General features: G+C 69.1%; 85 protein-coding genes and 1 tRNA gene (2 of these 86 cut by a window edge). 53 read left to right on the top strand and 33 right to left on the bottom strand.

Going from position 1 to position 115,343, the window contains the following annotated elements:
- On the bottom strand, positions 1-646 hold the 5' end (the start) of the coding sequence (locus ACZ5LB_RS12765) for an NHL repeat-containing protein (protein ID WP_464602607.1). Its footprint begins 1,355 nt before the window's first position; the window shows 646 of its 2,001 coding nt (coding positions 1-646); it begins with the start codon at positions 644-646; its stop codon lies beyond the left edge, outside the window.
- 152 nt (positions 647-798) lie between these two features.
- Between ACZ5LB_RS12765 and ACZ5LB_RS12760 the strand changes: the two genes are divergently transcribed.
- The 4 genes from ACZ5LB_RS12760 to ACZ5LB_RS12745 all read left to right on the top strand — a co-directional run bounded on the left by ACZ5LB_RS12760 (position 799) and on the right by ACZ5LB_RS12745 (position 6,835).
- Positions 799-2,373, top strand: a complete 1,575-nt coding sequence (locus tag ACZ5LB_RS12760; RefSeq protein ID WP_464602606.1) for a M20/M25/M40 family metallo-hydrolase — start codon at positions 799-801, stop codon at positions 2,371-2,373.
- Between the two features lie 84 nt (positions 2,374-2,457).
- Positions 2,458-3,507, top strand: a complete 1,050-nt coding sequence (locus ACZ5LB_RS12755; protein WP_464602605.1) for a hypothetical protein — start codon at positions 2,458-2,460, stop codon at positions 3,505-3,507.
- A 12-nt stretch (positions 3,508-3,519) separates the two neighbouring features.
- Complete coding sequence (locus ACZ5LB_RS12750; RefSeq protein ID WP_464602604.1) at positions 3,520-5,376, top strand: DUF5666 domain-containing protein; 1,857 nt, start codon at positions 3,520-3,522, stop codon at positions 5,374-5,376.
- Between the two features lie 28 nt (positions 5,377-5,404).
- Positions 5,405-6,835: an aminotransferase-like domain-containing protein gene (locus ACZ5LB_RS12745; RefSeq protein WP_464602603.1), complete on the top strand. Its 1,431-nt coding sequence runs from the start codon at positions 5,405-5,407 to the stop codon at positions 6,833-6,835.
- On the opposite strand, the gene ACZ5LB_RS12740 is transcribed toward ACZ5LB_RS12745, so the two are convergent.
- The 3 genes from ACZ5LB_RS12740 to ggt form a co-directional block, all read right to left on the bottom strand.
- Positions 6,792-8,399 (bottom strand): serine/threonine-protein kinase, encoded by a 1,608-nt coding sequence (locus ACZ5LB_RS12740; RefSeq protein ID WP_464602602.1) that lies wholly within the window; start codon positions 8,397-8,399, stop codon positions 6,792-6,794. The two genes, ACZ5LB_RS12745 and ACZ5LB_RS12740, sit on opposite strands and share 44 nt — an antisense overlap.
- The gene (locus ACZ5LB_RS12735; protein ID WP_464602601.1) at positions 8,396-9,796 is read right to left on the bottom strand and encodes an OmpP1/FadL family transporter; all 1,401 of its coding nucleotides are present in this window, start codon (positions 9,794-9,796) and stop codon (positions 8,396-8,398) included. Before ACZ5LB_RS12735 ends, ACZ5LB_RS12740 begins: the two co-directional genes overlap by 4 nt.
- 84 nt (positions 9,797-9,880) lie before the next feature.
- Positions 9,881-11,575 carry a gamma-glutamyltransferase gene (ggt, locus tag ACZ5LB_RS12730; protein ID WP_464602600.1) on the bottom strand — a complete coding sequence of 565 codons (1,695 nt, stop codon included), beginning with the start codon at positions 11,573-11,575 and terminating at the stop codon, positions 9,881-9,883.
- 220 nt (positions 11,576-11,795) lie between these two features.
- On the opposite strand from ggt, the gene ACZ5LB_RS12725 reads away from it, so the two are divergent.
- Positions 11,796-14,132 carry a PAS domain S-box protein gene (locus ACZ5LB_RS12725; RefSeq protein WP_464602599.1) on the top strand — a complete coding sequence of 779 codons (2,337 nt, stop codon included), beginning with the start codon at positions 11,796-11,798 and terminating at the stop codon, positions 14,130-14,132.
- On the opposite strand, the gene ACZ5LB_RS12720 is transcribed toward ACZ5LB_RS12725, so the two are convergent.
- Genes ACZ5LB_RS12720 through ACZ5LB_RS12705 form a run of 4 tightly spaced genes read right to left on the bottom strand, consistent with a single transcriptional unit; the run spans position 14,133 to position 19,818 of the window.
- Positions 14,133-15,839, bottom strand: a complete 1,707-nt coding sequence (locus tag ACZ5LB_RS12720; RefSeq protein WP_464602598.1) for an FAD-binding oxidoreductase — start codon at positions 15,837-15,839, stop codon at positions 14,133-14,135.
- Positions 15,829-17,394: an FGGY-family carbohydrate kinase gene (locus ACZ5LB_RS12715; RefSeq protein ID WP_464602597.1), complete on the bottom strand. Its 1,566-nt coding sequence runs from the start codon at positions 17,392-17,394 to the stop codon at positions 15,829-15,831. Before ACZ5LB_RS12715 ends, ACZ5LB_RS12720 begins: the two co-directional genes overlap by 11 nt.
- A gap of 10 nt (positions 17,395-17,404) precedes the next feature.
- The gene (locus ACZ5LB_RS12710) at positions 17,405-19,087 is read right to left on the bottom strand and encodes a glycerol-3-phosphate dehydrogenase/oxidase (protein WP_464602596.1); all 1,683 of its coding nucleotides are present in this window, start codon (positions 19,085-19,087) and stop codon (positions 17,405-17,407) included.
- Complete coding sequence (locus ACZ5LB_RS12705) at positions 19,084-19,818, bottom strand: GntR family transcriptional regulator (protein ID WP_464602595.1); 735 nt, start codon at positions 19,816-19,818, stop codon at positions 19,084-19,086. Before ACZ5LB_RS12705 ends, ACZ5LB_RS12710 begins: the two co-directional genes overlap by 4 nt.
- A 118-nt stretch (positions 19,819-19,936) precedes the next feature.
- Between ACZ5LB_RS12705 and ACZ5LB_RS12700 the strand changes: the two genes are divergently transcribed.
- Entirely contained in the window at positions 19,937-20,959 is a 1,023-nt protein-coding gene (locus ACZ5LB_RS12700; protein WP_464602594.1) for a DUF2804 domain-containing protein, read from the top strand.
- A gap of 3 nt (positions 20,960-20,962) precedes the next feature.
- On the opposite strand, the gene ACZ5LB_RS12695 is transcribed toward ACZ5LB_RS12700, so the two are convergent.
- Both ACZ5LB_RS12695 and ACZ5LB_RS12690 read right to left on the bottom strand, forming a co-directional pair.
- Entirely contained in the window at positions 20,963-21,517 is a 555-nt protein-coding gene (locus tag ACZ5LB_RS12695; RefSeq protein ID WP_464602593.1) for a YtfJ family protein, read from the bottom strand.
- Positions 21,514-22,278, bottom strand: a complete 765-nt coding sequence (locus tag ACZ5LB_RS12690) for an alpha/beta hydrolase (RefSeq protein WP_464602592.1) — start codon at positions 22,276-22,278, stop codon at positions 21,514-21,516. The genes ACZ5LB_RS12695 and ACZ5LB_RS12690 overlap by 4 nt, the downstream gene beginning before the upstream one ends.
- A gap of 234 nt (positions 22,279-22,512) precedes the next feature.
- Between ACZ5LB_RS12690 and ACZ5LB_RS12685 the strand changes: the two genes are divergently transcribed.
- The 3 genes from ACZ5LB_RS12685 to ACZ5LB_RS12675 are packed head-to-tail and all read left to right on the top strand — an operon-like array spanning position 22,513 to position 27,303.
- The gene (locus tag ACZ5LB_RS12685; protein WP_464602591.1) at positions 22,513-23,964 is read left to right on the top strand and encodes an OmpP1/FadL family transporter; all 1,452 of its coding nucleotides are present in this window, start codon (positions 22,513-22,515) and stop codon (positions 23,962-23,964) included.
- A gap of 16 nt (positions 23,965-23,980) precedes the next feature.
- Positions 23,981-26,449 (top strand): bifunctional metallophosphatase/5'-nucleotidase, encoded by a 2,469-nt coding sequence (locus ACZ5LB_RS12680; RefSeq protein WP_464602590.1) that lies wholly within the window; start codon positions 23,981-23,983, stop codon positions 26,447-26,449.
- 56 nt (positions 26,450-26,505) lie between these two features.
- Positions 26,506-27,303 carry an SDR family oxidoreductase gene (locus tag ACZ5LB_RS12675; RefSeq protein ID WP_464602589.1) on the top strand — a complete coding sequence of 266 codons (798 nt, stop codon included), beginning with the start codon at positions 26,506-26,508 and terminating at the stop codon, positions 27,301-27,303.
- Positions 27,304-27,691: 388 nt separating this feature from the next.
- Here ACZ5LB_RS12675 and ACZ5LB_RS12670 read toward each other — a convergent pair whose 3' ends face one another.
- Positions 27,692-28,252, bottom strand: a complete 561-nt coding sequence (locus ACZ5LB_RS12670) for a hypothetical protein (RefSeq protein WP_464602588.1) — start codon at positions 28,250-28,252, stop codon at positions 27,692-27,694.
- A 120-nt stretch (positions 28,253-28,372) separates the two neighbouring features.
- Between ACZ5LB_RS12670 and ACZ5LB_RS12665 the strand changes: the two genes are divergently transcribed.
- Complete coding sequence (locus tag ACZ5LB_RS12665; protein WP_464602587.1) at positions 28,373-30,793, top strand: DUF5916 domain-containing protein; 2,421 nt, start codon at positions 28,373-28,375, stop codon at positions 30,791-30,793.
- A 4-nt stretch (positions 30,794-30,797) separates the two neighbouring features.
- Here the strand turns inward: ACZ5LB_RS12665 and ACZ5LB_RS12660 are convergent, their stop codons facing one another.
- Positions 30,798-31,367: a thioredoxin family protein gene (locus tag ACZ5LB_RS12660; RefSeq protein ID WP_464602586.1), complete on the bottom strand. Its 570-nt coding sequence runs from the start codon at positions 31,365-31,367 to the stop codon at positions 30,798-30,800.
- Between the two features lie 187 nt (positions 31,368-31,554).
- On the opposite strand from ACZ5LB_RS12660, the gene ACZ5LB_RS12655 reads away from it, so the two are divergent.
- The 14 genes from ACZ5LB_RS12655 to ACZ5LB_RS12590 all read left to right on the top strand — a co-directional run bounded on the left by ACZ5LB_RS12655 (position 31,555) and on the right by ACZ5LB_RS12590 (position 54,193).
- Complete coding sequence (locus tag ACZ5LB_RS12655; RefSeq protein ID WP_464602585.1) at positions 31,555-33,153, top strand: methyl-accepting chemotaxis protein; 1,599 nt, start codon at positions 31,555-31,557, stop codon at positions 33,151-33,153.
- 163 nt (positions 33,154-33,316) lie between these two features.
- Complete coding sequence (locus ACZ5LB_RS12650; protein ID WP_464602584.1) at positions 33,317-34,936, top strand: methyl-accepting chemotaxis protein; 1,620 nt, start codon at positions 33,317-33,319, stop codon at positions 34,934-34,936.
- Positions 34,937-35,053: 117 nt separating this feature from the next.
- Positions 35,054-36,184, top strand: coding sequence for a methyl-accepting chemotaxis protein (locus ACZ5LB_RS12645; RefSeq protein ID WP_464602583.1), 1,131 nt, complete (start codon positions 35,054-35,056; stop codon positions 36,182-36,184).
- Positions 36,185-36,193: 9 nt separating this feature from the next.
- Positions 36,194-36,562 (top strand): response regulator, encoded by a 369-nt coding sequence (locus ACZ5LB_RS12640; RefSeq protein WP_464602582.1) that lies wholly within the window; start codon positions 36,194-36,196, stop codon positions 36,560-36,562.
- A gap of 8 nt (positions 36,563-36,570) precedes the next feature.
- Complete coding sequence (locus tag ACZ5LB_RS12635; RefSeq protein WP_464602581.1) at positions 36,571-36,882, top strand: STAS domain-containing protein; 312 nt, start codon at positions 36,571-36,573, stop codon at positions 36,880-36,882.
- Positions 36,883-36,889: 7 nt separating this feature from the next.
- Positions 36,890-39,058, top strand: coding sequence for a chemotaxis protein CheW (locus ACZ5LB_RS12630; protein WP_464602580.1), 2,169 nt, complete (start codon positions 36,890-36,892; stop codon positions 39,056-39,058).
- Complete coding sequence (locus tag ACZ5LB_RS12625; RefSeq protein ID WP_464602579.1) at positions 39,055-40,683, top strand: methyl-accepting chemotaxis protein; 1,629 nt, start codon at positions 39,055-39,057, stop codon at positions 40,681-40,683. Before ACZ5LB_RS12630 ends, ACZ5LB_RS12625 begins: the two co-directional genes overlap by 4 nt.
- 15 nt (positions 40,684-40,698) lie before the next feature.
- On the top strand, positions 40,699-41,241 hold the full coding sequence (locus ACZ5LB_RS12620) for a chemotaxis protein CheW (protein WP_464602578.1): 543 nt from the start codon (positions 40,699-40,701) through the stop codon (positions 41,239-41,241).
- Complete coding sequence (locus ACZ5LB_RS12615; RefSeq protein ID WP_464602577.1) at positions 41,238-42,083, top strand: CheR family methyltransferase; 846 nt, start codon at positions 41,238-41,240, stop codon at positions 42,081-42,083. Before ACZ5LB_RS12620 ends, ACZ5LB_RS12615 begins: the two co-directional genes overlap by 4 nt.
- Positions 42,073-43,122, top strand: coding sequence for a protein-glutamate methylesterase/protein-glutamine glutaminase (locus ACZ5LB_RS12610; protein ID WP_464602576.1), 1,050 nt, complete (start codon positions 42,073-42,075; stop codon positions 43,120-43,122). Before ACZ5LB_RS12615 ends, ACZ5LB_RS12610 begins: the two co-directional genes overlap by 11 nt.
- A 15-nt stretch (positions 43,123-43,137) precedes the next feature.
- Complete coding sequence (locus ACZ5LB_RS12605) at positions 43,138-44,367, top strand: hybrid sensor histidine kinase/response regulator (RefSeq protein ID WP_464602575.1); 1,230 nt, start codon at positions 43,138-43,140, stop codon at positions 44,365-44,367.
- A 2-nt stretch (positions 44,368-44,369) separates the two neighbouring features.
- On the top strand, positions 44,370-44,885 hold the full coding sequence (locus ACZ5LB_RS12600; protein ID WP_464602574.1) for a chemotaxis protein CheD: 516 nt from the start codon (positions 44,370-44,372) through the stop codon (positions 44,883-44,885).
- A gap of 722 nt (positions 44,886-45,607) precedes the next feature.
- Complete coding sequence (locus ACZ5LB_RS12595) at positions 45,608-50,353, top strand: hypothetical protein (protein WP_464602573.1); 4,746 nt, start codon at positions 45,608-45,610, stop codon at positions 50,351-50,353.
- A gap of 75 nt (positions 50,354-50,428) precedes the next feature.
- A complete protein-coding gene (locus tag ACZ5LB_RS12590; protein ID WP_464602572.1) occupies positions 50,429-54,193 on the top strand; it encodes a phosphoribosylformylglycinamidine synthase in 3,765 nt (1,254 codons plus the stop codon).
- Positions 54,194-54,414: 221 nt separating this feature from the next.
- Here ACZ5LB_RS12590 and ACZ5LB_RS12585 read toward each other — a convergent pair whose 3' ends face one another.
- The 3 genes from ACZ5LB_RS12585 to ACZ5LB_RS12575 form a co-directional block, all read right to left on the bottom strand.
- Complete coding sequence (locus tag ACZ5LB_RS12585) at positions 54,415-55,263, bottom strand: EamA family transporter (protein ID WP_464602571.1); 849 nt, start codon at positions 55,261-55,263, stop codon at positions 54,415-54,417.
- 14 nt (positions 55,264-55,277) lie between these two features.
- Positions 55,278-58,115: an FAD-binding and (Fe-S)-binding domain-containing protein gene (locus ACZ5LB_RS12580; protein WP_464602570.1), complete on the bottom strand. Its 2,838-nt coding sequence runs from the start codon at positions 58,113-58,115 to the stop codon at positions 55,278-55,280.
- A gap of 87 nt (positions 58,116-58,202) precedes the next feature.
- Positions 58,203-59,951, bottom strand: a complete 1,749-nt coding sequence (locus tag ACZ5LB_RS12575; protein ID WP_464602569.1) for an L-lactate permease — start codon at positions 59,949-59,951, stop codon at positions 58,203-58,205.
- 222 nt (positions 59,952-60,173) lie between these two features.
- On the opposite strand from ACZ5LB_RS12575, the gene ACZ5LB_RS12570 reads away from it, so the two are divergent.
- Positions 60,174-60,893, top strand: coding sequence for a FadR/GntR family transcriptional regulator (locus ACZ5LB_RS12570; protein WP_464602568.1), 720 nt, complete (start codon positions 60,174-60,176; stop codon positions 60,891-60,893).
- Between the two features lie 267 nt (positions 60,894-61,160).
- On the opposite strand, the gene ACZ5LB_RS12565 is transcribed toward ACZ5LB_RS12570, so the two are convergent.
- Genes ACZ5LB_RS12565 through ACZ5LB_RS12555 form a run of 3 tightly spaced genes read right to left on the bottom strand, consistent with a single transcriptional unit; the run spans position 61,161 to position 63,967 of the window.
- On the bottom strand, positions 61,161-61,820 hold the full coding sequence (locus ACZ5LB_RS12565; protein WP_464602567.1) for a LutC/YkgG family protein: 660 nt from the start codon (positions 61,818-61,820) through the stop codon (positions 61,161-61,163).
- Positions 61,813-63,240, bottom strand: coding sequence for a LutB/LldF family L-lactate oxidation iron-sulfur protein (locus ACZ5LB_RS12560; protein WP_464602566.1), 1,428 nt, complete (start codon positions 63,238-63,240; stop codon positions 61,813-61,815). Before ACZ5LB_RS12560 ends, ACZ5LB_RS12565 begins: the two co-directional genes overlap by 8 nt.
- Positions 63,230-63,967 carry a (Fe-S)-binding protein gene (locus tag ACZ5LB_RS12555; protein WP_464602565.1) on the bottom strand — a complete coding sequence of 246 codons (738 nt, stop codon included), beginning with the start codon at positions 63,965-63,967 and terminating at the stop codon, positions 63,230-63,232. The genes ACZ5LB_RS12560 and ACZ5LB_RS12555 overlap by 11 nt, the downstream gene beginning before the upstream one ends.
- A gap of 159 nt (positions 63,968-64,126) precedes the next feature.
- Here ACZ5LB_RS12555 and ACZ5LB_RS12550 point away from each other — a divergent pair, with 159 nt between their 5' ends.
- The 3 genes from ACZ5LB_RS12550 to ACZ5LB_RS12540 are packed head-to-tail and all read left to right on the top strand — an operon-like array spanning position 64,127 to position 69,433.
- Positions 64,127-68,194 carry an SNF2-related protein gene (locus ACZ5LB_RS12550; protein ID WP_464602564.1) on the top strand — a complete coding sequence of 1,356 codons (4,068 nt, stop codon included), beginning with the start codon at positions 64,127-64,129 and terminating at the stop codon, positions 68,192-68,194.
- A complete protein-coding gene (locus ACZ5LB_RS12545; protein WP_464602563.1) occupies positions 68,194-68,868 on the top strand; it encodes a CvfB family protein in 675 nt (224 codons plus the stop codon). Before ACZ5LB_RS12550 ends, ACZ5LB_RS12545 begins: the two co-directional genes overlap by 1 nt.
- 31 nt (positions 68,869-68,899) lie before the next feature.
- Positions 68,900-69,433 carry a hypothetical protein gene (locus ACZ5LB_RS12540; protein WP_464602562.1) on the top strand — a complete coding sequence of 178 codons (534 nt, stop codon included), beginning with the start codon at positions 68,900-68,902 and terminating at the stop codon, positions 69,431-69,433.
- 385 nt (positions 69,434-69,818) lie between these two features.
- On the opposite strand, the gene ACZ5LB_RS12535 is transcribed toward ACZ5LB_RS12540, so the two are convergent.
- Positions 69,819-70,535 (bottom strand): efflux RND transporter periplasmic adaptor subunit, encoded by a 717-nt coding sequence (locus tag ACZ5LB_RS12535; RefSeq protein ID WP_464602561.1) that lies wholly within the window; start codon positions 70,533-70,535, stop codon positions 69,819-69,821.
- Between the two features lie 180 nt (positions 70,536-70,715).
- Between ACZ5LB_RS12535 and ACZ5LB_RS12530 the strand changes: the two genes are divergently transcribed.
- From ACZ5LB_RS12530 to ACZ5LB_RS12490, 9 genes are all read left to right on the top strand, one after another.
- Positions 70,716-71,108 (top strand): BlaI/MecI/CopY family transcriptional regulator, encoded by a 393-nt coding sequence (locus tag ACZ5LB_RS12530; protein ID WP_464602560.1) that lies wholly within the window; start codon positions 70,716-70,718, stop codon positions 71,106-71,108.
- Entirely contained in the window at positions 71,105-72,994 is a 1,890-nt protein-coding gene (locus tag ACZ5LB_RS12525; RefSeq protein ID WP_464602559.1) for a M56 family metallopeptidase, read from the top strand. Before ACZ5LB_RS12530 ends, ACZ5LB_RS12525 begins: the two co-directional genes overlap by 4 nt.
- 98 nt (positions 72,995-73,092) lie before the next feature.
- Positions 73,093-73,734 carry a redox-sensing transcriptional repressor Rex gene (locus ACZ5LB_RS12520; protein ID WP_464602558.1) on the top strand — a complete coding sequence of 214 codons (642 nt, stop codon included), beginning with the start codon at positions 73,093-73,095 and terminating at the stop codon, positions 73,732-73,734.
- A gap of 24 nt (positions 73,735-73,758) precedes the next feature.
- Positions 73,759-74,001: a (2Fe-2S) ferredoxin domain-containing protein gene (locus ACZ5LB_RS12515; RefSeq protein WP_464602557.1), complete on the top strand. Its 243-nt coding sequence runs from the start codon at positions 73,759-73,761 to the stop codon at positions 73,999-74,001.
- Entirely contained in the window at positions 73,998-75,683 is a 1,686-nt protein-coding gene (locus ACZ5LB_RS12510; RefSeq protein WP_464602556.1) for a [Fe-Fe] hydrogenase large subunit C-terminal domain-containing protein, read from the top strand. The genes ACZ5LB_RS12515 and ACZ5LB_RS12510 overlap by 4 nt, the downstream gene beginning before the upstream one ends.
- Position 75,684: 1 nt before the next feature.
- Positions 75,685-76,938, top strand: coding sequence for a SpoIIE family protein phosphatase (locus tag ACZ5LB_RS12505; RefSeq protein ID WP_464602555.1), 1,254 nt, complete (start codon positions 75,685-75,687; stop codon positions 76,936-76,938).
- 279 nt (positions 76,939-77,217) lie between these two features.
- On the top strand, positions 77,218-80,298 hold the full coding sequence (locus ACZ5LB_RS12500; RefSeq protein ID WP_464602554.1) for a TonB-dependent receptor: 3,081 nt from the start codon (positions 77,218-77,220) through the stop codon (positions 80,296-80,298).
- A 53-nt stretch (positions 80,299-80,351) separates the two neighbouring features.
- Positions 80,352-83,591, top strand: a complete 3,240-nt coding sequence (locus ACZ5LB_RS12495) for a putative Ig domain-containing protein (RefSeq protein ID WP_464602553.1) — start codon at positions 80,352-80,354, stop codon at positions 83,589-83,591.
- A gap of 115 nt (positions 83,592-83,706) precedes the next feature.
- The gene (locus tag ACZ5LB_RS12490) at positions 83,707-86,763 is read left to right on the top strand and encodes an immunoglobulin domain-containing protein (RefSeq protein WP_464602552.1); all 3,057 of its coding nucleotides are present in this window, start codon (positions 83,707-83,709) and stop codon (positions 86,761-86,763) included.
- 115 nt (positions 86,764-86,878) lie between these two features.
- Here the strand turns inward: ACZ5LB_RS12490 and ACZ5LB_RS12485 are convergent, their stop codons facing one another.
- A complete protein-coding gene (locus ACZ5LB_RS12485) occupies positions 86,879-87,085 on the bottom strand; it encodes a hypothetical protein (protein ID WP_464602551.1) in 207 nt (68 codons plus the stop codon).
- A 24-nt stretch (positions 87,086-87,109) separates the two neighbouring features.
- Between ACZ5LB_RS12485 and dctA the strand changes: the two genes are divergently transcribed.
- Complete coding sequence (gene dctA, locus ACZ5LB_RS12480; RefSeq protein WP_464602550.1) at positions 87,110-88,405, top strand: C4-dicarboxylate transporter DctA; 1,296 nt, start codon at positions 87,110-87,112, stop codon at positions 88,403-88,405.
- 244 nt (positions 88,406-88,649) lie between these two features.
- On the opposite strand, the gene sbcB is transcribed toward dctA, so the two are convergent.
- Complete coding sequence (gene sbcB / locus ACZ5LB_RS12475) at positions 88,650-90,095, bottom strand: exodeoxyribonuclease I (protein WP_464602549.1); 1,446 nt, start codon at positions 90,093-90,095, stop codon at positions 88,650-88,652.
- Between the two features lie 109 nt (positions 90,096-90,204).
- Here sbcB and ACZ5LB_RS12470 point away from each other — a divergent pair, with 109 nt between their 5' ends.
- The 3 genes from ACZ5LB_RS12470 to ACZ5LB_RS12460 all read left to right on the top strand — a co-directional run bounded on the left by ACZ5LB_RS12470 (position 90,205) and on the right by ACZ5LB_RS12460 (position 92,668).
- Complete coding sequence (locus tag ACZ5LB_RS12470) at positions 90,205-90,618, top strand: hypothetical protein (RefSeq protein ID WP_464602548.1); 414 nt, start codon at positions 90,205-90,207, stop codon at positions 90,616-90,618.
- A 119-nt stretch (positions 90,619-90,737) separates the two neighbouring features.
- The gene (locus ACZ5LB_RS12465; RefSeq protein WP_464602547.1) at positions 90,738-91,361 is read left to right on the top strand and encodes a hypothetical protein; all 624 of its coding nucleotides are present in this window, start codon (positions 90,738-90,740) and stop codon (positions 91,359-91,361) included.
- Positions 91,362-91,453: 92 nt separating this feature from the next.
- The gene (locus ACZ5LB_RS12460) at positions 91,454-92,668 is read left to right on the top strand and encodes a cation:proton antiporter (protein WP_464602546.1); all 1,215 of its coding nucleotides are present in this window, start codon (positions 91,454-91,456) and stop codon (positions 92,666-92,668) included.
- Here ACZ5LB_RS12460 and ACZ5LB_RS12455 read toward each other — a convergent pair.
- The 3 genes from ACZ5LB_RS12455 to ACZ5LB_RS12445 all read right to left on the bottom strand — a co-directional run bounded on the left by ACZ5LB_RS12455 (position 92,655) and on the right by ACZ5LB_RS12445 (position 94,860).
- A complete protein-coding gene (locus ACZ5LB_RS12455) occupies positions 92,655-93,338 on the bottom strand; it encodes a GNAT family N-acetyltransferase (RefSeq protein ID WP_464602545.1) in 684 nt (227 codons plus the stop codon). The two genes, ACZ5LB_RS12460 and ACZ5LB_RS12455, sit on opposite strands and share 14 nt — an antisense overlap.
- Position 93,339: 1 nt before the next feature.
- Entirely contained in the window at positions 93,340-93,831 is a 492-nt protein-coding gene (locus tag ACZ5LB_RS12450; RefSeq protein WP_464602544.1) for a MarR family winged helix-turn-helix transcriptional regulator, read from the bottom strand.
- A gap of 90 nt (positions 93,832-93,921) precedes the next feature.
- Positions 93,922-94,860 (bottom strand): LysR family transcriptional regulator, encoded by a 939-nt coding sequence (locus ACZ5LB_RS12445; protein ID WP_464602543.1) that lies wholly within the window; start codon positions 94,858-94,860, stop codon positions 93,922-93,924.
- Between the two features lie 148 nt (positions 94,861-95,008).
- On the opposite strand from ACZ5LB_RS12445, the gene ACZ5LB_RS12440 reads away from it, so the two are divergent.
- The 4 genes from ACZ5LB_RS12440 (at position 95,009) to ACZ5LB_RS12425 (ending at position 97,641) form a co-directional block, all read left to right on the top strand.
- A complete protein-coding gene (locus ACZ5LB_RS12440; RefSeq protein ID WP_464602542.1) occupies positions 95,009-95,416 on the top strand; it encodes a RidA family protein in 408 nt (135 codons plus the stop codon).
- Between the two features lie 160 nt (positions 95,417-95,576).
- Positions 95,577-96,179 (top strand): DUF6036 family nucleotidyltransferase, encoded by a 603-nt coding sequence (locus ACZ5LB_RS12435; protein ID WP_464602541.1) that lies wholly within the window; start codon positions 95,577-95,579, stop codon positions 96,177-96,179.
- Entirely contained in the window at positions 96,157-97,155 is a 999-nt protein-coding gene (locus ACZ5LB_RS12430) for an ArsR/SmtB family transcription factor (protein WP_464602540.1), read from the top strand. The genes ACZ5LB_RS12435 and ACZ5LB_RS12430 overlap by 23 nt, the downstream gene beginning before the upstream one ends.
- 6 nt (positions 97,156-97,161) lie before the next feature.
- The gene (locus ACZ5LB_RS12425; RefSeq protein ID WP_464602539.1) at positions 97,162-97,641 is read left to right on the top strand and encodes a DUF1579 domain-containing protein; all 480 of its coding nucleotides are present in this window, start codon (positions 97,162-97,164) and stop codon (positions 97,639-97,641) included.
- Between the two features lie 55 nt (positions 97,642-97,696).
- Here ACZ5LB_RS12425 and ACZ5LB_RS12420 read toward each other — a convergent pair whose 3' ends face one another.
- Positions 97,697-99,364, bottom strand: a complete 1,668-nt coding sequence (locus ACZ5LB_RS12420) for an FtsX-like permease family protein (RefSeq protein WP_464602538.1) — start codon at positions 99,362-99,364, stop codon at positions 97,697-97,699.
- A 594-nt stretch (positions 99,365-99,958) separates the two neighbouring features.
- Here ACZ5LB_RS12420 and ACZ5LB_RS12415 point away from each other — a divergent pair.
- Positions 99,959-101,119 (top strand): IS256 family transposase, encoded by a 1,161-nt coding sequence (locus ACZ5LB_RS12415; RefSeq protein WP_464602537.1) that lies wholly within the window; start codon positions 99,959-99,961, stop codon positions 101,117-101,119.
- A 605-nt stretch (positions 101,120-101,724) separates the two neighbouring features.
- On the opposite strand, the gene ACZ5LB_RS12410 is transcribed toward ACZ5LB_RS12415, so the two are convergent.
- The 3 genes from ACZ5LB_RS12410 to ACZ5LB_RS12400 all read right to left on the bottom strand — a co-directional run bounded on the left by ACZ5LB_RS12410 (position 101,725) and on the right by ACZ5LB_RS12400 (position 103,976).
- Positions 101,725-102,579: a hypothetical protein gene (locus ACZ5LB_RS12410; RefSeq protein WP_464602536.1), complete on the bottom strand. Its 855-nt coding sequence runs from the start codon at positions 102,577-102,579 to the stop codon at positions 101,725-101,727.
- Positions 102,572-103,624, bottom strand: coding sequence for a type IV toxin-antitoxin system AbiEi family antitoxin (locus ACZ5LB_RS12405; protein WP_464606309.1), 1,053 nt, complete (start codon positions 103,622-103,624; stop codon positions 102,572-102,574). The genes ACZ5LB_RS12410 and ACZ5LB_RS12405 overlap by 8 nt, the downstream gene beginning before the upstream one ends.
- 275 nt (positions 103,625-103,899) lie before the next feature.
- Positions 103,900-103,976, bottom strand: a tRNA-Pro gene (locus tag ACZ5LB_RS12400).
- 120 nt (positions 103,977-104,096) lie between these two features.
- Between ACZ5LB_RS12400 and ACZ5LB_RS12395 the strand changes: the two genes are divergently transcribed.
- From ACZ5LB_RS12395 to ACZ5LB_RS12385, 3 genes are all read left to right on the top strand, one after another.
- Positions 104,097-105,083, top strand: coding sequence for an SPFH domain-containing protein (locus ACZ5LB_RS12395; RefSeq protein WP_464602535.1), 987 nt, complete (start codon positions 104,097-104,099; stop codon positions 105,081-105,083).
- Positions 105,083-105,985 (top strand): SPFH domain-containing protein, encoded by a 903-nt coding sequence (locus ACZ5LB_RS12390; RefSeq protein WP_464602534.1) that lies wholly within the window; start codon positions 105,083-105,085, stop codon positions 105,983-105,985. Before ACZ5LB_RS12395 ends, ACZ5LB_RS12390 begins: the two co-directional genes overlap by 1 nt.
- 94 nt (positions 105,986-106,079) lie before the next feature.
- On the top strand, positions 106,080-106,514 hold the full coding sequence (locus tag ACZ5LB_RS12385) for a hypothetical protein (protein ID WP_464602533.1): 435 nt from the start codon (positions 106,080-106,082) through the stop codon (positions 106,512-106,514).
- Positions 106,515-106,538: 24 nt separating this feature from the next.
- Here ACZ5LB_RS12385 and ACZ5LB_RS12380 read toward each other — a convergent pair whose 3' ends face one another.
- From ACZ5LB_RS12380 to ACZ5LB_RS12370, 3 genes are read right to left on the bottom strand one after another with little or no spacing between them, the layout of a single operon-like run.
- Positions 106,539-108,140, bottom strand: coding sequence for an O-linked N-acetylglucosamine transferase, SPINDLY family protein (locus ACZ5LB_RS12380; RefSeq protein ID WP_464602532.1), 1,602 nt, complete (start codon positions 108,138-108,140; stop codon positions 106,539-106,541).
- Between the two features lie 6 nt (positions 108,141-108,146).
- Positions 108,147-109,277, bottom strand: coding sequence for a hypothetical protein (locus tag ACZ5LB_RS12375; RefSeq protein WP_464602531.1), 1,131 nt, complete (start codon positions 109,275-109,277; stop codon positions 108,147-108,149).
- Positions 109,278-109,296: 19 nt separating this feature from the next.
- Entirely contained in the window at positions 109,297-109,680 is a 384-nt protein-coding gene (locus tag ACZ5LB_RS12370) for a hypothetical protein (RefSeq protein WP_464602530.1), read from the bottom strand.
- A 91-nt stretch (positions 109,681-109,771) separates the two neighbouring features.
- Here ACZ5LB_RS12370 and meaB point away from each other — a divergent pair, with 91 nt between their 5' ends.
- Together meaB and ACZ5LB_RS12360 are read left to right on the top strand one after the other, a co-directional pair.
- A complete protein-coding gene (gene meaB / locus ACZ5LB_RS12365) occupies positions 109,772-110,707 on the top strand; it encodes a methylmalonyl Co-A mutase-associated GTPase MeaB (RefSeq protein ID WP_464602529.1) in 936 nt (311 codons plus the stop codon).
- A 30-nt stretch (positions 110,708-110,737) separates the two neighbouring features.
- The gene (locus ACZ5LB_RS12360) at positions 110,738-111,907 is read left to right on the top strand and encodes a response regulator (protein WP_464602528.1); all 1,170 of its coding nucleotides are present in this window, start codon (positions 110,738-110,740) and stop codon (positions 111,905-111,907) included.
- Here ACZ5LB_RS12360 and ACZ5LB_RS12355 read toward each other — a convergent pair.
- Positions 111,904-112,794 (bottom strand): DMT family transporter, encoded by an 891-nt coding sequence (locus ACZ5LB_RS12355; protein WP_464602527.1) that lies wholly within the window; start codon positions 112,792-112,794, stop codon positions 111,904-111,906. The genes ACZ5LB_RS12360 and ACZ5LB_RS12355 overlap by 4 nt on opposite strands.
- A 124-nt stretch (positions 112,795-112,918) precedes the next feature.
- Here ACZ5LB_RS12355 and ACZ5LB_RS12350 point away from each other — a divergent pair, with 124 nt between their 5' ends.
- Entirely contained in the window at positions 112,919-114,241 is a 1,323-nt protein-coding gene (locus ACZ5LB_RS12350) for a cytochrome ubiquinol oxidase subunit I (protein ID WP_464602526.1), read from the top strand.
- A gap of 10 nt (positions 114,242-114,251) precedes the next feature.
- Positions 114,252-115,298, top strand: a complete 1,047-nt coding sequence (gene cydB / locus ACZ5LB_RS12345; protein ID WP_464602525.1) for a cytochrome d ubiquinol oxidase subunit II — start codon at positions 114,252-114,254, stop codon at positions 115,296-115,298.
- Positions 115,299-115,307: 9 nt separating this feature from the next.
- Here cydB and ACZ5LB_RS12340 read toward each other — a convergent pair whose 3' ends face one another.
- Positions 115,308-115,343: the end of a winged helix-turn-helix domain-containing protein gene (locus tag ACZ5LB_RS12340; RefSeq protein WP_464602524.1), read on the bottom strand. Its footprint extends 1,125 nt past the window's final position; only the last 36 of its 1,161 coding nucleotides appear in the window; the start codon falls outside the window, past its right edge; the stop codon is at positions 115,308-115,310.

The following is a 115,343-nucleotide window of genomic DNA, read 5'->3' as shown; positions in this document are numbered from 1 at the left end:
TCCAGTCCCGGGGCGAGGCCTGGTTGAGGAACTCCACCTGGGCGCCGGTGATGCCCGCGCGGGCCCGGAAGACGGCTCCATGGGACCCCGTCACGTCCTTGCGCACCGGCTCGCTCCCTTCGGTCCAGCTCATGAGGACGGCGTCGGGAACCAGGCCGGGCGCGGGCCAGGTCACGGAGGCGGCCAGGCCGTAGCCGATGATCTCCCGCTGGGGGAAGGCGGCCCCCTTCAGCGCGATCACCCGCGCCCCCGGGTCCCCCAGGCGCTTGCCGGTGGTGAGGTCCAGGAAGGGGAGGGCCTCGGACCATCCGGGGCGGAGGGCCTCCGGGTCGACCTTGCCCACGGTGCGCAGGCCCGCGTGGTCCTCCAGCACCAGGACCCGCGTTTCGCCGGAAAGGGACGCGTCGCGGAGGCTGGTCCCCCGGACCCGGTGGAGCCCCGGCGCGCCCCGGAAGGTTCCGTCGGCCCCGATGGTTCCCCCGGGGCCGGTGACGGTCCAGGCGCAGGCCACCGGCGCGCCTTCCGGGGTCTGGGCCGTGAAGGTCTGGGTCTGGCCCGCCTGGAGGATGCCGTGGGCGGGCTCGACGAGGATCTGGGCCCCGAGGGGCTGCAGGGCGAGGGCCAGGAGGAGGGGGCGAAGGAACATGGGAGCACCACCTGAACGGGTTGGGGGAAGCCCGCGGCTCCCCGGTGCTGACCCATGCGCCCAGGTGCGCCGCAGGTTCCGGCGCCCCCGTCAGATTCCGGTCGCGGGGGTGGCCCCCGCGGGCTTACCATCGTATAACGATGGAGATCTGAATGAATCCTCTGGGCCTCTTCCCCCTCTTCGCCCTGCTGGCGCCGGGCCTGGCCCAGGAGCCGGTGGACGCCGTCCTGAACGCCCGCATCCGCGCGGAGGCGCTGGAGCGGTCCCAGATCCTGGCGACGCTCCATCCCATCACCGACGTCTTCAGCCCCCGGCTCACGGGGTCGCCCACGTACAAGGCGGCCGCGGACTGGACGGTGGACCGGTTCCGGGAATGGGGTCTGGAGGCCCGGCTGGAGTCCTGGACCTTCGGCCATCCGGGCTGGGCCAACGAGCGCTGCTCGGCCCACGTGGAGGCGCCCTACAAGGCCCACCTGGGCGTGGAGGTGGTGGGCTGGACCCCTTCCACCCGGGGCGTGGTCCGGGGCGGCGCGTACCTTCTGAAGGTCCCCGAGGAGCCCACCCAGGCCGAACTCACGGCCCTGTTCGAGGTCGAGCGCAGGGCGGTGCGCGGGCGCGTGGTGCTCGTGGGAGCGCCCAAGGCGGTGCCGGCCCTGAACCCCTCCCCGCGGCCGCCGCGGCTGGCGGATGAGGCCCTGGCCCGGCGTTTCGATCCCGCGGCGCCGGAACCGGGGCCCCGTACCCAGGCTCCCCGCCGGGCCGGGGCGCTGCCGCCCCGGGAAGCCGAGGCCCAACTGGACGCCTTCCTGGTGGCATCCGGGGCCCTGGCCCGGGTGAACGATGCCGGCCTGCGCAACGGCCAGGTGCGGGCCTTCCAGAACCGGGCCTACGACACCGCCAAGGCCGTGCCCACCCTCGTCATGCGCCACGAGGACTACGGGCGCATGTGCCGGGTCCTGGCCGACGGCTCCAGGGTGGAACTGGCCCTGGACATCGAGAACCGGACCTTCAAGGACGCGCGTGGCCACAACGTCATCGCCGAGATCCCCGGAGCGTCCCGGCCCGGCGAGGTGATCCTGCTGGGGGCGCACCTGGACGCCTGGCACACCGCCACCGGCGCCACGGACAATGGCGCCAGCGCCGCGGTGATGATGGAGGTGGCGAGGATCATCAAGGCCCTGGGGGTCCGTCCCGCCCGCACCATCCGCTTCGCGCTGTGGGACGGGGAGGAGCATGGCCTCCTGGGCTCCAAGGCGTACGTGGAGGCCCACTACGGCTCCGCGGAAACCCCGAAGCCCGGGTTCGGCGAGCTGGTGGCCTACGTCAACATGGACGGCGGCGCCGGGCAGGTGCGGGGGCTCACGATGTTCGGACCGGCCCAGGGCTCGCAGGTGCTGCGCGAGCTGCTGGCGCCCTTCCAGGACCTGGGCGTGCGGGGCGCTTCGGCCACCCGCAACCGTCCCCCCAAGGCGCTCACGGGCCCGTCCACCGACATGAGCTCGTTCACCGCCTCGGGCCTGCCCGCCATCGGCGTGGTGCAGGACGGGCTGGAGTACTTCGAGTACACCTGGCACACCGCCATCGACACCCTCGACCGGGTCCCGCCCGAGGACGTCAAGCGCACCGCCGCCGTGCTGGCCTCGGTGGCCATCCACCTGGCGCAGCGCCCGGAGCGGCTGCCGTTCTTCACGAAGGCGACCCTGCCCCCGCCGCCGGCGGAACCGTAGGGGCCTGTACCCTTCGGGATCCAGGGGTTGTACCTGTCCCCTCCGGGGCGGGGGAGCCAGACTGGTCCATATCCCGGAGGCCCCATGAATCCCGTCCCCATCGTCCGGACCCTGCTGCCCTGTCTTGCCGCCCTGGCCCTGGGCTGCGCGGGCGGCGGCGGGAGCAATGACCGGGCCGTGCTCCCCCAGGCGCCCGTCTCGGTCCTGGTGGGGGGCAGCGTCACCCTGGGGGACCACAGGCAAGCCCTCTACTGGAAGGACGGGAAGGCGGTCTATCTCGAGAACGAGGCCGGAGTCAATTCCGTCGTCACCGCCCTGGCCGTCTCGGGCACGGACGTCTATGCGGTGGGGGGCCATTCCGGCCATCCGGAGCCCGGGGTCCTTTGGACGAACGGCACGCTGACCGAGGTTCCCCTTCCGCCGTCCCTGCCGGCGTCCTCCTATCCCTACACCGGAATCCTGACCGGCATCGCCGTGGTGGGGGCCGACATCCACATCTGCGGGACCGTGGGCACCGACGCCACGAGAAACCTCGCGGTTCACTGGAAGAACGGCTCGGGGTCCGCCCTTGGTGGGGGTTCGGTCTTCTCCACGGCCAGCGGAATCTGCGTGAAGGGATCGAACGTCTTCGTGGCCGGATGGGAAGGGGGCGCCCGGTACTGGAAGAACGGCGTGGCCTTCGGCCTGGGCTCGGATACGGCCGCCGGCGGGGTCGCGGCGGTGGCCGTCATGGACACGGGCGATGTGCTGGCGGCGGGCTACACCGTGACCGCCGCCGGCGCCCATGTGGCCACCCTGTGGAGGAACGGCGAACCGGTCGCGCTTACCGACGGCGTCCACCCGGGCGTTGCGCTGGCCCTCGCCGTGGCGGGACCCGACGTCTACGCCGCGGGATACGTGCAGGTCGGCCGGACCCATGTGCCGGTCTACTGGAAGAATGGCACCCAGACAACCCTGCCGGTGTCCCAGGGGCTGAGCGCCCAGGCCTGCGGCATCGCCCCCTACGGCACCGACCTCTACGTGATCGGCAACATGGACGACACCGCGGTGCTCTGGAAGAACGGTTCGCAAATCCCGCTTCTGGACGGAGCCAACCCGACCTGGGCCACCTCGATCTGCCTCATGCCTCGTTGAACCGGAGTTCCCATGGCGAACAACAAAGGTCTTCTCCTGCTGGCCCTCGTCCCCCTCGTGCTGGGGTGCACCTCCTCCTCCTCCCAGGGCACCCACACCCTTCCGCCCACCACCGGGCTGGTCTCGGTGTGCATGACCAGCACCGGAACCGAGGACTGGGCTGAAATCGACGTCAAGGTCGTCGGGGTGACCCTGACGCCCCAGGACGGCGGCGCTCCCGTGGCCCTTGTCGCGCCCCAGGCCGGGCCGCTCCCGGTCAACCTCGCGCTCCTGGGCCGGGCCACGCAGCTGATCGGAAGCCTGGCGGCGCCGGTGGGCACCTACACGGCCGCCACCGTCACCCTGGGATCGGCGAGCAGGGACGTGGCGCTGACCGCCTCCTCCACGCCATCGCCGGGGTTCCCGCAGGCCCCGCAGACCGGGGTCACGCAGCTCGTGGTCGCCGGGGCCGGCGTCGGGTCCACCCTGGCCCTGCAGGTGCCGTTCGCGGCTCCCCTGCAGGTCGCCGCGGACGGGAACGCCGTGCTGGCCCTGGAATGGGACACCCGGCGCCCGGGCTTCCTCACCGGGGTCGCGGTGCCCACGATGAATGCCGTCCTCTGGACGATGGACCTGGGCGGGGTCCTGCGCCAGCGGGTGGTCGCGGATCCGGCGGGGATGGCCCTCCTGCCCCTGCGGGGCGCGGCCTACAAGACCGACCCCTCCGGGAAGTCCTTCCAGCTCTCGCCCACCTTCCGGGCGGGAATCTTTCCCTCGGGATTCCTGCCCCAGCGGGTGGGCGTGTCCGTGGACGCTTCGGCCGGAACCTGGTTCTTCGACGTGGACGCCGGGACCCGGCAGCTGATCAAGGACCTTTCGGCGGTGGGGGATGCCCTGCCCGGAAGGCTGGTGAGCGTCAGCGGAACCCTCCGGAAGGACGGGACGCTGCTGGCCTCCCGCATCTGGGCCGGCACGGGGAGGTACCTCGACACCCAGATCCAGGGACGCGTGGTGCGGGTCAATCCCGCGCTGGGGCTGGCCGCCTTCGACGGGGACGGCTTCACGGGCTTCGTCTGCGGGGCCTCCGGCTTCACCACCGAGAACACCCTCTTCACCGCGCCGGCCCTGGAGGCGGGTCCGGGCCTCCTGGCCGCGGGCAACCTCGGTATGGGCTTCACGGCCGTCCCGATGTTCCATTTCCCCGCCACCCGCGGCCCCGTCACCCTCCTCGCGGTGGACATCGTCTCCCCGGATTTCAGGGGCAGCGTCACGGCCGTGGACGGGAACCAGGTGAGCCTGTCCTTCCCTTCGGGCACGGACGCCGGGGCGCTGGACACGGTCCTGCCCTTCGTCGGAACCTCCACCCCCAACGGGAACGACGCTTCCGGCGCCCCGCTCCTGGGCTTCACCTGGTGGGAGGCCGGCAGCCCGGAGAAGATCCATTCCGGCGTGTCCTCCTTCACCGCGGCCGCCGGCGCCAAGGTGGACTTCGGCGGCACCGTGGGCGCCCTTCCGGCCACGGCCGCGGTCCACGCCGCCTGGGGCAACGGCGCGAATCCCTCGGGGTGGAGCGCCCAGTGGGCGGTGCTGGAGACCCTGGACCTGCCCGCCGGCACCGTGGCCGAGCCCTTCGCGGCCTCGGGCTTCGGGCTGTCCCTGCCCGGAGGGACCGCCACCGTCACCGTGGACATGGATGCCTCGACGCCGTGCTACCGGCTCAGCCTGCCCGCGGCGGACTGGTATGCGGGAAGCCCGTATCCCGCGCTCACCCCGGCGGATCCCTCCACGGCGCTCACGCAGGGAGCCGCGATCCAGGTCTTCGGGATCCCCCAGGCCAACGGCCATCTCAAGGCGCGCGCGGTGTTCCAGTGCGTCTATCATTCCTATTGATCGGGATCGGGCAGCAACCGGGGGCGGCGTGGCAAAGGGAAACGACCTGGAACTTCGACTGGATCCCCAGGCCCGCACCCCCCTCTATCTGCAGGTGGCGGCGGCCGTGGTCAGGGCCGTCGCCCGGGGCCGCCTCCGGCCGGGCATGGCCCTTCCAGGGGTGCGGGAGCTGGCCTCCCGGCTGGGGGTGACCGTCAACACCATCCTGGCCGGGCTGCGGGAGCTCCAGGCCCAGGGATGGCTCACCTCCCAGGAGCGGGCCGGGTTCTTCGTCGCCGCCTCGCTCCCGGTGGAAAGGCACGAAGCCGCCGCGGGCGCCGGCGGCGCGCCCGGGTTCGACCTGCCGGACCATCTCCTGCCGGTGACCAGCCCCGCCGGGGTGGTGATGGACCTGTGCGAAACCTGCGCCGACGCCCGTCTCGCCCCGTTCATGGAACTGGGACGGGCCTACCAGCGTGGGTTGCGCCTGAAGGGGCCCCAGCTCATGGGGTCCCGGGATCCCATGGGCCTCCTGCGGCTCCGGGAGGTGCTCGCGGTGCACCTGGGCGCCCGGAGGGCCCTTCCGGCGGATCCGGGAAGGATCCTTGTCCTCCGCAGCTCATCCATGGCCGTCACGCTCGTGGCCCAGGCCCTGGTGGGCGGCCGGGGCGGCACCGTCGCCGTGGAGGACCCGGGCGACCCGGCCCTGTGGGAGACGCTGCGCCAGGCCTGCACGGCCCAGGTGCGGGGGCTCCCCGTGGATGGCGAAGGCCTCCGGGTGGAGCCCCTGGAAGCCCTCCTGCGGGAGGATCCCCCGAAGCTCCTGGTCCTCACGCCCGGGAGCCACTTCCCCACCGGGGCGCGCCTCGCGGATTCCCGCCGGGCCGCGATCCTGGACCTCTCCCGCCGGGGCCGGTTCCCCATCCTCGAACTGGATCCCGAGGGTGAGCACCTGGACGCCCCGGAGCCCCTGGCCGCGCTGGATCCCGGGCAGGTCCTCCACTTCGGGAGCCTGAGCCGGATCTTCGCGCCGGCGCTGGGCGTGGCCTACCTGGTGGTGCCCGAGGCCATGGCGGCCCCCCTGGCCCGCGCCCGGCAGCGGCTCGACTGGCAGGGGGATCCGGCCACCGAATGGGCCCTGGCCGAATTGTTCCTGGACGGCGAAATGGAACGCCAGATCCTCCGCGCCCGCAAGGCCTGCCTCGAACGGGCCGAAGCGGTCCAGGACGCCCTGACCCATGCCATGGGGGACCGCCTGGCGTGGGCGGGCGGGGCCATGGCCCTCTGGCTCCGGGGCCGCGGGCCGCTGGGGGACCCCGAGGCGTTCGGCGCCTGGGTGAAGGGCTGCCAGGCCCAGGGACTCAAGCTCCGGCGCGGCCGCCACTACAGCCTCGCGGGAACCGACCTCGCCGCCACCCGGATGGCCTTCGCCGCCTTCACGCCGGAGGAACTCCAGCGGGCGGTGGCCATGATGCGATAGGCGCCAGGCCGCTCAGGATCTCCAGGATCTCCGCATCCCCGGGACGTTCGCCGGGCGCCTTGCGGCAGAGCCGGTCGACCAGGTCGCACAGGGCCTCGGGGGCCTCGGGGCGGAGGCTCCGCACCCGGGGAAGGGGCCGGGTCCGGTGGGCCTCCAGGATCTGGAATGCGGAGGTCCCGCCGAAGCCCTGCTCCCCCGTGAGCATCTCGAAGATGATGAGACCCAGGGCGTAGGCGTCCGCCTCGGGTCCCACCTGGGGGTTCACGAGGCATTCCGGCGCCGCGTACGACGGCGTGCCGATGAACATGGTCGAGGAGGTGGCGGTGCCGTCCAGGACCCGGGCCACGCCGAAGTCCATGACCCATGCCCCTGCGTCGTTGAGCATGATGTTGGCGGGCTTGAGATCGCGGTGGACGACCTGCTTCGCATGGGCGTGGGCGATGGCCTCGGCCACGTGGGTGGCGATGGCCGCCGCCCACGGCACCGGGAGGGGCTTGCGGTCGCCCAGGAAGGCCTCGAGGGTGGTGCCCTCGATGAAGGTCATGGCAATCCAGGGGTCCTCCTCGGAGGGCTCGGGGGTGAGGATGGGGACGATGTGGGGGTGGTCGAGCCGCCCTCCCAGGGCGGCCTCCCTCCGGAACCGGGCGCGAAAGCCGGGGTCCTGCGTGAGGTGGCGGTGGGGCACCTTGAGGGCCACCTGGGCGCCCGTGTCGCGGTGGACGGCGAGGTAGGCCGAGGCACAGCCGCCGTCGCCCAGGAGGCGCAGGGGCTGGTAGGGCCCGAAGGCGCGCAGGAGGTTGGGATCCGCAATGGTGGTGGGCGGGGCCCCGGCGTCCGCGGCGGGACGGTTGCGGCCAGTGCGCCTGCGCAGGACCAGGGCCAGACCGGCGGTGCCCGCCCCCAGGATCGCGATTCCCGGGCCCCAGGATCTGCCGGGCGCCTCGGGCGCGGCCTGCGCCGGCGACGGGGCCGGCTGGGCCGCGGGGGGCGCCGCGCTTTCCACAGGGACCGACGGCGCGGGGCGGACCGGCGCCGGCCCGGGATCGCGAAGCCCGGCGGGAGGGGGGGCGGTTTCCCGGGTCGTGCCGGAGGCGGGCTCCTGGATGGGCGTCCCGGGGGCGCGGGCGGGGACCTGCTGGGGCGCGGCCGCCGGGGCCTGGACCGGGTCCGGGGCGGGGGACGCCACGGCGGGCGCCGGCTTCTGCGAGGCCAGACGGAGCCGCTTCTTCAGGGCATCCCGCTCAGGCGCGGGCTCGAGGCCCAGGCGTTCGGAGGTCTGGAGGGCGCGTTCCGCCCCGGCAAGGTCGCCCAGCGCCAGGAGGGCTTCCGCCTGGCGGAGGTAGGGGTGATAGGTAGGGAGGAAATTCAGGCCGTAGGTCTTCACCTGGCGGCCGGGTGTGGGCTCCAGTTCGATGGCCCGGGCGAAGGCCCGGGAGGCCAGTGCGGCGTCGCCCCGGCGCAGGGCGTCGAGGCCGTCCTGGTACGCGGTGTGGAACGTGAACCAGCCGGGGGCCGCGAGGGCGACGAGGACCGCGGGCCATCCGGACGCCATTGCCCAGGTCATCCGAAGATCCACGCGAGGGCGCGGTGCACGGGCCCGGTCTCGAACTGGTAGATGCACGAAAGGTAGAGGCGGTATTCCTCCAGGCGCTCCATGCCGTAGGCCGTGGAGGCGATGCCGCCGATGGGCGCGTCGGTGTTGTACCGGGAGATGAACCGGTGGTCGTGGGTGGCCTTGAGGGCCATGTCGAAGGTGAGGTTCCGCAGCTTGACGCCCACCCCCACGGTCCAGCCTTGCAGGATGCGCTGGGCGCCCGTGAGGGGGTCCACCAGGGGCTGGGGCTGCCGGAAGGCGCCGGCCCGCAGGGGAACCACCAGCCCGGGCCGGACCACGGCCAGCCATTCCACCCCCAGCTTGGCGTCGGTGGCCTTGGGTGTCTGGGAACGGGCCTGGAGGTCGAACCAGTTGAGGCCGTCCAGGGCGCCTCCGTGGAACCGGGCCCTGGACCAGGGGGTGAGGCTCCAGTCCGCGGTGACCAGGGTGCGGGATCCCAGGTGGAGGCCCAGGCCCCAGGTGAGCGTCTCGGGCCAGTCGATGGCCGTGGAGGTGGCGCCGCCGGTCTCCGTGGCGGGGATCCCCACGGCGTTGTCCAGGTAGGTGTAGGTGTTCGTGAACACGTACGTGGCCCGGAAGGGGGTGCGGTAGGTGAAGCCCAGGTTCAGCCATTCCGAGCGCCAGACCAGGCCCAGGGTGGCGTTGAGTCCCTGGAAGGTGCTCTGCTGGGACAGGTTCGAATCGAAGACGGGGGCGACCCCCGTCGTGGTGCGCTGGGAGAAGGAGGTGAAGCCCGAACGGCCCACCCAGCGGTTCACGGCCACGCCCAGGAGAATCCGGCTGGAGACCTCGGCGCCCAGGGCCAGGGAATACTGGGCCACGCCTCCGGTCTGGCCCACGGTTTGGCCGATGGCCTGGGACGTGGTCCCGCCGTTGGTGGAAGCCAGGTAGGCCACGTCGCTGTGGTAGGTGAAATCGAAAACCTTCTGGTAGCTGAGCAGAAGCACAAAGTTGTGTCCCCCCACCTTCCAGGGCACCGCCGCCGACGCGAAGCTCAGGGCCAGGTCCCGGTCCTTGTTGTAGGTGTCCTCGAAGGCCGTCTTCACCCCGGCCACGCTGCCCGTGAAGCCCTTGAAATCAAGGTTCCGGCTGAAGCCCTGCGCCACGGCCGAGACCTCGGGCCGCACCAGCTGGGCCAGCCCCGCGGGGTTGTAGGACACGGCCGTGGCGTCGTCCGCGACGGCCGTGAAGGCGCCGCCCATGCCCATCGCCCGGGCCCCCGCGCCCTCCACCGTGAAGGCCGTGCGGGCCTGCTGGGTGAGCAGGAAGTAGGGGGCCGGCGAAGGCGCCTGGGCGCGCAGCGCCACCGGCCCCAGGGCCAGACCTGCCAGAAACCAGGGTCTCAAGGGCATGGGTTCCCCATCCGAAGCGCGTCGAGCGAAGTACCCATAGTGCGCCGGATCGGCCCTTGACGCCAGTCCGCCGGGCCCTCAATAGCCCGAGGCCTGCCCATCCTTCCGGCTTTCGCTGGCTCCGAAGTACACCTTGCTCGCGGGGTCCCGCCGGATGCCCTGGTAGCCGCCGTAGCCCCCCAGCATCCAGGCCACGCCGTGGCCCATGTCCATGAGCTGGCGCACGGTCTCCAGGGGGAAGCCGCTCTCCAGCTGCACGGTGCCGGGCAGATGGCCCTTCTCGCCCGTGGGCTCGGGGGAACCCTCATGGGCCCAGCGGGGGGCGTCACCCGCCTCCTGGACGCCCATGCCGAAGTCCACGATGTTCATGACGATCTGCACGTGGCCCTGGGGCTGGAACTCGCCGCCCATGACGCCGAAGCTCAGGAAGGGCTCGCCGCCCTTGGTGACGAAGGCCGGGATGATGGTGTGGAAGGGGCGCTTGCCGGGGGCGTAGGTGTTGGCCTGGCCGGGTTCGAGGCTGAAGAGCTCCCCGCGGTCCTGCAGGCAGAAGCCCAGGTCCCCGGGCGTCATGCCGCTGCCCATGCCCCGGTAGTTGCTCTGGATGAGGCTCACCATGTTGCCTTCGGCGTCGGCCACGGTGAGGTAGACGGTGTCGCCGTCCTTCAGGGCGGGGTTGCCGGCCTCCAGGCGCCGGGAGGCCCGGTCCTCCCGGATGAGGGCCCGGCGCTGCGCGGCGTAGTCCTTGGAGAGAAGGCCCCGCACCGGCACCTTCACGAAGTCGGGGTCGGCGTAGTACCGGGCCCGGTCCTCGAAGACCAGCTTCTTGGCCTCGGCCACCAGGTGCAGGTGCCGGGGGCTTCCGAAGGGGATCTTCGAGAAATCGTAGCCTTCCAGGATGTTCAGCATCTGGAGCGCGGCGATGCCCTGGCCGTTGCCGGGCAGTTCCCACACGTCGTAGCCCCGGTAGTTGACGCTCACGGGGTCCAGCCAGTCCCCGTGGTGGGAGGCCAGGTCCTCGTAGCCCAGGAAGCCGCCCTGGGCCTTCATGTAGGCGTCGATCTTCCGGGCGATGGCGCCCTTGTAGAAGGCGTCCCGTCCGCCCTCGGCCACCTCGGCCAGGGTCCGGGCCAGCCGCGGGTTCCGGAAGATCTCGCCGGAAACGGGGGCCCGCTGGCCGTCCACCGAGAAGGTCTCCCGGAAGCCCGGGAACCGGCCCAGGGAGTTCATGCTGCGCCCCATGTAGTAGGCGATGAGCTCGGACACGGGGAAGCCCTCCTCGGCGTAGCGGATCGCCGGGGCGAGGACGGTCTTCATGGGCAGCTTGCCGAAGCGGCCGTGGAGCATGAACCAGCCGTCCACCGCCCCGGGCACCGAGACCGGCAGGGGTCCCGTGGGGGGGATGTGCTTGAGGCCCAGCTTCTGGAAGTGCTCCAGGGTGAGCGACCGGGGTGAGCGGCCGCTGGCGTTCAGCCCGTGGAGCCTGCGGCTCCGGGCGTCCCACACCAGGGCGTAGAGATCCCCGCCCATGCCGGCGCCCGTGGGCTCCATGAGCCCCAGGGCCGCGTCGGCGGCGATGGCCGCGTCCACCGCCGAGCCCCCCGCCTTGAGGATGTCCAGGGCGATCTGGGTCACCAGGGGCTGGCTGGTGCAGGCCATGCCGTGCCGGGCCGCCACCTCCGACCGGGTGGCGAAGGCGCGCCCGGTGACCCGGTCCGCGGCGAAGGCGGTGCCCGCGAGGCAGAGGCTGAGGAGCAGCGGAGTCCATCGCATGGGTATACCTCGTGAAAAGATAGCTAACCGTACCGGAACGGCGGGGGACCCGTCCAGGACCAAGTGGGGGCACGGCCCCACCCGCCGGCCGGAACGGTCCGGGAGCCTGGGCGGGCGGGTGCGAAATGAAATTGGGACGCAGGGTCGTTCAGGAGTAGAATCCCTGGCCTGGAGGACCCTTCCGGCCCTATCGCACATGGGGGCGAGATAGGAAAAATCGATGGTATCGCTGCTGTCGCCACGCTGGAAATGGATGCCGTACGGCCTCGGGGCGGGTCTGGTGATCCTCGCCGCCCTGGTCCGGATCTGGCTCCTGCCCGCACTGGGGGAGCGTCTCGCCTGGCTGACGTTCTATCCCGCGGTCATCGTCGCGGCCCTGTACGGGGGAATGCGGGCGGGCCTCGCCGCCACGGCCCTCTCCTGCGCCGCGGTCCTGTGGGGATTGCCCCGCCTGGGGGGACTGGTGCTGGTCCGGGACGCCCCGGGGTTCCTGGGCATGGGGCTCTTCGTCATGGTCACCGCCGTCCTGGCCTATCTGTCGGAGGCCTCGGGACGCAGCCGGCATCGCCAGAGGGGGGCCGAGGCCGAGCGGGAGCGCTTCTTCTCCCTGTCCCTGGACATGCTTTGCATCTCCCACGCCGACGGCTACTTCAAGCGCCTCAGCCCCGCCTTCACGGAGACCCTGGGCTGGAACCTGGAAGAGCTGCTGACCCGGCCCTACCTGGACTTCGTGCACCCCGACGACCTCGCCTCGACCCTGCGGGAGGTGGAACGCCAGGTGCGCCGCGGGGAGAAGGTGCACACCTTCGAGAACCGCTACCGCCACAAGGACGGCTCCTGGCGGTGGCTTTCCTGGCGCTCGGTGCCCGAGCCCGACGGCTTCATGTACGCCACCGCCCGGGACGTCACCGCCCTCAAGGACGCCGAGGCGGCCCTGCGCCTGAGCCAAGGGGCCCTGGTGGAGAGCGAGCATCTCCTGCGCTCCCTCAATTCGGACCTGGAGCGCCGCGTCGAGGCCCGCACCGCCGAGGTGCGCCAGGCGCTGGCGACCCTGGACGCCACGGAGGACGGCGCCTTCGTCTTCGAGCCGGGCAGCCTCAGGTTCACCTACGTCAACGAAGGGGCCGTGCGCCAGACGGGGTACACCCGGGCCGAGCTGCTGGGCAGGAGCGCCCCGGACCTCCTGCCCCAGGGCGAGGTCGCGGACTTCAAGGCGGCCCTGGGCCAGTTGGCGGCGGGCGAAGCCCAGTCCCGCCAGCTCACCACCACCCACCGGCACCGGGAGGGGCGCGAGATCCCCGTGGAGATCAACGTCCAGTACATCGCCCCCGCCAGGGGCGAGCCGCGCTTCATCTACGTCGCCCGGGACATCACGGAGCGCCAGATCCAGGATCGCGCGGCCCACCGGTCCCAGCGCATCGAGGCGCTGGGGACCCTGGCCGGCGGCGTGGCCCACGACCTGAACAACGCCCTCACCCCCATCCTCATGGGCGTGGAGGCCCTGAGGGAGCAGTATCCCGACGCCCCGCCCGGGATCGTGGACCTCCTGGAGGCCAGCGCGAAGCGCGGCGCCGCGCTGGTGCGCCAGCTTCTGGCCTTCGCCAAGGGGACCGAGGGGGCCAAGGAACCCATCCTGACGCATCCGCTCCTCTCGGAGCTCGCCAACCTCCTCCGGAGCACCTTTCCCAAGAACGTGCAGGTGGCGGTGAACGGCCCGGAGGACCTGCCTCCGGTGTGGGGGGACGTCACCCAGGTCAACCAGGTGCTCCTGAACCTCTGCGTCAACGCCCGGGACGCCATGCCCAACGGGGGAAGGCTGACCCTCCAGGCCCGGGTGGCGGAGGTCACCGGCCCGGTGGCGGACGCCCTTCCCGCCTCCCGGCCGGGCACCTTCCTCGTGGTGGACGTGGAGGACACCGGCACCGGCATCCCCCCCGAGATCCTCTCCAGGATCTTCGACCCCTTCTTCTCCACCAAGCCCCTCGACCAGGGCACGGGCCTGGGGCTTTCCACGGTGGTGGCCATCCTCAAGGGCCACGAGGGCTTCCTCCAGGTGAGGACCGAACCGGGCCTGGGCTCCACCTTCCGGATCCACCTCCCCCTGGCCCGCCCCGGCTTCTCCGAATGGCGGGCTCCCGCGCCCGGGGACGAGCTTTCCGGGGAGGGGCGCACCCTCCTGGTGGTGGATGACGAGCCCGGGGTGCTCACCATGGCGGGCATCGTGCTCCGGCGCATGGGCTTCGTGGTGGTGACGGCCGTGGACGGCGTGGACGGCCTCATGCGTGCCGAGGACAACCGAACGTGCCTCCAGGGCGTGATCACCGACCTGCACATGCCCGCCCTGGACGGCCTGGACTTCGTGCGCTCCCTGAGGCGGCTCCTGCCCTCCCTGCCCATCATCGTCTCCAGCGGCCGCCTGGAGGACAAGGACCAGGAGGCCTTCCGGGAACTGGGGGTGGGCGGATTCCTGGACAAGCCCTTCTCGGAGGGACAGATCCGTTCCGTCCTGCGCGCCCAGGGCCTGCTGGGGCGGGACCGGAAGGACCAGAAGGTCTAGCTACCGCCGCCGCGCCTCTGGCAGGTCCAGGCCCAGGGTGCCTCCGGGGTTCAGGATGCCGCCGGGGTCGCAGTGGCGCTTGACGGCGCGCAGCAGGTCCATGTGCGCCGGGCCCAGCTGGCCCTCCAGCCAGGGCGCGGTCATGCGCCCGATGCCGTGGTGGTGGCTGAGCGCCGCGCCCTGGGCGCGGATGGTGTCCAGGATGCCGGCCTGGTAGGCCAGGTAGTCCGGGATGGCGTCCATGCGGGTGATGAAGATGAAGTAGAGGTTGGCGCCCTGGGGGTAGCAGTGGGACATGTGCGTCATGCACACGGTCCCGGGCCGGGCCTTGCAGAAGGCGCGCACCTCCCGGTGCACCCGCTCCAGGCCGTCCCAGGTCACCGAGCACTCCAGGGTGTCGGTGAGGATGCCGAAGTCCTGCAGGTCGTCCCGCAGGTAGGGGTCCCGGAACCGTCCGTGCTCCCAGGCCCGGGTCACCAGGCCCGTGGTGGGCAGGGCGCCGAAGCCCCTGGCGATGCGGCCCACCGCCCTGCGGACGTTCCGGGCGTAGCCCTTCTCGCCGTCAGCGGTGCCCAGCAGGAGGCAGCGCCGCCCCGGACGCAGGCCCCAGAGGCCCAGCAGCGCCTCGGTGGCGGGGCGCTCCACGCCGTAGAGCTTGAGGGCCACGTCCGTCTCCTCCGGATCCGAAAGGCGGAAGACGGAGGGGAACCCGGCCTCGCCCTGGAGGATCTCCCGCGCGGCGCGGCACGCGCCGGGCCAGTCGGGGAACATGTAGCCGAAGCGCAGGCGGTTTTCGGGCAGGTGCCGGAAGACGCGGAGGGTCACCTCCGTGACGATGCCGAAGACGCCCTCGCTGCCCAGGAGCAGCTGGTCCAGGTCCGGACCGGTGGCCGCCGCGGGATGGCTGGCGGTGCGCAGGACGCCCGCGGGGGTCACGCACTCCTGGGCCAGCACCAGGTCCTCGATCTTGCCGTAGTAGGTGGAGTTCTGCCCGGCGCCCCGGGTCACCGCCCAGCCGCCCACCGTGGAGAACTCGAAGGATTGGGGAAAGTGGCCGCAGGTGTAGGGCCGGGAGGCGCCGAAGAACCCCGGCGCGCGGTTCAGGAGCATCTCCAGCTCGGGGCCGTACATCCCCGCCTCGACGGTGATGGTCTGATTGGCCTCGCTGAAGGCGACGACCTTGTGCATGTGGCGGGTGAGGTCCAGGGAGACCCCGCCCCGGGGGCACTCCAGGCCCCGGGTCACCGACGATCCGCCGCCCCGGGCCGTGAGGGCGATGCCCCGGTCCGCGCACATCGCCACGATGTGCGCCACCTCGTGACGGTTGCGGGGGAAGAGCACGGCGTCGGGAAGGTTCTCGGCGAGGCCCTCCCGCAGGCGCATGAGGTCGAGCATGGTCTTGCCGGTGGCGGCCCTGAGCCGGGAGAGGCCGTCCGTGGCGACGCCGCCCTCGCCCAGGAGGGACCGGAAGGACGCCAGGTCCCCGGCCGGGAGGCCGCAGGGGAGGTCCACCTCCACCGGCCCCGTCCCGGTGCGCACCGGCGCCCGGAAATCGGCGTCCTCCATGGCGAAGGACGCCTTCATCAGGTCCAGGAGCCTGGGGTTGGGATGCTTGAACTCGCCCGGAGCGCCCCACTTGAAAAGGGAGCGCCAGGAGCCCGGGGGGGGCGCTTCGTGGATCCAGGGGGGCTGGGGGTCAGTCTTCATCGGAGGCCTTCGCGGGGTAGTTCACGATGGACCGGATCTCCTGGTACAGGGGCTTGAGCCGGGCGTAGAGCCTGCGGTAGACCCGGCGGTAGAGCCGGTCGTAGAGCTCGGCCTCCGCGGGCCGGGGGCGGTAGACGCGGCCGTGGCGGACCATGGCCGCCACCGCCCCCGGCAGGTCCGGGTGGAGGCCCACGCCCACGGCGGTGATGGCTGCGGCGCCCAGGCCCGCGGTCTCGAAGGTCTCGCCCGAGGTGAGCTCGCGGCCGAGGATGTCGGCGGTGAGCTGGCAGATCTCCCGGGACTGGGTGGCCCCGCCCGAGATGCCGATGCGGGTGATCCGCCTGCCTCCGGCCTTCTCGATGCGCTCCAGGCCCTCCCGCAGGCCGAAGGCCAGGCCCTCGAGGAAGGAGCGGTAGATGTAGCCCCGGGTGTGCACGTCGCCGAAGCCCACCATGGCGCCCTTGGTGCCGGGCAGCTTGAGGCTGGGGCCCCAGTGGGGCAGGGTGATCAGCCCCATGGACCCCGCGGGCACCTCCCGCAGGAACCGGTCGAGGATCTCTTCGGGCGCCACGCCGGCCTCGGCAGCCTCGCTCACCTCCACCGGTGCGAGCTCGCGCTTGAACCAGGAGATCATCCAGTAGCCCCGGAAGATCTCCACCTCGGGGTTGTGGTGGCCGGCCACGGCGGCGGGGTAGGGGGGCATGAAGGCCACCGGCTCGAAGTACCGCGGGGACGTGGCCTGCACCGTGGCGGTGGTGCCCAGCGAGAGGCTGGCCATCCCCTCCGCCACGCAGCCGATGCCCACGGTTTCGGCGCCCTTGTCCGAGGCGCAGGCCACGACGGGAAGGCCCTCGGGAAGGCCCGTGGCCCGCGCGGCCTCGGCCGTGACGGTGCCCAGGATGGACCCCGCGGGCACCAGCTCCGGGAGCAGGGCGCGGTCGATGGGAAAGAGGAGGGCGGGCAGCTCGCCCTTCCGGGCCCAGCGCATCTTTTTGTAGTTGAAGGGGATGTGTCCGATCTGGCTGGCCACGGAGTCCCGGTAGGCCCCGGTGAGCCGGTGGTTGAGGAAGCCCGAGACCTGGAGCACCTTGGTGGTGCAGGCCCAGATTTCGGGCTGCTCCTGGCGCACCCAGCTGGCCCGGCATTCCTTCTGGGTCTTCTGGACGGCCTCCAGCATGCCCACGGCCCAGAAGGCCAGGCGCTTGAACCAGACGGGGCGGTACACGGCGCGGGCCTTGCGGGTGTCCAGCCAGGTGATGGCCGGGCGCAGGGGTACGCCCTCCCGGTCCAGGAACACCAGGGTGTCCCGCTGGGTGGTGACCCCCACCCCGCGAACCGCGTCGAAGGCCTCCCGGGCTTCCAGCTTGAGGGTGCCCACGGCCTTGCACAGGCTCTTCCAGTAGAGCTCGGCGTCCTGCTCCGCCCAGCCCGGGCGGGGGCTCTGGTAGGGCTCGTAGTCGATCTTTACCTTGCGCAGGAGGGTGCCGTCCTTGGCGAAAAGCATGGCCCGCAGGCTCTGCGTTCCGCAATCCAGGGCCAGAAGCGTGTCGTCCATGGGCTTCCTGCTAGAAGAAAATCGTCTTGCGGATGTAGTCCAGGTAGGCGGCGATCTCCCGCTGGGTGCGCGCCCCGTCCCAACCGTAGTAGCCCGCCGCCACCGCCGCAACCCTGGAGGCCAGCGTCTCCTGGAGGCGGTGGGAGACCGTGAGCTGCATCTCGGTGCGGCGAAGCATCAGGTCCATGAGGGTGGGGGCGTTCTCGAAGTCCAGGATGTGGCGGAGTTCGGCCGCGCAGAAGGGGTGGCCCTCCAGCAGCGGCAGCCCGGAAGGGGGGTCCGCCTTCACCTCGGCCAGGATGGCGACCGCCCCGTGGCCGTACTGCTGGTGGAGGTGGCGCAGGGTGTCCTCGGGGACGAGGCCCGCAAGGCCCAGGCCGGCCAACGCCTTCCCGAAGGCCTCCCAGGTGACGCCGGCCTTCAGGGGCCGGCGGCTGAAGTGCCGGCCCTTCTCCCGGCCCCGGAGGGGGCGCAGGTAGCCGTTGCGCGAGCAATGGCTCAGCACGTCCCAGCCCATGAGCCGGAAGGTCGTGAGCTTGCCCCCTGCGATGGCCACCACCCCGGTGCCCGGGTCCCGGATGACGTGCCGGCGGGACACGGCCGAGGCGTCGCCGCCCCCGTCCTTCACCAGGGGCCGGATGCCGGCGTAGGTGGAGAGGATGTCGTCGTAGGTGATGCCGGCGCCGGGGAAGCGGATGTTGACGGTGCGCAGGAGGTAGTCCGCGTCCTCCTTCGTGCAGAAGGGCGCGTCCAGGCTGCCCTGGTAATCCGTGTCGGTGGTGCCGATGAGACTGATGCCGCCCCGGCGCAGCACGAAGAAGTTCCGCCCGTCGTCCAGGGAGCGGAGGATGAAGGCCTCCCGGTTGCCCAGCCTGGCGTTGGGGATGGCCAGATGCACGCCCTTGGTGGGCCGGATCTCCGGGCCCGCGAGTTCCCCGGTCCAGATGCCCGTGGCGTTGACCACGCAGCCCGCCTTCACGGTGAAGACCCGGTCCGAGAGCCGGTCCCGGATCTCCACGCCCCGCACCTTGCCGTCTTCCACGAGGATGCCCGAGGCCTCGGCGTAGTTCAGGGCCACGGAGCGCCCGCCGCTGGCGTCCCGGGCTTCCTTGAGCACCTCCACCACGAGCCGGGCGTCGTCCACGTTGGCGTCGTAGTAGAGGCCCGCCAGGACCATGCCCTCGGTGCGCACGCCGGGCTCGCGCGCCTTGAGCTGGGCCGGCGTGAGGATGCGGTGCCGGCGGATGCGGTAGCGGGAGAAGGCGTTGGAGACCAGGTCGTAGAGGCGGAGCGCCGCCTTCACCCGGCCCGGGCTGTCCTTGCTTCCCAGGTAGGCGCAGTAGTGGAAGCCCAGGGGGCGCACCAGGTTGGGCAGGGCCGTGAGGAGCCAGTTCCGCTCCGTGGTGGACTCGCGCACCAGCTTCCACTCGCCCTGGGCCAGGTAGCGCATGCCCCCGTGCACCAGCTTGGAGGAGCGGGAGGAGGTGCCGAAGGCGAAGTCCTCCTTGTCCACCAGGAGGAAGGTGATCCCCCGCAGCGCGGCCTCCCGGGCGATGCCGGCCCCGGTGATGCCGCCGCCCACGATCACCAGGTCGAAGTCCAGGGTGGCGGCCCGGTCCAGGGCGCCCGGGCGCTCCAGGGCGGACCAGGCCAGCCCCGCGCCCGCGGTGTGGAAGTCGTCGGCCCGGCTCACAGGACCCCCTCCCCGGTCCTGCCGGGCAATTGGATGAATTCCAGGGGATGGAGGTCGGTGCGGAGGGTGAAGCTCACCGCGTAGTAGACCTCCCGCTTCAGCACCAGGGCCCGCTCCACCCGGATGGCCTGGCGGCTGCCCAGGGCCCGGGCGGCCTCGCGCTCCTCCTTGATGCGGAAGTCCAGGGCATGGAACCGGTTGCGCACCCGGTCCGGGACCAGGCCGAAGCGCCCGCCCATGAGGCTGTGGAGGGACCCGGAAAAGTCCGCCCCCTCGATGCCGGGGAAGTCCGCCTCCCGGAAGTAAGAGGTCTCCACGGCCAGCACGTCGCTGCGCACCAGGCGCAGGCGCTTGACCTGGAAGACCCGGGGGTTCCCCTCGAAAAAGCCCCGGAGGAACGGGCTCGAGATGCGCTCCGGGGTGATCCAGGCCGCCTCCAGCACCGAGTTGCGCACCGGGTGGCGCGTGCGGGCCAGTTCCTCGGTGATGGAAAGGGTGCCCGAGAGCGGGTTGAAGCTCACGGGCGCCTCCACGAAGGTGCCCTTGCCGTGCATGCGGTAGATGAGGCCTTCGGCCTCCAGCATCCCCAGGGCCTTGCGCACCGTCTCCCGGCTCGCGTCGAAGAGCTTCACCAGTTCGGGCTCCGAGGGCAGGCGGTCCTCCCAGGCGCCGTCGGCGATCCGGGCGCGCAGGGCGTCCCGGATGGTGGCGGCGAGGGTCTTCCTGATCATGGCCGTGGACTCCCTGGAACTTGTACGGACAACTGTTGTATAGACAAGTTAATCCCTTCCGGGATTCCGTCAATGGGTTTGCCCCGGCGGGGCGTAGACTGGGGGAAAAGGGTCCACCATGCACACGCTCATCGGGGAGAACGGCAAGGTCGGCTACGGCTGCCTGGACGGGCCCGTGCGCTTCAACCCCGAGGCATTCGCCCTGCGTACCTTCTTCGGGCGCAGGGCGGGCGCCCTTCGCCGGCGCATGGCCCTGGGGGCCTTCAGCTACCTGGGCATCCTGGGGGACGGCTGCCTCGCGGGCCTGGCCGCGGTGCGCCTGGGGTACGTGGCCAACGTCTTCGGATTCCTCTTCGACTTCCGCACCGGGGAGCTGTGGGAGCGCTCCGTGAAAACCCTCCCGGGCCGCCTGGACTTCCCCCTGGACCCCGACGAAGGCGCCATCCGCTACCAGGGCCGCGCCTGCCGCCTCCGCCTGGCCAAGTCCCACGGCCAAGGGCTCCTGGAGGTGGAGGCGAGCTTCGGCGGGCGCCTGGAGGTGAAGGGGCGCTTTCCCTTCGGTTTCGCGAAACGGCCGCTGCGGGTGGTGAACCCCAGCTGCGGAGATCCCAACCGGTTCACCTTCACCGAGAAGTGCGCACCCCTCCTGCCGGAGGCGCTTTCCGTGACCTTCGACGGCGTGGAACGGGCGGGACCCCTGGACCGGGCCGCGGCCGTGTACGACTGGTCCGCGGGGTTCTTCAACCGCCACAGCAACTGGCTCTGGTCCGCCCTGGCGGGGATCCTCCCGGACGGCACCTCCGTGGGGGCCAACTTCGCCGCCCTGGTGAACGAGTCCTTCTACCCGGAGAACGCCTTCTGGGTGGACGGCAGGCGGACCCGCCTGGCCCAGGTCATCTTCGACTACGACCCCGCCGACCCCCGGGGGGAGGACTGGCGCATCTTCACCGAGGACGGCCAGGTGGAGCTGCGGTTCCGGCCCCTGGGGGAACGGGGGGAGCGGACCCGGCTGCCCTTCTTGAGGGTGAATTTCCGGCAGTTCTTCGGGGAGTACACGGGCTGGCTGCGGGACCCCGGGGGGCGCTCGGTGCGCCTGGACCGGATGCGGGGCGTGGCGGAGATCCACCTCTCGGTCTGGTGAGGCCTACTCCAGCCGGGCCCGGATGAGCGCCACAGCCGTGCGGATCTCCTCCGGCGAGAGCCTGCCTTCCTTGAAGAAGAGCACCGTCCCGTCCCGGTCCACCACGATCACCGCCGACTGCCCCGGCCGGAGGCCCCAGGCGGCGCGGGCGGCGCCCTTCTCGTCGGCCACGAAGAGGGCGTAGGGGGTCTCCCGCTGGTTCTTCTCGAGCCGGCTGACTCCGATGCCGTGGGTGACCCAGTTGGCCTCGGCGAGGTTCAGGACGGTGATGGTCTTGTAGGGGCTGTCCGGGAGGGTCTCGGGGAGCCGCGCGGCGATGAGGGCGTCGATGTAGGCCTTGTTGACGTCGTCGATGCCCATGCGGGCGGCGAGGTGGTAGATGGTGAGGACCCGGCCGAAGGCGGCCGAGGCCTTCCACGGGCGGTAGGAGATGGCCCTGCCGTCCAGGTTCATGACGCCCTTGTCGGCCACCTGGGCCTCCGGGAGCTTCTGGCCCACCGTGACGCCGGCCAGGGCCGGGGCGAGGGCGAGGACGGCGAAGGCGGCGGCGCGGATCATTCGGCCTCCCTTGTCAGGCGCGTGAAGAAGGCGATGCATCTGTCGGCGATGAACTCCCGGTCGTGGTCCAGGGTGGCCACGTGGTAGGAGTGTTCCAGCCACACCAGCTCCTTGTGGGCCGAGCCCGCCTCCCGGAGCGTGATGGGGGCGTTGCGGGCCGGCAGGACGTGGTCCTCCCGGGACTTGAAGACCAGCAACGGCTGGCGGAGCCGGGGAAGGTCGGCCCGGGTCTCCCGGGCCAGGCGGTACACCTGCTCCACGCCGGCGGTGGGGGTGCGGTCGCAGGCGGGTTCGCTGATGCCGGCGTCCAGGATGTCCGAGGCGATGGAAGGGGTGGAGCGCACCAGGTGCTTGAGCAGGAAGGCGAAAGGGACCAGGGGGTTGCCGAAGACCAGCGCGTGGTTGACCACCGCGACCCCGCGGATTTCGGGATCGCCCTGGGCCAGGCGCAGGGCCAGCGTCCCCCCCATGGAGAGGCCCGCCACGAAGACGATGCGGCTGCGCGCCTTGAGGCGCCCAAGGGCCTCGCGCAGGTCCCGGAGCCAGTCCTCCCGCGTGGCCTTGGCCAGTTCTCGCCACTGGGGGCCGTGGCCCGTGAGGCAGGGGCACTCCACGTTGAAGCCGGCCTCGGCCAGGCGCCGGGCCAGGGGGAGCACGCTGGCGGGGCCGCCAGTGAACCCGTGGGAGACCAGCACCCCGGCTTCCGATCCTGGGTAGGCGGAGTAGGGTTGCCAGGCGGATCCGGGATCGCGCGTCGCCATGGTGCCTCGCTGTTTGGAGTCCATCCGGATTCTGGAAGCTGCGGGCGGACGGCGTCAAGCTGAAATGCCTCGGTTTAGAAAGCCTCCCCCAACAAAGGTTTGACGGGCGGTTCGGGCGGGACTAGCATCCACCCAACCACGCGTTTTTCCATGTCCTTCCATCGACAGGCTTCGGGCTGCCCCGACCTGAGACTGCATTCCCCGGACCATCCGGATCCCCCCAGGAGGTTGCCCATGAAGAGAGGCCTGCTCTTTACCTCGCTGATCCTCGGCCTGATGCCTCCGGCGGCGGCCGGCGGGATCTTCTACAACAGCAACCAGAGCGCGGAATACATCCGCATGTTCGATCGGAACAGCGCCATCGACAACGCGGACATCGTCTACTACAACATGGCCGGGACCCCCAGGCTCAAGGCGGGCTGGACCTTCAACTTCAGCGACCAGATGATCTTCCAGAAGGCCACGGTGCGCACCATCGGGAACCCGGCGGTGGGGGACAAGACCTACACGTCCGACAACCCGGTCCTCATCGTCCCCAATTTCTACCTGGCCTACAGGAAGGACGACTGGTCGGCCTTCCTGGGCGTGGAGACCCTCGGGGCCACCGCCATCCGGGAATGGAAGGGCGGGCTGCCCACCCTGGACCTCATGGGCAAGCAGCTGGCGGGCTACGGCCAGACCGAGTACTCCCAGGTCATCGGCGCCGACGCCATCGCCGCGGCGCTCGCCGCCGGCGCCACCCCCGCCCAGGCGCAGGCCGCGGGTCTGGCGGCGGGCCTGGGAACCACCTATTTCCCGTCCAACTCCTACCTGAAGGGCTCCTCTGCCTACATCGCCGTGCGGGTCGGCGGCGCCATCCAGGTCAACCCGAGGTTCTCGGTGGCCGCGGCGGGGCGCTTCGTGACGTCCCAGCAGGGCACCGTGGGCAGCGTGGACGGGTACTGCACCTACAACCAGTTCAACCACGACCTGAGGACGCACAACCGCCTGGTCATCGACAAGGTGGACAAGGCCACGGGATTCTCGGCCGAATTCGGCCTCAACTACTATCCCAACGACAAGGCGGTGGTGAACCTCACGTACGAGATGGGCACCTCGCTCAACTTCAAGACCACCGTGCACGACGGCAAGGACGGCGGAGGCCTCTTCAAGGACGGCGCAAAGGCCCACCTGGACCTGCCCCAGGTGGTGCGCCTGGGCTTCGGCTACCAGCTGACGCCGGCCCTGCGGCTCTCCATGGGCGCCAACGCCTACCTGGAAAAGAACGTGGACTTCAGCATGCTCGACAACGCCCAGTTCGGCGTCAAGGCCTCGGAGGCCTACCGGAACACCTACGAGGAGTCAGCGGCCTTCGAGTACCAGGTCAACGACCGGTGGCTGGTGAGCTTCGGGATCAACCTGAACCAGATCGGCCAGCGCCCGGCCTCCACCATGGACATCAGCGTTCCGGGGGCGCACGCCAACTACATGTCCGAGGGCCTCGGGTTCCAGTACGCGGCCACGAAGCGCATGAAGGTCAACGTGGGCCTGGCCCACACGGCCTTCCAGAACAAGTACACCAACGCGGACGCCGGGGACCGCCAGCTGGCGGCCTCCTACGCCGCGCAGGGCGTCACCATCGCTCCGACCAAGGAATACAACAAGTCGTACTTCATCCTCGCCATCGGCGTGGATTACCACTTCTAACGGACAGGAGCCATCCATGCCAAGGAATGCTATTTCGCTGGCCGCCGGGAGCATCCTCACCGTACTGCTCGTGGGCTGCTCGCTTTCCTCCCCCGACAAGATGCCGCCGCCGGAGCCCCTGGCCGCGGATGCCAAGGTCATCATCCTGCAGACCACGGACGTCCATGACCATGCCAACGGCCTGGGGCCCGTGTCCGCCACCAGCCCGGGCCCCGTGGGCTCGTATGCGCGGGTGGCGAGCTACGTGAATTCCGTGAGGGCCGGGGCCCCCTCCGGCACCTCCGTGGTGCTGGTGGACTCGGGCGACTGGAGCATGGGCACGCTGTATGACCTCACCCTCGGCGCCCAGCCCCTGGCCACCTTCTTCATCGACACGCTGCGCTACGACTGCGTGACGCTGGGCAACCACGAGTTCGACTACACCCCCCTGGGCCTGGCCACCGCCCTCGCCCAGTCCCAGGCGAAGTTCGGCTACCACACCCCCATCGTCGCCTCCAACACCGTGCTCAACGGCAACAAGGACCTGGCCCCCTACATGGGCACGGCCATCACCCCCACCTACACCAAGACCTACTCCTCGGGGCTCAAGGTCGGCTTCATCGGCCTCATGGGCACCGAGGCGGCCGCCGCGGCCCCCGCCTCGGCTCCGGTGACCTTCACCGACTACGGCCGGAACTACGCTTCCGTGCAGGCCCTGGTGGACGACCTGCGCACCGCCCAGGGCTGCCACGTGGTCGTGGCCCTTTCCCATGCCGGGACCGATTCCTCCAACATCGACGCCGTCACCGGCGAGGACGTGAACCTGGCCAGGAACACCACCGGCATCGACGTCATCGCCTCCGGCCACACCCATAACGCCTTCCCGGACGCCAAGGCCAGCTTCGCCCAGAAGTCCGTGGTGGCGGGCAAGACGTGGACCACCCAGATCATCTGCGCCGGCGCCTACTCCACCAACGTGGCGCGCATCGACCTCACCTACAACTTCGCCTCCCGGACCACCACCGTCGTCTCGGCCTCCAACAAGGCCATGACCGACGCGAACCTCACGGCCCTGGCGGTCGACCCCGTGCGCGACCCCGCCCAGACGGTCTTCGTGGCCCAGGCGGACGCGCAGCTCAACTACGGGCTGGGCACTCTGTTCACGACTCTGTTCGGCTCGCAGCCGGGCTACGTGTTCAATCCCACCGACCTGTCCACGGGCATCTACAAGGTCGTGGGCACCACCCCCCAGGACATGCGCTCCAACGACCAGAACCCCGTGCGCTGCCCCAACGGCCTGGGCGACCTCGCCGCGGATTCGGTGCGCAACGTTCCCAACGCCATCATCTCCGCGGCCATCGCGGGAACCATGACGAAGTACTCCATGACCCAGGCCGAGGCCGTCGCGGCCCTCCAGGCCGGGGGCTACGACCCCACCCCCTACACCGCCGGGGTGGTGGCTTCGGGCGTCATCCGGGACCACCTGGCCGCCGGGCCCATCACCTTCGCCAATGCGTACAACGTGCTGCCCCTGGGCATCTCGCCTGACACCACCCAGGCCATCCCGGTGGGCTACCCCCTCATGTCCATCTACCTGACCACAGAGGACCTCCGGAAGGTATGCGCCCTCCAGCTCCTGAGCCAGTGCAACCTCACCCCCTCGGACTACTACCTGAACCTCTCGGGCCTGGGCTACGCCCTGGACGGCCCCGGGTCCTACCTCTACTTCAAGTACGCCACCGCCGCCGCGGTGCTCTCCGTGGTCCAGGCCAAGGCCGCCACCGTTCCCGCCGCGGGCACCGCCTACCAGGCCCTGGCCACCCTGGGCGCCACCGGCGATCCCACCGCGCTCCTCACCGCCATGGCCGGGGGCAACGCCTACGCCACGGCCATGGCCGCCCTGAACGACCCCGCCGCGACCCTCACCCAGGCCCAGATCACCACGAACCTCCAGGTGCTCGGGGACGTGGCCGCCAAGGGCGCCGCCGACGCCGCCACGGGCGGCATCACCCTCAACACGAAGATCTTCGACATGGCCATCGGCGCCATCGGTTCCATCTCGGCCTTCGCCGCCGCCGACGCCACCTGCACGGGCCCCACCGCCTTCGACCTGGCCGCGGCCACCCGGTACCGGGTTGCCGGTGACCTCTACGCCGTGCTGATGATGGGCGCGGCGAAATCCAAGTTCGGGGTGGACATCACCGCCTACGCCAAGGGGACCGCGGGGGACGCCACCACGGTCTCCTCCGCGAACCTCGCGGCGGCCCTGAACTACCGGATCAACGCGGGCGGGCCCGTGACGCCCCTGGTGGAACTCAAGGAATGGATGGCCCTGGTGCAGTACATCGGCGCCCTGGGCGGCACCATCCCGCCCCACTACCTCTCCACCGCGAACTTCTCGGACTTCGCCGTGGCCGGGCGCTGGGGCGCGGCCGTCACGGTCCGGAACCAGTCCTATCCCATCGGATCCATCGCCGCGATGATGACGACCCTCGCGGGTCTCTGATCGGCCACGGGGCCGGGGGGCCCAGGCTCCCCCGGCCCTCCTTCCGTGGAGTCCCCATGACCCGCCTGCGCGGTTCCCATGTGCTCATCACCGGCGCCGCCAGCGGCATCGGCCGCCTCATGGCCCAGGAAGCCCGGGTGCGCGGGGCGCGCCTGACGCTCCTGGACCGGGACGAGGCCGGCCTGCGGGCCGTCCTGGAGGAACTGGGCGGCGACACCGCCGTCTTCGCCGTGGACCTTTCCGACCGGGCCCGGATCCAGGCCACGGCGGAAAAGGTCCTCAAGGCCCGGGGACCGGTGGACGTGCTGATCAACAACGCGGGCATCGTCACGGGCAAGCCCATCCTGGAATGCTCCGACGAGGCCATCGAGCGCACCTTCCAGGTGAACACGCTGGCCCTGTTCTGGATGACCCGGGCCTTCCTGCCGGCCATGATCGCCCAGGGCCGGGGCCACCTGGTCACCGTCGCCAGCGCCGCGGGCCTCTCGGGCACCTCCCGCCTCACGGACTACTGCGCCTCCAAGTTCGCCGCCGTGGGTTTCGACGAGTCCCTGCGCCTGGAGCTCAGGCGCCTGGGCCACCCCATCCGCACCACCGTGGTCTGCCCCTACTACATCGACACCGGCATGTTCCGCGGCGTCAAGACGCGCTTCCCCTGGCTCCTGCCCATCCTGGACCCCGCCTACGCCACCTTCCGGATCCTGGACGCCATCGAGCGCAACCGCGCCCGGCTCATCATGCCGCGGTTCGTGGTGGCCGTGCTCATGATCAAGTTCCTGCCGCCCCCGATCTTCGACGCCATCACCGGGTTCTTCGGGGTGAACCGCTCCATGGATGAATTCAAAGGACGCTAGGTTGGGATCCCTGGGCGGAAGTGGGTTCTACCCGATCGGCTCGGGGCATGGGGGATCCAAGGATTGCTCTTTGGCATGGCACGCACGCGTTGCGCCACTACAACCAGGGAAAAAGATCAAACGCAGAGGCGCTGGGGACTCGCTGGGGCGCTGGGGGATCAGCCTCTGGTGTGAACGATCTGCTCCACCTTCTTTTCCCAGCGCCTCTGCGAGCCCTCTGCGCCCCAGCGTTTATTCTTTTCGATGATCCTGCCGGATCGCCACGGCCTGGCCGGTAACAGCTTCAACCAGATTCCTGCCATCGTCCCCCCGAGGTGCAAATCCCGGTTCACGACGATTAAGCCATGATTACTACTTACCGATTTATTTCCCTTTTAGGTGCCGATTCCTACCTGGGCCAAAGCCACCCGAAGGCCCCGGCCGTGAGCAGGCCGTAGATGAGGCCGTCGGCCAGTTCCTTGAGCGTGACCTTCCAGGGCTTGCCGAACCAGATGGAACCCTGGACGCTCCCGGCCGCGTACGCCAGGAAGGCCACGGTGCCCGCCACCCGGAACACCTGGAGGTAGGGGGTGCCGGGGGCCAGGGTGCGGGAGGCGACGTAGGCCACGCAGAAGGACACCCCGAGGGTGTACAGGAACCACTTGCCCAGGTAGCTGCCCATGTTCGGGACGCCGGGGGCGGTGAGGACCAGGAACCCCATGGGGCCCTCCTCGTACTTCCGCTTCATCTCGTCGGTACCCATGGCCTTGGGGTCGCCGCAGAAGGGCAGGGCGTACTGGCCGGGGCCGGGGGAACCCTTGCGGATGGCCGCGCGGAGGCCCTCCTCGTCCGGATGGGCCCGGTAGTCGGAGTTGTGCCACTTGAGGGCCATGTGCACCAGGCTGCTGCCCAGGAAGACGAAAACGGCCGCCAGCAGAATGGGCAGCCAAAGCTGGGTGAGGGATACCATCAGCGACCTCCCGGAAAGTTGGAAACCATCATAGCCACCGTGTTTACCTTTTTTGCTACGATTACAAACGGGATCAGCGGGTCTTTTGGTCGTGCGGTCCCTTCCTATGTGAGAGCGTCCATGAATCCTTGCTCGCCCGTCATCCCTCTGCGCCTTGCGCGGTGGGCGGCGCTCGGGTGGATGGTCCTGGGGCCGGCCCTGGGGGCGGCCGGGCTGGAAGCGGTGCGAACCACGGGGCGCATCCGCCTGGAGGGCGGCATGGGCGAGCCGGACTGGGACCGGGCCCCGGCCGCCACGGGGTTCCGCACCTCCTGGCCCGACTTTGGCCAGGACGCGGCCACCCCCACGGAGGTCAAGGTCCTCTACGACGACCAGTTCCTTTACGTGGGCGCGCACATGGGCCTGCCCCGGGGCACGCGCCCCGTGCGTCGGCTGCACCGCCGGGACCAGGAAAGCACCAGCGACTGGTTCGGGGTCTACATCGACAGCAACCGGGACCGGCGCACCGCCTTCGGCTTCCTGGTGAACGCCGCCGGCGTGCAGCGGGACGCCATCTACGCCGGGGATTCCATCTCCGGCGATTCCAGCTGGGACGCGGTGTGGGAAAGCCGGGTGAAGGCGGGTCCCGGGGGATGGACCGCCATCCTCAAGATCCCCCTCTCCGTCCTGCGCCTGCGCACCGGGGGCAACGAGGTGTGGGGCATCAACTTCAGCCGCACCGATTCGGGCGCCATCCGGGAGTCCAGCTACTGGGACCTGCCCCCCCGGGGGGAGAACGCCTTCGCCAGCCGGTTTCCGGACCTCACGGGCATCAAGGGGGTGGCGCCCCAGCCCCGCCGGGAATGGATCCCCTTCTTCACCTACACGGACAAATTCAAGACGGCCAATTCCTTCGATGACCGTGGCCGCAAGGGGAACGTGGGCCTGGACGCCCACCTGGGCCTGACCTCCGCCTCCCAGCTGGACCTCACCCTGCGCCCGGACTTCGCCCAGGTGGAGGTGGACCAGGCCGTGCTGAACCTGTCCACGGTGGAGACCGTCTTTCCCGAGAAGCGCCCCTTCTTCCTGGAAGGCATGGAGATCTTCCAGTTCCCCGGCGTCCGGCTCTTCTACAGCCGCCGCATCGGCCGGAGTCTCGTCGATCCCACCCTGGACGACGGCCAAACGCTCGTGAACGGGCCGGCGACCGCCGAGATCGCGGCGGCGGCGAAATACACGGCCAAGCTGGACACGGGCCTTTCGCTGGGCGCGCTGGCCGCGGGGGTGGAGAACGCCCGGGGCACCGTGGAAAACGACGACGGAAGCCTCCTGGGCCGCTCCATCTCCCCCTATGCCACCTACGGGGTCGTCCGGGCCCAGCAGAAGGTGGATGGCCGCGGGAGCACGGTGGGCGCCTTCGCGTCCCTGGTGCGGGAGGCGGACCCCGCCGGGCGCAGCGCCAAGGTGGGGGCGGTGGACGCCGTCCTCAAGAGTTCCGACCGGGGGTCCGCGCTGGAGATGAGTGCCGCCTGGAGCCAGGCGGGAACCCGCGGGGCGGAGGCCACCGGGTCCTGGCAATACGCCCGGTACCTCAAGCGCTGGGCCTCCGGCTGGCGCATGGAGGTCAACGGGGACAATGCCAGCCGCGGCTTCAATCCCAACGATCAGGGCTACCAGGCCAGGGCGGACGAACAGCGGATCTACGCCGGCGTGGTCCGCCATTGGGACGAGCGGATCGGCTCCATGCGGAACTGGGAATGGGGCCTGGACTTCTCGTACGCCCGGGACCAGGCCGGACGGGTCTTCCAGCGGACCGCCAGCACCTGGGCCAGCACGGATTTCACCAATTTCTGGGCTGTGTGGGGCAACGCCCATGTGGCCCTGCCCGTGGACGACGACCGGGAGCTGCGCACGTACTCGGATCCCGTGAAGAAATACCTCCACCGGGGCTCCATCCCGGGCCTGGGCCTGGGCTTCGACACGCCCGGGAACCGGCCGTGGTACGTGCGCATCACCGCCAACCGCACCTTCTGGCCCGACGGCCCCACCTCCGACGCGGGATGGTACCAGTCCATCAAGCTCGGTCCCGCCATGGAGATCCAGTCCGACACCACCGTCACGCGCAACGAGGGCGAGCTGCGCTACCTGGAGACGCAGGGCACCACCCCGGTCGTGGGGCTCCGGCGCATGTCCCAGTTCAACGAGACCCTACGCCTGGCCTACGCCCTGAGCCCGAACCTCAGCGTGCAGGTGCTGGGGCAGTGGCTCCTGGCCAACTGGGAGTTCCGGGATCTCCAGAGCTACGTGGACGACGCGACCCTCGCCCCCGGCGCCTCCAGCGCCACCACCAGCTTCTCGGACCGGGTGTGGAATGAGAATCTAATTGTCCGCTGGGAATTCAAGCCGGGATCCACCTTGTTTTTCGTATACACCCACGGGGTGGCCACGGACGCGCTGATCAACGACCGGGGAAGCCTCAGCCCCCGCAACGACGTTGCCGTGCTCTCCCGGCTGCCCTCGGACGACGCCATCCAGGTGAAGGTGAGCTGGTTGTTCCGCTAACCCTCTAGGGCTCCGAACAGGCGGCGATTTCCAACAGGGCCATGAGTTCCCGCTGGGTTTCCCTGCCTTCGGGGTCGGCCTCGTAGCGGGCGGAGACCTTCTTCCGGGCCGCGGCCACGTCGCCGCAGGCCTTGCCCCGGGCGATGAGGTCGCGCAGGGCTGCGGGCATGGGGCCCCAGTTGCCGCATTCGGCCCAGGACTCGGACAGGAAGACGAATTTCGGGATGGCCTCCCCGCCGTTGGTGAGGAACCGCGCGAAGACCTCCGGGTGCTGGCCGCGGGAGACGTAGCGCACCTGGAGGGCCGGCGCGGCCTGGGCCATGCGCTGGAGCACCGGCACGTGCCGCACCACGTCGCCGCACCAGTCCTCGGCGATGGCCACGACGCGCACCGGCCGTGCCAGGGCCGCCAGGAACCCCCGCACGTGGGGCTCCAGGGCCCGGGCCCCCAGGAGCTCCTCCATGCGCGCGCGGTTGGCGGGGACGGTACCGGTGGTGATCCATTGGGAATAGGGCATGCCGGATTCGAAGATGGCTTTCCAGTCCAGGGTGGGAAGGATGGGTGGCATGGGCATGGTCGGCCTCCTGGATCCATCTTGCCCCATTTCCGGGTCCCCGCCGGCCCTTCAACGGGGTGGAGAAAACCGGAATAAAGAATTCCAGGAAGCCTGCCGATGTATGAATTACGGATTACATAACCCAGTTCCCGTCCGGAATCCGGCCGGTGGCTGGAGGACTGCACGCTTGCGAAAGGGGTATGCCATGGGCCTGTTTTCGAACCTTCGCGTCGCCGGGAAGCTGAGTATGGGATTCGGCCTGCTCCTCGCGCTGATGGTGGCCACGATCCTGGTGGACAACCGGAAGATGGCCGCCATGGAGGCGCAGACCGCGGAGATGTTCCGGGTGAACCAGGCCGCGGCGGCCGCGTCCCAGGCCATGATCATCTCGGCCGACCGCATGCGGGTGGCGTACCGGGACATGGTCATCGCCCGGGAGGCCGCCGCCTACGAACGGGGCAAGGGGCTCTACCGGAAGGCCCGCGAGGGCTACGACGAGGCCGAGGCCCGCCTGGCCCGCGTCAACGAAGGCCGCAAGGGGCGGATTCCCGCGGCCGAGCAGGAGATCCTTACCCGCGTCCGCGCCAGCCGGGTGGAAGCGTACCCGGCCATCGACCACCTCATGGAACTCATGGGCAAGCCTGGAAAGGTGGAGGCCGGAGACTTCATCCTCGGGACCCTGCGTCCCATCTATGGCGGCTGGATGCAGGCCCTGGACGACCTGGGCGCCCAGTTGGCGCAGCAGAACGCCGCCAAGGCGGCCGCCATCGAGACGGCGGTGGTCCAGGCCCAGCGCCTTCAAGTGATCCTCCTCCTGATAGGCCTGGCGGCCGGGACGGTCGCGGCCTGGCTGGTGACCCGGAGCATCACCCGGAGCCTGGGCGGCGAGCCCTCCTATGCCGCCGACGTGGTTCGGCGGGTGGCGGACGGGGATCTCACGACCACCGTGGAGGTGGATCCCCGGGCCAAGGGCAGCCTGCTGCTGGCCATGCAGGAGATGGTGGGGCGGCTGGGGGGGGTCATCGGCCAGGTGCAGGAGGCCTCCCGGTCCCTGGCGGGGGCGTCGGAACATCTGAGTTCCACGGCCCAGGCCCTGAGCCAGGGCGCCAGCGAACAGGCCGCGAGCGTGGAGGAGACCAGCGCCTCGGTGGAGCAGATGAGCGCCTCCATCGCCCAGAACAACGAGAATTCCAAGGTGACCGGGGATCTGGCCGCGCGCACCGCCCAGGAAGCCCGGGAAGGGGGCAAGGCCGTGAGGGAGACGGTGGGGGCCATGAAAGAGATCGCCCAGAAGATCGCCATCATCGACGACATCGCCTACCAGACCAATCTGCTGGCCTTGAACGCGGCCATCGAGGCGGGCCGGGCCGGGGAGCACGGACGGGGCTTCGCGGTGGTGGCCGCGGAAGTGCGCAAGCTGGCCGAACGGAGCCAGGTGGCGGCGGAGGAGATCAGCGGGCTCGCCACGGGCAGCGTGGATCTGGCCGAGCGGGCCGGGCACCTCCTGGACACCATCGTCCCTTCCATTCAAAAGACGAGCGATCTGGTGCTGGAAATCGCCGCCGCCTCCTCGGAGCAGAACGCCGGGGTGGGCCAGATCAACGGCGCCATCGGCCAGATCAGCCAGGCCGTCGCCCAGAATGCGGCGGCCTCCGAGGAACTGGCCTCCACCTCCGAGGAGGTGAACGCCCAGGCCATGGAGCTCCAGTCCACCATGGCCTTTTTCCGCCTCGCGGAAACGTCAGGGCCGGCTGGCCAGGGCAGGGGGAACGGTCCGGCCCGGGCCGGGACCGGCCGGTTCTGATTCGTATTTGATGTTTTCAATAAAGAACCTTTTTATTGGGGCTTGCAGGTGGCCGGGAAGCGTGCACAATCCACACCAATCTCACCCTCCCACAGGATTTACCGATGACTCCTTACACGGTGTCGATCGTCCCATCCCCCAACCAGGTTCCAAAGGAGCTGCCATGTCCTTCTTGAACAACCTCCGCCTTTCCGCACGGCTCCTGCTTGCCTTCCTGATCGTGGCCATCCTGTCGGTCGGGGTGGGGGCGATGGGCGTGAGGGGCACCTCGACCGTCGCCGGCCTCATGCACCAGGTCTACACCGAAAACGTCCTGGGCCAGAACTACTTGGCCAACTGCATCGTGCGCATGGCCGCCCTGCAGCTGCGGGTGGTGTACATGGTCATGGCCCCGGACGAAAAGGGCCGCGCGGCCGAACTCGCCAACATCGAGCTGGCCAAGAAGGAGTTTCTGGAATGGTCCAAGAAGGAACGGGCCACGAACATGAGCGACACCGAAAAGGCCCTCTGGGCCGATTTCGATCCCAAGTGGACCAGCTACGGGGAGACGATCCGGAAGATCGCGGCCCTGATGGACGACAAGAAGGTCGAGGACGCGAAGAAGATGACGATGCTCGAAGCCAGGCCGAAGTACCTGGAGCTGCGGGCCATGCTCGTGAAGATCCTGGACGACAACGGCCACGTGGCCGAAGAGGCCGACAAGTCCGGGGCGGCCACCTACGACGGGCTCCGGCGGAACATGACCCTCACCACGGTCGTGGTTTTCGCGTTGGCCATGGGACTGGGCCTCCTGGTGACCCGCATGATCAAGCGCCAGGTGGGCGGCGAACCCATGGAGGCCGCTTCCATCGCCCAGCAGGTGGCGGCCGGGGACCTGGCGGTCCAGGTGGACCTGCAGCCGGGGGACACCACGAGCATGATGGCGTCCATCAAGAACATGGTTGAAAAGCTGGCCAGCGTGGTGGGCCAGGTGCAGGAAGCCTCCCAGTCGCTGGTGGGCGCCTCGGAGCAGCTCAGCTCCACCGCCCAGTCCCTGAGTCAGGGCGCCAGCGAGCAGGCCGCAAGCGTGGAGGAGACCAGCGCCTCGGTGGAGGAGATGAGCGCTTCCATCGCCCAGAACAACGAGAACGCCAAGGTGACCGGGGACATCGCCACCCGGACCGCCAAGGAGACGGTGGAAGGGGGCCAGGCGGTGAGGGAGACCGTGGGCGCCATGAAGCAGATCGCCCAGAAGATCGCCATCATCGACGACATCGCCTACCAGACCAACCTGCTGGCCCTGAACGCGGCCATCGAGGCGGGCCGCGCCGGGGAACACGGCAAGGGCTTTGCGGTGGTGGCCGCCGAAGTGCGCAAGCTGGCCGAGCGCAGCCAGGTGGCGGCCGAGGAGATCAGCGGGCTCGCCTCCGGCAGCGTGGACCTGGCTGAACGGGCCGGGAAGCTGCTGGACACCATCGTCCCGTCCATCCAGAAGACCTCCGACCTGGTCATGGAGATCGCCGCCGCCTCGGCGGAGCAGAATTCCGGCGTGGGCCAGATCAACGCGGCCATCGGCCAGATCAGCCAGGCGGTGGCCCACAGCGCGGCCGCCTCGGAAGAGCTGGCCTCCACATCGGAAGAGGTCAATGCCCAGGCCCTGGAGCTCCAGGGGACCATGGACTACTTCCGGCTCGCCAAGGGCGCCGCGCCCGCGCGTGCCCGGGTGGCGGCGCGGGCTCCGGCGAAGCCCCGGAAGGTGGCCGCGCAGCAGGAGCAGGATGCGGGCGAGTTCACACGTTTTTGATGGCCGCCCCGGCGAAGGGGTGGAATCCTTGACGTAGCCATCCGTTGAGGCCCAACGCCTTCTCTCTCATTCCCCCCCTCCCGCGCCCCCGGCGCCCCGCCCAGGAGACCGGACCCCTTGGAATCCCCAGCCCCCGTAACGAACCTTCCGATCCCCCGGCACCTGGGAACCTACGGCGTCCCCGCCGTGGTCTTCCTGGCGCCCTGCCTCGCGTCCGGATTCGGCTGGAAGGGTGTGCTCCTGGGCCTGGCGGCCCTGGGGTGCGTCCTTCTGGTCCGGCGCCCCGCCCCGCCCGCCCCCGCTGCCCTGGAACCGGCGCCGGTGCAGGCCTCCCCTGAGGCCCGCCCCGGGATCGAGCAGGTCGCCGGCGCCGTGGTCCCCCTCTGGGCGGGGCAGACCTCCCAGGCCCGGTCGGAGATGGAGGAGGCCATCACGGCCCTCACCGGGCGCTTCTCGGCCATGCAGCGGAACCTGAAGGAGGCCGTCCACACCGCCGGCCTGGAGTCGAACCGGAACCTCCAGGTCACCATCGAACGGGGCGCCGACGCCCTGCACGGGGTGGTGGAGGACCTGGAGGCGGGCGCCAGGGCCCGCAACGAGGTGCTGGAGAAGATCCAGGACCTGGCTGCCATCACCGAGGAGCTGCGCACCATGAGCGAGGAGGTGGCGGCCATCGCCAACCAGACCAACCTCCTGGCCCTGAACGCCGCCATCGAGGCCGCCCATGCCCGGGAGCTGGGACGGGGCTTCGCCGTGGTGGCCGACGAAGTGCGCAAGCTCAGCATGCGCTCGGGCACCACCGGCAACGCCATCACGTCCAAGGTGGCCTGGGTGAACAAGTCGCTCCTGGACACCCTCGCCGCCACCCAGGCCTTCGCGGTCACCGACGCCGCCATGGTCCAGAAGGCCGACGCCACCATCAAGAAGGTGGTCGAGGACATCCAGGAGGGCGTGGGGCTCCTTTCCGACTCCGCCACGCGCTTCGAGGGGGTGGGGGTCCATCTGGGGCAGGAGATCTCCAGCACCCTCGTCCACCTGCAGTTCCAGGACCGGGTGGGGCAGATCCTCCAGAGCGTCGTGGCGGACATGGAGAAGTTCAGCCATCGCCTCGAGCACCATCCCACCAGCCTGGAGGTGGACCAGTGGCTTGCGGAGCTCGAGACCACCTACACCACCGCCGAACAGCTGGCCATCCACCGTGGGGAGCAGGCCTCCCAGGACACGGATTCCGACATCACCTTCTTCTGAGTGGACCCCATGGCAAAGACCATCATGATCATCGACGATTCCGTGAGCCTCCGGCAGGTGGTGGCCATCGCCCTGGCCGGGGCAGGGTACGACGTCATCGAGGCCTGCGACGGACAGGACGCGCTGGCCAAGCTCACCGGGCAGAAGGTCCACCTCATGATCTGCGACGTGAACATGCCCAACATGGACGGCATCACCTTCCTCAAGTCCATCCGGGCCCATCCGGCCTACAAGTTCACCCCGGTGATCATGCTCACCACCGAGGCCGGCGAGGACAAGAAGCGCGAAGGGCAGGCCGCGGGCGCCCGGGCCTGGGTGGTCAAGCCCTTCAAGCCCGAGCAGCTGCTCGTGGCCGTTTCCAAGCTGATCCTTCCCTGAGGCCGGCCATGATCACCTTCGCACGCGACCAGCACACCCTCCTCCTTTCGGGGGAACTCACCATCTATCACGCCGCCGAGGCCAGGACGCGCCTCGGGGAGGAACTGGCCGCGGACCCGGCCCTGGAGGTGGACCTTTCGGGCATCGAGGAGCTCGACACCGCCGGCGCCCAGGTGCTCCTCTGGCTCAAGCGCGAGGCCCGGGCCCGGGGTGGGGCCGTGCCCTTCACCCACCACAGCCCCGCCGTCCTGGAGGTGCTCGACCAGCTCAACCTGGCCGGCGCGTTCGGGGACACCCTGCTCATCGCACCCACCGCCTGAGGCAACCATGGACATGGACCAGGTCAAGCAGACCTTCATCATCGAATGCCGCGAGCTGCTGGCCTCCATGGAGGAGGCGCTCCTGACCGTGGAGGACCAGGCCGACGCCACGGAATCCATCAACGCCATCTTCCGCGCCGTGCACACCATCAAGGGTTCGGCGGGGCTGTTCGGGCTGGACCCCATCGTGCGCTTCGCCCACACGGTGGAAAGCGTCATGGACCGGGTGCGGGGCGGCCGCCTCGCCCTGAACCCCGAGCTGGTGGGCCTGTTCCTGGAGTGCCATGACCACCTGGTGCGCATGCTGGCCACGGTGCGGGAGAACGCCGAGGAGCCGCCCGAAGTGGCCGCAGAGGGCGAACGCCTCCTGGGGGCCCTGGTTCCCTGGCTCGAGGGCGGGGTGGCCACCGTGGCCCCCGCCGTGCACCCCGAGGTGGCCCATCGCCCGGAAGGCGGCGGGGACCACTGGCACATCTCCGTGCGGTTCTCGCCCAACGTGCTCCAGAACGGCATGGACCCCCTTTCCTTCGTGCGCTACCTGCGCACCCTGGGGCGCATGGTCAGCCTGCACTCCCTGCTGGAGAAGCTCCCCGCCGGGGAGGCCTTCGATCCCGAGGCCTGCTACCTGGGCCTGGAGATGGACCTGGAGACCGACGCGGACCGCAAGACCCTGGAGGACGTCTTCGAGTTCATCCAGGACGACAGCCGGATCCGCCTGATCCCGCCCCGCGCCAAGGTGGAGGAGTACCTGGCCCTCATCCAGGCCCTGCCCGAGGAGGAGCATTTCCTCGGGGAGATCCTGGTGGCCGGGGGCTGCATCACCGCGCGCGAACTGGACACGGCCCTGCAGGTGCAGAAGGGCGAGGACCCCGGGCGCATGATCGGCACGATCCTGGTGCAGGACCAGTCCGTTCCGCCCCCGGTGGTGGCCGCGGCATTGGAAAAGCAGAAGCGTTTCCAGGACAAGCAGGCCAACGAGATGAAGGTGGTGAAGGTCGCTGCCGAGAAGCTCGACAAGCTGGTGAACCTGGTGGGCGAGCTGGTCATCGCCGGGGCCAGCGCCCAGGCCATGGCCAGCCAGGCCAAGGAGTCCCGCCTCCTGGAGGCCACCGCCACCTTCAACAAGCTGGTGGAGGAGATCCGCGACAATGCATTGAGCCTCCGCATGGTGCAGATCGGCGAGACCTTCAGCCGCTTCAGGCGCATCGTGAGGGACGTGAGCCGGGAACTGGGCAAGGAGATCGAGCTGGAGATCCAGGGCGCCGAAACCGAACTGGACAAGACCATCGTGGAGAAGATCGCCGATCCGCTCATGCACATCGTGCGCAACTCCATCGACCACGGCATCGAATCCGCGGAGGTGCGCCTGGCCCGGGGCAAGCCGGCCACGGGCTCGCTCTCCCTCAACGCCTTCCACGAGTCCGGCAGCATCGTCATCGAGGTGGCCGACGACGGCGGCGGCCTGGACAGGGCCCGGATCCTGGCCAAGGCGGTGGAAAAGGGCCTGGTGGCCGCCGGGGCGGACCTGTCCGACGCCGAGGTCCACGCCCTCATCTTCGAGCCGGGGTTCTCCACCGCCTCCGCCGTAAGCAACCTCTCCGGCCGGGGCGTGGGCATGGACGTGGTGCGCCGGAACATCGACGAATTGCGCGGAACCGTGGAGATCGAGAGCTACGAGGGCTCCGGAACCACCATGCGCATCCGGCTCCCCCTGACCCTGGCCATCATCGACGGGTTCCGGGTGGAGGTGGAATCCACCTGCTACGTCATCCCCCTGGACACGGTCATCGAGTGCCTGGACCTGGGCCCCTTCCTGGAGTCCGAGGAGAACCACCTCATCAACCTCCGGGGCGAGGTGCTGCCCTTCCTGCGCCTGCGGGAGGTCTTCACCGTGCCGGGGCCCCGGCCCGCCAAGGAGCGGGTGGTGGTCATCCAGTACGGCGAGACCCGCGCCGGCATCGTGGTGGACAAGCTCCTGGGCGAATTCCAGACGGTCATCAAGCCCCTGGGAGAGCTCTTCCGCAACCTTCGCGGCGTGGGGGGCTCCACCATCCTGGGCACCGGCGAGGTGGCCCTGATCCTCGACGTTCCCCAGCTCGTCCAGCTCGCCACGCGTCGCGGCAGGGGCGTCGCCCCGGCCCTTTCCCAACCAACTCTTGAGCAGGGGCGCCCATGAACTGGTTCAAGCATCTTCCTCTCGCCACGCAGCTGATCCTGGCCTTCGTGCTCGTCGCCCTCATCGCCGGGGGGGTCGGGGCCATCGGGATCTTCAACCTCGACAAGCTGGCCACCAGTGACCGGAACATGTACGATTCCGCCACCGCGCCCATGAAGAACCTGGACGCGATCAACGGGAACTTCCAGCTGGTGAGGAACTCCCTCAGCAAGACCATCGCCGCCCCCGACAAGGAGAAGCTGGCCATGGTCCTGAAGGCCTACGAGAACAACTGGAAGCTCATGCAGGACGCCATGGAGGCCTACACGAAGCAGGCCACCTCCAGCGAGGAGAAGGCGAACCTGGCCCGGCTGCGGGAGCTGACCGTCACCTACGACAAGGAGGTGGCCCAGCCCATGATCCGCTTCCGGAACGAGAACAAGATCGCCGATTCGGTGGCCGTGTCCTACAGCGCCAACGTCGGCAAGATCACCAACGAGCTCAACGGAGTGATCGAGAAGATGATCCGGGGCAACGTGGAGGAGGCCGAAGCCATCGCCACCGCCAACGCCCAGATCGCCCGGTCAGCCTCCACCCAGATGGCCGTGGCCATCGGCCTGGGCATGCTCCTGGCGGTGGGGCTGGGACTCCTGGTGACGTCCCTCATCAAGAAGCAGGTGGGAGGCGAACCCGCCTACGCCGCCGCCATCGTGCGTCAGGTGGCCGAAGGCAACCTGGGCCTGGAGGTGGTTACGTCCCGGGGCGACACCGAAAGCATGATGGCCTCCATCAAGGTCATGGTGCAGAAGCTCTCGGACGTGGTGGGGCAGGTGCAGGAAGCCTCGGACATGCTGGTGGGCGCCTCGGACCAGCTGAGCGCCACGGCCCAGTCCCTGAGCCAGGGCGCCAGTGAACAGGCTGCAAGCGTGGAGGAGACCAGCGCCTCCGTGGAGGAGATGAGCGCCTCCATCGCCCAGAACAACGAGAACGCCAAGGTCACCGGCGACCTGGCCTCCCGCACGGCCATGGAGGCCCGGGACGGCGGCAAGGCGGTGAAGGAGACGGTGGGCGCCATGAAGCTGATCGCCCAGAAGATCGCCATCATCGACGACATCGCCTACCAGACCAACCTGCTGGCCCTCAATGCCGCCATCGAGGCGGGACGGGCCGGGGAGCACGGCAAGGGCTTCGCGGTGGTGGCGGCCGAGGTGCGCAAGCTGGCCGAGCGCAGCCAGGTGGCCGCCGAGGAAATCAGCGGGCTCGCCTCGGGCAGCGTGGAGCTCGCGGAACGGGCGGGGAACCTCCTGGATACCATCGTCCCCTCCATCCAGAAGACCGCCGATCTGGTCATGGAGATCGCCGCGGCCTCCGCGGAGCAGAACTCCGGCGTGGGCCAGATCAATGCCGCCATCGGCCAGATCAGCCAGGCGGTGGCGCAGAACGCGGCGGCGTCCGAGGAACTGGCGTCCACCTCCGAGGAAGTGAACGCCCAGGCCCAGGAGATGCAGGGGACCATGGCCTTCTTCCAGTTGGCGGGCGTCCGTGCCCGGGTCGCGAAACGGCCGGCCGCCAAGGCGCCGGTTTCCGTGTCCAGACGCCCGGCCAAGCCCCTGGAAGCCAACGAGGATGATTTTTCCCGATTCTGACGGAAGGAGACGCCCATGGCGGAAGCGATGCAGGTCAACAAGCGCACCCGGGCCGCGGTGGAGAAGGTCCAGGTGGAGAAGAAGGACCAGTTCCTGGCCTTCGTGCTGGGCGGGGAGCACTTCGCGATGGACATCCGCTCCATCAAGGAGGTGATCCAGTACGGCGCCCTCACCGAGGTGCCCCTCATGCCGGACTTCATCCGGGGCGTGATCAACCTGCGCGGGGCGGTGGTGCCGGTGATCGACCTTTCGGTGCGGTTCGGCCGCCCCGCCACCGACGTGGCGCGGCGAACCTGCATCGTGATCCTGGAGGTGGCGCAGGAGGGGGATATCGTGGAGCTGGGGGTCATCGTGGACCACGTGAGCGAGGTGCTGGAGATCGGCGCCTCGGAGATCGAGCCCGCGCCGTCCTTCGGCAGCACCCTGCGCAGCGACTTCCTGGCCGGCGTCGGCAAGGTGGGCGGGAAGTTCGTCATCCTGCTGGACGTCAACCATGTCCTCTCCATCGACGAAATGGCCGCCCTGGGGGCCGGTGGTGCCAGGGCGGACGCTTCGTGACCGTTCGCCCTCCATCTCCAGGCTTTCCGCTGGCGACGGGGTCGCCGGCCATCACGGACGTGGAGTTCGGACGCATCCGGACCCTGGTCAAGCAGCTCACCGGCATCAACCTCTCGGACCAGAAGAAGGCCCTGGTGGTGGGCAGGCTCGGCAACCGCCTGCGCCACCGCGGCGTGTCCTCCTTCGGGGAGTACCTCAAGATCCTCCAGGACCCCTCGGAGAAGATCGAGCTCCAGACGGCCATCGACATGATGACCACCAACGAGACCTCCTTCTTCCGGGAACCCGAGCACTTCCGCATCCTGTCCGACCACATCCGCGGCCTGCGGCCGGTGCCCTTTCCCTTCAAGGTCTGGAGCGCGGCCAGCTCGAGCGGGGAGGAGGCCTACACCATCGCCATGGTCCTGTCCGATCTCCTGGGCACCGCCGACTGGCAGGTGCTGGGCACCGACATCAGCACCCGCGTCCTGGAGCGGGCCCGCAACGGGCTCTACCCCATGGAGCGCAGCGCCGGCATCCCCAAGGAGCTGCTGCACGCCCACTGCCTCAAGGGCACCGGGAAGCAGGAGGGCATGTTCCTCGTCAGCCGGCATCTAAGGCAACGGGTGACCTTCACCCAGGCCAACCTCATCCAGCCCCTGCCCAGGCTGGGTCCCTTCGACGTCGCCTTCCTGAGAAACGTGCTCATCTATTTCGAACCTCCCCAGAAGAAGCTCGTGGTGGACGCCGTGGCGGGCCAGGTCAAGCCGGGGGGCCTCCTCATCGTCGGCCATTCCGAGAGCCTCACCGGGCTCGACCACAACCTCACCCCCCTTCGTCCGACGGTGTACCGTGTCCCCTGAGCCCATCAAAGTCCTGGTCATCGACGATTCCGCGGTGGTGCGGCAGGCCCTCACTGAGATCCTCGGGAAGGACAGGGGGATCAAGGTCATCGGCCAGGCCATGGATCCGCTGTTCGCCATGGAGAAGATGAAGAAGGAGTGGCCCGACGTCATCCTCCTGGACGTGGAGATGCCGCGCATGGACGGGATCACCTTCCTGCGCAAGATCATGGCCGAACGCCCCACGCCGGTCATCATCTGCTCGTCGCTCACCGCCAAGGGCGCCGAGACCACCATGCAGGCCCTGGCCGCGGGCGCCTTCACCATCTTCACCAAGCCCACCCTGGGCGTGAAGTCCTTCCTGGAGGACAGCTCCGGCGACCTGGTCACCGCGGTGCGGGCCGCCGCCGGCGCCCGGGTCACACGGGTGCTCAAGCCCATCCCTCCCAAGTCCAACGCGGACATCGTGCTGCCGCCGGGGGGCGAGGCCATGGCGGTCACCACGGACCGGTTCACCGCCATCGGCACGTCCACGGGCGGCACCCAGGCCCTGGAGTACGTGCTGGCGTCCCTGCCCCGCACCTGCCCGGGCATCGTGGTGGTCCAGCACATGCCCGAGAAGTTCACCGCGGCCTTCGCGGCCCGCCTCGACAGCCTCTGCGAGATCGAGGTGCGGGAAGCGAAGACCGGCGACCGCGTCCTGGCCGGCCGGGCCCTCATCGCCCCGGGAGGCAAGCATCTGGTGGTGCGCCGCAGCGGCGCCCAGTACGTGGCCGAGGTGGTCTCGGCGCCCCCCGTGAACCGGCACTGCCCCTCGGTGGACGTGCTCTTCCGCTCCGTGGCCAAGTACGCGGGCCGGAACGCCCTGGGCGTCATCATGACCGGCATGGGCGACGACGGCGCCCGGGGCCTCCTGGAGATGAAGCAGGCCGGCGCCCACACCCTGGCCCAGGACGAGGAGAGCTGCGTGGTCTTCGGCATGCCCAAGGAGGCCATCAAGCTGGGCGCCGCGGACAAGGTCGTGCCGCTCTCCCAGATTCCCGAGCTCATCGCCCGCTGACCCCGGAGCCCGACCATGGATTCCTCCGACACCATCCTCATCATCGACGACGACGCGGCTCTTCGGGTGGCCCTGCGGGCCTTCCTGGAAGGCATCGGCCTGCGGGTGCTGGACGCCCCCGACGGCGCCCAGGGCCTGGACCTGGCCCGGCGGGAGCGCCCCGACGTGGTCCTGCTGGACCTGACCATGCCGGGAATCAACGGCTACGACGTCTGCCGGGAGCTCCTCGCCCAGGGCGAGGAAGGGCCTCCCGCGGTGATCGTCATGAGCGGCCTCCTGGGCACGTCCCAGCGGGTGAGGGCGTTCCACTCCGGCGCCGTGGACTGTCTGGCCAAGCCCGTCCAGTACGAGGAGGTGGAAGTCCGGGTGATGACCCACCTCGCCATCCGCCGGAAGAGCCAGGAGGTGAGGGAGAGCCGGGACAGCCTGGGCAAGGCCCTCCACGACGCCGGCGCCATGAACCGCAGCCTCATGGCCCTCAACGTCAAGCTCACCCACTCCGAGGAGGTCAAGACGCGCTTCCTGGCCCTGATGCGCAATGAGATCAACAATCCCCTCGGCGGGATCATGGCCCTGGCCGACCGCATCGCCGACCCGGCCCTTCCCCCCGCCAAGGCGCGGGAACTGGCGGCCCTGGTCAAGGACGAGGCCTTCCACCTGGACTGCCAGATCCGCAACGTCTTCACCGCCGCCGAAGTGGAAGCCGGCGAGGCCAGCCCCTTCCTCGCCCGGGTCGACGTGGCCTCGGTGGTGCGCGACGTGGTGGGCTCCTTCGAGGTCAAGGCCCGGGAGCGGGAGCTGGGCCTGGCCACGCGCCTCGAGGGCCTGGAGGAGGACTTCCCCACCGACGCCGACATGCTCCACCACATCCTCTCCAACCTCGTCTCCAACGCCGTCCATCACGCCCAGGGCCCCGTGGAGGTGCGCGCCGTGCTGACCGGGTCGGGCCTGGTGCTGGAGGTGCAGGACGGGGGCCCGGGCCTTTCCGAGCTCGCCCTCAAGGGGATCTTCGAACCCTTCCGGAACGAGAACGGCCCCTTCAAGGTGGCGCGGGGCCAGGGCCTCGGCCTGGTGGTGGTGCGGGCCCTGGTGGAGATCCTGCACGGACGGATCCACGTGGACAGCGAGCCCGGCCGGGGCAGCCTCTTCCGCGTGGAGCTGCCCAGGACCCCCTTCCTGGCCAATCCCCAGGCGCGCGCCCAGGACGACAACATCCTCATTTTCGACGAGCCGCAAGCGTTCTGACCATGGATCAGGCCCTGGAGAAGGTACCCACCCACTACCTCTATCCCTGCATGGTGTTCGCGCACCGGCAGGAATTCGAGGTGACGACGGTGCTGGGCTCCTGCGTGGCGGTCTGCCTGTGGGACCCGGCCATGCAGATGGGGGGGATCAACCACTACATGCTCGCCCTGTGGAACGGGGACGGCCTGCCCACGCCCAAGTACGGCAACATCGCCATCCAGAAGCTCGTCCGGGCCATGCTGGACCGGGGCTGCACCCGGGAGCGCATGGTGGCCAAGGTCTTCGGCGGCGGCAACGTCATCGGCAACAGCCAGGGCTCGGTCACCGTGGGCGAGCGCAACATCACCGTGGCCTGGGACCTGCTCCGGGAGGCCGGCATCCCCATCACCGCCTCGGACGTGGGCGGCGACGTGGGCCGGAAGATCATCTTCAACACCCGCACCGGCACCGTCCTCATGTCCCGCCTCAAGCGCATCGACGGCCAGCCCCTGGACCTCCCCGACGGCAGGCCGCGATAGGGGCCGGTGGTTTTCTGCGGAATGATTTCGCCCAAATGGAGTGTTGGGGAATCTTCGGGTAAAGGACCCGTACACCGAGGACGCCGAGGCGCAGAGTCACGCCGAGGTGGCTTCGCAACTTGGTGCGGCGACCCATGCCGCCCAGGCCCTGCCCGCTGGCGCGGGCCGCGTCGCAGGCGACGCGCGGCAGGGCGCGCAGGTCCTTCCGCATGCAAGCCTGTGGAAGGACCTGCGCACCCTGCCTTGGACGGGCCTGGGCTCATCGATCCGGATGGAATCCAGCGGCGTGGTTCCTTGGCGCCTGGAATCGTGGTTCATCGAACCGCATCGGCTGGAACACCCCACGCTCATACAGATTCCGGCAGAGAAGAACAATGTCCGCGCCGAAACCCCACGAAACTCTCAACGCCTAGCCCGGGCCCGTCCAAGGCAGGGGGCGCTGGCCCGCCACAGGCTCGCATGTGGAAGGGCCAGCGCCCCCTGCCGCGCGTCGCCTGCGACGCGGCCCGCGTCAGCGGGCAGGGCCTGGGCGGCATGGGTCGGCGCCAAGGATGCGAAGCCACCTCTGCGCAACTCTGCGCCTCGGCGTGCTCGGCGTACGGGTCCTTTACCCGAAGACGCCGAATCTTCAAATCCAGATGAGCAGGTACCGTTTTTTCGATCTGCTTGTGCCCCGCACGGCCCTGAAAGGCATCGGAATTCGCCGGTGATAGTATTCCTGGATGGAGGACAGCGGCTGGATCGTCGTCAAGGGCGCGCGGGAGCACAACCTGCGCGGCGTGGACGTGGCCATTCCCCGAGGGCGGCTCACGGTCGTGACGGGGGTCTCGGGGTCGGGCAAGTCTTCCCTGGCTTTCGATACCCTCTTCCGGGAAGGACAGAGGCGGTTCCTGGAGACCCTCCCGGCCTTCTCCCGGCAGTTCACCGGGGGCCTGGGGCGGCCGGAGGCGGCTTCCATCACGGGGCTGGGGCCCGCGGTGGCCGTGGGCCAGCGCGCGTCCCTGGCCAACCCCCGGTCCACCGTGGGCACCCTCACCGAGGTGTGGGACCTGCTGCGCCTGCTCTTCGCGCGGCTCGGGGAGGGTCCGGTCGCGCCCACCCGGGGCCTGTTCTCCTTCAACGGCCCCGAAGGGGCGTGCCCCGCCTGCGCCGGCCTGGGCGTGGAGGACCGCCTGGACCTGGACCTGCTGGTGGCCGACCCGGCCCGCACCCTGCGCCAGGGCGCCCTCCACGTGAGCACCCCCAACGGCTACCTCATGTACTCCCAGGTGACTCTGGACGTGCTGGACCAGGTGCTCCGGGCCCACGGGGGCTCCGTGGACATCCCCTGGCGCGACCTGGGCGACGAGGCGCGCCAGGTGGTCCTGCACGGCTCGGACCGCCTGCGGGTCCCCTACGGCAAGCATCCCCTGGAATCCCGCCTCAAGTGGACGGGCATCACCGCCCGGCCCCGGCAGGACGGGTTCTACCGCGGCCTCGTGCCGGTCATGGAGGAGATCCTCCGGGGCAAGCGCAACGACTCGATCCTGCGCTACGTGGCGACCTCCCCGTGCTCCGCCTGCGGGGGGGCGCGGCTGCGCCCGGAGGCGCTGGCGGTGCGCTGGCGGGGCCTGGCCATCACGGACCTGGCCGCCAGGACGGCCTCGGAGCTCCACGGCTTCCTGGCCGGGCTGGAGCCCGAAGGCGAAGGCGCGGCGGTGCTGGGGCCCATCCGGGAGGATCTCCTGGGCCGCACCGCCCTGATGGTGGAGCTGGGCCTGGGGTACCTGGCCTTCGACCGCCCCGCGCCCACCCTCTCCCAGGGCGAGGCCCAGCGCCTGCGCTTGCTGACCCTCGCCCTGGGAGAGCTGCGGGGCCTGCTTCTGGTGCTGGACGAGCCCTCCGCCGGCCTCCACCCGGGCGATGCGGCGCGGTTCCTGGGCGTGCTGCGCAGGCTGCGGGACCAGGGCCAGACGGTGGTGGTCGTGGAGCACGACCCGGTCATCGCCCTGGGCGCCGACTGGATCGTCGACCTGGGTCCCGGCCCGGGCCGGGAGGGCGGCGGAATCCTCTACGGCGGGCCTCCCGCGGGCCTCCTGGAAACGGGCGACTCCCCCACCCGGACCTGGCTGCGGGGAGGCTACCGTCCCCCGCCGCGGGTGCCCCGGGAAGGGGCCCGCATCCGCATCGAGGGCCTGCGCCGCCACAACCTCCAGGACCTGGCGGTGGAGCTGGTGGAGGGCGGCCTCAACGTGGTCACCGGCGTCTCCGGCGCCGGCAAGACCTCCCTCCTGGACGACGTCGCCGGGCGCCGGCCGGCGCTGCGGGTGGATGCGGCCCCCATCGGGCGCACCCCGCGGTCCAACCCCGCCACCTACACGGGCGCCTTCGACCTCATCCGGACCCTCTTCGCCGCCACCCCCGCCGCCCGGGCCGCGGGCCTGGGCAAGGGCCACTTCACCTTCAACACCCCCGGAGGCCGCTGCGAGACCTGCGAAGGGGCCGGGGTGCTGGAGGTGGGCATGAAGCACCTGGGCACGGTGTCCGTGCCCTGCGGCGCCTGCGCGGGCAGGCGTTTCCACCCCGAGGTGCTGGCGGTGGAATACCGGGGCCGGACCATCGCCGACGTGCTGGAATGCAGCGTCCGGGATGCCGCCGGGCTCTTCGCGGACCAGCCCAGGCTCGCGCGCATCCTCGCGGCCCTCCTGGACTGCGGCCTGGGCTACCTGCCCCTGGGCCAGCCCGCCACCACCCTTTCGGGCGGCGAGGCCCAGCGGGTGAAGCTGGCCACGGAACTGGCCCGCGCCGGCAAGGGCGCCTCCTTCATCGCCCTGGACGAACCCACCACGGGCCTCCACGCCGCTGACACGCAGGTGCTCCTGGCGGCCTGGGACCGGCTCACGGAGGCCGGCCACACCCTCCTGGTGGTGGACAACGATCCCGACGTGATCCTGCGGGCCGACCACGTCATCGACCTGGGGCCCGGCAGCGGGCCCGGAGGCGGCCGCATCGTGGTGGCGGGATCCCCCGCCGAGGTGGCCGCCTGCGACGCCTCCCTCACCGGGGCGGGCCTGCGGGGCTTCCCCCTCCCGCCCCCGTCGCTTCCCGCTCCCGCCTCCCTTCCGCCCATGGAGCTCCAGGGCGTCACCACCCACAACCTGCGGGAGGTGGACGCCGCCTTCCCCGCCCGGGGCCTCACGGTGGTCACCGGCCCGTCGGGCTCGGGCAAGAGTTCCCTGGTCTTCGACACCCTTCTGGCGGAAAGCCTCAACCGCTTCAACGACCTGGTGGCCCCCTGGGCGCGCCGGCTCCTGCCCCGCAAGGGCGGGGCGGAATTCGCCGCGGCCCGCAACCTCCAGGCCGCGGTGGCCGTGCCCCAGGGTTCCGGCCGGCGCAACCCCCGCTCCCGGGTGGGCACGGTCACGGAACTGGACGAACTCTTCCGCATGCTCTGGTCCCGGGCGGGGTCGGAGCCCCTGCCGGCCTCGGCCTTCTCGCCCAACGCCGAGGCCGGGGCCTGCCCCCGGTGCAGGGGCCTGGGCTTCCTCCAGGCCTGCGATCCCGAGCGGCTCGTCACCGCCCCCGACCTGCCCCTGGTCGCGGGCGCCCTGGACGGCACCCGCTTCGGCGCCTACCTGGGCGAGCGCGACGGGCGCTACGTCGCCACCCTCCTGGCCGCGGGACGGAAGCTGGGCCTGGAATTCAACCGCCCCTGGCGGGAGCTGGACGCCGCCGCCCGCGCCGTGGCCATGCGCGGCTGCGAAGGGACCCTGGAGGTGGAATGGGCCTACCGCCGGGGCCGGCGGGAGGGGGTCCACCGCCTCTCCACCCCCTGGGAGGGCTTCGCGGCCCTGGTGGACAGGGAGTACGAACGGGTGCACCTGGAGAAGGGGGAGGACCTGGCCGACCTCCTGGGGGAGACGCCCTGCCCCGACTGCGGCGGGGAGCGCCTGAACCCGCGGTCCCGGAGCTCCTCGTTCTCCGGGCTGCGCCTGCCCGAACTGGCGCGCATGACCGTGTCCGAGGCCCGGGCCTGGTTCGGGTCCCTGGACCTGTCGGGCCCCGCCGCCGCGCTGCGGGAGGATATCCTGCCCCGCCTGGCGGCCCTGGAGGAGGCGGGGCTGGGGCACCTGGCGCCCGGGCGGGAGATGGCGAGCCTTTCGGGCGGCGAGGCCCAGCGGGTGCGCCTCGCCGCGTCCCTGGGCTCGGGCCTCTCGGGCGTCACCTACGTGCTGGACGAGCCCACCCGCGGCCTCCACCCCCGGGACACCGCGCGCCTGGCGGGTGTGCTGCGCGGCCTGGCCGACGCCGGCAACGCCGTGGTGGTGGTGGAGCACGACCCCGCCCTGGTGGCCCGCGCCGACCACATCCTGGAACTGGGCCCCGGGCCGGGGCCGCGGGGGGGCCTGCTCACGGGCCAGGGCGCCCCGGGATCCTTCCCGCCGTCCTCGCACACCGGGCGGATCCTGGCGCGCCGGACCCCGCCCCCGCCGGCCCCGGCGCGTCCCCTCGCGCCGGGCGTGTCCATCCGGGGCGCGGGCCTCCACAACCTGCGCGGCATCGACGTGGACCTGCCGTCGGGGGCCCTGGTGGCGGTCACGGGTGTCTCGGGCAGCGGCAAGTCCAGCCTGGTGCGGGGCGTGCTCGGAGCCTCGCTGCGGTCCCTGCTGGCCGGGCGGGGCCCGGTGGGCTGCGCGGAACTGCGGGTGCACGTCCCGGTCCGGCGCGTGGAGGTCCTGGACCAGGGCGGCTCCGGCCCGGGCTGGTCCACCACCGTGGCCACCGCCATGGGCCTGGCCGACCCGCTGCGGCGGCGCTTCGCCGCCACCCCCGGGGCCCGGTCGCTGAAGCTTTCCGCGAAGCACTTCTCCACGGCCTCCCCGGGCGGGCGCTGCGAGGCCTGCGAGGGCAGGGGCGCGATCACGGTGCCCATGGACCTGCTGCCGGACGTCACCGTGGGGTGCGAGACCTGCGGGGGCGCCGGCTTCGGGCCCGCGGTCCTGGAATGCCTCCTGGAGGGGCGGTCCATCGCGCAGGTGTTCGCCGCCACCGTGGACGAGGCCCGGGGGTTCCTCGGGAACGACGCCGCCCTGGCGGGGCCCCTGGACGCCCTGGCCCGGGTGGGCCTGGGCTACCTGCGCCTGGGCCAGCCCGGCCCCGGGCTTTCCGGCGGCGAGTGGCAGCGCCTGCGCCTGGCCACGCTCCTGGCCGTACCCCCGGAGGGCACGGCCGTTCTCCTGGACGAGCCCGCCCGGGGGCTGGGGGCCGAGGACGTGGAGCGCCTGGTGGCTTCCCTGCGCCACCTGGCCGGGGCCGGCAACCTGGTGGTGGCCGTGGAGCACGACCTGGAATTCGTGCGCGGCGCCGATTGGATCGTGGACCTGGGGCCCGGGGGCGGGCCCCAGGGCGGGGCGGTCGTGGCGGCGGGCACCCCCGCGCACATCCGCGCCTGCGCGGCCTCCGCCACGGGCGAGGCCTTGAACCATTAATACGGCAATCTTGCTATATTTGAAGTGACACATGGCCGCATCCGGGCGGCCGTTCTGTTTTGACAGGGAACCCCCATGCCCGCCATCCGCCGCCTTTTCGTGGAGAAGAAGCCCGAGTTCGCCGTGGAGGCGGAAAAGCTTCGCCACGACCTGCGCGAGCAGTTGGGGATCGCCGGCCTGGAGGGCCTGCGCATCGCGGTGCGCTACGACGTGGAGGGCCTTTCCGAGGCGCACCTGGAGGCGGCGCGCTGGACCGTCTTCGCCGAGCCCCCGGTGGACGCGGTGTTCGACGAGGAGCTGCCCGTGGGCCCCGGCGAGACCGCCCTGGCCGTGGAGTACCTGCCCGGCCAGTACGACCAGCGGGCCGACAGCGCCGCCCAGTGCCTCCAGCTCCTTTCCCACGGCGCGCGGCCCACCGTGGCCGGAGCCCGCGTCTCTGTCTTCCGGGGCACGCTGGCGCCCGGGGATCTGGACCGCATCCGCGGCTTCCTCGTCAATCCCGTGGACAGCCGGGAGGCGGCGTGGGCCAAGCCCGCCACCCTCACCCCGGTGCTGCCCGAACCCGCCGACGTGGCCGTGGTGGAGGGCTTCAATGAAGGCGGCCTGGCCTTCCTGGAGGACCTGCACGCCCGCATGGGTCTGGCGATGACCCTGGCGGACCTGGAGCACACCCGCACCTACTTCCGCGGCGAGGGCCGGAACCCCACCGAGACCGAGCTGCGCCTGCTGGACACCTACTGGTCCGATCACTGCCGCCACACCACCTTCCTCACCCAGGTCACGGACGTCGCGGTGGAGGACGGTCCCATGGCCCGGCCCATCCGCCGCGCCTACGGGGCCTACCGCGACCTGCGGGGCCAGGTGTTCGGGGAGGACCTGGCGGAGCGGCCGGAGTGCCTCATGGACATCGCCCTGCTTCCCGCCCGCGCCCTGCGCAGGGCCGGGAAACTCGACGACCAGGAGCTCACCAGCGAGATCAACGCGTGCTCGGTGGTGGTGGACGTGGACAACACCGCGGCCCCCGGCGGGCGCGAACCGTGGCTGCTCATGTTCAAGAACGAGACCCACAACCACCCGACCGAGATCGAGCCCTTCGGCGGGGCCGCCACCTGCCTGGGCGGGGCCATCCGCGACCCGCTCAGCGGGCGCGCCTACGTGTACCAGTCCATGCGCGTCACGGGCTCGGGCGATCCCCGGACGCCCATGGACGCCACGCTCCCCGGCAAGCTGCCCCAGCGCAAGATCACCCAGGAGGCCGCCCAGGGCTTCGCCTCCTACGGCAACCAGATCGGCCTTTGCACGGGCCAGGTGACCGAGTACTACGACGAGGGCTTCGTGGCCAAGCGCATGGAGATCGGCGCCGTGGTGGGCGCCGTGCCCCAGGCCCAGGTCCGCCGCGAGGAGCCCGCGCCCGGCGACGTGATCATCCTGGTGGGGGGACGCACTGGCCGCGACGGCATCGGCGGTGCCACCGGCAGCTCCAAGAGCCACACCGAGGACTCCATCGACACCTGCGGCGCCGAGGTGCAGAAGGGGGATCCCCCCATGGAGCGCAAGCTCCAGCGCCTGTTCCGGGCCCCGGAATTCTGCCGGCTGGTGAAGAAGTGCAACGACTTCGGCGCTGGCGGCGTTGGGGTCGCCATCGGAGAGCTGGCCCCGGGCCTGGTCATCGACCTGGACGTGATTCCCCGCAAGTACGAAGGCCTCAACGGCACGGAGCTGGCCATCGCCGAGAGCCAGGAGCGCATGGCCGTGGCCGTGGACGCCGCGGACGCGCCCGAGGTGATGCGCCTGGCCGCCCTCGAGAACCTGGAGGCCACCCTGGTGGCCCGCGTCACTCCGGAACCCCGCCTGCGCATGACCTGGCGCGGGCGCACCATCGCGGACCTCTCCCGGGAGTTCCTGGACACCAACGGCGCCGCCCAGTTCACCACCGTGCGCATCGAGTCCCCCTCCGCCGCCACCCCCTTTGCCACGCCGGCCGTGGACCCCGCGGACCTGGAGCGAACCTGGCTGGAACGTCTCGCGGACCTCAACACCTGCAGCCAGCGGGGCCTGGCCGAGAAGTTCGACTGCACCATCGGCGCGGGCACCGTGCTGGCCCCCTTCGGGGGCCGCCTGCGCCGGACGCCTTCCGAAGCCATGGTGGCCAAGTTCCCCGTGCAGGACGGCGAGACGCTGTCGGCCAGCGCCATGAGCCACGGCTACTTCCCCGCCCTCAGCCGCTGGAGCCCCTTCCACGGCGCCGTGTGGGCCCACGTGCAGGCCGCGGCGCGCCTGGCCGCGGTGGGCGGGGATCCCCGCAGGCTGCGCTTCACCCTGCAGGAATACTTCGGCAAGCCCAAGGACGACCCCGCCCGGTGGGGCAGGCCCTTCGCGGCCCTGCTGGGGGCCCTGAACGCCGAGCTGGCCCTGGGCGCCCCGGCCATCGGCGGCAAGGACTCCATGAGCGGGACCTTCAAGGACCTGGACGTGCCCCCGACCCTGGTGGCCTTCGCGGTGGACGTGGTGCGGGCCGACCAGGTCACCAGCCCCGAGCTCAAGGGCCCCGGCCACGCCGTGGTGCTCATCGACCTGCTCCGCACCGAGGAGGCTCTCCCCGACTGGGAGGTGCTGGACAAGACCTACGCCCACGTGGCCCGCCTCGTGCGGGAGGGCAGGGTGCTCGCGGCGCGCGCCGTGGGCATGGACGGCCTGGCTCCCGCCCTCTCGATCATGGCCTTCGGCAACGGTGTGGGCCTGGAACTGGAGCCGAGGGAGCCCTCCCACTGGTTCGCACCCCGTCCCGGCGCCCTGGTGCTGGAACTGGACGGCGACCTGGAAGAGCTCCTGGACGGCCTGGCCTGGACCCGCCTGGGCACCACCCAGGCCGAGCCCGTGATCCGCACGAAGGGGCTTTCCCTGGCGCTGGACCGGGCCCTGGCTGTCTGGGAGGCGCCGCTGGAGCCCATCTTCCCCACCCGCCAGGAGGGCGCGGTGCCTGCGCTCCCGCCCTTCCAGCCTCGGGTGCTCCAGGCGCCGCAGGCGCCCGCCCTGGGCATCGCCCGTCCCCGGGTGGTCCTCACGGTGTTCCCCGGCACCAACTGCGAATACGACACGGCCCAGGTGTTCGAACGGGCGGGAGCGGTCACGGAGACGGTGGTGTTCCGCAACCTGGACGCCCGGGCCGTGGAGGAATCCCTGGACGCCATGGCCCAGGCCATCCGCCGGGCCCAGATCCTCATGATCCCCGGCGGGTTCTCCGCGGGGGACGAGCCCGAGGGCAGCGGCAAGTTCATCGCCGCCGCCTACCGCAACCCGCGGGTGAAGGAGGCCGTGCACGACCTGCTGAAGCGGCGCGACGGCCTCGCCCTGGGCATCTGCAACGGCTTCCAGGCCCTCATCAAGCTGGGCCTGGTGCCCTTCGGCGAGATCCGCGACCTGGATCCCCGCAGCCCCACCCTCACCTTCAACAGCCTGCGCTACGCCAGCCGCTTCGCCCGCACCCGGGTGGTGGCCGCCGGCAGCCCCTGGCTCGCCAGGGTCCAGCCCGGCGCCATCCACACCGCCGCCATCGCCCACGGCGAGGGGCGCATCGTGGGCCCCGCCGACGTGCTGGAGGGCCTCCTGGCCCGGGGCCAGGTGGCCACCCAGTACGTGGACGACCTGGGCAACCCCACCCTGGACCTGGAGTACAACCCCAACGGCAGCGCCCTGGCCATCGAAGGCCTCACCAGCCCCGACGGAAGGGTCTTCGGGAAGATGGCCCATCCCGAGCGCCACACGCCCCACGTGTGGTTCAACGTGCCGGGGGACAAGGACATGGAGATCTTCAGGGCGGGCGTTGAATACTTCCGTTGAACCCGGATTTTTAGCCAAGGATGGTGCCGAGACTCTGGAACAAGTCGCGCCGATGCACCCTGCGTCTGTTTTTGCCGGGGATGAACAGGATGGACGGGGATGCAGAAATCGTAAATGCAGGGCCGGGCTTAGCCTGATTCATCCGTGAACCTGGAGGTATCGAACCGCCTCGTGTCCAGGCTGGCGATTTGGTGATGCCATCATCAATTTGCAAGGATGTTTTAGTAAGTCTTTTTAAATCCAGCATTCAAGATCAAGGCAAGGGCGATCACCCCGCCCCCCATCGCCAGCCGGATCCATTCCACCCGCTCCCCGAACACCAGGGCCGACGCCAGGATGGCGAGGGGCACCTTGGCGTTGTTGAAGACGGCCAGGGTGCCCACGTCCACGCGGCGGGCCCCGGCGTTGAAGAGGAAGAAGCCCAGGCCCGAGGCCACCAGGCCCAGGTACACGAGGACCAGGAGCTGCGAGGCGGAGGCGTGGAGGACCCTGGAGAGGTCCACCCCGGGCATGGCGATGGCCAGCGTCACCACGGCGGCCCCGGCGTACAGCAGGCCCATGAGCTGGTGGTCCGGCCTGCCGAGGCTCCGCGCCAGCCTGCGGTACAGGACCTGGCCCCCCGCGAAGCAGGCGTTGGAGGCCATCACCAGGAGGAAACCCCGGAGCACGCCCTCCTGGCGCACCCGGGTCCCCAGGCAGATGGCCGTGCCCGCCACGGCCAGGGCCGCGGCGCCGAGCACGGGCCAGGACATGCGCCGGGAGAAGGCGTCGTCGGCCAGGGCCACCAGGATGGGCGTGAAGATGGTGAACAGCGCCACCTCGCCGGGGAGCAGCCACCGGAAGCTGGCCGTGTAGAAGACGTACATAAGGCCGAGCTGCAGCGCGCCCACCAGGGCGAGGGCGAGGCGGTGCCGCCAGGCCAGGCCCTTGACCCGCGAGAAGGGCAGGAAGAGCGCCAGGGCCAGGACGGACCGCGCGGCGGCCACGAACGGCGCCCCCATCGGGCTGACCCGGGGGATCAGTCCGAAGGAGAGGGCCCAGATGACGGAGACGGCGAGAAGGAAAGCCATCCCCCAACTCTACCTCAGGGGCGCGTGGAGGCCTCCAGGAGGTAGACGAAGCTGCGGTAGATGGAGCCCGTGGAGCGGGTCATGCCGATCTCGCAGGTGCGGCTGCTGGAAAGGTGGGCGTCGAAGGTGCCCTGGCGGACCTCGTTGGACTCGTGCTTGGTGGCCGAGGCGGTGAGCTCGGGCACCATGAAGCCGCGGTCGCCGGCGAAGCCGCAGCAGCCGGCGTCCCTGGGCACCGTCACCTTCTCGGCCAGGGCCTTGGCCACGCCCTCGAGCTTGGGGGCCAGGGCCATCTTCGTGAGGGAGCACACCGGGTGCAGCACGGCCGAGCCGATCTTGCGCTTGACCTGCAGCTTTGGCAGCAGGACGTCGTGGGCGAAGGCCACGGCGTCCAGGATGGTGAGCTTGTCGAACTTCGCCTGGTTCTCGGGGGTGAGGTAGGCGCGGCAGCTGGTCAGGCCGTAGGTGCAGGGGGACGTGTCCACCACCACGGGCAGTTCGCCTTCTTGGCTCCAGGTCCAGAACCGCTCGATGGCCTGGTTCACCGAGAACCGGTGCGCCTGGTCGAAGCCCTTGGAGGAGAAGGGCACGCCGCAGCAGGTGCCGGCCACGTCGGTGGGGATGTGCACCGGCACGCCCGCGCGGGCCGAGACCGCCACGAGCGCCTCCACGAGGCTGATGCTGGTGTCCTCCCCGGGCAGGTGGCCCATGGTGCGCGAGATGCAGGCCGGGAAGTAGATGGCCTGGGCGCCCTGGCGCTGGGTGACCGGGAGCCTGCCCTTGGCGGCCTTGGGCATTTCGGGGCTCCACTGGTGGGCCCAGCCGAAGGCCTTCAGGATGCGGGTGAGCATGGGCATGGCCGCGTTGCCGAAGATGGCCTGGACCACGTGCCCCGAGCGCAGGCCCAGGCGCACCGCGGGTTCCATGGTGGCGAAGTTCCGGGCCACGATGAGCGCGAGCTTCTGGGCGCGGGGGGAATGGCTGGCGCGGCGGAAGCGCTTGGTGAGCTGGCCCGTGTCGATGCCCACGGGGCAGGCGGTGGCGCACAGGCCGTCCACGGCGCAGGTCTTGAGGGCCATGTAGGGGAAGGCCTCGGAAAGCGAGCCCAGCAGGGCCGGGTTCTCCCGGGTCGTCTCCAGGCGGGCCATCTCGCGGCGCACGACGATGCGCTGGCGGGGCGTGAGGGTGAGCTCCCGGCTGGGGCACTTGGGCTCGCAGTAGCCGCACTCGATGCACTTGTCGACCTCCTCCTCCACGCCGGGCATGGGCTTGAGGTCGGCCAGGTGGCCCTTGGGGTCGGAGGTGAGGATGACGCCGGGGTTGAGCAGCTGCCTGGGATCCACGAGGGCCTTGAGCTTCTGCATGACGGCCTTGGCCTCGGCGCCCCACTCGGCCTCCACGAAGGGGGCCATGTTGCGCCCGGTGCCGTGCTCGGCCTTGAGGGCGCCGTCGTACTTCTTCACCACCAGCTCCACCACGTCGTCGATGAACCGGGCGTACTGGTCCACCGCGGCCTGGTCGTTGAAGGACTGGGTGATGACGAAGTGCAGGTTGCCGTCCTTGGCGTGGCCGAAGATGATCGCCTCGTCGTAGCCGTGCTTGGCGAACAGCTTCGTGAGGTCAACGGTGGCGTCGGCGAGCTTCTCGATGGGGAAGGCCACGTCCTCGATGATGACGGTGGTGCCGCGCTTGCGCACGGCGCCCACGGAGGGGAAGGTGCCCGAGCGGATCTTCCAGAACAGGGCCTGCTCCACGGGGTTGTGGGTGAACTTGGCGGGCTCCAGGAGCGTCAGCCCGGCCGCGGCGGCCAAGGCCTTGGCCTCCAGGTCGTACCGGGCCGCCTCCTCCTGGCCCTGGAACTCCACCAGCAGCGCCGCGGCGCCTTCCGGCAGGTCCTTGATGGTGGGGGGGATTCCGGCCTGGTTCTCCACGGAGCGCAGGCTTGCGCGGTCCAGCAGCTCCAGGGCGGCGGCGCCGGCGTCCCTAAGGGGAACGATGGCGGCACAGGCGGCGTGGATGTCGGGGAAGATGAGGAAGCCCGTGACCTTCACCGGCAGGTCGGGAACCGTGCGCAGGATGGCCTCGGCGATGAAGGCCAGGGTGCCTTCCGAACCCACCAGCAGGTTGCGGAAGATGTCCACGGGGCGGGAGAAGTCCAGGAAGGCGTTCAGGGAATAGCCGGTGGTGTTCTTGATCTTGTACTTGGCGCGGATGCGCGCGGCCAGGGGCGCGTTGGCCTCCAGCTCGGCCTTGAGGGCCAGCAGGCCGTCCCACAGCGCCGGCTCGGCCTTGCGAAGGGCCTCGTCGGCGTCGGGGCGGGCCGTGTCGATCACGGTGCCCGAGGGCAGGACGAAGGTGAGGGAATCCAGGGTGTGGTACGCGTTCTGGGTCACGCCGCAGCACATGCCGCTGGAGTTGTTGGAAAGGATGCCGCCCACGGTGCAGGTGTTGATGGACGCGGGATCCGGGCCCATCTTCGCCCTGAAGCGGCCCAGGGCCTGGTTCACGTGGGCGCCGATGACGCCCGGCTGTACCTTGACCCTGGCGCCGCCTTCGAGCACCTCGATGCCCCGCCAGTTGCGCGCCACCTCCACGAGGATGCCGTCCGACACCGACTGGCCCGAAAGGCTGGTGCCCGCGGCCCGGAAGGTCATGGGCATGCCCAGCTCGTGGCTGGCCCGGAACAGGCCCTTGACCTCGTCCACGCCGCTGGCGAAGACGACGGCCTTGGGGATCAGCCGGTAGAAGCTCGCGTCTGAGGCGAAGGCGATGAGGTCCACGGGACGGTCCAGGACGCGGTCCTGGCCGACGATGGCTGCGAGGGTTTCCCGGAGGGTGGCGGCGTTGCTCATTGTACTGTCCTCGGGCCCTGGCGGCCCTGAAAAGGGCCCCGCCAGCAGGAGGCTGGCAGGACCCGGTCGTGCGTATTGGAACTCGTCCTACTTGACGGGCGTGGCGACGGGAGCTGCCACGGCGGGAGCCGGGGCGGCGACGTTGACGGCGGGAGCCGGCGCCGGAGCGCTGGGCATCCAGTTGGAGGGGAGGACCTTGGCGTAGAGCATGATCACCAGGCCCACGAGGGCGGCCAGCACGATGCTGTGCCAGAAGACGTAGCGGAGGATGGTGCCCTCCTGGCCTTCCTGGTGGGTGGCGACGGAGGCCACGACCAGGCTCTGGGCGTCGATCATCTTGCCCATGACGCCGCCGCAGGTGTTGGCCGCGGCCGTGAGCACGGGGTTGAGGCCCAGCTGCTGGGCGGTGATCTTCTGCAGGCCGCCGAAGAGCACGTTGGAGGAGGTGTCGGAACCGGTGAGGGCCACGCCCAGCCAGCCCAGCATGGCGCTGAAGAAGGGGAAGACGGCGCCCGTGGCGGCGAAGGCCAGGCCCATGGTGGCGTCCAGGCCCGCGGACTTGGTGCAGAAGCCCAGCGCCAGCATGGCGGCGATGGTGAGCAGGGAGATGCGGACGCGCTTGACGGTGTTGCCCCAGATCTTCAGGAGCTGCCAGGGGCCGAAGCCCAGGAGGAGGCCGCCCGCGATGCCGGCCAGCATGAGGCTGGTTCCGGTGGCGGAGAGCCAGTTGAGGGTGTAGACGGCGGCTTCCTTGGCGGGCTTGGCGACGACCGGCGGGGCCTTGGTGACGGCCATGTGGAGCAGGGGAATCTGGTAGTCGAACTTGGAGACGCCGTAGAGGAAGTTCGGGGCGTCCTTGGGGCCGCCGTTGAGGAAGGTCTTGACCTGGGGGGTGCCCCAGGCGAACACGAACAGGGAGAGGAAGACCCAGGGCATCCAGGCCTTGACGACCTTGCCGGTGGACTGGTCGGGGATCTCGGCGTGGGCCTCTTCGCGCTCGTGCTCATAGCGCCAGAGGGTCTTGGGCTGCCAGAACTTGAGCAGGACGACGGTGCAGACCATGGAGACGATGGCGCCGGCGATGTCCACCAGCCAGGGGCCATGGTAGTTGCTGACGAGGAACTGCACGGAGGCGAAGGAGGCGCCGGCGGTGAGGCAGGCGGGCCAGACTTCCATCATGGCCTTGCGTCCGGCCATGGTCCAGATGATCCAGAAGGGCACGATCAGCGAGAAGATTGGCAGGATGCGGCCGGCGGCGGCGCTCAGCATCTCCAGGGGCAGACCCGTCACGCCGGCGAGGGCGATGAGGGGGGAACCCAGGGCGCCGTAGGCCACGGGGGCCGTGTTGCCGATGAGGGCGAGGCCGGCGGCCTGGAGGGGACGGAAGCCCAGGCCGATCAGCATGGCCGCGGAGATGGCCACCGGGGTGCCGAAGCCCGCGGCCCCTTCGATGAAGGCGCCGAAGCTGAAGGCGATGAGCAGGGCCTGGATGCGGCGGTCGGCCGCGATCCCCGCGATGGAGTGCTTGACCACCTCGAAATCACCCGACTTCACGGTGATGTCGTAGATGAAGATGGCGTTCAGCACGATCCAGCCGATGGGCAGCAGGCCGTAGAGGGCCCCGTTCACCGCCGCCATTCCCGCGAGCTTGGCGGGCATGTGGTAGACGAAGATCGACACCAGGAGCGCCGTGAGCAGGCCCAGGAGGGCCGAGATGTGGGCCTTCACGTGCCAGAAGGCCAGGAGGCCCAGGAGCACGAACACGGGCAGGGCGGCCACAAGGGCCGACAAGAAGATGTTGCCCATGACGGGCGAGTACACCTGAGTCCAATTCATTGGACCTCCTATAGGTGAGGAGTGGGTGGGTTGGAAGAAAGATCAGGGGAGCGAGAAAGACTACCAAAGGTATGGTGGTCCGACCACCAAATTTTTGGACAACCTCGTCTTATTTCTAAGCTGATTTAATTCAACACATCCGTTTGTGGCGCTGATATTACATTCATGGACCGGGCCGGTTCTCCGCCCCCCGGCCCTGCTAGGATCGTGGCGAGGTTTCCCGTGGCCATCGAATTCACACCCGTAAAGACCAAGCGCATATATGAAGAGATCGCCGAGCAGATCCAGCAGCTCATAACCGGCGGCGAATTGAAGCCCGGCGACAAGCTCATGTCCGAACGGGAACTGGCCGACCGGCTCCAGGTGAGCCGCGTGTCCGTGCGCGAGGCGATCCGGTCGATGGAGATGCTCGGGTTCATCGAGATCCGCCACGGCGAGGGCACCTTCATCCGCGACGCGTCGGCCAACGAGGTGATCCGCCCCCTGGCCATGTTCCTGGCGGTGGAACGCGGCTCGCTCCTCGACATGTTCGAGGTGCGGCGGATCTTCGAGACCGCCACTTCTGCGCTGGCCGCGGAACGCGCCACGGACGAGGAGATCGAGCAGATTGGAATGCTCCTGGAGAAGATGAAGGATCGCATCCGGCAGGGAGACTCTGAAAAAGGAGAGGAATATGATGGAGCCTACCACTACGCGGTGGCGGAAGCGACCCATAACAATCTTCTGATCAAGCTCCTTCGCACGGTGCACGAGGAGTGGAGCAAGGCGGTGTCCGCCGGGAGCCAGCAGCTGCTCCTGGACACCCCCAACAACGCCCAGCGGATCATCGACCAGCACACCCGGGTCTTCGAGGCCATCAAGGCCCATGATGCCGACAGCGCCTCCCGGGCCATGCTCGAGCACGTGACCTTCGCCGAGCGCGAGATCCGCAAGCGACTTTAGGAGGCTGTCCACGTATTACTCGGCCTCGCGACGGCGCCTGGAAGCCCGATTATCGAGCGCAAGGCCCGCAGGAAATATGGGTCATATTTTCAAGGGTCTTGCACACGAGAAGCGGGCTTCCAGGCACCGCCCTACGGGTGATGGCAGCGGCCACGGCAATCCCGCGTTACGCTCGTCGAACGATTACCCGAATCGCTCTCCTCGCGTGCCTTGTCTTGCCATGGCCGGTGCCATCATCGCGGGGCCGAGGAATATGTGGACAGCCTCCTACAGGTTGTCCACCAGCACCACCACGAGGCGCTTGGGCCCGTGCACCCCGTAGGCCAGCGTCTGCTCGATGTCGGCGGTCTTGCTGGGGCCCGAGATGAGCAGGGAGTTGCGGGCCGTCCCCTTGCCCCAGCCCCGGTGGCGCATGGCGGACCAGAGGGTGTCCTCGATGGTCGAGGCCAGGAGCAGGGCGATGTGCACCGGGGGAACCAGGGAGAGCAGGCGCGGCTCCTCGGGGCCGGGCTCCAGCAGTAGGCCGCCGGTCTCCGCCACCCCCGCCAAGGCGGTGGTGAAACCCGCCGCCACCCCGTCGAAGAGCGTCGCCTTGAAGGATTCCACCGGGTCCTGGTAGGGGATGAGCTCCGGGTCCTTGGGCGTCCAGGCGGAGGCTAGCGCCTTTCCGGCCGCGCTGCGGGGCCCGTAGAGCAGGTTCGCCAGGCCCTCGTCCCGGCAGAAGCCCAGCACCACGCCCGGCCACTGGCCGGGGGCGGCCTCCAGGAATTCCGTGTGGACGAGCTCCATGCCCCGGCGGAGCCGCTGGACCCGCTCGGCCGGGGACCAGGTCCTCCGGGCCAGGACGGCCGTGTCGGGCACGGGCACCGCCTCCCCGCCGCCACCGGCGCGCAGGCTTTCCAGGATCGCGGCGCGGGCGTCAGCCATGGATGCGTCCCTCCTCTCTCATGCGTTCCTGCAGGGAGCGCCGGGCCGGCACGGGCTTGGTCCGGGCCAGGGTCCAGGCCTTGAGCAGGGGCAGGCCCCCGGGGATCAGGTTGCGGAACCGGGTGGCGCACCAGGCCGCGAGCCGGTAGGCCCGGGGACGGGAGAGCACGGCGGCCCACACGCGCCAGGCCAGGTCTTCGGTCGCGGTGCGGCCGGTGCCGCGCCCCTCCACGGCCGAGGCGGCGTCCCGGTGGGTGGCCTCCCGGCGCAGGCGGACGATGATCTCGGGGATGGGGATCTCCACCGGGCACACCTGGGAACAGGCCCCGCAGAGGCTCGAGCCGTGCAGAAGCTCGTGGCGGACGCCCACGCCCTCCATCTGGGGGGTGAGGATGGTCCCGATGGGCCCGGGGTAGACCGCCTGGAAGGCGTGGCCCCCCACCCGGGTGTACACCGGGCAGTGGTTCATGCAGGCTCCGCAGCGGATGCAGCGCAGGGTCGCCCGCAGCTGGGGATCCGCGTAGATGCGCGAGCGGCCGTTGTCCAGGATCACGAGGTGCACCTCCCGGGGGCCGTCGAGTTCCTCGGGTCCCCGGGGTCCGCGGATGAGGTTGAGGTAGGTGCTCACGGCCTGGCCCGTGGCGGAGCGGGTGAGCAGGGCGTAGAGGGGCGCCACGTCCTCCAGGGTCTCCACCACCTTCTCCAGGCCCATGAGGGCGATGTGGAGCGGCGGCACGTGGGTGCTCATGCGGCCGTTGCCCTCGTTCTCCACCAGGCAGAGGGTGCCGGTGTCGGCCACGGCGAAGTTCACGCCCGAAAGCCCGGCGTCGGCCTCCAGGAACTTGCGGCGCAGCACCTTGCGCGCCAGGGCGGTGAGCTCGTCCACGTCCTCGGTGTACTTGGCGTCCTTGATCTTCTGGCTGAACTGCCGGGCGATCTGCGTCTTGTTCTTGTGGATGGCCGGCATGATGATGTGGCTCGGCGTCTCGTGGTCCAGCTGGATGATGTACTCCCCCAGGTCGGACTCCAGGGCTTCGACGCCGTGGGCCTCCAGGAAGTGGTTGAGCCCCATCTCCTCCGAAACCATTGACTTGCCCTTGACGAGGCGGGTGGCGCCCCGGGCGCGCAGCAGGCCCAGGACCAGCTCGTTGCCCTCCTCGCAGGTGCGGGCCCAGTGCACCTGGATCCCGTTGCGCGTGCAGTTGGCCTCCAACTGCTCCAGGAGCCGGGGCAGGTCCAGCAGGCTGCGGGCGCGGATGGCCGTGCCCAGGTTGCGCATGGCCTCCAGGTCCGCGGGGTCGGGGAACTGCGCGGCCCGCTTGGCCATGAGGCCGTCCATGGCCCGGCGGAAGTTGGCCCTGATCTGGGGGTCGCCCAGGGCCTGCGTCGCCGATTCCCGGAAACCCGTCTCAGCGTTCATGGGTGCGCTCCCAGAGGAATTCGGCGATGTGCTGGGTCCTTAGCGGATCACCCTTGGCCTCCAGGGCGCCCTGGACGTTGAGCAGGCACCCGCCGTCCGTGCTGAGCACCCGCGTGGCCCCGGTGGCCACGGCGTCCGCGGCCTTGTCGCAGGCCATGGCCCCCGAGATCTCGGGGTGGCGCACCGAGAAGGTGCCCCCGAAGCCGCAGCACTCCCGCTCCCGCGCCAGGGGGGCCAGCTCCACGTTGGCAAGCTGGGCCAGCAGCGCCTGGGGCTGGCCCGCCAGGCCCAGGTCCCTCAGGGCGTGGCAGGAACTGTGCCAGGTGACCTTCACCGGCTCCCCCAGATCCTCCAGGCGCACATCCAGGACGTCCACCAGGAACTGGGTGAGTTCGAAGACCCGCCCGCTGAAGGCCCGCACCCGGGCCTCGTCGGGCTCGCCGTGGAAGAGTTCCGGGTAGTGGTTGCGCATCATGCCCGCGCAGCTCCCCGACGGCAGCACCACGGGGAGGTCCAGGGGGAAGAGCTCCACCTGGCTCCGCGCCACCCGCCGGGCCTCCTCCCAGTAGCCGCAATTGAAGGCCGGCTGCCCGCAACAGGTCTGGCCTTCCGGGAAGAGCACCTCCACCCCCGCCCGGCGCAGCAGCTTGATGCCGGCCATGCCCGCTTCCGGATAGAAGAGGTCGACCAGACAGGTGCCGTAGAAATACACGCGCTCGGGGTGCATAGGGTTCCTCCGGCAGGACCAGGGTGGCCCAGCTTACCCCGGATGGGCCCCGCGGGCGAGACTCCCTCTCACGGAAATCAGCCGTCACTGCGCACCCTGGCGAACCGCCGGCGGAAAACTTCGGGCGCCAAAAAACCGGGAAGGGGTTAACCTGATCAGATGCCAGTTCTTTGGGTTTCCGATTTCGACCTGGACAAGCTCCAGTCCCTTCCTGAGGCGCTCCTGATGGCCATGGGCGCCATCGGGCAGGCCTCGGCCCGGGGCCATCTGGCCCAGACGCTCGTGCGCAGCCGCGTGGCCCCCCAGGCCGAACCGTGGATCGCCGACCCCGCGGCCATGACCCCCATGCTCAACCTCCTGCGGGAGGCGGGGCTGGCCCAGGAGGAACACCGGGGCTTCTGGTCCGTGGCCGAGGCCGCGCGGGAGGCGGTGTGCCGCCGGGCCCACCGCAAGGGGGTCCTCAAGCCCCTTTCGGTGGCCGGGCAGTGCTCGTACGACGCGGGCAAGGTCCTGCTGGACACCCTGGGACGGGACCTGGCGGCCTTCCGCCTGGCCTTCCTGGAGGGCCGCACCGAGGATTGGCTGACGGCCCAGGAGAAGGTTCGCGCCACCCACCGGACCGCCCTCGCCTTCCGGGATCCCCTGGCCCTCATCTGCTCGCGCCCCTTCGACCCCGCCTGGTTCGAAGCCCTGCCGCCGGCCCAGCAGAGCCACGGGGCCTGGGCCCTGCTGCACGACCAGACGGTGCACCACCACCCCAACGAGGCCTTCCGGGCCTGGATGGAGGCCCGGAGCCGCACCCGGCCCAACCCCCTGGGCCCCATGCTGGAGTACCTGGTCATGGAGGGCCGGCTGGAGGAGGCCGGCGCCCTGCTGGCGAAGCTCCAGCCCAAACAGCGGGCCCTGGTGCCCATCGCCCTGCTGGAGGCGGCCATGAACCTCGCGCAGGGGAATGCCCAGGCCGCCGCGGAGGGCTTCGGCACCGTCCTGGCCGCCCTGGGCCAGGGGGCCCGGCGAAAGGCCGTCCACCTGCCCGGGCTTATGGACCTTTTCTGCTTCCTGGCCTTCCTGGGCCGCGGCGACGACGCCGGCCTGCGGGTGGCCGCCGAACGCCTGGAGCTCCTGGGCCGGCGCCAGCCCGGGGACCCCCTGCGCGCCATGGCCGAACCCCTTCAGCGGCTCCTCCTCCACCGCACCGGCCTGCCCCCCCGGGAGGAGCTTCCGCCGCGGGTCCAGCCCACGGGCGTCGTGCGCTTCGTGGACGTCCTCTGCGGCTATCTGTGCGAGGCCCGGACCTCCCCGGCCGCCCTGGAAGGCGCCCGGCAGGAGCTGACGGGCCTGCCCCTGGGCCTGTTCGCGCGCGAACTGGACGAGATGGGCCGGCGCAGCCGGGGTGCCCTGTCCACCGGGCGCTTCCCCTTCCTGGACCTGGTGCAGCACAGCGAGAGCTGGGAGAAGGCCCTGGAGGACCTGCACGGCCTGGTCAAGCCCATGGCCAGCCAGCGCCCCGGGCGCCTGGCCTGGTGGGTCTGGCGCAACACCGAAGGCAAGGCCCCCTTCGTCATCGAGCCCCGGGAGCAGCGCCTGGACGCGCGCGGCCAGTGGACCCGCGGCAAGGCCATCTCCATGAAGCGGCTCAAGGAGGAGAGCCGCGCCTACGACTTCCTGCTGCCCCAGGACCAGGCCGTCATCGCCTGCGTGCGCGAGGGCTGGAAGGGCTTCGAGCTCAACCTCGACGGCGCCCTGCAGGCCCTGGTGGGCCACCCCCTGGTGTTCTGGACCGAAGGCGAGGTGGACCAGGCCTCCCGGGTGGAGGTGGTGGCCGGCCAGCCCGAGCTGCGCGTGACCCGCCGGGGACAGGTGCTGGAGCTGCGCCTGGAGCCGCCCCTGGAGGAGGGCGACGTGATGGTCGTGAACGACGGGCTCTTCCGGGTCCGGGTCATCACCGTCACCTCCGCCCACCGCAAGCTTGAGGGCATCGTGGGCCAGGGCCTCCAGGTTCCCCTGGCCGCCGAGGCCCAGGTGCTCAAGGCCCTGCGCGCCGTGGCCCCCATGGTGACCATCCATTCGGACGTGACCGTCAAGGACGAGGCCGCGCGAAAGGCCGGCATGGCCAAGGTGGACGGCGACCCCGGCATCCAGCTCCTGCTCATGCCGTTCCACCAGGGCCTCAAGGCCCAGCTTCGGGTGGAGCCCCTGAAGGGGGCCGGATACTACCCCCCCGGGCAGGGCGGCTCCAACCTCATGGTGGAGCACCGGGGCGCCACGCGCCTGGTGGCGCGCGACCTGCAGGCCGAGACCGCCGCCGCCGAGGCGCTGCTGGAGGTCCTGCCCACCCTGCCGGTGGAGGAGGGGCGCTCGGAGTGGATGATCGACGATCCCGAGAGCTGCATGACCCTCCTGCTGGAACTTGAAAACGCCAAGGGGCTGGCCGCGGTGCAGTGGCCCGAGGGCGGGCGCCTCAGCCCGCCGCGCACCCTGGGCATGGAAGCCATGAGCCTCCGGCTCAAGCGCCACGGCACCTGGTTCGACGCCGAAGGGGAGCTCAAGCTGGACGAGGGACGCGTGGCCAGCCTGCAGGAGCTCCTGCAGGCCTCGGAGAAGCCCGGCGCCCGCTTCGTGAAGCTGGGCGACGGGCGCGTCTATGCCCTCGCCGAGACCTTCCGCCGGCGCCTGGACGACCTGCGCGCCCTGGGGGAGGTGGACGGCGGCAGCCTGAGGCTTCCCGGCATGGGCGCCCTGGCCCTGGAGGGCCTGGCCGGCGAACTGGGGGAATTCAAGGCTGACAAGGCGTGGACGGGCCTCCTGGAGCGGCTCCACGGCGCCATGGGCCTGGAGCCCGAGGTGCCCGGCGACCTCCAGGCCGAGCTCCGGCCTTACCAGGCCGAGGGCTGCCGCTGGATGCTGCGCCTGGCCGCGGCGGGCCTGGGGGCCTGCCTCGCCGACGACATGGGCCTGGGCAAGACCGTCCAGACGCTGGCCATGCTCCTTTCCCGCGCCGGGGACGGCCCCGGCCTGGTCATCGCCCCCACCAGCGTCTGCTCGAACTGGGAGGCCGAGGCCCGGAAGTTCGCGCCCCGGCTCACGGTCAAGCGCTTCGGAGAAGGGGACCGGGAGGCCTCCCTCCGGGACGCGGGCCCCTGCGACCTCTACATCTGCACGTACGGCCTGCTCTCCCTCGAGGCCGAGCGGCTCCAGCGCGTCCCCTGGGCCACCGTCGTGCTGGACGAGGGACAGAACATCAAGAACGCCTTCACCAAGCGCAGCCAGGCCGTCATGGACCTCCAGGCGGGCTTCCGGGTGCTCCTGTCGGGCACGCCCGTGGAGAACCACCTGGCCGAGCTGTGGAACCTCTTCAACTTCCTGAACCCCGGCCTGCTGGGATCCCTGGACCAGTTCCGCAAGCGGTTCCAGGAGCCCATTGAGAAGGACCAGGACGCCGAGGCCGTTTCCCGCCTGCGGCGCATCGTCAGCCCCTTCCTCCTGCGCCGCACCAAGGCCCAGGTGCTCTCCGAACTCCCCGCCCGCACCGAGATCGTGCTGGCCCTGGAGCCTTCGGAGGCCGAGGCGGCCTTCCTGGAGGCCCTGCGCCGCCAGAGCCTGGAGGCCCTGGACGGATCCCCGGGCCAGACCATGCAGGTGCTGGCCTCCCTCATGCGCCTGCGGCGCGCCTGCTGCAACGTGGCCCTGGTGCAGGAGGACGCCGGAATCCCCTCCTCCAAGCTGGAGGCCTTCCTGGACCTGGTGGACGAGCTGCGCGAGAACGGCCACCGGGCCCTGGTCTTCAGCCAGTTCGTGGACCACCTGGCCCTGCTGCGCGAGGCCCTGGACGCCCGTGGCGTCAGCTACCAGTACCTGGACGGCGCCACCCCCGCGAAAAAGCGAAGCGCTTCCGTCAAGGCCTTCCAGGCCGGGGAGGGCGAGCTCTTCCTCATCAGCCTCAAGGCCGGCGGCACCGGGCTCAACCTCACGGGCGCCGACTTCGTCATCCACATGGACCCCTGGTGGAACCCCGCCGTGGAGGACCAGGCCTCGGACCGCGCCCACCGCATCGGCCAGACCCGGCCCGTCACCGTGTACCGCCTCGTGCTCAAGGGCACCGTCGAGGAGAAGATCCTCCGCCTCCACGAACAGAAGCGGCAGCTCGCCGAGGACCTCCTCAGCGGCGCCGCCGTCGCCGCCCAGCTCGACGCAGCCGCGCTGCTGGCCCTCCTGAAGGACGCGTGATGACCCATGAGCCCGTGAAGACCGGCGACGTCGCCTACCTGCGCATCGTATCCGTCAAGGACGCCGGGGCCTTCCTGGACTGGGGCCGGCCGAAGGACCTGCTCCTCCCCTGGAGCGAAGTGAAGTTCGAGCAGAAGCGCCGCATCGTCGAGGGGCGCCGGATCATGGTCTGCGTGTTCGAGGCCGAGGACGGCCGCGTGGCGGCCTCGGCGCGCCTGGACGACTTCCTCCGGGACGAGGCCGGGGGCTACCGCGCCGGCGACAAGGTCGCCATCCTGGTGGACGAGCCCACCGACCTTGGCCTGCGGGTCATCGTGGACAACCGCTACTATGGCCTCGTGCACGCGAGCGACCTTTTCGGGAGCCTGCCCCGGGGGCACCGGCAGGATGGCTGGGTCAAGACCCTCCGCGCCGACGGCAAGCTCGACATCGCCCTTGCCGCCCCCGGCTACGCCAAGGTCGAGTCCGCCGCCGACCGGATCCTGGCCGCGCTGGCCCGCGCAGGCGGCCACCTCGCGGTGGGCGACCGGACGCCTCCCGAGACGATCCACACCCTGTTCGGCATCAGCAAGAAGGCCTTCAAGCAGGCCCTGGGCGCCCTGTACAAGGGCCGGAAGATCACCCTGGACGACGGGGGGATCCATCTGGCGGAGGGACAACCGCCGCGATCCTGATATCGTGGGGCACCCTCCCAGGAGTCCCCCCATGCCCCTGACCACGGATGTGCTCATCCAGGAACTGGCCTTCGACACGGTCCCCACCGGCGGTACCCTGGCGCTCAAGGTCCGGCGCCTCACCGCGACCCTGGGCGGCCCCTGGCTGGAGACGATGTGCCGCCTGGGCCTCGCCGCCGCGGCCGGCAAGTCCCCCGTGGGCCTCTCCTACGTGGCCTCCCGCTTCCTCCCCGACGGCGCCGAACTGACCTTCAAGGCCGGGGAGGGTTTCATGAGCCTGAGCCCTACCCTGCGCCTGGAGGTTGCCGGGGAGGGCCCCGGCAAGGTGCGCGTCAAGGTGGCCGAGATCCGGTCCGCCATGCCCGTGGAGAAGATCGTCGGGCCCTTCCTGGACAAGCTCATCGAGCGCCTCTGCGCCCGCCCCGGCATCCAGGCCCACCCCACGGAACCCCGGGCCGTCCTGGTGTCCATGAACGCGATCCTGGAGGGGCGGGGGGTGACGTTCGACGAGGACGGGCGGTGGGAGGTGAGCGGACGGGATGGAGTGCTGACGGTTCAGGTTTAGGGTTGGTGGAACCTGCTCTGATGGAACCAAGGTCCTGGTTGCGTCGGGTAAAAGACAATTACGCTGAGGGCGCAGAGGCGCTGAGGTACGCAGAGTTGGCTTCGCAACCCGATGCGCCGACCCATTCCACCCAGGCCCTGACCGCTATCGCGGTCCGCGCCGCTGCCGCGGCGCGCGGAAGCGGGCGCTGGCCCTTCCGCATGCGAGCCTGTGGCGGGCCAGCGCCCCCTTCCTTGGACGGGCCTGGGCGGCATGGGTCGGCATGCCTGATCGCGAAGCCACCTCTGCGTAACTCTGCGCCTCAGCGTGCTCGGCGTACGCGTTTTTTCGCCGAAGTCACCGCAACCTCATTCAGGGCGAATCGATTCCCACGCTTCCACAAGCGTCAGGAGGCGTCCGGCAGATCCACCAAGGCCTTCACCCCAGCCCGCAACCCCGGCGCCGGATTCCGCACCAGGAGCTTGAGCCGCATGAGCCCCGGCGCATCCGGGCACGGCGTCACCAGGACCACTTCCGCCTGCTGCGAGGTCATGCCCTCGGGGGTCGCCACATGCACGGTGAGCTTCTGGCCGGAAACCAGACGGCTGACCTTTTCGGGCCGGGCATTGCAGAGGATGGTGGCCCTGCTCAGGTCCAGGATGCGGAACACCACCTGGGAGGCGTTCACGGATTCGCCCAGCTCCCGGGCGCGCTCCACCACCAGGCCGTCGATGGGGGCGAGGATGGTGCGCAGACGGAACTGTTCGGCGGCGGTCTCGTAGTGGAGCCGCGCCAGTTCCAGTTCGATGCGGGACTCCACCGCCCTGGCCTCGGGGATCACCCGGTTGTCGAAGAGGCTCCGGGCCCCCTTGGCCTCGTACTCCCGGCGGTCCAGCAGGGCCTTGGAGCGCTTCATCTCCAGCTCCTCCAGGCGCGCGTACAGCTGGGCCAGGGGTTGGCCGGCCTTGACCGTTTCCCCTTCGGCGGCCTTCAGCTCCACGATGTGGCTGGAAACGGGGGCGCTCACCTCCACCTTGCGGTAGGGCTGCACCGTGCCCTCGAGGGTCGGCGCCGCCGGCGACGGAAGGGCAAGGAGAAGGCAAAGAATGGCGGAGCGGTGCATGGGCTTCCCTGAAAGGCGAGACTCCAGGATACCCTCCACCGCCCGTCCCAAGGGCCGCAAGGCGGGCAGAGGGATTGTCGGCACCGACGGCGTGTCCCTGGGCATCCGAGAAATAAAAATTCCAGTCCATTGACACCTACGAATAAGTTCGTATCTTTGATTCATCACCGCGGAGTTCCCATGTGCCCCGATCCCACCCGTCCCTCGGACGGCGAGCTCGCCATTCTCAGCGTCCTCTGGCGCCGGGGCCCCTCCACCGTGCGGGACGTGCACACGGAACTGGCCCGGGAACGCGACCTGGGCTACACCACCGTCCTGAAGCTCATGCAGATCATGGCGGACAAGGGCCTGGTCACGAGGGACGCCTCGGCCATGACCCACGTTTACCGCGCGGCCCGGGAGCAGGAGCCCACCCAGGCGTTCCTGGTCCAGGACCTGGTCCGCCGCGCCTTCGCGGGCAGCGCCAAGGACCTCATGGTCCGGGCCCTGGAGTCCCACGCGGCCTCGGGGAGTGAACTCGACGAGATCCAGCGGCTGCTCGACGCGGCCCGCCGGAAGGCGGAGGCGCCATGACCTCCGCCGTCCTCTCCCCCTGGCTCCAGGCCTTCGCCTGGGCCCTGGTGCACTTCCTCTGGGAGGGCGCCCTCGTCGGGTGCGCCGCGTTCCTGGCGCTGCGCTTCGCGCGGCGTCCGGAGACCCGGTACCTGGTGGCCTGCATGGGCCTCCTGGCCATGGTCCTGGCGTTCCTCGCCACCCTCGCCCTGACGCCCCCGGAGGCCACGGCGATCCAGGCGCCCGCGGCCTTCTCCGGAACCGTCACCGTCCTGCCTCCGGATCTCCGGGAACGGCTGCAGGCGCAGCTACCGAGCATCCTCCTGGTGTGGTCCGCGGGCAGCGCGGCCCTGGCCCTGCGGCTGGGGGCCGGGCTCCTGTGGCTCTACGGTCCCTGCCTGCGCAGGGCCACGGCGGCCCCGGAAGTCCTCGAGGCGAGCCTGGACCGCCTCCGCCGGGCCTTCGCCCACCACCGCCCCGTGCGGCTCCTGGTGTCGGACCTGGTGGACTCCCCCCTGGTGCTCGGCTTCTGGCGGGACGTCATCCTCGTTCCTTCTGCGGCCTTTCTCTCCCTGCCGGAGGCCACCCTGGAAGCCGTCCTCGCCCACGAACTGGCCCACGTGCGGCGCCGGGACTTCCTCGTGAACTTCCTCCAGAACCTCGCCGAAGTCGTCTTCTTCTTCCACCCCGCCGTGTGGTGGCTCTCCCGCGAGATCCGCGCGGAGCGGGAGCACTGCTGCGACGACGCCGCCGCGGCCCACTGCGGCGGGGGCCTGCATTTCGCCCAGGCCCTGGCGGATCTGGAGACCCTTCGCCACCGACCCCCCACCCAGCTGGCCCCGTCGGGCCACGGAGGCTCCCTCATGCACCGCATCAAACGCCTGCTCCTGCCCGTGCTCCCCTCCCAGACCCTCACCCGCCCCGGCCTCCTGGCCCTGGCCGCCGTCGCCGTCCTCGGGGGCGGCGTCCACTGGACGCCCCTGGAGGCCGCCCCGCCGGCGCCCCCCGCACCGCCCGTGGAGGCCGTTCCCGCGCCGGCCCCGGCCGCGGCCCCGGCGGTTCCCGTCATGGCCCTGGCGGCCGTCCACGCAGCTCCTTCCGTGGACCTGCCCTCACCCCGGGCGGCCCTGGAGGTCCCGGCGGCCCCCGCCGTTCCCGCCCCCGCGCCGAAGGTGGCGGCGCCCCGCGGGGAGGCGCCCCCGCCGGTCCCGCGCGCCGCCTTCCGGGGCCAGGGCGTCTTCATCCCGGCCCACGCCGAAATGGCGGTCATCCAGGGCAACGCCAGCCAGAACCGGTCCTTCTCCTTCGAGATCCCGCCCCATTCCCGCATCGGGCTGGACGTGAAGGCCGCCGGGGAGATCCCCCGCTCCACGTACCGCCTGGAGGTGGTTCGCCAGCACGGTCCGCGCGGCTTCAACGAGCGCGCTTTCAACAACACCTCCGACCGAGCCGTCATCGTCGAGGTGGAGGTCGTGGCCAGCCGGAAGGCCAACGACGGGCCCGGTCTGTCCCTGGATCAAATCGAGGCCGGCCGCTTCACGATCCAGGTGACCCGCACCTGGGATCCCGCCGCCCAGGACCCCCGGACCGGGGCCGCGCCCTTCCCGGAGGGCGGCCTGGATGCGCTCCCCGAGGTGGCCATCGCCGATCTCCCGGTGGCCTACCGCCCTGCGAAGCCCACGTATCCCCCGGATGCCCTCGCCGCCGGGACCGAAGGCGCCGTGACGCTGCGGGTGGCGGTGGGGAAGGACGGCTTCCCCCTCCACGTGGAGAGCGCAGGCGGCACCCCGTCGTTCCGGGCGGCCGCGGAAGCCTTCGCGTGGCGCTGGGTGTTCTTCCCGCCCCGCGTGGGGAAGGAGAACAAAGCCGTGCGGATCGTCTTCGGTGTCAATTTTAAATTAAAGTAATACAGCAAATAGAACCACTGGCTTGACATCCTGACCGGCCGGTCCACAATTGCTACCGTGGTATCGATACCATGGTAGCAATTGAAATGGAGGGGGGCATGGCGTACGGATACCGGATCGGGAGCCTCCCCCTCACCACCGTCCAGCGCCTCCCCAGCTACCTGCGGGTGGTGCGAGAAATGCGCCGCCTGGGCCGGGAGGTGGTTTCCAGCGCACGCCTGGGCGAGCTGCTCGGCCTGGAGGCCGTGCAGGTGCGCAAGGACTTCGGCTTCATCGGCATCTCCGGTCTGCCCAAGATGGGCTACCAGGTGGAGGAGCTCGTGCTGGCCATCGAGCACTGCCTGAACTGGAACCAGGTGCGGGACGCGGTGCTGGTGGGCGTGGGGCACCTGGGCATGGCCCTGCTGGGCTACGAGGGCTTCAAGGCCCACGGCCTGGAAATCTGCGCCGCCTTCGACATCGATTCCTCCCTGACGGGGCTGGTGGTCCACGACACGCCCGTGTGGCACATGGACCGCCTGGAACCCGAGTTGCGCAGCCTGGGCGCGCGCATGGCCATCCTCACCGTCTCCCCCGACGCCGCCCAGGAGGTGGCCCTGCGCCTGGCCCGCGCAGGCATCGAGGGCATCTGGAACTTCACCGGCTGTCCCCTGGACCTGCCCCCGGGCGTCATCGTCCAGGACCAGGACATCGCCATCGGCCTCGCCGTGCTCTCCGCCAAACTCTCATCCCGGACCTAGGTCCGGTTCACGAAAGGGCATTTCATGTGTGATGCCGAAGGCCTGCCCACCCTCACCATCTGCCTTGGAAGCTCCTGCTTCACCCGGGGCAACGACGAGACCCTTCCGCGGCTCCAGGCCTTCCTGAAGCGCAGGGGCCTGGAAGACCGCGTGGCGCTCAAGGGCGCCCGGTGCGAAGGCCGCTGCCAGCACGGCCCCAACCTGCGCCTGGGGGACGTGTTCCTGGACCCGGCCACCTGCCTGGAGGACCTGGGGAAGGCGCTGTGAAGGCGGGGCCGGTCTACTCCGAGCAGGCCCAGTGCCAGGACTGCTACAAGTGCGTGCGGGCCTGTCCCGTGAAGGCCATCCGGGTCAGCTCGGCCCACGCCTACGTGATGCCCGAGCGGTGCCTGGCCTGCGGGGCCTGCGTGCGGGCCTGCCCCAGCGGGGCCAAGCGGGTGCGGGACGACCTGCCCGCGGTGGAGGCGCTGCTGCGGGGGGACCGGCCCGTGGTGGCGTCCCTGGCCCCCTCCTATGTCAGCGAATTCCCGGGGGGACCCGGGCGGATGATCGCCGCCCTCAAGCGCCTGGGCTTCGCCGGGGTGAGCGAGACCGCCCTTGGCGCCCAGGAGGTGTCGGCGCGCCTGGCCCGGGACCTGGACGCCCAGACCGGCCGCATCTGGATCTCCACCGCGTGTCCCGTGGCGGTGGACTACGTGCGCACCTACCTGCCCGAGCGCATTCCCGACCTCACGCCCCTGGACTCGCCGCTGCTCGCCCACGTGCGGCTCCTGCGGGCGGAGCTGGGCGACCTGCCGGTGGTCTTCATCGGACCCTGCATCGCCAAGAAGCTGGAAGTGGACGACGCGCCCACCCTGGCCGCCGCCCTGACCTTCGACGACCTCCGGGCCTGGCTGGACCGGGAAGGCATCGACCCCCTGGACCTGGAGCCCGAGGGCGCCTTCCTCCTGGGCTCCGCGGCGGAAGGGGCCCTCTACCCCATCGAAGGGGGCATGGCCCGGGCCACGGCCCTCAACATGGCCACGGACGGCACCCGTTTCGTCACCCTCAGCGGGCTGGGCCCCATCAAGGAGGCCCTGGCCGACCTGCCCCGGCCCCGGGGCAACGTCTTCCTGGAACTGCTGGCCTGCGCCGGCGGTTGCGTGAACGGTCCCGCCGCGCGGCGCCCCCCCGTCCCGGCCCGCATGGCGGTGCTGGACGGCGCCGCCGAGGCTGACGGCGCCTACCCGCGGGCAACCCGGGTGGACCTGCACCGGGGATTCAACCCGCGGACGCCCACGGAGCCCGAGGTCCCCGCGGGCCAGTTGGAGGCGGCCCTGCGCCGCCTGGGCAAGGCGGGCCCCGGGGACGAGCTCAACTGCGGGGCCTGCGGCTACGACACCTGCCGGGAGCTGGCCGGGGCCATCCTGGCGGGCCGGGCGGAAACGCGCATGTGCGTGTCCAACCTGCGCCGCCTCGCCGAGAAGAAGGCCAACGCCCTGCTGCGCACACTGCCCTTCGGCGTGGTGATCGTGGACGAGGAGCTCCGCATCATCGAGAGCAACGACGAGTTCGTGCGGCTCCTGGGCGAGGAGGCCGCGCTGGTGGCCGAGGCCCAGCCGGGCCTCGCCGGCGCCCGCATCGACAAGCTCGTGGACTTCGGCGGCCGGTTCCGGGAGGTGCTGGAGGGCGGGGACGAGCTGATCCGCCAGAACCTCGCCAGCGCCGGGCGGACCCTGAGCGCCACCATCTTCACGGTGGAGCCCGGGCACGTGCTGGGGGCGCTGCTCCTGGACGTCACCGAGACCGAAGCCCGGCAGAAGGAGATGGTGGGCAAGGCCGAGGAGGTGATCCAGAGCATGCTGGCCAACGCCCAGGAGATCGCCTTCAGCCTGGGGCGCAACGCCGCCCGCAGCGAGGGGATCCTCAACTCGATCATCGCGGAGTTCCGGGGGCCCCATGGAGGATGATATGAACGAAGGGGGACCGCGCGGTCGCTTCGCTCCCTCTCCGTCCCCCCTCGTGCTCCCCCACGTGGCCGCCGGGCAGAGCCCGGCCGCCACGCCAGTCTTCATCGAGGTGGATTACTTCGGGTTGCCCTGCGGCGGCGAGCACCTTTCGGGCGACCTGTTCCACTCCCGCAGCCTGGAGGAGGGGCACCGGGTGGTGTCGGTGCTGGCCGACGGCCTCAGCAGCGGCGTGGAAGCCGCGGTGCTGGCCTCGGTGACGGCGTCCATGGCCCTGGAGTACGTGGAGTGGAACATCGACACCGCCAAGGCCGCCGCCATCCTCATGGATTCCCTGCCGGTGGACCCCGTGCGCCGCATCAGCTACTCCACCTTCACCATCGTGGACGCGCGCCGCGACGGCCGCACCCGGGTCTTCGAGCACGGCAATCCGCCCGCCATGCTCATCCGCGAAGGCACCCTGGTCCCCCTGGAGCGCACCGTCCTGGCCCAGCCCCGGTGGGGCAACCGCCGCCTGCGGGTGAGCGAGTTCCAGAGCTGCGTGGGCGACCGCATCGTCCTGTGCTCGGACGGCGTGACCCAGTCTGGCATGGGCACCCCGGCCCTCCCCCTGGGCTGGGGGGAACCCGAGGCCGCCGCCTACGCCCTGTCCAGGCTGGCCCGCTCCCCGGAGCTGTCCAGCCGCCGCCTGGCGGAACTCATGGTGGACCGGGCCCTGTGGAACGACGGCGGCGCCGCCGGGGACGACATCACCTGCGGCATCATCCACCTTCGCCACCCCCGGGTGCTGCAGGTGCTCACCGGCCCCCCCTTCGACCGCGCCCGGGACCGGGACTTCGCGGCCCTGGTGGACCGGCCCGGTTCCCGCAAGGTGGTGTGCGGCGGCACCACCTCCAACATCCTGGCCCGGGAGCTGAACCGGGAGGTGGAGATGGACCTGGCCTTTCCCGACCGGGAGGTGCCCGCCCCCTCCGCCATGGCCGGTGTGGAGCTGGTCACCGAGGGGTGTCTGACGCTGGCCAAGGTGGGGGAATACCTGGAGGCCGGCGCCTGTCCCCGGCGCAACGCCGCCTCGCGCCTGGTGGAGCTGCTCCTGGAATCCGACATCATCCACTTCCAGGTGGGCACCGCCGTGAACGAGGCCCACCAGGACCCGGCCCTGCCCGTGGAACTGGACATCCGCCGCAACGTCATCAAGCGCATCGCGGCCCTGCTGGAGACCCGGCACCTGAAGAAGACCCAGGTCTCCTATTACTGACCGGTGGTCGGGGGAAGGGCCGTCAAGGGATCTTCTCGCGTGTCTCCAGCGGGGCAGGGGCGCGAAATGGGGCGAAAACCATTCCCGGGGGATATGGATTGATGAGTCCACTGGTCACAATTGGCGTTTTTCTTCCGCTGCAATGAAAAATTTTAACAGTAATTAACCTCCCTGTTTTCGCGTCTGTGCTAGTGTCTTCTAATCCTTCATAAAAGGGTGTACCGCCAGGGGCTCCCACAGCCCCCCCCGGGTGTCGAACGAGTTCGCCAAGGAGAACAGATGTTTAACAGGAAGTCCTGCTTGATCGCCCTTTCGGCCTTGACCTGCGCCATGGTGGCGACGGCCCAGACCGGCACCACGTCCGGCGCCATGAGGGGCGCGGTCAAATCCAAGAAGGGCTCCGCGGTCGCGGGGGCCCTCGTCGCCATCCGCAACCTGGAGACCGGCTTCGCTCGTTCACTCGTCACGGACGCCCGGGGCGAGTTCCAGTTCCCCTTCCTGCCCGTGGGCAACTACGAGCTCGTGGTCACGGCCAAGGGCATGAAGACCGCCAAGGACCCCCTGGTGCGGGTGAGCCTGGGCCAGACCAGCACCCAGAACTTCTCCCTGGACATCGCCGAAGCCTCGGCGGTGGTGGAGGTGGTGGACGTCACCGCCAGCCTGGACGTGGCCCAGATCAACACCCAGACCTCCCTCAACCAGGACCTCATCTCGGCCGTCCCCCTGGCCACCCGCAACTTCACGGACCTGGTCCAGCTCACCCCCGGCGCCGCCGACAACGCCGAGGGCTACCGGACCTCCGTGGAAGGTGCCCGCGGCGTCCAGAACAACCTCCAGATCGACGGCGCCAGCTTCAACTCCAAGTTCAACAGCGAGCAGCGCGGCGGCACCCGGGTGCCCTTCTCCTTCGGTGCGGACTCCATCAAGGAGCTCCAGGTCATCACCAATTCCTTCGACGCCCAGTACGGCGACGCGGTGGGCGCGGTGGTCAACGCCGTGACCAAGACCGGCACCAACGAGCCCTCGGGCATGGCCTTCATGATGTTCAAGCCCAATTCCCTGGTGGCCCGGGTGCGGCCCGTGGACTACGACCCGGGGAACAGCAAGAACAACCTCGCGGCCCGCACCCGCGACTACAAGACGGCCCAGGGCGGCTTCAACTTCGGTGGCCCCATCATCAAGGACAAGCTCCACTATTTCCTCAACGTGGAAGCCTCGCGCCTGGAGGAGCAGAGCGTTCCGGCCTTCGGATACACCGATGTTCCCGGAAACACCGCGGCGGATCACGCCAAGTTCTGGGCCCCTTCGGGAATGGGGTCGCTGCTCATGACCAGCCCCGGCACCACCCTCGCCCAGGAAGCGAACACGCCCTGGACGGACAAACAGACGAACCTGGTCGTCATGGGCCGCCTGGACTGGACGGTGAACGAGAACCACACCGCCACCCTGCGAATCAACTCTCAGAACTACAAGGGACTCAATGACATCTACCCCGGGACCCGGCGCTACGACGTGGCCGTTTCGGGCAACTCCACCATGACCTTCAAGAGCCTGTCCGGGGTCCTGGAGCTCAAGTCGATCCTCGGGCCGAGCCTCCTGAACGAGGGCCGCCTCCAGATCGCCACCGAGGACCGGCCCACCACCCCCAATTCCACCACCAGCGCCCCCGTGCGCATCGCCTCCAATTCCATCAACGCCGGCCAGTACTACATCGACCCCCGGGTCACCACCGAGCGGACCACCCAGTTCCAGGACACCATCACCTACCTGTCCGGGGATTGGAACTTCAAGGCCGGCGTGGACCTGCAGTACATCCACATGAAGAACCGGTATCTTCCCAGCCAGAACGGCAACTGGTCGTTCGGGACCTACCTGATGGCCAACAACTGGTTCGAGGGGACGGTCGCGGGATCCGGACTGACCTACAGCCAGGGCTACTCGCCCCTGGACGGGGTGAGCGACTTCAGCGAGAAGTACTTCGCCGGGTTCCTCCAGGGACAGTACACGGGCCTTCTGGACAAGCGCCTGATGCTAAGCCTGGGCGTGCGGGCCAGCAGCGAGCGCTGGAGCGGCAACCCCAATCCCAACGGCAAGCTCCAGGGCCTGGACCGTCAGCCGGACGACAAGGCCGTCGATCCGCGCTTCGGCTTCAGCTTCGACGTCTTCGGCAACGCGAAGACCGTCATCCGGGGCGGCTACGGCTGGTTCAGCATCAGCAACCCCGGCCAGACCGCGTCCGCCGCCATCATGAACAACGGGCTGAACCTGGTCTCCTACTCCGTCAGTTCCTCCTCCAACGCCAGCATGTTCAATCCCGGCGGCCTGCTGTCGGCGTCCAGCCGGTGGGGCGGTCCTCTCACCGGGACCAGTTCCCTGAAGCCCCTCAGCGACGCGGACCTGGCGCTCCTGCCCAAGGACGCCGTGAACGTCACCATCATCGACCCCGAAGCCAAGATGACCCAGGCCCGGTCCATGTCCCTGGGCGTCGAGCAGGACCTGGGCAACGGCTACACCCTGGGCCTCAAGGCCACCTACAAGAAGTACCTGAACCTCCAGTACGGCGTGAACATCAACCTCGCCCAGAACGCCGACGGAAGCATCACGGCCCTCGACGGCCGCATCTACAACGACGGCTACCCGACCAAGTGGAACCACTTCTCCAACACCGCCACGAACCGCCCCTACACCGCCATCGTCCGGGGCCGCCAGCTGGACCTCAGCGGCTTCGGTGACGTCATCCTCTCCAAGTACGACGGGGAAGGGCGCTACCGGAACCTGGTGCTGGAGTTCGGCCGCAACGTGCCCGGGCAGTGGGGCTTCAAGGGCAGCCTGACCTTCGCCAAGGCCGAGGACAACAATTCCAACGAGCGCGCCACCCTGACGTCCAACAACGCCCTCACGGAGAATCCCGCCGACCCGCTCCAGTCGTACGCCCTCAGCGACAACGACCACAAGTTCCGGGCCGTGCTGGCCTGGTGGGCCCCCAAGGTCTACGGCGTCCGCATTTCCGGCGTCACCACCTTCACGACCGGGCGTCCCTACTCGGGCGTCTACTACAACGATGTGAACGGCGACGGCAAGTTCATCGACACGGCCGGAGGACGCAACGCGTTCCGCCAGCCCTCCACCAAGACCTTCGACCTGCGCCTCGACCGGGCCTTCAAGGTCACCAAGGGCCTGGCCCTGGAAGCCATCGTGGACATCTACAACGTCTTCAACTGGTCCAAGATGTGGACCAACCAGAATACCTACGCCGCTTCGCCCACGGACCGGGGCAGCTACGCCGACACCTTCGGGAAGCTGAACATGCCGGACAGCAAGACGCGTGAGGTGCAGTTCACCCTCAAGGCCCGCTTCTAGGCCCGGCGAACATGACGAAATCCTTTTCCGATTCAGCCTCTTCAGGAGTACCTATGTTTACCCGCTTGACCCCCCGAGGAACCGGCAAGGCCCTGGCCTATGTGGGCACCGGCATCTGCCTGGGCCTCGTCTCCATGCAGCTGGGCTGCACCAATTCCAACAAGGCCTTCGAGACGCCCTCCCCCAACATCTCGGCCTTCCTGATCTGCCGGCCCAAGCAGGGCGGCTGGGACTCCGACGCCACCCGGACCGTCAACATCGCCAAGGGCGGCACCGTCCTGATCCGCGCCAACTTCGCCACCACGGGAGGCACGGCCCTCATCACCCCCGGCAACCTGACCCCCACCACCAACGGGGTCATCACGATCAACGGCATCACCTCCACGACGACCTTCACCCTCACGGTGACCAGCGCCAAGGGCGAGGTCAGCACCCAGACCGTGACCGCCGTGGTCCTGCCCGCGCCCTCCAACCTCACCTACGCCACGCCGGACGCGACCTGCTACCAGGACGTCTTCGTCGGCACCAACGCGGTCACCGTGGCCGGGGGCGGAACCTACACCTACACCGTCAACCCCGGTCTGCCCGCGGGCATGACCCTCGACGCCATCACCGGCACCATCTCCGGAACGCCCCAGGCCACCAGCCCGGCCACCGTCTACACCGTCACCGCGGTGGATTCCGTGGGCCAGGCCACCTCGGGCACCGTGACCGTCCGGGTCCTGGCCACGCCCGTCACCTATACGGAAAGCGTGCGCGCCGTCGTGGCGGGCGATTCCGCGACCCTCGCCTGGGACGCCACCCAGGTTCCGGGCCTGTTCACCAGCGCCACCATCACCGCGAATCCCCCGGATGCGACCCTGCCCGCCTCCATCGGCCTGTCCGGAACGGCCACCGTCACCCCCGCCGTCACCACCACGTACACCCTCTCCCTCCAGCCCGCGGCCGGCGGCCCTGCCGTGGTTCGGACCCTCGGCCTCACCGTCGGCTCCGGCCCCCTGGCCTTCGTGGACTTCAAGGGCACGCCCTCGGTCACGTCCCTGGACGGCACCAGCGTCCTCTCCTGGGACTACCTGAACACGCCCGACACCCTGACCCTGGACGGCGTGGACGTGATGGGCCTGGTGTCCAAGACCGTCAGCCCCATCCGGCGCCAGGTCTACACCCTGACCGGCAGCAACCTTCTCAATCCGGCCGCCATCTCCATCACCACCGCGGTGGGCGCCAAGGGCTTCGACCTGCTGGCCGGCAGCACCGCCGGCCCCGGCTACGTGGACGGCACCGGCACCGTGGCCAAGTTCGGCCTGAACTCCGCTCCCATCAGCGGCAGCACCGCTGCCTCCATGAACCTTTCCATCGATCCCAACGACAACATCTATGTCGCGGATTCGCTCCTGGCCAATATCCGCATGATCAGCCGCACCGGGGAGGTCACCACCCTCGCCGGCAGGGCGGGCGTTTCCTGGATCAGCGCCGCCGTGAGCGGCGACGGCAGCGGAAACGGGACTGCCGCCCGCTTCCGGAACCCCACCCACGTCCTGTACGTGGACCCCAACACCCTTTACGTGTCCGATTTCTACTCCCATTCCATGAGGCAGCTCGCCAAGCAGCAGGATGGAAGCTGGACGACGTCCGTCCTGGTGGGCGTTCCCGGCACCTACGGCAATGCGGCCACCCAGAACCTGGACAACCCCATCTGCAGCCTCCAGTACAACGGAAAGCTGTACATCGCCTCGGCCTATGACTCCTCGATCCGCATCTACGATCCCGCGGCCGCGGCCGGATCCAGGATCACCGTCCTGGCCGGCGCCAATGGCGGGCAGCAGTACGGCCTGAAGGATGATACCGGCAGCCTGGCCCTGTTCCGCACCCTCTCGTCCATGGCCATCAACCCCGCCGACGGCACCATCTATGTGGCCGACCGCGAGAACCACGCCATCCGCCAGGTGACCCAGGCCGGCGTGGTGACCACCATCGCCGGGGCCTATCCCGTCGCCGCCTCCGGCAATGTGGACGGCAGCGGCCTCACGGCCCGGTTCGCCCGGCCCACCGGCATCGTCCGGGCCGCCGATGGCACCCTCTTCGTCACCGACAACAACAACCACACGGTCCGCAAGCTGGTGTACAACGCGGGCACCTCCGCCTGGGACGTCACCACCATCGCCGGCACCGGCGCGCCGGGCTACAAGGAGGGCGCCGGCGCCGAGGCCGTCTTCAACGGGCCTGAAGGCATCACGATGGATTCCGCGGGCACCCTCTACGTGGCCGACGCCGTCAACGCCGTGATCCGCAAGCTCACGCCCTCCGCCGAAGCGACCCCCGTCTACACCTCCGCCCCCTTCGCCGGGGCCCGGAATGCGGGCACCACCGACGAGACCATCGCCACCGCCCGGTTCTACGGCCCCAACGGCGTAGCCGTGGACAGCAAGAACACCACGTTCGTGGCCGACGAGCTCAACAAGGTCGTGCGCAGGATCGGCGCGGACGGCACCGTCACCACCATCGGCACCGGCTACACCTTCACGGATCCCTACTGCCTGACCGTGGACGCGAACCAGAACGTCTATGTCATCGACCGCCTCGCGGCCTCCATCAAGGTCGTCAAGATCGACAGCACGGGCGTGGCCAGTGTCCTGCCCCTGAACTACTCGTTCACCGCCAACACCCCCCGCGGCATCGTGGTCACCAACGACGGCGCCAGCCTCTTCATCGCCCACGGCGCCAACATCCGCAAGTTCGACGTCGCCACGGGCGTTCAGGCCGCAGGCGCAGTGGCGGGTCAGGGGGGCGTCAACGGCCTCGCCCTGGACGGGACCTCCCTCTACTGGGTGGACTTCTCCCAGCACACCGTGCGCAAGGCGAGCCAGGACTTCAGCGCCGCTCCGACCGTGACCGTGGTGGCCGGCGGGAACACCTCGTCCACGAGCGGCTTCGTGGATGCCGCGGGCAGCGCCGCCCGCTTCTACAACCCCGTCAACCTGGCCATCAAGAAGGACGCCACCGGCAACGCCAAGTTCATCTACGTCGCGGACCAGTCCAACCACGCCATCCGCAGGATCGAGGTCGCAACGGGCCTCGTGAGCACGGTGGTGGGCGTTCCCGAAACGCTGACCAACTGGAATGGCGGCACCAGCATCGTGTCCGGGCGCCTCAACACCACGCGGGGCACCCTCGATACCACCGGAACCGCCGGCGTCTACTTCCCCAAGGGTCTCGGGATCACCACCTTCGGCGACCTCATCGTCACGTCCGGTGACGGTGTCCTGCAGATCACGGCTCCCGAGAACGAATAGAACCCCCGATCCGAATCCCTGAAAACCTGCTGACCCTCGACGGGTCAAGGAGTCCACGATGAACATCCGACGGGCATTGGCTCGTTTCGCACGACCCTTCTGTGTCACTGGCGGCTTGCTCGTACCTGCGCTCGCCCTCGGCGCCCTGGCGCTTCCGGCCCTCATGCTGGGCTGCTCCAGCAGCAAGGACGATCCGGCCGCTCCGGTCGCCGCGCCGGTCATCACCGCCCAGCCCCAGGCCATGAACGCGGCCGAAGGCGGCAGCGCCACCCTGAGCGTGACCGCCACCGGCGAGTCCCTCTCCTACCAGTGGCGCCGTGGCGGGGCGTCCCTGCTGGGCAAGACCTCGGCCACCCTCACCCTGAACCCCGTCACCACCACCGACGCGGGCAGCTACACCGTGGTGGTCACCAGCACCGTCAACGGCCGCTCGGCCTCCACCACCAGCAACGCCGCCGTGGTCACGGTGGTCCCGCGGGCCGACGCGCCCGTCTTCACCACCAGCCCGGCCTCCACGTCGGTCGTGCAGGGCGCCTCGGCGACCTTCACCGCCGCCGCCACGGGCAACGGCACCATCACCTACCAGTGGCTGAAGGCCGGCGTCGCCCTCGACGGCAGGACCGAAGCCACCCTCACCCTGTCCCCCGTCTCCGCCGCCGACGCCGGCAGCTACACCGTCACCGCCACCAACACCCTGAGTGGCACCACGGCGTCCACCACCAGCGCCGCGGCCGAACTCACCGTCCTGCCCGCCGCGGCGGCCCCGGTCATCGGCACCGGCCCCGCGGCCCAGACCGTGCTGGAAGGCGAGCCCGCCACCTTCACCGTGGCCGCCACCGGCAACGGGACGCTCACCTACCAGTGGCTGTTCAACGGCACCGCCATCAACGGCAAGACCGACTCGGCCCTCACCTTCAGCCCCGTGCTCCTCACCGACGCCGGCGACTACGCCGTGGTCGTGACCAACACCCTCAACGGCACCACCGCCGCCACCACCAGCGCCGCGGCAACCCTCACGGTCACGCCCAAGCCGGTTGCCGTCGCCATCACCGTCCAGCCCCAGTCCAAGGGTGTCACGGCCCCCGACGGCGCCACCTTCTCGGTGACCGCCACCGGCGCGAACCTGTCCTACCAGTGGAAGAACGGCGCCGGCACCGTGGTGGGGACCGATTCCCCGACCCTGACGATCCCCGCCACCGACCTGCACACCGTCAGCCAGACCTACACGGTGACCGTCACCAGCGGCACCACCTCCGTGGTCAGCGACCCCGCGACCCTCTCGGTCGTGGCGCCCAAGCCCGTCTACGCCGGCGACCCCACCGTCACCGACACCAGCCGGGTGTACACCGTCGTCCCCTCCTTCATCACCACCGCCCCCGCCGACCCCTCCGGTTCCTTCCGGGTGGGCTACGACACCGGCAAGCTGGGCCCGGTCTGGTCCTCGGCGTGCTTCTTCCCCAGCGCCCCCTGGTCCTTCACGCGTCCCAGTGATTACCCCACGGATACCCGCATCACCGGTTCCCTGGCTTCGGGCGACTACACCGGCACCGGCTACAGCCGCGGCCACCAGACCCAGTTCGCCAACCTGCGCGACGTCTACGGCGCGGACGCGGGCGCCTCCACCATGTACATGTCCAACATGTGCCCGCAGGTGCAGGCCGGCTTCAACGATGCCGCCTGGAGCGACCTCGAGATCCTCACCACCCAGAACCTGACCACCGCCTTCGGCCGGGTGTGGATCTACACCGGACCCATCTACTCCACCCCCCTGGTCAACCCCATCGGCACCAAGAACATCCCCATCGCCACCGCCTTCTACAAGATCCTGGTCCGCGAGACCGCGGGCGTCCCCAAGGTGCTGGCCCTGATCGTCCCCCACAGCACGACCGTCTCGGGCACCTCAGGACCCGCTGTGCCCATGGTCGCCGGTGACTTCTGGAAGTTCGCCACCACCGTCGACCGGGTCCAGGAACTCACCGGCCTGAACTTCTTCCCGGCCCCGTCCTCCCCGCTTCCCGCGACCTTCACCTCCGTGGTGGACGTCACCGGCTGGGGCAACACCCTCGAACAGGGCCCCAACGTCCCCAACGTCCACATCATCAAGCCCAGCTGGGACTCCACGTTCACCCACGTGCACAACACCACCAACGCCGTGAATACCATCAACACCTACAACGGCCTGGTGGGCGATGCCATCCCCTTCGAGGGCCAGGCCACGCCGGATCCCGACGGGATCACCAGCACCTCCTGGACCTTCGGCGACGGCAGCGCCGCGGTCACCACGCCCACGACCACCCACGTCTACACCGCCGCCGGCTCCTACACGGCCACCTTCACGGCCACCGACGCGGCCAACCACACCCGCTCCATCTCCCGGGTCGTGAGCATCAAGACCCTGGATCCCACCGCCCCGAACATCACCACCCAGCCTGCGTCCCAGACCGTCTTCGCGGGCAACGCGGTGTTCTTCACCGTGGCCGCGACCGGCAACGGCACGATCACCTACCAGTGGCGCAAGGACAGCGTGGACCTGCCGGGGATGACCACCGCCACCCTGAAGCTCACCAACGTCACCTCCGCGGACGCCGGAACGTATTCGGTGGTGGTCACCAACACGGCCGGATCCGGCTCCCTGACCGCCCCCAGCGCCGATGCGGCCCTGGTCGTCAACACCGTTCCCGCCAACGACATGTATGAAGGCTTCGAGATCGGCACGAAGGGTTCCTGGGCTACCGGGACGCCCAATCCGGCCCTTCAGACCGGTGTCTGGAACCTCACGGACGCGCTGGTCGGCAAATCCGCCGCCAACGGTGGCCTCGCCGCGGACAACTTCGTGGGTCTCCAGGGCGTGCGCATGCGGAACGCCTCGACCTCGGCCACGGGCAAGATGACCATGGCTTTCGATTGGCCCAACGGCGCGCAGAGCGTTTCCATCAGCCTTGCGAAGTACACGACCGATACGACGATCGGAACCCTCGGCCTGCGGTACTCCACCAACGCCGGCGTGAACTGGGTGAATCTGTCCGAGACCTTCACGCCCACCGGCACGACGCCCACCACCGTGACCTGGACCGTCGGCGTGAACCAGCCCATCCGGTTCGAGATTTACCGGACGGACGCCTTGGCCAACGGCCGGGTCTGCATCGACGACTTCCACATCGTCGGCTATTGATCTAGCCACCTCCCCCCCCAAGGGGACTTGCACCGGAACCGCCCAGGCGGTTCCGGTTTTTTTTGGCCGGTCACACCCGGTCGGCTGTCACAAAATCGATTCTGAATTTATCAAATCAGTGGAAAAAGGAATCCTTCCTCTTTTTTAGAGATGCCTTGAAAACAATAGCTTTTTCACGATAGACGACCCATTTGTTGAAATGTCCCACTCCTGCATTATTTCCGAATTGATAAGTCCGAAACCCAAGGTGTCCGCCGTGACGGCTGGGCGGGTCCAGGATGCGCCCACCCGCTTCCGGTGGCCCCTCCAGGGCCATCCGCATCCCTGATTCCAGGAAGGAGCCCCCATGGTCAAGAGGTTCGCCTCCAAGCTGTACAACTGGGTCGCCGTGATGATCGTGCTGGGCGCCCTCCTGGGGCACTTCTACCCGGCCGTGGCGGTCCGGATGCAGCCCCTGGCCGACGGGTTCATCTCCCTGATCAAGATGCTGATCCCGCCGGTGATCCTGGTGAGCGTGGTGCTGGGGATCGCGGGCGCCGGCAGCATCAAGAAGGCCGGGCGCGTGGGCGCCAAGGCCATCCTCTACTTCGAGGTGGTGAGCACCTTCGCCCTGGTGATCGGGCTGGTCATGGCCAACGTCTTCGGCCCGGGCCGGGGATTCCACGCCGATCCGTCCAAGCTCGACCCCAAGCTCGTGGCGGGCTACTTGACCCAGGCCGCCCACATGACGGTCACGGACCACCTCCTGAAGATGATCCCCAAGACCCTGTTCAGCGCCTTCACGGACGGCGACATCCTCCAGGTGCTCCTGATCTCGGTGCTCCTGGGCTTCTCGCTGGCGGCCCTCCCCGAGCGGCACAAGGCGCCGCTCCTGGCCATGCTGGAGAACATCAGCAAGATGTTCTTCGGCGTCATGAAGCAGATCCTCTACCTGGCCCCCATCGGCGCGGGCGCGGCCATCGCCTTCACCATCGGCAAGTTCGGCCTGAAGTCCCTGGTGCCCATGGCCCAGCTCATCGGCCTCTTCTACGTCACCTGCGCCCTCTTCGTCTTCCTGGTGCTGGGCACCATCGCCCGGTTGGCGGGGTTCAACATCCTCAAGGTCCTGCGCTACATCAAGGGCGAACTGCTCCTGGTGCTGGCCACCAGCTCCTCGGAATCGGCGCTCATCCCCCTGATGACCAAGATGGAGCACCTGGGCCTGTCGAAATCCATCGTCGGCCTGGTCATTCCCACGGGGTATTCCTTCAACCTGGACGGCACCAACATCTACATGACCCTCGCCTCGATCTTCATCGCCCAGGCCATGGGCATCGAGCTCACCCTCGGCCAGCAGCTGGGCATCCTGGTGGTCACCATGATCACCAGCAAGGGCGCCGCGGGGGTCACGGGTTCGGGCTTCATCACCCTGGCGGCGACCCTGGCCGTGGTGCCGGGCATCCCCGTGGCCGGCATGGCCCTCATCCTGGGCATCGACAAGTTCATGTCCGAGGCCCGGGCCATCACCAACCACATCGGCAACTGCCTGGCGGCCGTGATCATGGCCATCTGGGAGAAGGAACTGGACTGGAAGCGCTTCAACGAGGTGCTCAACCGCCACGAGGACGAGCCCATGCCCGAGGCCATCCTGGCCGGGGAGTAGCCGGCACTTCGGTCGGACGTCCCGCTGCCACTTTTTGAGTGCACTCCGGAATCCCCTTCCAGGGGGGGAAATGGGATGCCCGGCCCGGAGGGTTTTCCGCAGCCCTCGCGGAAACGGGGCCCGGGAACCCGCACCACGACTGTTTCTCGAAGTTATGACGAAAGGGCGCGGCCGGGTCCCGGCTTTTTCAAAGGCAACCGGTGGCCGCTCAATTCTCCCTATCCGTTCCCGGCGCCCCGGTCGTTCACCGCCCGGGGGTTGCGGCCTCGGAGGACGGAAGGCAGGCTTCGAGCTCCTCCCACAGGCTCCCGCGGTCCGGGTGGGTTTCCCGCGCCCTGGCGAGGGCCTCGCGGAACCCCTCCAGGCCCAGCAGGCCTTCCAGGGGCGGCCGCTCCAGGCGGTTCCGGCAATGGGCCGTCCAGCGCGCCGTTTCCGCCGGGGTGAGGAGTTCGGGCCAGTTGCGGGCCCGGTACCGGAAGAAGAGTTCCGGGAGCCTGGGATCCTTGAAGGTGGGTTCCAGCGCGGCCAGTTCCGCGGGCGCGGCCAGGTGGATCCGGTCCAGGCATGCGCGGTCGGCGTCGGAAAAGAAGCCGCCGTAGATGGAGAAATCCGGGTCGGCGGTGGCCGGCCCGGCGTGCGCGGCCATGCAGGCTTCCACCAGGCGCGCGCGGAAGGCCCCCTGGGCCTGGAGGGCGGCGCCCCGGGCCTCCAGGGCAGGCCGGTCCAGGCCGTGGCGTTCGGCCACCTCCGGGGTCAGCAGCCGCAGGTCCCGCACGACGATGGGGCACTTGTTGGTGTGCAGGGTCTTCACGCCGGGGCGCTCCCAGCCGCGGGAGGCGAGGTCCTCGGCCCGGGCGTACATCCGTTCCCGCAGGGCCGGCACGTCCAGGTCCAGGAACGGCTCGAAGGGGATCCGCAGGTCCCAGAGCACGATCTCGTTGGGGCGGTCCGGCACGTCCCCCACGGGCCACACCAGGGAGAAGGATCCCTGGGCCGCCTTGAACATGCCCGAGACGTGGATGAGGGCCTGGGGCTGCCCGGGGTCGGCCTGGGCGCGGACCCACTGCTTGCTGCGCGCCTTGAGGGCGAAGTCCCAGAGCCGGGGCTGGGCGGCCTTCAGGAGGCGGGCCAGGGCGAGGGTGGCCCGCACATCGGCCAGGGCGGTGTGGGCCTCCCCGTGGGGGATGCCGTTGGCCCGGGTGAGGTCGCCCAGGCGGAAGGACGGCGTGCCGTCCTCCTGGTCCGGCCAGGCCAGCCCCCCGGGGCGGAAGGCCCGGGCCAGGCGGAGGACGTCCAGGAGATCCCAACGGCTGTTTCCGTTCTTCCATTCCCGGGCGTAGGGGTCGATCAGGTTCCGGAAGAGGGTGGAGCGGGTGACCTCGTCGTCGAACCGCAGGCTGTTGTAGCCCACGGAGCAGGTGCCGGGCCGCGCCATTTCGGTGTGGATGGCGGTGATGAATTCCGCCTCCCGCAGGCCCAGCCGGGCCACGGTTGCGGGACCGATGCCCGTGAGCAGGCAGGCTTCGGGGTGGGGCAGGTAGTCCGGGGACAGGCGGCACCAGAGCTCCAGGGGCGCCTCCACCGGGTTGAGGTCCAGGTCGGTGCGCAGGCCGGCGAACTGGGCCGGCCGGTCCACCCGGGGGTCCACGCCGAAGGTCTCGTAGTCATGCCAGTAGAAGGTGGGGCCCATGGGCGTGCCTCCGGCGCGGCAAGCCGCACCCCAACTGTAGCCCAGCTCGCGGTGAACGCGCCGCCGGGTTCGGCATGGATGGGCCTTGCGGTTACAGTGAAGCGTGGGCATGTTCCTGAATCAGCTGTGGATGATCCTGGCGATCCTCGCCGGGTTGGGCGTATCGTGCCCCCCCTGCGGGCCGGTCCACGGCGCCTGGCGCCGCGCGGCGGGGTTGACGGAGGGCGCCTTCGTGGGCGTCCACGGTCTTCGCGGCGGGTTGGCGTCCCCGGCCCCTGGGCGGGGAATGGCCAAGAAACCATCCACCCGCGCCGAGGGCGATGTGCGCCGCAAGCTCCCCGGGCGGGCCGGGGATGGACCCGGGCCGCACCCCATGGGGGAGCCGGCGCCCCTGGGCTTCGTGAACTGGCCGCCCGCCGCCGGGGTGGTGGCGTGCAACCTGCCATGGGGTTCCGAAGGGACGCCCGGGGGAATGGATCCGGAAGCGGCCGGCAAGCGCGGTCCGCCGGCGCACCGCGCCTAGGTCCCATCCATCCCCGATCGCGCAGGCCAGGCGTCCCCCCGGAAGGGGGCCGCCGGCGCAGAGCCCTTTCGCGGGAGGCCCCGGTCCGGGCCCGCCCGCCCATGCAGAACTGGATCCCAATGAAGCAAGCAACTGGAAAGCTCACGCAGCAGGTTGACCTGTGGACCCGGCAGACCCTCGCCTCGGGGAGGTTCCTGGTCCACCTCTACCGGCGTCTGGGGGACGACAAGCAGGCCGCGGCCGCCTTGGAGGTCATGGCCCCCTCCGAGGAACGGGCCGCCCGCCTCGGGCTGCGCGGGGTGGCCGCCTTCCCGGTACCGCCCCTGGTGGACGAGACGGAAGCGGAGGCCCGGGCATGGGAGGCGCTCCTCGAGGCCCAGGCGGGGTTCTGTTCCTTCCATGCCGTGATCGACGGTCCCCGCGGGCCGAGGCGTTCGGCCGAAAGGGCCTATTTCAGGGCGGTCCGGGGCCTGGAGACAGCCTTCCCGGCGGAATGGGCCGCCGGGCGCAGGAAGGCGATCCTCCAGAAGGTCTCCACGCAGTGCGCGGACCTGTTCGTCCAGGACCTGGAAGCCGAAGGAAGCCCGGAAGCCCGCGCGGAACTCCACGAACAGATCGAATCCGGGATCCGCCAAGGGTTCCTCCAGATCGAAGCCGCCGCGAAGAGCCTGTTCACCTTCATCGGCAGCGGCTGGGGTCCCGACGCCGAACCCGGATGCCCAGCCACCGGGGCGGGTGCATAATTGCGATACCCAAAGGCCCATGAGGCGCATCCAAGAATGGAAACCAGGTTTGTTCCGATAAAGGCTCAACCGCCTCCCCCCGGAGACGCCCCATGACCCATTCCATCCTGCCGACCATCGCCCTCGGCCTCCTGGCCGCGTTCGTGCTGGCGCTGGTCCTGGCCCGCCTCCGGATCCCGGCCATCGTGGGGTACCTGCTGGGGGGCCTCCTGGTGGGCCCGCACACGCCCGGGTTCGTGGGCAACAGCGCCGCCGCGGGGGAGCTGGCCGAGGTGGGCGTCATCCTGCTCATGTTCGGCGTGGGCCTGCACTTTTCGCTCCAGGACCTGCGCAAGGTCTGGAAGATCGCGGTGCCGGGAGCGGTGCTCCAGATCATCGTGGCCAGCCTCCTGGGGACCTGGCTGGCCCGGTCCTGGGGGTGGCCGCTCATCTCGGGCCTGGTGTTCGGGCTCAGCCTTTCCTGCGCCAGCACGGTCGTTCTGCTCAAGGCCCTGGAAAGCCGGGGCCTCAGCAAGCATCCCCATGGGCACATCGCGATCGGCTGGCTCCTGGTGGAGGACATCGTCTGCGTCGTCGTCCTCCTCCTCCTGCCCACCCTCGCGGCCATGCAGGGCGTCCAGGGCGGGGGCGGGTCCACCTTCCTGACCGTCCTCAAGCTCGTGTTCCTGGCCCTCCTCAAGATCGGAGTGCTGGCGGCCCTCATGCTCTTCGCGGGCACCCGGGGGGTGCGCTGGCTCCTCCACGAAGTGCTCCGGCACAATTCCAGCGAGCTGTTCACCCTGGCCATCCTGGGCATCTCGGTGGGATTGGCCTACCTCGTGGCCATCCTTTTCAACGTCAGCTTCGCCCTGGGCGCGTTCCTGGCGGGCGCCCTGGTCAATGGCCAGCCCAGCAGCCATCGCATCCTGAACAAGATCGAACCCCTCCAGGACACCTTCTCCGTGCTGTTCTTCGTTTCCGTCGGCATGCTCTTCGACCCGCGGGTCCTGGTCCAGCACCCCGTCAAGGTGCTCTGGGTGCTGGCCATCGTCCTGGGGGGCAAGACCGCCGCGGCCTTCCTGCTCATGCGCCTGATGCGCTTCGGCACGGACGCGGCCCGCGTCGTTTCCGCCGGCCTGGCCCAGATCGGTGAGTTCTCCTTCATCCTCGCGAGCCTGTCCATGGCCGTGGGCCTGCTGACCCAGGAAGGCTACCAGCTGATCATCGCCGGCTCGATCATCTCCATCGCGCTCAACCCCACGCTGTTCGCGGGGGCCACCCGGAAGCGGGCGCCCGCGGAGGGCGCCGCCGCCCTCACGGGGCGATGAGGGTTTCCAGCACGGCCACGTTCACCTCCGCGCGCAGATCGAAACCGAGGGTCCCGTAAAGGGCGATGGCGGGCGTGTTGGACGCCCAGGCGTGGAGGAAGGCGATCTCCCCCCGCGCCTGGATGGCGGCGGTCACCGCCGCCGACAGCCGCCGGGCCAGGCCCTTGCCGCGGAAATCGGGGTGCGTGCAAACGCCGCTCACCTCCGTGAACCCCGGGAAGCGCATCCGCTCCCCGGCCATGGCGACGAGCCTGCCCCCGCGCCGGATGCCGAGGAAGCGCCCCATGGCGTGGGTGCGGGGCAGGAAGGGCCCCGGCTCGGTGAGCGTGGCGAGGGCGAGCATCTCCGGCGCGTCGGCGTCGGTCAGGGGTTCGATCTCCCCATCCGCCCCGGCCGCCAGGGGGCGGGTGGCGACCATCTGCACGCCCTTGGCGGTGCGGGCCGCCCGCAGGCCGGGTGGCACCGTGATGGCCGGCACCTGGAGGAGGTACACATGCTCCCCGGGACGCACCAGGTCCGCGAACCCCGCCTGGGCCTCCTCCCCGTCGTCCCGGGCGGATGCGAACAGGTTCACGTCGCGCAGGAACCGCCTCGCGCGGGCATCGCCCTCCGACAGGGCCCGGTGGAACGTGGTCAGCGATGCCCAGACGGGCCGGTCCAGATCTCCCATGTCAGCTTCCTCCTTGCGCAGGGCGGCGGGTGCGGCCGGCGAGGGGCAAATGCTCCAGGGCCGCTTCCAGCGCCGCGAGGTTCTCGAGCAGGTTGCCGGTGGCCTCGCCGCAGGCTTCGCGCACCGCGGCCTCGATCCCGGGAAAGGTGCCCTTCTCAAGCCGGGCAAACAAATTCCGCCCTGCGGGGGTGAGCTCCAGGACCCGGGCGCGCCGGTCGTCCGCCGCCGCCCTCGAGCGGACCAGCCCCGCCTCCTCCAGGCTCCGGGCCATGCGCGTCACGCCCGGCTGGCTCACGCCGAGGGACCGGGAGAGCTCCCCCACCGTCAACGCACCCCGTCTTTTCAGGCACGCCAGCGGTGGCAGGTGCGAAGCGGGCACCGGCACTCCCGCTTCGTCGAGGATGACCTGGGTCTGCATCTGGAGCCGGTCGCCAAGCCGCTTCAAGCGCGTGCCTAGCGCGAGATGACCCAGGTCCTTGATGACGTCGTCCATGCGGGCTCCAATAGCTTAACAAGTTATATGCCTTGTTATATAATTGTCAAGACGGACGCCAACCGAGCCCTCGCCCTTCGCAGACCCGTTTTACTGCCTATTTGCAGTGGCAGATTCCGGGACATCGGTCATGTGTTCTGCCATGACCTCGACGACCCAGTTGATGAAAACACGCAACTTCATGCTCGCCTGGCGGTTGGGGTGGAAGGCCAGGTACAGGGGCATGGGGTCCGGCGCCCAGTCAGGGAACAAACGCATGAGTTCGCCGCGGGCCATGGGGTGCTTGGCCATGTAGGTGGGCAGCCAGAGCACCCCTACACCGGCCAATCCAGCGGCAAGGTAGGCGTTGCCATCATCAACGGCCAGGGCGTGTCTGGCTTTGACTTCGATGCGTGCATCGCCCTGGCGCAGGGTGGTGGGCCACAGTTTGCCGGTGCGTGGGGACAAAAAGGCGACGATGCGGTGAGGTTCCGCTTTCAGGTCCAAGGGGTGCCGTGGGGTGCCCACCCTCTGCAGATAGCTGGGTGCCGCGTATACGCCAAACGGCAGATCGCCCACATGGCGCGCGACGAGGGATGCCGGGGTGGCTTTCCCGCCACGAATCACGCAATCCACGTTGTCGCGAATCAGGTCGGTCATGCGGTCGGTCACGCCCATCTCGATCTGAAGTTCGGGATAACGGGCGTGGAACTCTGGAAATGCGGGGACCAGAAGCAGGCGCGCCACCGGGCTCGGAACATCCACACGCAACCGCCCCCTGAGCGAGGCCGTGGCGCTGGACAGGCTGCTCTCGGCATCCTCCAGATCGACCAGCAGGCGCATCGCCCGCTCATAGTAGGCAGCGCCATCGGCGGTGGCGTGGACTTGTCGCGTCGTGCGGTTGAGCAGCTTGACCCGCAGCCGTGCCTCCAGTTGCTGCACCAACTGGGTCACCTTGGTCTTGCTCATGTGCAGGGTCCTCGCAGCGTTGGTGAAGCTGCCTGTTTCCAGCACGCGAACAAACGCTTGCATTGCATCGAAACGATCCATACGGGCCTTGCCTTTGCCGGATGATTGTTCTGATTTCGAAAACAGTGATTGTACGACTTGCGGGTTTATCCGTGGGGCCGCGGCCGCCTAAATTAACGGTGAGCCCTTTCGCTCTTCACGTAACATGCACCATTCATAGGGGTGTTCCATGTCAGTGCGCAAGGTTGTGTTTCCCGCCGGTCGCCAGGCGCTTTATGAGCAAAACCGCTACTCGCCCGCCGTCGAGTCGAATGGCTTTCTGTTTGTTTCCGGCCAAGTGGGCAGCAGACCGGATGGCTCCCCCGAACCGGATGTGGCCCAACAGGTCCGCCTGGCGTTCGAGAACCTCAACGCCATCCTGGCGGCTGCCGGCTGCACCTTCGACGACGTGGTGGATGTATCGGTGTTCATCGTTGACCCGGAGAAACACCTGGAGACCATTTGGCCCGTGATTCATGAGTTCTGGGGGCCCGCCCCACACCCAACCCTGACGGGTATTGGCGTGACCTGGCTCTATGGCTTTCAGTTTGAAATCAAGGTCGTTGCCAAGCTCCCAGAGAATGCGGCGAATGAATAGCACATTATTTTGGGGCAAGAGGACTCGGACCCCCGACCCTCTGGTTTCAAAGCGGCGCGCCTTGTCTGCCCCCCATTACGGTAATCATCGATGCGGGCTGGCGAAAGTGGACGGGGAGTTTATAATAGTGCTTTGAACACTAGTTGAAAGTGCTAAAACCATGAACAACGCCCTGGACGCGGCTCAGCTTGAACAGGCCCTCCACCTACTTCAGGATCTACTCCGGCTGGAGGATACGGCGCCAGTGCATCTGGTGGCGTGCGGCGGCTCGGCCCTGATCGCACTGGGGCTGGTGCCTCGGACCACGCGGGATCTCGACCTGTTGGCGCTGGAGCAGGAGGGGCGGCTGGTGGCGCCGCAGCCCCTGCCTGCAGGACTCGAGGCGGCGGCTGTGGCGGTGGCCACGGAACTGGGTCTGCCCCAGGATTGGCTGAACAACGGGCCGAGCAGCGGGGAAGGCGGCCTCTTCCAGATGGGGCTGCCCGAAGGTCTCCAGGAACGTCTGGTCACCCGTGTCTACGGCCCGGCCCTCACCGTCTCCTTCATTGGCCGCACCGACCAGATTCCTTTCAAACTCTGGGCCTCGGTGGATCGGGGAGGTTATCACATTGACGATTTGCTCAAGCTCCAGCCCACGGAGGAAGAGATCCGCGCCGCAGCCTTGTGGACGCTAAAGAAGGACGTCTCCGAGGGCTACCGGATGCTCCTTGGCCGCCTGCTGACTGAACTGGGATTCGCCAATGTCGCCCGAACCATGGTCTAGGCGGCTGCGCCGCGCCCTGTTGGACCACCTCTGGGGCCAGTGGTCCGCCCTGGGCGTCGCCGGCTATGGCGGTGCGAACGGACGCATCATCGATCCGGAGGCGCTGCTGCTGTGTTCGCTGGAACAGGCGCGATGGGATGCCCGGCTCTTCGACGTCATCCTGGACTGGTGCATGGCCAACGAGGCCTTCCTCGCCATCCCCCGGCTCAAAGCGCTCCGCGCGCACCATCCCGTGGTCCGGCAATTGGCCGCCCTGACGGAACTCGGTTGTGCCAAGGGTGGGGGGAGCCGCTGGAAGCCGCTGCTGGAGCCGATCCATGAGGTTCCCAATCCTGAGCCCCTGTTCTTCACGTTGGAGGGGGCTCCGCTGCCCCAGGTCGGTCCACCGGATCCCGTCTTCCTTCGCCAGGGCCTGCGGCGGGAAATCTACGCGTTCCGTGGCCAGACCCGTCCTTTCCCCCCGGAGGAGCCCGCCGCGCTGATCCTATCCCTTCGGGCGCTCATGGGCAGTTCTGCACGCTGCGAGATCCTGGCATGGCTATGCGGTGGCCGGGAGCAGACACCTTCCCAACTTGCCCGCCAGACAGGCTATTCTCAGAAAAACGTCCAGGACGCCATGGTGGACATGGCTCGTTCGGGCCACGTGAAGGTGCGAAGCGTGGGCAGGGAAAAGCGCTACCGCCTCGATGACCCGTTCCGCCAGTTCCTGGGGGCCGGGAAGGCCCTTGCCCCCTACCCCTGGATGACCGTCTATCCCCTGATTTCGCAAATCCTCGCCCTGTTGGCCAAGGCCGAGGACCTGGGTCTTGCCGAAGCCTCGGTTCATCCCAAGTTCCGCCAAGCCTTGGATGCCAGTCTGCCCGCACTCATCGAAGGCGGCCTGCCTCCCGCACGCTTCATCTGGACCAGCAATGAAACCTTCGTGTCCCTGATGATCCGTTTACTGGCGGGGGAGGAAGGGGCTGCATCCCGGTAGCCGGGCATGCCCCTTCCCAAGCCCACCTCCCACCACTTGGCGCTCCAACGCTCGGAAGGCACCTGGGATGTGGTGGTGAAAGGGTACGGCGCCCCCGGCAAGCCACCCATGGTGTCCAAAGGTGCAGAGGTGAACAAGCTTGTGCCGGGTGGGCTCTGGCTCACGTCCGAGTTCAAGTCCGTTTTCATGGGCATGCCCTTCGAGGGGCGCGGGATCTTCGGCTATGACACCGCCAGGCACCAGCACGTGGGCACCTGGATCGATTCCATGGTCACCGGACTGGCCCTGCCCGTGGGCACCTGCAAGGATGACTGCCGGGAAGTCACCATGTCGTTCGATGGCCCCGGCATGGACGGGAAGATGACCTCGTACAAGGAAGTCACCGTCGAACACGGTCCCGATCGCCGGGTCATGACAATGTATACGAAGGGCAAGGATGGCGAATACAAACTGAACATGGAAATGGAATACACGCGGCGGAGGTAGCTGGGGTCTGGAAGCTCCCGACCCTTTTGGGGCGATTCTCAAAACAATAGAAAATTCATTCCTGTCGGATGGCCGTTGCGAGGTCCACGGAGGCTGCTCGCATGGCCGGGCCTAGGCATGCCAGGAAGGACGCCGTGAAAAGGACAAGGATGCCAGCCAGAAGGCTACCTGGATGCAAGGCCTCAACCCCAGTGAAGAATCCGTGTAGGGCCTGCCCAAGCCAGTAGGCTCCCAGGCTTCCCAGGGCAAGTCCTACCAGGACACTGGCCATGCCACGCAGGACAACCTTCCGAAGAATCTCCCAATGAGCCGCTCCAAGGGCCATTCTGATTCCGATTTCGCGGGTCTGCCGCGCCACCCGGAAGGCCAGGAGGCTCTGCACCCCCATGGCTGATAGGCAAAGGGAAACCATCCCGCAAAAGCCAAGCAACCAGGACGCCACCCGGAGGTCGTGGTACAAGCCGTCCAGGTGCTCATCAAGTGCACCCAACTGGAGGATCGGAAGATCAGGATCAATGTCCCGCACCATTTGCCGAACAAGCGGGAAAACGGCCTCTGACTTCCCCTCCAGGGAGAAGAGAAGGCATCCTGCCCGGTCCAGCATTGAACTCCTTGGTAGGAACAGCACAGGTTCATGAATGCTTTTCCCTGGATCGACGCCATGGTCAGCAACAACGCCCAGGACGGTATTTCCGTCCTTTCGCGTAAGCATCCCCACGGGATCTTGACCCGGCCAAAGCTTTTGGGCCAAGGCCCTGTTTATGACCGCGACCCTCGAATCCGGGATGAGATCGGAGGCCATGAACTCTCGTCCCTTTAGAACCGGGATCCCCAAGGTCTTGAAGTAGTCCGGCCCTACGAAAAGGATTTGAAAATAAAGGCTTCCCACATTACTGATCGTTTTCCGACCCGTCTCCATTGGAAGGCCGTTTGCGAAAGCTGTGGTTCGGATTCCGGGGAGGGCCCGAAGGCGTTCCTGAAGACGCAGGAGGATTTCCTCGTTCCGTTTGCCTCCGCCGGGTCCCGATTCCATGAATTCAACCCTCAGGGCCGCAACGCCAGCGGTCTTGAATCCCAAATCACGGGTCCGGGCTCGGTCCAAGCTGCGCGTAATTATGGTTCCGCTGGTCACAAGAGCCAGGGCAAGCCCGACCTGAAGGACCACCAATCCATCCCTTACCCGGCTTCTTTGGGTAAGTGTTCCGGAGCCGCCCTTGAGCAACTGGTTTAGATCCTGCCTGGATGCATTCAGGGCCGGAGGCAGGGCCGTGGCGAGGCCGCAAAGTCCCCCTATGAACAGGGCAAACAGGATGGCTGAAGTGCTGAGTTCCACTGGCAGGGGCGTCCCATATGCCTTTACATCCTTTATGCGCTCGATAAATTTAAAAATTGGTATTGCAATAGTTATGCCCGCAACGCTGGCCAACGCACTGATGACAAGGTGCTCACCGATTACTTGGCGAAAGATTGTGCTTCCCCGGCCGCCAAGGGCCATTCGGGCGGCGAACTCCTGTCGCCGGGATTCCATCTGGGCCAATTGGAGGTTGGTGACATTGGCGCAGGCCAGCAGCAGCAGAATCCCAGCCACCGAAAGAAGGACATAGGGCGCTGGCAGGCGCTCCTCAAGCGCTCTCTTGCGATCATTGAATGCAGGGCGGACGTTAATGCCGCTGACCTCGATGTTCGGTTGCGGTGCAGGCTGGAATTGGCTCCCCATCGCCATTACGGTTGCCCGGGCCTGGGCGATGGAAACACCCGGTTTCAAGCGCGCGAGGGTGGGCCAAGTGGAGGAGAGACCCCCGTTCCTCTGGGCAAATGAGTTCTCGTTGTCCAGCGACAAAACTATTGACCCCCCAGGCGTCAAAACTATTGACCCCCCTCCCGGGGTCCTTGGGGACTTAAGGCGGCCAGCGAAGCGTAGCCGCCGGGTCCGATTTCAAAGCGAAAAAGATCCCATGCTGATGATGGCTTCATGCCAGCGGCCCGTGTGGGAAACGCGTAGCGTTTTCCAGCCGAAGGCCACGGGTGTGGAAAGGTTGTTGACCCGGAGGGCGCCCCGCAGGGGCGTTTCCTGTGTGACCCGGAGGGCGAGCGCAGCTCGTTCCGCGCAGCGGAATCCAGCAGGAAATCCATCAGCCTTTCCATTCCCGTGCACGGGCCGCGGGCGGGTGGGTCGCGAACTCGAATTGAGTGCATCAGGCACCTATTTCCCTTTCGATAGAGTCCCAGAGAGTGGTGTAAGAGCCGGGTAGGCAGACAGGTGGCCACCGTTCCCCGTATGTTTGTTTTTGCCGAACGAACATAGGAGCGGAAAACGATGGCCAGAGACAGTGTGGAGGGCCTTGTGGCCCTGGGCAAGGTTTTGGAGGAAGGCAGCGGGGATTTCCTGCGCCAGCTGGTGATGACGACCTTGGAGCGGATCATGGACAGCGACGTCACGGCGCTCTGCCAGGCCGAGGCCGGGGAGCGTTCGCCGCTGCGGGAGAACCACCGGAATGGCTACCGGGAGCGGGATTGGGAGACCCGCCTGGGAACCATGGCTCTGAAAATCCCGAAGCTTCGGCAAGGGAGCTACCTTCCGGATTTCCTGGAGCCACGCAGGCACTGGGAACGGGCCTTCATGAGCGTGGTCTCGGAAGCCTACGTGGCGGGGGTTTCCACCCGGAAGGTGGAGCACTTGGTCGAGGCCATGGGGGCGAAGGGGATGTCGAGGAGCGAGGTTTCCAGGCTGGCCAAGGAACTGGACACGGAGGTGACGGCTTTTCGCGAACGTCCGCTGGAGGGGCCTTTCCGCTACATCTGGCTGGACGCGATGTATCCCAAGGTCAGGGAGGGACAACGGGTGGTGGGCCTGGCGGTCCTGGTCGCTATGGGGGTCAACCAGCAGGGTTACCGGGAAGTGCTCGGCCTGGAAGTGGCTGACGGCGAGATGGAGTCGGCCTGGAGCAGCTTCCTGGAGAGCCTGATCAAACGTGGCCTGACCGGGGTGGAATTGGTGGTATCGGACGCGCACACCGGCTTGAAGGCGGCGGTACGGCGGGTCCTGAACGGGGTTTCCTGGCAGCGGTGCCGGGTGCACTTCATGCGCAATGCAGCCGTGAAGCTGCCCAAAGCCGCCCAGGATGCGCTCCTGGAGCGCCTGAAGCAGGCCTTCCAAGCACCGGACAAGGACGAAGCCATGAAGTTGTTCAAGGCGCTGTCCCACGAAACCCAGCGCGAGCATCCCAGCTTCGCCGCGCTCCTGGACGAGGCCGTGGAGGACGTTCTGGGCTACATGAACTTCCCCAAGGCCGACTGGCGAAAGATCCATTCGACCAACGTCCTGGAGCGGGAGAACCGCGAATTGCGGCGACGGTCCGATGTGGTCGGCATCTTCCCGAACCGGGCCGCTGTGCTTCGCCTGCTTGGGAGCTTGTTGGCGGATCACCACGCCGAGTGGGCCGCCGCGCCATTCCCATACCTGAAAGCGAGGGTGTGATGGCACCGGGGCCAGGTCGCGACCCACCCGGCCGGGGCGGTGCGCGGGCATGGAAAGGCTGCTGGATTGCCTGCTGGATTCCGCTGCGCGGAACGGGCTTTCAGCCCGCCCTTCGGGTCCACAGGCAACGCCCCTGCGGGGCGCCCTCCGGGTCCACAACCTTCCCACACCCACGGGCTTCGCCTGGAAAACGCTGGCGCGTTTCCCACACCGCCCCGGCCAAAGGTCCATCAGCAGCAGCATTTCATTGAAATTTGTTCATACGGGTACGGCGGCGCTTCGCTGGCCGCTCTTGTTACACCACTTGACGGGACTCAGGCCTTGAAAGCCAAAAGGCTTTTCGAACTAGACACGCAACACCTCTTATCTTCAATAGCAACAAAAATGCCATAAATAGGGTGCTGTTAAAGCTGCACTTCTGCGCCTTCACTGAATTCCTGTGTCCCGAAATCGGGACGGAGCGTACCGGGAATGGGCTGATCATTACCTCGGATCCAAGAATCTCCCAACGACTGGAACCGTCGTCCAGGAAAGCATCCCAAGCTCGGGGAGAAGATCAATCCCGAGAAAGCCAATGGCGAATCGGCGGCGGAGTGAAGCACCTTTCAGCGTGCTTCGGGGCCTCCAGGCAATTGCCTCAGCAGCAAGCGCACCGCGCCCGCGGCATCCTGACGAAGCGCGTCGCTGGCGGGTTCTCCCAGGAAACGAGCATAGGCCCCGGGACCGAAGGCGTCCGGCCCATCGAAGTCCTGGGCTAGGTAACCCAGGGCCTCCCGGGCCGAGGGATGGTCCAGCATCGTCTCCATGATCTGGGCCACTTCCACGACAGGCTCCAGGCCGAGGAATCGAAGAAGGTACACAAGGTCGTAAGCATCCTTTGGCTCGCCGCGCATGCGGAATGCAAGAGCTTTCAGCACCACGAAGGAACCCGGCCCGCAGACGGGGATGCTGCGCCTGGCGCGGTCTCCCCTCAAGGTCCACCCCGAAAGATCCACCCAGCGCCGGTCGCGAAAGGCCAAGTCCAGGCCGGGAATGATGAAGGCCGCGAAGTCAGGTTCGATGTTTCGAAGCCGGCCTCCCTGATCCCCATCCCGGCTGGGAGGAATCAGGAAATCCAAGGTGACCCGGTCCTGCCCTTCCAGGGCCCAGGTCTGCCGGGCCGGATTGCCCTTTGGGTTCGGCTCCGGACGAAAACCTTCGGCACGCATGCGTTCGGCGAGAACCTGGTACCGCCTGGTGTCCAGAATGGCCACGGAAAGGCCGACATCAAGATCCAAGGTCCCGGCATGACCTTCCCCGACGCCTTCCTGCGGGATCAGCAGGGATGGAGCCACGCCCCCGATGATCACCAGGTCTTCCATCAGGTCTCCCACCCGGGTGGCCAATGTCAAGCAGGCGCTGTGGATCAGGGCGATCTGGCCTTGGGGGTAGCCTTCAAAGGTTGCGGGTTTTTCAGGCACGGTGGTTCCAGGACAAGAATCGCTCACGCAGGTTATCAGCAGCCGCGGAGGCCCGCTCGGGGTGGTCCTTCAAGTCCATGTAGGCCTGGACGGGATGAACGACCGGGGTCCCGTCCACACGGGTCTTCCCCTGGTACACCCCGGTGTCCTTGGGCCGGATGATCCAGAGGTTGGCGCCGCGGTCCGTCCTCTCGAACCCCAGTTCCTTTGCGAGGTCAAAGCCTGGCGTCGGGTCCATGTAGAGCGAAACCAGCCGGAACCCCGCGAACCGGGTGTGTAGCCAGGCCGCCGCGAGCCCCGTTACCGCATACTCAAGGGATCCATTTCCCAGACGCCGTACGACCTGCTCCAGCGCATGCTCGCCAGACCTTGCGGGAAGGTGGCCCAGGATTCGCTCCTCCTCCTGGATGTGGTAGCCGTCATGCCAGGCCTGAAGAAGCAGGTCAGGCTGATCGGTCCGGATGTTTCCGGAACCGTCCTTGAGGAGAAGCCCTTCCGCGCACAGCTTCTTGATCAGGCGGCTCAGGTAGCCAGGATCCAGATGGATCTGATCCCTGAGCTCCTGTTGGCTGAAGGCCTGCCCAGGGTGCATGAGCATCCATCGGGCCAGGCGCGAAGCCTGGGGGGCGAAAAGACTGGAGGTTCGCCCCGGCCTTAGGAAACGGTTGGGTTTCCCCTCCACCAGGATCCTGAGGCCCGGCCCCTTGATGGATGCATTGCCCGAGAGATCCACCCAGGAGATGCCCGCAGACTGGCAAGCCTGCACGCCGAGCGGGCCCATGTAGGGCACGACCAGCAGGGGGAGTTCTCCCTGGCCCAGCGATGGGCTGGCGCGTTGGATATGGGCAATGGCCGTACGCACGGCCATGGGGCTGCCCTGGGTCTTGGCTGCCACCTGGAAACGCCAACCTCCTGCGATCAATCCCTCATCCCAGCCTTTATCCGCAGAGGTGTTCGGCCTTGATGCCTGCACAGGTACGTCCAGCAATGCCTCCAGGCGGACAGGCAACTCAGCAAGCTCTTGAGTCAGTGGCGGAGTCTTCATGTTGACCAAAATAGGTCAATGGATAAATTTGTCAATCTGTATTGATTGGTCAATCAAGGTTCATCTATTTAAAAATAAAAATCTTAGACTGAATATTGCCTTTTGACGATTGTGTCAATTGGAACTGGATGGTCAATAATTGAATTCTATTTGGCTTTTCGCATGCAAGGTTGGACTGAATGCTACGCAGATGAACATTTGTAGCGCCGCTGCAGCGCGGGACGATTCTGAACGAAAGGGCCACCCTGTGGCGGCCCCGTTTCCCTTGATTTTATTGGTCGGGGCGAGAGGATTCGAACCTCCGACCCTCTGCTCCCAAAGCAGATGCGCTACCAGGCTGCGCCACGCCCCGACTGGAAGGTAAGTATAGCAAGGCCGGGTTCCGGCCCCAAGGCGGGGGGTGGGGGCTTGAACTTCGCATGTCCTGGGGTGGGATCCGTCATACTGGGGATCATCTTCCTGGAGTGCGGCCATGATCGATCTTTCCGTAGGGATTCCCCTGGGCTGTGCCCTGGGGTTCGTCGCGTGGTTCCTGGTGAGGTGTCTTGCGGCGGGGATCTACACGGTGGACCAGAACCAGCGGGCGGTGAAGACCTCCTTCGGGCGGGCGGAGCGGGTGGGGACGGCCACGACGGCGGAGGATCCCATCTCGGCGATGCTCACGCCCGAGGAGCGGGAGCGCTACGCCTCCCCGCAGGTGCGGGTCATCCCGCCGGGGGGGCCGTACTTCAAGTGGCCCTGGGAGCGGGTGTACAAGGTCTCGGTGGCCACGGAGACGGTGAGCATGGCGTGGGATCCGGCGATGCCTTCGGCCAACAGCGGCGGGACGGTGCTGGAGGCGGTCACCAAGGACCAGCTCAACACGGGGCTCACGGGACAGATCCGGTTCCGGATCAGCGACCGCAACCTCTACGCGTTCCTTTTCGGCGTCAAGAACCCCATCGCGCACGTCATGGGCTACTTCGTCTCGGTGCTGCGCGAGCGCATCGCGACGTTCGAGGCGCCGGCGGACGCGGACGGCGTCCCGGCGGTGCAGACGGGGATCTCCATCAACGACCTGCGCAAGAACCTGCGGGACCTCAACGAGCACATGGACAAGGAATGCGCCTCGGCCCAGGCGCGCTACGGCATCCTCCTGGAGGCCTCGCTCATCACGGCCATCGATCCGCCCCCCGACGTGGAATCGGCCCTGGCGGCCATCAACACGGCCCACAACCAGGTGTCCTCGGACATCAGCCTGGCCCAGGCCTCGGCGGACCAGAAGATCGTCCAGTCCCGGCGCGCGGTGGAGATCGAGACCCTCAAGGCCGAAGCTGAAGTGGAACCCCTGCGCCTCCTGGCCTCGCAGATCGCCCTGCTCAAGGGCAAGGGCGGCGAGGGCGCCCTGGAGGCCTACGTGCGCAACGTGCGCCTGGGGCTCTATTCCGATGCCGCCCGCATCGTGCTGGAGGTGAAGTGATGGAAACCTTCATCGTCGCCGTCATCACCTTCATGGGCTGCTTCGTGGCGGTGCCCGTCCTGCTGGGCCTGCTGCGGACCTTCGGTTTCTACGCCATCGTGCAGGAGCGCCGGTGCCTGGTCTATGTGCTCTTCGGGAAGGTGGTGGGCATCCTGGACGAGCCCGGCCTGCACTTCCTCTGGCTGCGCCTGGGCTGGCGCGCGCCCCTGGTGAAGCTCCTGGGGCGCTGCTACGAGATCGACTACCGCCTGGACCAGGAATACCTGCGCAGCGCCCCCGTGAACTCCGAGGAGGGGGCGCCCATGGGCATCGGCATCTGGTACGAGATGTTCATCAGCGATCCCGTGGCCTACCTCTTCAAGAACACCGATCCCCGGGGCTCCCTGGCGGCCAACGTGAGCAACTCGACGGTGCGCTGCCTGAGCAACATGCCCCTGGCGGACATGATGGCCAACCGCCACGCCATGAGCCAGACGGTGCGCAACGAGGTCTCCCCCCTCTCCCACGACTGGGGCTACAAGCTCGGTTCCATCTACATCCGCAAGGTGCATTTCCGGGACGCGGACATGATCCGCCAGATCGAGAGCAAGGTCGTGAACCGGCTGCGGCAGGTCACCTCCAGCATCAAGCAGGACGGCACCAACCAGGTGAACATCATCACCAGCACCGCCGAGCGCCAGGCGGCGGTGGAGTTCGCCAAGGCCGGGGCCGTGCGGCCCGAGATCGTGGGGTCCGCCCTGGAGGAGATCTCCCGGGATCCCTCGGTGGCCCGGGCTTTGTTTGATGTCCTGGAAGCCCAGAAGATGCTTGCGGGGAAGGGGGCCATCACCCTGATTCCGGCCCGGCCCGCCCTGCTCGCCGACCTCCTGGCGGCGGCGCCGGAGCCCCCGCGGCCCCGATAGCCCTTGACAAAAATATATATAAATTATATTTGAGCACGACCAGGATTGTGCGGGCCCACCCGGCGATCCGGTCCCCCTTTCAAGGAGACCTGCCGTGCGCAACCCCCGCTCCACCCCCTGGCTCATGGCTGCCGTGGTCCTTCTGGGAGGCCTCCAGGCCGCCTCCGCCGCCGACGGGGCCAAGGTGTCCCTGGAGGACAAGAAGACCAGCTACATCCTGAAACTCCAGAACCTCGGCCAGGGCACCGTCCTCGTCACGGGGGACGGCGGGTTCAATGCGAAGCTCGTCAAGGCCAAGGATACGGTGACCCTCACCGGGGGCAGGAACTACACGTTGACGATCGAGCCCGCCGCGAAGGAATCCTGGCGGACCATGGACGTCTCGGTGGTGGGGGACACGAGCGGGATGGGGTTCGGCTCCTTCACCCTGGCCGGTCCCTGCAAGCTCACCCGTGAAACGGTGCTTTCGGACTGGGACAAGGCGTTCGTCGTGAAGGACAAGCAGATCACGATCAAAGCCAAGAAGTAGGCCGATTCCGCCGCCTGGGGCCCGCTATCCCACCATCCTGCGGTACGCCGCTTCCAGGTCCCGGGCGAAGCCGGCGGCGTCCATGAGCGGGGAGGCCTCCATGCGCGGCCTCAGGTCCCGGCGCAGCTGCGCCAGGCGCGGCAGGTCCGCGGCGAGTTCCGCGGCGATGGCCACGAAAGGGTCGTCTTCAAAGGCGGCGAGCTCGGCCAGGCCCAGGTTCCGGAGCTGGCTCCAGCCGGCGCGGCCCACGACGGTGGCGCCCACCCGGGTGACGACGGGCACGCCCATCCAGAAGGCGTCCAGGCTCGTGGTGTGGCCGTTGTAGGGGACGGTGTCCAGGCAGAGGTCGATGTCCCGGTACTGCGCCAGGTAGTCCCGGCGGGACTGGAAGGGCGTGAAGTCGATGCGGTCCTTGTCCGTGAAGGCGTCCAGGATCAACTGCCGGTGGTGGCCGGGATGGGCCAGGAGCCGGAGGCGGGAGCCGGGGACGGCCTGGAGGACGCGGTCCCAGAGCGCCAGGACGGACCGGTTCACCTTGCAGGGATTGTTCAGGCACCCGAAGGTCACGTGGCCCGCGGCCAGGGCCGGGAGGGGGCCGGGAGCGGGCTCGTCCGCGAGGGGGTGGTAGCACCAGAAGGTGTGGGGCAACCGGATGGAGCGTTCGGCGTAGTCGCCGTCCGTGACGCCCGGGGGATCCAGGTAGGGGTCCGTGAGGCGGAAATCCATGGCCGAAAGGCCCGTGGTGCCGGGGTACGCGAGCCAGGCCACCTGGACGGGGGCGGGCCTGCGCGCGAAGAGCAGGGGGCGGCCTCCGGCCATGTGCATGGTGAGGTCCACGAGGATGTCGATGCCGTCCTCGCGCACCTGGGAAGCCAGGGCCTCGTCGGTCATGCCCGCGCAGTCGTGCCAGACGTCGCAACAGGTCCGGAGCTGCGCCGTCACGGCGTCGGGGTGCCGGACGCCTGAATAGGCGTGGATCTCGAAGGTCCCCCGGTCGTGGTGCGCGAAGAGCGGAACCGTGAAGAAGGCCTGGCAGTGGTACCGGAAGTCCGGCGACACGTAGCCCACCCGCACCCTGGGGCCGGGTCTGCGGGCCGGCGCCTCCCCGCCCAGGCCCCGGGCGTGGACGAGGTCGAAGGCCCGGGCTTCCTGGAGGAGGTCGTCGGCGGAGGCCGCCGGATCGAAGGTCCGCAGGTAGGCCAGGCTGCCCATGGCGACGGGGTCCGCGGGGTCCAGGGCGACGGCCTCGCGGAGGCAGGCCAGGGCCACGTCCATGCGGCCCAGGTCCTTGAACAGGTGGCCCAGGCTGCCGAAGGCGAGGGCGTTGCCGGGTTCGGCCCGGAGGGTGCGCTGGAGGAGGTCCGCGGCCCGGTCCGGGTCGCCCAGGGCCCGCGCGGCGGCGCTGGCGTTGAGCCACCCCTCGGGGCAGTCCGCCTCCAGGTACGCCGCCAGGGCCCCGGGAAGGTCGCCCTGGAGCATCAGGGCGTTGCCCAGGTTGTTGGACGCCTCCGGAAAGGGGCCGGCGGCCAGGGCCTTGCGGTAGGCCGAGGCCGCGCCGGCAAGGTCACCCCCGGCGAACGCCTCGTCCCCGAGGGAACAGCTGGCGAGCGCCTCGGGGTCGGGCATGGTCCCTCACTTGTTGGTGAGCGTCACGCTCCGGAGGTTGAAGCCGCCGCGCTGGAGGTCCAGCACCTTCCCGGCGAGGTTCACCAGGAGCATGGTCTCGAGTTCATCGCCGCCCTTCTTGGTGGCGCCGACGGGGGGGATGGTGGAGGCGAGCTTGCGCTCCCCGGTCCAGGTCATGTGGATGTCGAACTTCATGGTGCCGACGGGGAACCCCATCTGGCCGGCGAGGTGGTCGATGCGGCCTTCGCCGTTGTAGGAGATGGTCAGGGAGGCCGGGCCTTCCATGCCCTTGCTCTGGTTCTCGATGGTCACGCTGGTGGGCCGGGTGCCGGTGTAGTGGAAGGTCATGCGGGTGGTGATGCCCTGGGCGTCGTTGCTGTAGTTCATCCGCGTGGGCAGCTTGGTGGACTTGTCGAAGACCACGTCGAGCTTGCCGCGCTTCCAGAAGCCCAGGCTCTCGGCCATGCTCTGCTCGCGCTTCTTGGGGTCATAGGAGGAGGTGGGCGAGTGGAAGGTCAGGGTCTGGCCGCCGGCGCCGTCCTCCCGGCCCATGGCCGCCTTGAAGAGGGTGCCCTTCACGTACACGTCGCGCACGTCGTTGACGCACTGGCTGAACCACCCCAGGAAGGACACGGGGGCGTCCGCCGGAGGCGGGTCCACCTTGGTGGTGTAGGCGTTCATCTCCTTGCTGTAGAGGAACCCCTTCATGCCGGAGCGGTAGTAGAGCAGGGTGCCGAAGTCGCCCTTGAGCTCGGTGCGGAAGTCGGCGTTGGCGAAGTAGGTGCCCTTGAGGTTCAGGTTGACGGTGCCGCCCTTGGTGAGGCCGCCCTTGACGGCGCCCTGGCCGAGCTGGTCCACCTTGGCGTTGGCCGCGGCGGCGGTGAAATGGATGGCGAGGGTCCCTTCCAGGTCCACGGCGCGCACGTCCTGGTAGGGCTTGCCGAACCAGCCGGCGTTCACGGCGTTGAGCACCTGGTCCAGGTTCTGCCGCGCGAAGGTGGCCTCGATGCTCTCCTTGGCGGGGCCCTTTGCGGGAGCCTTGGCGGCGGGAGCCTTGCCCTTGGCCTGGCCATGGACCGGGGCGGTTCCTCCGAGAACGAGGAGCGTGGCCGTCAGGGCAGTGATACCGAGTTTCATGCAGATCTCCGAATAAGGGCTATCGCCGTTCTTTATGAGGGATCAGGGCTTGAAGTTCCCGCTTCCGCCTGGAAAAGCACGACGCGCAGAAGGCCGCGGCGGGATCGGTGGGGACGAAGTCCACGTATTCCTTGGTGCCGCACTCCACGCAGACGATCTGGGTGAGGATCTGGGCTTCGTTCTTGCGTGTCGCCTTGCGCACGGGCTGAGTCTTCTTGTAGCAGTGCGGACAGTTGAAGAACTTCTCCTCGGGGGACAGCCGGAAGGTGCGGCCACAGGTGGCGCAGACCTTCTCGCGGGTGGTCACGGTGGGCTTGGCCTCGCGCTTCTGGATCTTCACCACGCCGGGGGAGGCGGGTTCGGCGGGGGGCGGTTCGGGTCGTGCGGGAGGGCGTGGGGTCATTTCTGCTCTTCAGGTGGCTACGTTCCATTGAAATCATAGCATCTCCGCGGACGCCTCCCCGGCCGTGGCCCTTGAATGGCATCCTGGAGGCATGGAAAACGCTTCCCGGCTTCTGCGACCCCTCCTGGACGGCAGCCCCAGGGCCCTGGCCCGGGCCATCACCTGGATGGAGAACGGCCACCCCGAGGCCAGGGCCCTCATGGCCAGCGTCTGGCCCCACCTGGGCCGCGCCGTGGTCCTGGGGCTGACGGGATCCCCGGGGAGCGGGAAATCGACGCTCACGGACCAGCTGGCCCGGGCCCTCCGGGCCGAAGGCAAGCGCGTGGGGATCCTCGCGGTGGATCCCACCTCCCCGTTCAGCGGGGGCGCCATCCTGGGCGACCGCATCCGCATGGGGCGCATCGCGTCCGACCCGGGGATCTTCATCCGTTCCATGGCCACCCGCGGGGCCCTGGGGGGCCTGGCCCGGGCCACCCAGGACGCCATCGACCTCCTGGACGCCGCGGGGTGGGACGTGGTCATCGTGGAGACGGTGGGCGTGGGCCAGGACGAGGTGGACGTCGTGAGCTGCGTGCAGACCTGCTGCGTGGTGCTGGTGCCCGGCATGGGCGACGAGATCCAGGCCATCAAGGCCGGCATCATGGAGGTGGCCGACATCTTCATCGTGAACAAGGCCGATCGCGAAGGTGTCGAAAAGGTCGAAATGGAGATCCAGGCCATGAAGTCCCTCGGTTCGGCGAAGGCCTGGGACCCCCCCGCGGTGCGCACCGTGGCCTCCCAGGGGGACGGGATCCCGGACCTGCTGGCAAAGATCCGCGAACACGGCGCGTGGTTGAAGGAACAGGGCGGTTTCCGGGTCAAGGACCGGGAGCGGGCCCGGGTCCGGTTCGGCAGCCTCCTGGCGGAGGAGGCGGCCCGGCGCGCCCGGGCGCGCGCCGGTGCCGAGAAGGTTGAGAAACTCATCGAGGCCATCGCCGGCCGGGCCCTGGACCCCTATGCCGCGGTGGATCAGGTTCTTGATTGTTGAGTTTTTGCAGCCGCTGAACATAATCTCGGCATGACCGTTGAATTTTTCCAGATCGATGACACGGCCTCCATCCGGATGGTCTTCCAGCGGCTGTGCCGAGCCGGCGGCGACATCACCCTGAAGGTGGAGGGCCGGGACTGGACCTTTCCGATCTTCGAGGAGGTGGAGGGCCGGATCCTGGCGGGCATCACGGCGGCCGAGCGCGCCAAGTGGAACATGAGCGTGGGCGACCACTACCCCATGACGGTGTTCGACCGGGGCCGGAAATTCCAGGGCACCGTGGAGGTGGCCGACTTCGGCAAGCTCGAGGGATCGGACTGCGTCCACCTGGAGCAGCCCCGCACGCTCAAGGGCCGGGACTACCGCGGGCTCTCGGACTTCCTTCCGGAAAGGCCCCTCACGGCGGTCTTCACGAGCCCGGCCATGGATTTCTGCGACGCCCGCATCCGGGCCCTGGGGCAGGACGGCCTCCTGCTGCCCCTCTACGGCACCGGAGCGGTCAAGGACGGCCAGCTCAAGCTGGACACGCCCACCACCCTGGAACTGAACCTGGACCTGGACAACCGGTTCGTCCTCAAGGCCGTGTGCGACGCCCTGGAGGAGGGGGTCGCCGGCATCCGGTTCACGGAAAAGCACGACGCCCCGGTGCTCAAGGCCTACCGGCTGTGGCTCAACGACGCCAGGGTCGCCCAGGACCGCAAGGACCGGGAGCTCTTCCAGACCCGGGGCGTGCGCGCCGAACGCGGCAGGGTGGAAGTCGCCAAGGCCGGGCCCACCCTCCAGGTGCTCTCGGACCGGGAGCCCCTGGTGCTCGTCATCGGCGAGCCCCCCTTCTCGGCGCGGATGGCCGAGGCCGTGGGCCGGAAATTCGGGGTGGCCGGCCTGGACTTCGCCCGGGGCGAAGTGCGTCCCCTGGTGAAGTCGCTGGGGGTGGAGGGCACGGACTGGGGGCGCGTGAAGCTCGTGGTGGTGCACCAGCGGCTGCGCTCCATGAGCGGCATGGAACTGGCGGGCAAACTCATCAAGGACGAGGGCTGCCCCGTCCCGGTCCTGGTGGCCGGCCCGGAGGAGGACGCCCAGCTCAAGCGGAACCGGGCCCTGGGCCTGGGGGCCGTGGACTTCCTGCCGGTGGAGCCCTTCCGCATCCTCGCGGTCATCCAGGCCCTGGACCAGACGTTGCGGATGTTCTATCCGGCCTAGACCCAGAAAAGCGCCGCCGCGCCGGCGATGGAAAGGACCGTGCCGGCCCACGCCCTGCCCGAGATCCGCTCCTTGAAGACGCCCATGGAGATGGGCAGGAGCAGCACGGGCGACAGGGACATGAGGGTCGCCGCGACGCCCATGGACGTGTGCGTGATCGCGAACAGGGAGAGCACGACCCCCACCACCGGGCCGGTGATCGCTCCCGCGAAGATGTAGAGCGAGGCCCGGGTGTCGCCCAGGCGCCGCGCATAGTCCATGAACCGCCCCCGGAAGATGAACCACACGCTGATGGCCAGGGTGCCGGCCACCACCCGCACCAGGTTCGCCGAGACCGGGTGGAGCCCGCCCCGCATGCCCAGCTGGGACAGGATGAGGCCCACCGACTGGCCCAGGGCCCCGCCGATGCCCAGGAGCACGCCCAGGACCACGTGCCTGGGCCGTTCCTGTTCACCGTGGCCTTCGCCCACCACCCACGCGATGCCCGCCAGGGTGACCAGGATGGCCGCCACCTTCGGGAACCCCAGGGACTGGCCCAGGAAGACCCGCGCCAGGATCGCGCTGAACACCGGGGACAGGGTCATGAGGAGCATGGCCACCCGCGCGCCCAGGAGCAGGAAGGCCTCGAAGAGCAGGGCGTCCCCCAGCGCGAACCCGATGAGCCCCGAGACCGCCAGGAGCGCCAGCCGCTGCGTCCCGGCGTGGAAGGGGAAGACGGTGCCGAAGGCCGCCAAGTGCACCGCCGCCAGCATGGCCAGCGCCATGTACAACCGCGCGGCGTTCACGGCCTGGGAACCCACCCGGCGGCCCGCGACGGTGAAACACACCGAATTGAACGCCCAGCAAAGGGAGGTTGCGAGGGCAGCCAATTCGCCAGCGTAGGCCATGCGGACTCCGGAGCAGGCGCGCCGGCGCCTGGCCTCATATTACGATGGATCTTCTCCGGCTTGTCCAAACCTGTGGATCCGGTCTACTATTTCCAGGTCGCAGCATACGAAACGGGGTCCTGGCATGGATGGTCTACTTTTCTGGCACCGGTTCCAGTTCGGGTTCACGGCGACGTTCCACTATCTGTTCCCCCAGCTCACCATGGGCCTGGCGCTCATGATCCTGGTGTTCAAGGGCCTGGCCCTGGCCCGGGGGGAGGAGCGCTACAACGAGGCCGCGCGGTTCTGGATCCGCATCTTCGGCCTCACCTTCGGGGTCGGCGTGGTGACGGGCATCCCGCTGGAGTTCCAGTTCGGCACCAACTGGGCCCGGTTCTCCCGGGACGCCGGGGGCGTCATCGGCCAGACCCTGGCCATGGAAGGCATGTTCGCCTTCTTCCTGGAGAGCACGTTCCTGGGCCTGCTGGTGTGGGGCGAGCGCAAGCTGGGGCCGAAACTCCACGCCGCCACGGCCCTCGCGCTGTTCCTGGGCAGCTGGCTCTCGGGATTCTTCATCGTGGCCACCAACGCCTTCATGCAGCATCCGGTGGGCCACCGGGTTCTGGCGGACGGGAGCCTCCAACTGGTGGACTTCTGGGCCTTCCTCATGAACCCGTGGGGGCTGGTGCAGTACGCGCACACCATGACCGGGGCGGTGGTGACCGGCTCCTTCGTGGTGGCCGCGGTGGGCGCCTTCTGGACCCTGCAAGGTGTCCACGCCGCCCAGGCCCGGCTCTACCTGAAGGCGGGGGTGATCGCGGGGTTCCTGGGCGCCTGCGCGGCGGCCTTTCCCACGGGGGACCTCAACGGCAAGCAGGTGGCGCGCCACCAGCCCGTGGCCCTGGCGGCCATGGAAGGGCGGTGGAAGAGCGGACGCTACGCCGAGGTGAACCTCATCGGGCAGCCCGACGTGGCCCGCCAGCGCCTGGACAACCCGGTGCGCCTGCCCGGAGTGCTCAGCTTCATCGCCTACGGCTCCTTCTCCAGCGACGTCAAGGGCCTGGAGGATTTCCCCAAGGACACCTGGCCCACGGAGCTGGAACTCCTCTACTACGGCTTCCACATCATGGTGGGCCTGGGCACGCTCTTCATCGGCCTCATGGGTCTGGCCGCGCTCCTTCTCCGCGGGGGGCGCCTGGAGCGCACGCGGCCCCTGCTCTGGTGCATCATGCTGGCCTTCCCGTTCCCCTTCATCGCCAACTCAGCGGGGTGGATGGTGGCTGAGCTGGGGCGCCAGCCCTGGACGGTGTTCGGGCTGCTGAGGACCTCGGCGGGCACGTCCGCCCTGGTGCACCCGGGCCAGACCGTGTTCACGACCCTGGGCTTCGCCGGGCTCTACCTGGTGCTCGGCCTGCTCTACCTCTTCCTGGTCTCCCGGGAAGTGGCCCACGGCCCCCAGGGCCACTGAGGAGACGGCCATGGAGATGCTCTGGTTCTGGATGGTGTCGGTGGTGGTGGCGGTGTACGCCGTGATGGACGGTTTCGACTTCGGGGCGGGGGCGCTGCATCTGTTCGTGGCCCGCACCGACACGGAGCGCCGGGAGGTTCTTGGGGCCATCGGCCCCCTGTGGGACGGCAACGAGGTGTGGCTCCTGGCCGGCGGGGGCCTGCTCTTCCTGGGCTTCCCCAAGGTCCTGGCGGCGGGCTTCTCCGGGTTCTACCTGGCCATGTTCATGGTGATCTGGACCCTGATCCTGCGGGGCATCTCCATCGAGTTCCGCTCCCACGTGTCCGACCGGCTCTGGCGCGCCTTCTGGGACGGGGGCTTCGCCCTGGCGAGCACCCTCATGCCGGTGCTCCTGGGCGCGGCCCTGGGCAACGTGGTGCGAGGCGTGCCCTTGGACGGCTCCGGCTTCTTCAACATCCCCCTGTTCACCCATTGGGGCGTGGGCAACCCGGTGGGGATCCTCGACTGGTACACCCTGCTCATGGGTCTCCTGGTGCTGGCCACGCTGACGGCGCACGGCGCGCTCTTCCTGGCCTGGAAGACCACCGGCGCGGTGCACCGGCGGTGCCTGGCCGCGGCCCGGCCCCTGTGGGCGGTCGTGGCGGTCCTCGCCCTTCTCGCCACCTTCGCCACGGCCCGGGTGAACCCCGACGTCTACGCCAGGCTCCCCCATGCCCCCCTGGCCTGGGCCGGCATGGCGCTCTTCCTGGCGGGGCTGGGCACGGTGGCGGCGGGCTTGTGGAAGGGGCGTCCGCTGCTGGCGTTCCTGGGCTCGGGGTCCTTCATCGTGGGCATCCTGGCCGCCACGGCGGCCTGCGTGTGGCCGGTGATGCTGCGTTCGACGATCGACCCCGCCTTCAGCCTGTCGGCCCTCAACGCCAACGCCGGGGCCTACGGGATGCGCTCAGGCCTGGTGTGGTGGGCCCTGGCGTTCCCCGTGGTCATCGCCTACTTCGCCATGCTGTTCCGCATCCACCGCGGCAAGGTCCAGGCCGCGGGGGACGGGGAAGGCTACTAGGACTCCGTCCTAGCTCCACTCCACGTCCCGGGCGCCGATGCGCGC

The organism is Mesoterricola sp. MK458 (assembly GCF_055384935.1).
Note: the sequence above shows the minus strand (reverse complement) of the source record. Positions and strands in the feature narration are given on the sequence as shown.

Excerpts from the sequence above, each read along its gene's own strand:
- ACZ5LB_RS12760 (WP_464602606.1), top strand. The coding sequence starts at position 799 with ATGAATCCTCTGGGCCTCTTCCCCCTCTTCGCCCTGCTGGCGCCGGGC.
- ACZ5LB_RS12755 (WP_464602605.1), top strand. The coding sequence starts at position 2,458 with ATGAATCCCGTCCCCATCGTCCGGACCCTGCTGCCCTGTCTTGCCGCC.
- ACZ5LB_RS12750 (WP_464602604.1), top strand. The coding sequence starts at position 3,520 with ATGGCGAACAACAAAGGTCTTCTCCTGCTGGCCCTCGTCCCCCTCGTG.
- ACZ5LB_RS12740 (WP_464602602.1), bottom strand. The coding sequence starts at position 8,399 with ATGACCTGGGCAATGGCGTCCGGATGGCCCGCGGTCCTCGTCGCCCTC.
- ggt (WP_464602600.1), bottom strand. The coding sequence starts at position 11,575 with ATGCGATGGACTCCGCTGCTCCTCAGCCTCTGCCTCGCGGGCACCGCC.
- ACZ5LB_RS12725 (WP_464602599.1), top strand. The coding sequence starts at position 11,796 with ATGGTATCGCTGCTGTCGCCACGCTGGAAATGGATGCCGTACGGCCTC.
- ACZ5LB_RS12720 (WP_464602598.1), bottom strand. The coding sequence starts at position 15,839 with ATGAAGACTGACCCCCAGCCCCCCTGGATCCACGAAGCGCCCCCCCCG.
- ACZ5LB_RS12715 (WP_464602597.1), bottom strand. The coding sequence starts at position 17,394 with ATGGACGACACGCTTCTGGCCCTGGATTGCGGAACGCAGAGCCTGCGG.
- ACZ5LB_RS12705 (WP_464602595.1), bottom strand. The coding sequence starts at position 19,818 with ATGATCAGGAAGACCCTCGCCGCCACCATCCGGGACGCCCTGCGCGCC.
- ACZ5LB_RS12700 (WP_464602594.1), top strand. The coding sequence starts at position 19,937 with ATGCACACGCTCATCGGGGAGAACGGCAAGGTCGGCTACGGCTGCCTG.
- ACZ5LB_RS12695 (WP_464602593.1), bottom strand. The coding sequence starts at position 21,517 with ATGATCCGCGCCGCCGCCTTCGCCGTCCTCGCCCTCGCCCCGGCCCTG.
- ACZ5LB_RS12690 (WP_464602592.1), bottom strand. The coding sequence starts at position 22,278 with ATGGCGACGCGCGATCCCGGATCCGCCTGGCAACCCTACTCCGCCTAC.
- ACZ5LB_RS12685 (WP_464602591.1), top strand. The coding sequence starts at position 22,513 with ATGAAGAGAGGCCTGCTCTTTACCTCGCTGATCCTCGGCCTGATGCCT.
- ACZ5LB_RS12680 (WP_464602590.1), top strand. The coding sequence starts at position 23,981 with ATGCCAAGGAATGCTATTTCGCTGGCCGCCGGGAGCATCCTCACCGTA.
- ACZ5LB_RS12675 (WP_464602589.1), top strand. The coding sequence starts at position 26,506 with ATGACCCGCCTGCGCGGTTCCCATGTGCTCATCACCGGCGCCGCCAGC.
- ACZ5LB_RS12670 (WP_464602588.1), bottom strand. The coding sequence starts at position 28,252 with ATGGTATCCCTCACCCAGCTTTGGCTGCCCATTCTGCTGGCGGCCGTT.
- ACZ5LB_RS12665 (WP_464602587.1), top strand. The coding sequence starts at position 28,373 with ATGAATCCTTGCTCGCCCGTCATCCCTCTGCGCCTTGCGCGGTGGGCG.
- ACZ5LB_RS12660 (WP_464602586.1), bottom strand. The coding sequence starts at position 31,367 with ATGCCCATGCCACCCATCCTTCCCACCCTGGACTGGAAAGCCATCTTC.
- ACZ5LB_RS12655 (WP_464602585.1), top strand. The coding sequence starts at position 31,555 with ATGGGCCTGTTTTCGAACCTTCGCGTCGCCGGGAAGCTGAGTATGGGA.
- ACZ5LB_RS12650 (WP_464602584.1), top strand. The coding sequence starts at position 33,317 with ATGTCCTTCTTGAACAACCTCCGCCTTTCCGCACGGCTCCTGCTTGCC.
- ACZ5LB_RS12640 (WP_464602582.1), top strand. The coding sequence starts at position 36,194 with ATGGCAAAGACCATCATGATCATCGACGATTCCGTGAGCCTCCGGCAG.
- ACZ5LB_RS12635 (WP_464602581.1), top strand. The coding sequence starts at position 36,571 with ATGATCACCTTCGCACGCGACCAGCACACCCTCCTCCTTTCGGGGGAA.
- ACZ5LB_RS12630 (WP_464602580.1), top strand. The coding sequence starts at position 36,890 with ATGGACATGGACCAGGTCAAGCAGACCTTCATCATCGAATGCCGCGAG.
- ACZ5LB_RS12625 (WP_464602579.1), top strand. The coding sequence starts at position 39,055 with ATGAACTGGTTCAAGCATCTTCCTCTCGCCACGCAGCTGATCCTGGCC.
- ACZ5LB_RS12620 (WP_464602578.1), top strand. The coding sequence starts at position 40,699 with ATGGCGGAAGCGATGCAGGTCAACAAGCGCACCCGGGCCGCGGTGGAG.
- ACZ5LB_RS12605 (WP_464602575.1), top strand. The coding sequence starts at position 43,138 with ATGGATTCCTCCGACACCATCCTCATCATCGACGACGACGCGGCTCTT.
- ACZ5LB_RS12600 (WP_464602574.1), top strand. The coding sequence starts at position 44,370 with ATGGATCAGGCCCTGGAGAAGGTACCCACCCACTACCTCTATCCCTGC.
- ACZ5LB_RS12595 (WP_464602573.1), top strand. The coding sequence starts at position 45,608 with ATGGAGGACAGCGGCTGGATCGTCGTCAAGGGCGCGCGGGAGCACAAC.
- ACZ5LB_RS12590 (WP_464602572.1), top strand. The coding sequence starts at position 50,429 with ATGCCCGCCATCCGCCGCCTTTTCGTGGAGAAGAAGCCCGAGTTCGCC.
- ACZ5LB_RS12585 (WP_464602571.1), bottom strand. The coding sequence starts at position 55,263 with ATGGCTTTCCTTCTCGCCGTCTCCGTCATCTGGGCCCTCTCCTTCGGA.
- ACZ5LB_RS12580 (WP_464602570.1), bottom strand. The coding sequence starts at position 58,115 with ATGAGCAACGCCGCCACCCTCCGGGAAACCCTCGCAGCCATCGTCGGC.
- ACZ5LB_RS12575 (WP_464602569.1), bottom strand. The coding sequence starts at position 59,951 with ATGAATTGGACTCAGGTGTACTCGCCCGTCATGGGCAACATCTTCTTG.
- ACZ5LB_RS12565 (WP_464602567.1), bottom strand. The coding sequence starts at position 61,820 with ATGGCTGACGCCCGCGCCGCGATCCTGGAAAGCCTGCGCGCCGGTGGC.
- ACZ5LB_RS12560 (WP_464602566.1), bottom strand. The coding sequence starts at position 63,240 with ATGAACGCTGAGACGGGTTTCCGGGAATCGGCGACGCAGGCCCTGGGC.
- ACZ5LB_RS12555 (WP_464602565.1), bottom strand. The coding sequence starts at position 63,967 with ATGCACCCCGAGCGCGTGTATTTCTACGGCACCTGTCTGGTCGACCTC.
- ACZ5LB_RS12550 (WP_464602564.1), top strand. The coding sequence starts at position 64,127 with ATGCCAGTTCTTTGGGTTTCCGATTTCGACCTGGACAAGCTCCAGTCC.
- ACZ5LB_RS12545 (WP_464602563.1), top strand. The coding sequence starts at position 68,194 with ATGACCCATGAGCCCGTGAAGACCGGCGACGTCGCCTACCTGCGCATC.
- ACZ5LB_RS12540 (WP_464602562.1), top strand. The coding sequence starts at position 68,900 with ATGCCCCTGACCACGGATGTGCTCATCCAGGAACTGGCCTTCGACACG.
- ACZ5LB_RS12535 (WP_464602561.1), bottom strand. The coding sequence starts at position 70,535 with ATGCACCGCTCCGCCATTCTTTGCCTTCTCCTTGCCCTTCCGTCGCCG.
- ACZ5LB_RS12530 (WP_464602560.1), top strand. The coding sequence starts at position 70,716 with ATGTGCCCCGATCCCACCCGTCCCTCGGACGGCGAGCTCGCCATTCTC.
- ACZ5LB_RS12525 (WP_464602559.1), top strand. The coding sequence starts at position 71,105 with ATGACCTCCGCCGTCCTCTCCCCCTGGCTCCAGGCCTTCGCCTGGGCC.
- ACZ5LB_RS12520 (WP_464602558.1), top strand. The coding sequence starts at position 73,093 with ATGGCGTACGGATACCGGATCGGGAGCCTCCCCCTCACCACCGTCCAG.
- ACZ5LB_RS12515 (WP_464602557.1), top strand. The coding sequence starts at position 73,759 with ATGTGTGATGCCGAAGGCCTGCCCACCCTCACCATCTGCCTTGGAAGC.
- ACZ5LB_RS12505 (WP_464602555.1), top strand. The coding sequence starts at position 75,685 with ATGAACGAAGGGGGACCGCGCGGTCGCTTCGCTCCCTCTCCGTCCCCC.
- ACZ5LB_RS12500 (WP_464602554.1), top strand. The coding sequence starts at position 77,218 with ATGTTTAACAGGAAGTCCTGCTTGATCGCCCTTTCGGCCTTGACCTGC.
- ACZ5LB_RS12495 (WP_464602553.1), top strand. The coding sequence starts at position 80,352 with ATGTTTACCCGCTTGACCCCCCGAGGAACCGGCAAGGCCCTGGCCTAT.
- ACZ5LB_RS12485 (WP_464602551.1), bottom strand. The coding sequence starts at position 87,085 with ATGCGGATGGCCCTGGAGGGGCCACCGGAAGCGGGTGGGCGCATCCTG.
- dctA (WP_464602550.1), top strand. The coding sequence starts at position 87,110 with ATGGTCAAGAGGTTCGCCTCCAAGCTGTACAACTGGGTCGCCGTGATG.
- sbcB (WP_464602549.1), bottom strand. The coding sequence starts at position 90,095 with ATGGGCCCCACCTTCTACTGGCATGACTACGAGACCTTCGGCGTGGAC.
- ACZ5LB_RS12470 (WP_464602548.1), top strand. The coding sequence starts at position 90,205 with ATGTTCCTGAATCAGCTGTGGATGATCCTGGCGATCCTCGCCGGGTTG.
- ACZ5LB_RS12465 (WP_464602547.1), top strand. The coding sequence starts at position 90,738 with ATGAAGCAAGCAACTGGAAAGCTCACGCAGCAGGTTGACCTGTGGACC.
- ACZ5LB_RS12460 (WP_464602546.1), top strand. The coding sequence starts at position 91,454 with ATGACCCATTCCATCCTGCCGACCATCGCCCTCGGCCTCCTGGCCGCG.
- ACZ5LB_RS12455 (WP_464602545.1), bottom strand. The coding sequence starts at position 93,338 with ATGGGAGATCTGGACCGGCCCGTCTGGGCATCGCTGACCACGTTCCAC.
- ACZ5LB_RS12450 (WP_464602544.1), bottom strand. The coding sequence starts at position 93,831 with ATGGACGACGTCATCAAGGACCTGGGTCATCTCGCGCTAGGCACGCGC.
- ACZ5LB_RS12445 (WP_464602543.1), bottom strand. The coding sequence starts at position 94,860 with ATGGATCGTTTCGATGCAATGCAAGCGTTTGTTCGCGTGCTGGAAACA.
- ACZ5LB_RS12440 (WP_464602542.1), top strand. The coding sequence starts at position 95,009 with ATGTCAGTGCGCAAGGTTGTGTTTCCCGCCGGTCGCCAGGCGCTTTAT.
- ACZ5LB_RS12435 (WP_464602541.1), top strand. The coding sequence starts at position 95,577 with ATGAACAACGCCCTGGACGCGGCTCAGCTTGAACAGGCCCTCCACCTA.
- ACZ5LB_RS12430 (WP_464602540.1), top strand. The coding sequence starts at position 96,157 with ATGTCGCCCGAACCATGGTCTAGGCGGCTGCGCCGCGCCCTGTTGGAC.
- ACZ5LB_RS12425 (WP_464602539.1), top strand. The coding sequence starts at position 97,162 with ATGCCCCTTCCCAAGCCCACCTCCCACCACTTGGCGCTCCAACGCTCG.
- ACZ5LB_RS12420 (WP_464602538.1), bottom strand. The coding sequence starts at position 99,364 with ATGGCGATGGGGAGCCAATTCCAGCCTGCACCGCAACCGAACATCGAG.
- ACZ5LB_RS12415 (WP_464602537.1), top strand. The coding sequence starts at position 99,959 with ATGGCCAGAGACAGTGTGGAGGGCCTTGTGGCCCTGGGCAAGGTTTTG.
- ACZ5LB_RS12405 (WP_464606309.1), bottom strand. The coding sequence starts at position 103,624 with ATGAAGACTCCGCCACTGACTCAAGAGCTTGCTGAGTTGCCTGTCCGC.
- ACZ5LB_RS12395 (WP_464602535.1), top strand. The coding sequence starts at position 104,097 with ATGATCGATCTTTCCGTAGGGATTCCCCTGGGCTGTGCCCTGGGGTTC.
- ACZ5LB_RS12390 (WP_464602534.1), top strand. The coding sequence starts at position 105,083 with ATGGAAACCTTCATCGTCGCCGTCATCACCTTCATGGGCTGCTTCGTG.
- ACZ5LB_RS12380 (WP_464602532.1), bottom strand. The coding sequence starts at position 108,140 with ATGCCCGACCCCGAGGCGCTCGCCAGCTGTTCCCTCGGGGACGAGGCG.
- ACZ5LB_RS12375 (WP_464602531.1), bottom strand. The coding sequence starts at position 109,277 with ATGAAACTCGGTATCACTGCCCTGACGGCCACGCTCCTCGTTCTCGGA.
- ACZ5LB_RS12370 (WP_464602530.1), bottom strand. The coding sequence starts at position 109,680 with ATGACCCCACGCCCTCCCGCACGACCCGAACCGCCCCCCGCCGAACCC.
- meaB (WP_464602529.1), top strand. The coding sequence starts at position 109,772 with ATGGAAAACGCTTCCCGGCTTCTGCGACCCCTCCTGGACGGCAGCCCC.
- ACZ5LB_RS12360 (WP_464602528.1), top strand. The coding sequence starts at position 110,738 with ATGACCGTTGAATTTTTCCAGATCGATGACACGGCCTCCATCCGGATG.
- ACZ5LB_RS12355 (WP_464602527.1), bottom strand. The coding sequence starts at position 112,794 with ATGGCCTACGCTGGCGAATTGGCTGCCCTCGCAACCTCCCTTTGCTGG.
- ACZ5LB_RS12350 (WP_464602526.1), top strand. The coding sequence starts at position 112,919 with ATGGATGGTCTACTTTTCTGGCACCGGTTCCAGTTCGGGTTCACGGCG.
- cydB (WP_464602525.1), top strand. The coding sequence starts at position 114,252 with ATGGAGATGCTCTGGTTCTGGATGGTGTCGGTGGTGGTGGCGGTGTAC.